Origin of the sequence: Candidatus Cybelea sp., from assembly GCA_036489315.1 — a bacterium.
GTDB lineage: Bacteria > Vulcanimicrobiota > Vulcanimicrobiia > Vulcanimicrobiales > Vulcanimicrobiaceae > Cybelea.
On record DASXFZ010000040.1, the window covers coordinates 1 to 98,636 of the forward strand.

The 98,636-nt window shown below is 61.1% G+C and carries 92 protein-coding genes and 1 pseudogene; 50 read left to right on the top strand and 43 right to left on the bottom strand.

The window, feature by feature from the left end; translation table 11 throughout:
* The 3 genes from VGG51_08255 to VGG51_08265 form a co-directional block, all read left to right on the top strand.
* Positions 1-378: hypothetical protein (locus tag VGG51_08255; GenBank protein ID HEY1883018.1), on the top strand; the 378-nt coding region annotated here is incomplete at its 5' end.
* A 417-nt stretch (positions 379-795) separates the two neighbouring features.
* A complete protein-coding gene (locus VGG51_08260) occupies positions 796-1,668 on the top strand; it encodes a hypothetical protein (GenBank protein HEY1883019.1) in 873 nt (290 codons plus the stop codon).
* Between the two features lie 37 nt (positions 1,669-1,705).
* Positions 1,706-2,539, top strand: coding sequence for a hypothetical protein (locus tag VGG51_08265; protein HEY1883020.1), 834 nt, complete (start codon positions 1,706-1,708; stop codon positions 2,537-2,539).
* A gap of 12 nt (positions 2,540-2,551) precedes the next feature.
* Here VGG51_08265 and VGG51_08270 read toward each other — a convergent pair whose 3' ends face one another.
* From VGG51_08270 to VGG51_08280, 3 genes are read right to left on the bottom strand one after another with little or no spacing between them, the layout of a single operon-like run.
* Positions 2,552-3,961, bottom strand: a complete 1,410-nt coding sequence (locus VGG51_08270) for a hypothetical protein (protein HEY1883021.1) — start codon at positions 3,959-3,961, stop codon at positions 2,552-2,554.
* Positions 3,962-3,997: 36 nt separating this feature from the next.
* The gene (gene cas1 / locus VGG51_08275) at positions 3,998-5,323 is read right to left on the bottom strand and encodes a CRISPR-associated endonuclease Cas1 (protein HEY1883022.1); all 1,326 of its coding nucleotides are present in this window, start codon (positions 5,321-5,323) and stop codon (positions 3,998-4,000) included.
* Positions 5,310-5,777, bottom strand: a complete 468-nt coding sequence (locus tag VGG51_08280) for a hypothetical protein (GenBank protein ID HEY1883023.1) — start codon at positions 5,775-5,777, stop codon at positions 5,310-5,312. Before VGG51_08280 ends, cas1 begins: the two co-directional genes overlap by 14 nt.
* 731 nt (positions 5,778-6,508) lie before the next feature.
* On the opposite strand from VGG51_08280, the gene VGG51_08285 reads away from it, so the two are divergent.
* From VGG51_08285 to VGG51_08295, 3 genes are read left to right on the top strand one after another with little or no spacing between them, the layout of a single operon-like run.
* Positions 6,509-6,973 carry a hypothetical protein gene (locus tag VGG51_08285; GenBank protein ID HEY1883024.1) on the top strand — a complete coding sequence of 155 codons (465 nt, stop codon included), beginning with the start codon at positions 6,509-6,511 and terminating at the stop codon, positions 6,971-6,973.
* The gene (locus VGG51_08290) at positions 6,970-7,608 is read left to right on the top strand and encodes a hypothetical protein (GenBank protein ID HEY1883025.1); all 639 of its coding nucleotides are present in this window, start codon (positions 6,970-6,972) and stop codon (positions 7,606-7,608) included. The genes VGG51_08285 and VGG51_08290 overlap by 4 nt, the downstream gene beginning before the upstream one ends.
* Positions 7,605-10,457, top strand: coding sequence for a hypothetical protein (locus tag VGG51_08295; protein ID HEY1883026.1), 2,853 nt, complete (start codon positions 7,605-7,607; stop codon positions 10,455-10,457). Before VGG51_08290 ends, VGG51_08295 begins: the two co-directional genes overlap by 4 nt.
* A gap of 24 nt (positions 10,458-10,481) precedes the next feature.
* Here the strand turns inward: VGG51_08295 and VGG51_08300 are convergent, their stop codons facing one another.
* A complete protein-coding gene (locus tag VGG51_08300; protein HEY1883027.1) occupies positions 10,482-13,865 on the bottom strand; it encodes a type ISP restriction/modification enzyme in 3,384 nt (1,127 codons plus the stop codon).
* Positions 13,866-14,435: 570 nt separating this feature from the next.
* Between VGG51_08300 and VGG51_08305 the strand changes: the two genes are divergently transcribed.
* Positions 14,436-15,911 (top strand): ribonuclease H-like domain-containing protein, encoded by a 1,476-nt coding sequence (locus VGG51_08305; GenBank protein HEY1883028.1) that lies wholly within the window; start codon positions 14,436-14,438, stop codon positions 15,909-15,911.
* Between the two features lie 196 nt (positions 15,912-16,107).
* Here VGG51_08305 and VGG51_08310 read toward each other — a convergent pair whose 3' ends face one another.
* From VGG51_08310 to VGG51_08320, 3 genes are all read right to left on the bottom strand, one after another.
* Positions 16,108-17,313, bottom strand: coding sequence for a choice-of-anchor tandem repeat GloVer-containing protein (locus tag VGG51_08310; protein ID HEY1883029.1), 1,206 nt, complete (start codon positions 17,311-17,313; stop codon positions 16,108-16,110).
* Between the two features lie 84 nt (positions 17,314-17,397).
* Entirely contained in the window at positions 17,398-18,825 is a 1,428-nt protein-coding gene (locus VGG51_08315; protein ID HEY1883030.1) for a sodium:solute symporter family protein, read from the bottom strand.
* Entirely contained in the window at positions 18,822-18,998 is a 177-nt protein-coding gene (locus tag VGG51_08320; GenBank protein ID HEY1883031.1) for a DUF3311 domain-containing protein, read from the bottom strand. Before VGG51_08320 ends, VGG51_08315 begins: the two co-directional genes overlap by 4 nt.
* Positions 18,999-19,050: 52 nt before the next feature.
* Between VGG51_08320 and VGG51_08325 the strand changes: the two genes are divergently transcribed.
* The 3 genes from VGG51_08325 (at position 19,051) to VGG51_08335 (ending at position 21,406) form a co-directional block, all read left to right on the top strand.
* The gene (locus tag VGG51_08325; GenBank protein HEY1883032.1) at positions 19,051-19,668 is read left to right on the top strand and encodes a LemA family protein; all 618 of its coding nucleotides are present in this window, start codon (positions 19,051-19,053) and stop codon (positions 19,666-19,668) included.
* Positions 19,665-20,048: a TPM domain-containing protein gene (locus VGG51_08330; GenBank protein ID HEY1883033.1), complete on the top strand. Its 384-nt coding sequence runs from the start codon at positions 19,665-19,667 to the stop codon at positions 20,046-20,048. The genes VGG51_08325 and VGG51_08330 overlap by 4 nt, the downstream gene beginning before the upstream one ends.
* Before the next feature lie 83 nt (positions 20,049-20,131).
* Positions 20,132-21,406, top strand: a complete 1,275-nt coding sequence (locus VGG51_08335) for a choice-of-anchor tandem repeat GloVer-containing protein (GenBank protein HEY1883034.1) — start codon at positions 20,132-20,134, stop codon at positions 21,404-21,406.
* 22 nt (positions 21,407-21,428) lie between these two features.
* Here the strand turns inward: VGG51_08335 and VGG51_08340 are convergent, their stop codons facing one another.
* On the bottom strand, positions 21,429-22,991 hold the full coding sequence (locus VGG51_08340) for a hypothetical protein (GenBank protein HEY1883035.1): 1,563 nt from the start codon (positions 22,989-22,991) through the stop codon (positions 21,429-21,431).
* A gap of 373 nt (positions 22,992-23,364) precedes the next feature.
* A complete protein-coding gene (locus VGG51_08345) occupies positions 23,365-23,619 on the bottom strand; it encodes a hypothetical protein (protein HEY1883036.1) in 255 nt (84 codons plus the stop codon).
* Between the two features lie 236 nt (positions 23,620-23,855).
* On the opposite strand from VGG51_08345, the gene VGG51_08350 reads away from it, so the two are divergent.
* Positions 23,856-24,176, top strand: coding sequence for a hypothetical protein (locus VGG51_08350; protein HEY1883037.1), 321 nt, complete (start codon positions 23,856-23,858; stop codon positions 24,174-24,176).
* 9 nt (positions 24,177-24,185) lie between these two features.
* Here the strand turns inward: VGG51_08350 and VGG51_08355 are convergent, their stop codons facing one another.
* Positions 24,186-25,085, bottom strand: a complete 900-nt coding sequence (locus VGG51_08355; GenBank protein HEY1883038.1) for a helix-turn-helix domain-containing protein — start codon at positions 25,083-25,085, stop codon at positions 24,186-24,188.
* Between the two features lie 65 nt (positions 25,086-25,150).
* Between VGG51_08355 and VGG51_08360 the strand changes: the two genes are divergently transcribed.
* The 5 genes from VGG51_08360 (at position 25,151) to VGG51_08380 (ending at position 29,627) form a co-directional block, all read left to right on the top strand.
* The gene (locus VGG51_08360) at positions 25,151-25,942 is read left to right on the top strand and encodes a PP2C family protein-serine/threonine phosphatase (protein HEY1883039.1); all 792 of its coding nucleotides are present in this window, start codon (positions 25,151-25,153) and stop codon (positions 25,940-25,942) included.
* A 13-nt stretch (positions 25,943-25,955) separates the two neighbouring features.
* On the top strand, positions 25,956-26,789 hold the full coding sequence (locus VGG51_08365) for a TPM domain-containing protein (protein HEY1883040.1): 834 nt from the start codon (positions 25,956-25,958) through the stop codon (positions 26,787-26,789).
* Positions 26,686-27,570 carry a TPM domain-containing protein gene (locus VGG51_08370; GenBank protein HEY1883041.1) on the top strand — a complete coding sequence of 295 codons (885 nt, stop codon included), beginning with the start codon at positions 26,686-26,688 and terminating at the stop codon, positions 27,568-27,570. Before VGG51_08365 ends, VGG51_08370 begins: the two co-directional genes overlap by 104 nt.
* Positions 27,564-28,202: a hypothetical protein gene (locus VGG51_08375; GenBank protein HEY1883042.1), complete on the top strand. Its 639-nt coding sequence runs from the start codon at positions 27,564-27,566 to the stop codon at positions 28,200-28,202. Before VGG51_08370 ends, VGG51_08375 begins: the two co-directional genes overlap by 7 nt.
* A gap of 90 nt (positions 28,203-28,292) precedes the next feature.
* On the top strand, positions 28,293-29,627 hold the full coding sequence (locus tag VGG51_08380) for an alkaline phosphatase family protein (GenBank protein ID HEY1883043.1): 1,335 nt from the start codon (positions 28,293-28,295) through the stop codon (positions 29,625-29,627).
* A gap of 22 nt (positions 29,628-29,649) precedes the next feature.
* Here VGG51_08380 and VGG51_08385 read toward each other — a convergent pair whose 3' ends face one another.
* Both VGG51_08385 and VGG51_08390 read right to left on the bottom strand, forming a co-directional pair.
* Entirely contained in the window at positions 29,650-30,888 is a 1,239-nt protein-coding gene (locus VGG51_08385) for a choice-of-anchor tandem repeat GloVer-containing protein (GenBank protein HEY1883044.1), read from the bottom strand.
* A 120-nt stretch (positions 30,889-31,008) separates the two neighbouring features.
* Positions 31,009-32,286 carry a HipA domain-containing protein gene (locus VGG51_08390; GenBank protein ID HEY1883045.1) on the bottom strand — a complete coding sequence of 426 codons (1,278 nt, stop codon included), beginning with the start codon at positions 32,284-32,286 and terminating at the stop codon, positions 31,009-31,011.
* Between the two features lie 683 nt (positions 32,287-32,969).
* Between VGG51_08390 and VGG51_08395 the strand changes: the two genes are divergently transcribed.
* The 6 genes from VGG51_08395 to VGG51_08420 all read left to right on the top strand — a co-directional run bounded on the left by VGG51_08395 (position 32,970) and on the right by VGG51_08420 (position 42,422).
* Entirely contained in the window at positions 32,970-35,573 is a 2,604-nt protein-coding gene (locus VGG51_08395; GenBank protein ID HEY1883046.1) for a LuxR C-terminal-related transcriptional regulator, read from the top strand.
* Positions 35,574-35,601: 28 nt separating this feature from the next.
* On the top strand, positions 35,602-36,213 hold the full coding sequence (locus VGG51_08400) for a TMEM175 family protein (protein ID HEY1883047.1): 612 nt from the start codon (positions 35,602-35,604) through the stop codon (positions 36,211-36,213).
* Between the two features lie 41 nt (positions 36,214-36,254).
* Positions 36,255-36,707 carry a hypothetical protein gene (locus tag VGG51_08405; protein HEY1883048.1) on the top strand — a complete coding sequence of 151 codons (453 nt, stop codon included), beginning with the start codon at positions 36,255-36,257 and terminating at the stop codon, positions 36,705-36,707.
* 74 nt (positions 36,708-36,781) lie between these two features.
* Positions 36,782-37,459, top strand: coding sequence for a response regulator transcription factor (locus tag VGG51_08410; protein ID HEY1883049.1), 678 nt, complete (start codon positions 36,782-36,784; stop codon positions 37,457-37,459).
* A 47-nt stretch (positions 37,460-37,506) separates the two neighbouring features.
* Positions 37,507-38,943 carry a HAMP domain-containing sensor histidine kinase gene (locus VGG51_08415; GenBank protein ID HEY1883050.1) on the top strand — a complete coding sequence of 479 codons (1,437 nt, stop codon included), beginning with the start codon at positions 37,507-37,509 and terminating at the stop codon, positions 38,941-38,943.
* Positions 38,944-39,005: 62 nt separating this feature from the next.
* Entirely contained in the window at positions 39,006-42,422 is a 3,417-nt protein-coding gene (locus tag VGG51_08420) for a TonB-dependent receptor (protein ID HEY1883051.1), read from the top strand.
* Here the strand turns inward: VGG51_08420 and VGG51_08425 are convergent.
* Positions 42,414-42,932: a DNA-3-methyladenine glycosylase I gene (locus VGG51_08425; protein HEY1883052.1), complete on the bottom strand. Its 519-nt coding sequence runs from the start codon at positions 42,930-42,932 to the stop codon at positions 42,414-42,416. The two genes, VGG51_08420 and VGG51_08425, sit on opposite strands and share 9 nt — an antisense overlap.
* Positions 42,933-43,135: 203 nt before the next feature.
* Between VGG51_08425 and VGG51_08430 the strand changes: the two genes are divergently transcribed.
* Both VGG51_08430 and VGG51_08435 read left to right on the top strand, forming a co-directional pair.
* Complete coding sequence (locus tag VGG51_08430) at positions 43,136-43,456, top strand: zinc-ribbon domain containing protein (GenBank protein HEY1883053.1); 321 nt, start codon at positions 43,136-43,138, stop codon at positions 43,454-43,456.
* A gap of 47 nt (positions 43,457-43,503) precedes the next feature.
* A complete protein-coding gene (locus tag VGG51_08435) occupies positions 43,504-44,988 on the top strand; it encodes an NAD(P)/FAD-dependent oxidoreductase (GenBank protein ID HEY1883054.1) in 1,485 nt (494 codons plus the stop codon).
* Positions 44,989-45,042: 54 nt separating this feature from the next.
* Here VGG51_08435 and VGG51_08440 read toward each other — a convergent pair whose 3' ends face one another.
* The 3 genes from VGG51_08440 to VGG51_08450 form a co-directional block, all read right to left on the bottom strand.
* Entirely contained in the window at positions 45,043-45,546 is a 504-nt protein-coding gene (locus VGG51_08440; GenBank protein HEY1883055.1) for a ferritin-like domain-containing protein, read from the bottom strand.
* 137 nt (positions 45,547-45,683) lie between these two features.
* Positions 45,684-45,818, bottom strand: a complete 135-nt coding sequence (locus tag VGG51_08445) for a hypothetical protein (GenBank protein HEY1883056.1) — start codon at positions 45,816-45,818, stop codon at positions 45,684-45,686.
* 195 nt (positions 45,819-46,013) lie between these two features.
* Entirely contained in the window at positions 46,014-47,897 is a 1,884-nt protein-coding gene (locus tag VGG51_08450; GenBank protein HEY1883057.1) for a KUP/HAK/KT family potassium transporter, read from the bottom strand.
* A gap of 99 nt (positions 47,898-47,996) precedes the next feature.
* On the opposite strand from VGG51_08450, the gene VGG51_08455 reads away from it, so the two are divergent.
* From VGG51_08455 to VGG51_08465, 3 genes are all read left to right on the top strand, one after another.
* Positions 47,997-48,332 carry a hypothetical protein gene (locus VGG51_08455; GenBank protein HEY1883058.1) on the top strand — a complete coding sequence of 112 codons (336 nt, stop codon included), beginning with the start codon at positions 47,997-47,999 and terminating at the stop codon, positions 48,330-48,332.
* A 45-nt stretch (positions 48,333-48,377) separates the two neighbouring features.
* A complete protein-coding gene (locus VGG51_08460; protein ID HEY1883059.1) occupies positions 48,378-48,638 on the top strand; it encodes a DUF6582 domain-containing protein in 261 nt (86 codons plus the stop codon).
* Positions 48,639-48,701: 63 nt separating this feature from the next.
* Positions 48,702-48,857 (top strand): hypothetical protein, encoded by a 156-nt coding sequence (locus VGG51_08465; protein HEY1883060.1) that lies wholly within the window; start codon positions 48,702-48,704, stop codon positions 48,855-48,857.
* A gap of 15 nt (positions 48,858-48,872) precedes the next feature.
* Here the strand turns inward: VGG51_08465 and VGG51_08470 are convergent, their stop codons facing one another.
* The 7 genes from VGG51_08470 to VGG51_08500 form a co-directional block, all read right to left on the bottom strand.
* Entirely contained in the window at positions 48,873-49,736 is an 864-nt protein-coding gene (locus VGG51_08470) for a hypothetical protein (protein HEY1883061.1), read from the bottom strand.
* Between the two features lie 9 nt (positions 49,737-49,745).
* Positions 49,746-51,017 carry an Nramp family divalent metal transporter gene (locus VGG51_08475; GenBank protein ID HEY1883062.1) on the bottom strand — a complete coding sequence of 424 codons (1,272 nt, stop codon included), beginning with the start codon at positions 51,015-51,017 and terminating at the stop codon, positions 49,746-49,748.
* A gap of 72 nt (positions 51,018-51,089) precedes the next feature.
* On the bottom strand, positions 51,090-52,136 hold the full coding sequence (locus VGG51_08480) for a hypothetical protein (protein HEY1883063.1): 1,047 nt from the start codon (positions 52,134-52,136) through the stop codon (positions 51,090-51,092).
* A gap of 74 nt (positions 52,137-52,210) precedes the next feature.
* Entirely contained in the window at positions 52,211-52,732 is a 522-nt protein-coding gene (locus tag VGG51_08485) for a Uma2 family endonuclease (GenBank protein HEY1883064.1), read from the bottom strand.
* Positions 52,733-52,866: 134 nt separating this feature from the next.
* Positions 52,867-53,460 carry a cysteine hydrolase gene (locus VGG51_08490; GenBank protein HEY1883065.1) on the bottom strand — a complete coding sequence of 198 codons (594 nt, stop codon included), beginning with the start codon at positions 53,458-53,460 and terminating at the stop codon, positions 52,867-52,869.
* Entirely contained in the window at positions 53,453-55,141 is a 1,689-nt protein-coding gene (locus tag VGG51_08495; GenBank protein ID HEY1883066.1) for an MFS transporter, read from the bottom strand. The genes VGG51_08490 and VGG51_08495 overlap by 8 nt, the downstream gene beginning before the upstream one ends.
* A gap of 1 nt (position 55,142) precedes the next feature.
* The gene (locus VGG51_08500) at positions 55,143-55,571 is read right to left on the bottom strand and encodes a MarR family transcriptional regulator (GenBank protein HEY1883067.1); all 429 of its coding nucleotides are present in this window, start codon (positions 55,569-55,571) and stop codon (positions 55,143-55,145) included.
* Between the two features lie 100 nt (positions 55,572-55,671).
* Between VGG51_08500 and VGG51_08505 the strand changes: the two genes are divergently transcribed.
* The 3 genes from VGG51_08505 (at position 55,672) to VGG51_08515 (ending at position 59,320) form a co-directional block, all read left to right on the top strand.
* Positions 55,672-57,444: a GAF domain-containing protein gene (locus VGG51_08505; GenBank protein HEY1883068.1), complete on the top strand. Its 1,773-nt coding sequence runs from the start codon at positions 55,672-55,674 to the stop codon at positions 57,442-57,444.
* Positions 57,445-57,551: 107 nt separating this feature from the next.
* Complete coding sequence (locus VGG51_08510; protein HEY1883069.1) at positions 57,552-58,367, top strand: hypothetical protein; 816 nt, start codon at positions 57,552-57,554, stop codon at positions 58,365-58,367.
* 65 nt (positions 58,368-58,432) lie between these two features.
* Positions 58,433-59,320, top strand: a complete 888-nt coding sequence (locus VGG51_08515) for a hypothetical protein (GenBank protein ID HEY1883070.1) — start codon at positions 58,433-58,435, stop codon at positions 59,318-59,320.
* Positions 59,321-59,334: 14 nt separating this feature from the next.
* On the opposite strand, the gene VGG51_08520 is transcribed toward VGG51_08515, so the two are convergent.
* The gene (locus VGG51_08520) at positions 59,335-61,401 is read right to left on the bottom strand and encodes a catalase (GenBank protein HEY1883071.1); all 2,067 of its coding nucleotides are present in this window, start codon (positions 61,399-61,401) and stop codon (positions 59,335-59,337) included.
* Between the two features lie 90 nt (positions 61,402-61,491).
* Here VGG51_08520 and VGG51_08525 point away from each other — a divergent pair, with 90 nt between their 5' ends.
* The 3 genes from VGG51_08525 to VGG51_08535 all read left to right on the top strand — a co-directional run bounded on the left by VGG51_08525 (position 61,492) and on the right by VGG51_08535 (position 63,480).
* The gene (locus tag VGG51_08525) at positions 61,492-62,028 is read left to right on the top strand and encodes a GNAT family N-acetyltransferase (GenBank protein HEY1883072.1); all 537 of its coding nucleotides are present in this window, start codon (positions 61,492-61,494) and stop codon (positions 62,026-62,028) included.
* Positions 62,025-62,264, top strand: coding sequence for a hypothetical protein (locus tag VGG51_08530; protein HEY1883073.1), 240 nt, complete (start codon positions 62,025-62,027; stop codon positions 62,262-62,264). Before VGG51_08525 ends, VGG51_08530 begins: the two co-directional genes overlap by 4 nt.
* Before the next feature lie 211 nt (positions 62,265-62,475).
* A complete protein-coding gene (locus VGG51_08535; protein HEY1883074.1) occupies positions 62,476-63,480 on the top strand; it encodes a DUF4331 family protein in 1,005 nt (334 codons plus the stop codon).
* Here the strand turns inward: VGG51_08535 and VGG51_08540 are convergent.
* The 3 genes from VGG51_08540 to VGG51_08550 all read right to left on the bottom strand — a co-directional run bounded on the left by VGG51_08540 (position 63,477) and on the right by VGG51_08550 (position 66,928).
* Positions 63,477-63,695, bottom strand: coding sequence for a hypothetical protein (locus tag VGG51_08540; GenBank protein HEY1883075.1), 219 nt, complete (start codon positions 63,693-63,695; stop codon positions 63,477-63,479). The two genes, VGG51_08535 and VGG51_08540, sit on opposite strands and share 4 nt — an antisense overlap.
* Positions 63,696-64,562: 867 nt before the next feature.
* Positions 64,563-65,642, bottom strand: coding sequence for a hypothetical protein (locus VGG51_08545; GenBank protein HEY1883076.1), 1,080 nt, complete (start codon positions 65,640-65,642; stop codon positions 64,563-64,565).
* A gap of 284 nt (positions 65,643-65,926) precedes the next feature.
* Complete coding sequence (locus VGG51_08550; GenBank protein HEY1883077.1) at positions 65,927-66,928, bottom strand: hypothetical protein; 1,002 nt, start codon at positions 66,926-66,928, stop codon at positions 65,927-65,929.
* Positions 66,929-67,066: 138 nt separating this feature from the next.
* Between VGG51_08550 and VGG51_08555 the strand changes: the two genes are divergently transcribed.
* The 3 genes from VGG51_08555 (at position 67,067) to VGG51_08565 (ending at position 69,414) form a co-directional block, all read left to right on the top strand.
* Complete coding sequence (locus tag VGG51_08555; GenBank protein ID HEY1883078.1) at positions 67,067-68,227, top strand: hypothetical protein; 1,161 nt, start codon at positions 67,067-67,069, stop codon at positions 68,225-68,227.
* 130 nt (positions 68,228-68,357) lie between these two features.
* Positions 68,358-68,897 (top strand): hypothetical protein, encoded by a 540-nt coding sequence (locus tag VGG51_08560; GenBank protein HEY1883079.1) that lies wholly within the window; start codon positions 68,358-68,360, stop codon positions 68,895-68,897.
* A gap of 13 nt (positions 68,898-68,910) precedes the next feature.
* Positions 68,911-69,414, top strand: coding sequence for a hypothetical protein (locus VGG51_08565; protein HEY1883080.1), 504 nt, complete (start codon positions 68,911-68,913; stop codon positions 69,412-69,414).
* 189 nt (positions 69,415-69,603) lie between these two features.
* Here the strand turns inward: VGG51_08565 and VGG51_08570 are convergent, their stop codons facing one another.
* The 6 genes from VGG51_08570 to VGG51_08595 form a co-directional block, all read right to left on the bottom strand.
* A complete protein-coding gene (locus tag VGG51_08570; GenBank protein ID HEY1883081.1) occupies positions 69,604-70,293 on the bottom strand; it encodes a hypothetical protein in 690 nt (229 codons plus the stop codon).
* Positions 70,294-70,870: 577 nt separating this feature from the next.
* Positions 70,871-71,302, bottom strand: coding sequence for a GNAT family N-acetyltransferase (locus tag VGG51_08575; protein HEY1883082.1), 432 nt, complete (start codon positions 71,300-71,302; stop codon positions 70,871-70,873).
* A gap of 490 nt (positions 71,303-71,792) precedes the next feature.
* Positions 71,793-72,653: an NrfD/PsrC family molybdoenzyme membrane anchor subunit gene (gene nrfD, locus VGG51_08580; GenBank protein HEY1883083.1), complete on the bottom strand. Its 861-nt coding sequence runs from the start codon at positions 72,651-72,653 to the stop codon at positions 71,793-71,795.
* Complete coding sequence (locus VGG51_08585; protein HEY1883084.1) at positions 72,650-73,429, bottom strand: 4Fe-4S dicluster domain-containing protein; 780 nt, start codon at positions 73,427-73,429, stop codon at positions 72,650-72,652. Before VGG51_08585 ends, nrfD begins: the two co-directional genes overlap by 4 nt.
* Positions 73,426-76,626: a formate dehydrogenase gene (gene fdh / locus VGG51_08590; GenBank protein ID HEY1883085.1), complete on the bottom strand. Its 3,201-nt coding sequence runs from the start codon at positions 76,624-76,626 to the stop codon at positions 73,426-73,428. The genes VGG51_08585 and fdh overlap by 4 nt, the downstream gene beginning before the upstream one ends.
* Positions 76,627-76,718: 92 nt before the next feature.
* The gene (locus tag VGG51_08595) at positions 76,719-77,573 is read right to left on the bottom strand and encodes an SDR family oxidoreductase (GenBank protein ID HEY1883086.1); all 855 of its coding nucleotides are present in this window, start codon (positions 77,571-77,573) and stop codon (positions 76,719-76,721) included.
* 97 nt (positions 77,574-77,670) lie between these two features.
* On the opposite strand from VGG51_08595, the gene VGG51_08600 reads away from it, so the two are divergent.
* The 6 genes from VGG51_08600 (at position 77,671) to VGG51_08625 (ending at position 80,712) form a co-directional block, all read left to right on the top strand.
* Positions 77,671-77,856 carry a hypothetical protein gene (locus VGG51_08600; protein HEY1883087.1) on the top strand — a complete coding sequence of 62 codons (186 nt, stop codon included), beginning with the start codon at positions 77,671-77,673 and terminating at the stop codon, positions 77,854-77,856.
* A 36-nt stretch (positions 77,857-77,892) separates the two neighbouring features.
* Positions 77,893-78,453: an inorganic diphosphatase gene (locus VGG51_08605; GenBank protein HEY1883088.1), complete on the top strand. Its 561-nt coding sequence runs from the start codon at positions 77,893-77,895 to the stop codon at positions 78,451-78,453.
* A gap of 6 nt (positions 78,454-78,459) precedes the next feature.
* On the top strand, positions 78,460-79,122 hold the full coding sequence (locus VGG51_08610) for a hypothetical protein (GenBank protein ID HEY1883089.1): 663 nt from the start codon (positions 78,460-78,462) through the stop codon (positions 79,120-79,122).
* Complete coding sequence (locus VGG51_08615; GenBank protein HEY1883090.1) at positions 79,095-79,268, top strand: hypothetical protein; 174 nt, start codon at positions 79,095-79,097, stop codon at positions 79,266-79,268. The genes VGG51_08610 and VGG51_08615 overlap by 28 nt, the downstream gene beginning before the upstream one ends.
* A 238-nt stretch (positions 79,269-79,506) precedes the next feature.
* Entirely contained in the window at positions 79,507-79,977 is a 471-nt protein-coding gene (locus VGG51_08620; GenBank protein ID HEY1883091.1) for a hemerythrin domain-containing protein, read from the top strand.
* Between the two features lie 204 nt (positions 79,978-80,181).
* The gene (locus VGG51_08625) at positions 80,182-80,712 is read left to right on the top strand and encodes a hypothetical protein (GenBank protein ID HEY1883092.1); all 531 of its coding nucleotides are present in this window, start codon (positions 80,182-80,184) and stop codon (positions 80,710-80,712) included.
* Here the strand turns inward: VGG51_08625 and VGG51_08630 are convergent.
* Both VGG51_08630 and VGG51_08635 read right to left on the bottom strand, forming a co-directional pair.
* Entirely contained in the window at positions 80,709-81,170 is a 462-nt protein-coding gene (locus tag VGG51_08630) for a GAF domain-containing protein (protein HEY1883093.1), read from the bottom strand. The two genes, VGG51_08625 and VGG51_08630, sit on opposite strands and share 4 nt — an antisense overlap.
* Positions 81,167-82,162 (bottom strand): cyanophycinase, encoded by a 996-nt coding sequence (locus VGG51_08635; protein ID HEY1883094.1) that lies wholly within the window; start codon positions 82,160-82,162, stop codon positions 81,167-81,169. Before VGG51_08635 ends, VGG51_08630 begins: the two co-directional genes overlap by 4 nt.
* A gap of 35 nt (positions 82,163-82,197) precedes the next feature.
* On the opposite strand from VGG51_08635, the gene VGG51_08640 reads away from it, so the two are divergent.
* The gene (locus VGG51_08640; GenBank protein HEY1883095.1) at positions 82,198-83,172 is read left to right on the top strand and encodes a hypothetical protein; all 975 of its coding nucleotides are present in this window, start codon (positions 82,198-82,200) and stop codon (positions 83,170-83,172) included.
* A gap of 57 nt (positions 83,173-83,229) precedes the next feature.
* Positions 83,230-83,646, top strand: a complete 417-nt coding sequence (locus VGG51_08645; protein ID HEY1883096.1) for a hypothetical protein — start codon at positions 83,230-83,232, stop codon at positions 83,644-83,646.
* Here the strand turns inward: VGG51_08645 and VGG51_08650 are convergent.
* The 3 genes from VGG51_08650 to VGG51_08660 form a co-directional block, all read right to left on the bottom strand.
* A complete protein-coding gene (locus VGG51_08650; protein HEY1883097.1) occupies positions 83,643-84,578 on the bottom strand; it encodes a hypothetical protein in 936 nt (311 codons plus the stop codon). The genes VGG51_08645 and VGG51_08650 overlap by 4 nt on opposite strands.
* Positions 84,575-85,486, bottom strand: coding sequence for a hypothetical protein (locus VGG51_08655; GenBank protein ID HEY1883098.1), 912 nt, complete (start codon positions 85,484-85,486; stop codon positions 84,575-84,577). Before VGG51_08655 ends, VGG51_08650 begins: the two co-directional genes overlap by 4 nt.
* A 75-nt stretch (positions 85,487-85,561) precedes the next feature.
* Positions 85,562-85,891 (bottom strand): superinfection immunity protein, encoded by a 330-nt coding sequence (locus VGG51_08660; GenBank protein HEY1883099.1) that lies wholly within the window; start codon positions 85,889-85,891, stop codon positions 85,562-85,564.
* Between the two features lie 80 nt (positions 85,892-85,971).
* Between VGG51_08660 and VGG51_08665 the strand changes: the two genes are divergently transcribed.
* Together VGG51_08665 and infA are read left to right on the top strand one after the other, a co-directional pair.
* Positions 85,972-87,360 (top strand): glycoside hydrolase family 125 protein, encoded by a 1,389-nt coding sequence (locus tag VGG51_08665; protein ID HEY1883100.1) that lies wholly within the window; start codon positions 85,972-85,974, stop codon positions 87,358-87,360.
* Between the two features lie 143 nt (positions 87,361-87,503).
* Positions 87,504-87,746 (top strand): annotated as a pseudogene (gene infA, locus VGG51_08670) (translation initiation factor IF-1).
* Here the strand turns inward: infA and VGG51_08675 are convergent.
* On the bottom strand, positions 87,743-88,054 hold the full coding sequence (locus VGG51_08675; protein ID HEY1883101.1) for a hypothetical protein: 312 nt from the start codon (positions 88,052-88,054) through the stop codon (positions 87,743-87,745). The pseudogene infA and the gene VGG51_08675 overlap by 4 nt on opposite strands.
* A 475-nt stretch (positions 88,055-88,529) precedes the next feature.
* Here VGG51_08675 and VGG51_08680 point away from each other — a divergent pair, with 475 nt between their 5' ends.
* The gene (locus tag VGG51_08680; GenBank protein ID HEY1883102.1) at positions 88,530-89,948 is read left to right on the top strand and encodes an alkaline phosphatase family protein; all 1,419 of its coding nucleotides are present in this window, start codon (positions 88,530-88,532) and stop codon (positions 89,946-89,948) included.
* Between the two features lie 91 nt (positions 89,949-90,039).
* Here VGG51_08680 and VGG51_08685 read toward each other — a convergent pair whose 3' ends face one another.
* Positions 90,040-91,095, bottom strand: a complete 1,056-nt coding sequence (locus VGG51_08685) for a hypothetical protein (protein HEY1883103.1) — start codon at positions 91,093-91,095, stop codon at positions 90,040-90,042.
* Positions 91,096-91,482: 387 nt separating this feature from the next.
* On the opposite strand from VGG51_08685, the gene VGG51_08690 reads away from it, so the two are divergent.
* The 3 genes from VGG51_08690 to VGG51_08700 all read left to right on the top strand — a co-directional run bounded on the left by VGG51_08690 (position 91,483) and on the right by VGG51_08700 (position 94,028).
* Positions 91,483-92,652 (top strand): choice-of-anchor tandem repeat GloVer-containing protein, encoded by a 1,170-nt coding sequence (locus tag VGG51_08690; protein HEY1883104.1) that lies wholly within the window; start codon positions 91,483-91,485, stop codon positions 92,650-92,652.
* Between the two features lie 126 nt (positions 92,653-92,778).
* Positions 92,779-93,060 (top strand): hypothetical protein, encoded by a 282-nt coding sequence (locus VGG51_08695; protein HEY1883105.1) that lies wholly within the window; start codon positions 92,779-92,781, stop codon positions 93,058-93,060.
* 32 nt (positions 93,061-93,092) lie between these two features.
* Positions 93,093-94,028, top strand: coding sequence for a hypothetical protein (locus VGG51_08700; GenBank protein HEY1883106.1), 936 nt, complete (start codon positions 93,093-93,095; stop codon positions 94,026-94,028).
* A 34-nt stretch (positions 94,029-94,062) separates the two neighbouring features.
* Here VGG51_08700 and VGG51_08705 read toward each other — a convergent pair whose 3' ends face one another.
* The 3 genes from VGG51_08705 to VGG51_08715 all read right to left on the bottom strand — a co-directional run bounded on the left by VGG51_08705 (position 94,063) and on the right by VGG51_08715 (position 98,074).
* Entirely contained in the window at positions 94,063-94,845 is a 783-nt protein-coding gene (locus tag VGG51_08705) for an NHL repeat-containing protein (protein HEY1883107.1), read from the bottom strand.
* A 281-nt stretch (positions 94,846-95,126) separates the two neighbouring features.
* Positions 95,127-95,570 carry a hypothetical protein gene (locus VGG51_08710; GenBank protein HEY1883108.1) on the bottom strand — a complete coding sequence of 148 codons (444 nt, stop codon included), beginning with the start codon at positions 95,568-95,570 and terminating at the stop codon, positions 95,127-95,129.
* 203 nt (positions 95,571-95,773) lie between these two features.
* On the bottom strand, positions 95,774-98,074 hold the full coding sequence (locus tag VGG51_08715) for a TonB-dependent receptor (protein ID HEY1883109.1): 2,301 nt from the start codon (positions 98,072-98,074) through the stop codon (positions 95,774-95,776).
* Positions 98,075-98,636: the final 562 nt, after the last annotated feature.

A 98,636-nucleotide genomic window follows, 5' to 3' on the forward strand; every position in this document is an offset into this window, starting at 1 on the left:
AACGGAAACGGTCCGTACAGCGTCCTAGTCTACGCGCATGGCAGCAAGTCGCCGTCAAGAACGATCACTGACGGCGTGACCGCTCCGGTAGGCATTGCCGTCGATGCACATGGTACTCTCTACGTAGCCAATGAAGCCACAGATAATGTCGAGGAGTATCGTTCAGGTCAGAGTCAGCCGTATCAAACGATTACGGGCGACATGGACCTACCTGCAGGGATAACGGTGAATAAACAAGGTTGGCTTTACGTAGTCGACGCGGGAAGCATGGTGGTCGTCGAGTTTGCACCGGGTTCGACTATGCCGTCACGCCGTCAAATCAGCAACGCTCTCTATGACCCGTTCGGGACGGCCTATTCACCTCCGCTGCTACCGTAAGCCCCGCCGTTCTGCCCCATTGCACGGCTTCGCGATCGCGGGGCCTTTTCGCAATCAGGCTCTTCGCGACTTCCGACGGCTCGCCGGGTGGAGAGCTGACTAGGCTAAAGGGGTTGCTTTACGGCACGACCGGTCGTGGAAGGCGTCTGTAACGGCGGGACGGTCTACAGCATCGCCCTAAGCGGCATCGTAAAGGTGCTGCATATATTCTGCTAAGGGTCAGCGCCCACGCCTGCATCCCCCGATGAAACCCTCGGAAGCAAGCGGCACCGGAACTGCGGCGGCTCTTGTGTAGTATCCCGCGGCATAATCCAGGGGATAGTACACAAGGGGCCACAACGTCCGCTCTGGATCGCTTGCCTTGCCGTTCGAGGGCGGACGATAGGCACCTAACTCCAAGATTTGGAAGGCATGCCCATGCCGATCTCACGCTCCCGGAGCGGGTTGTTTGTTTACACAACTCAATCCGGAACTTCCAATCCTAAGTTCAAGTGCAGTTATAGCCTTGACGAACGGATCGATTCGGAAGTTGCGCAACTCTGCTGGACTCTGCTACGAAGTATACAGCCCTACTTGGGTGACCAGGTAAACATAAGTGTAAGGAATCATCTAGGTGTCGTCCGCGAGGCGTTTCCCGATCCTGTACAATCCTGGGTCGTGTACTATGCTGCGTTGATCCTTGGGGCTTCGGACGCCGCGCTAACGCTGGCCGTTCATAACCTTGGCCGGGAGGAAAGGATTCTCGCGCGGCAGATATTTGAATACACATTTAAAGCGCAATACTTTGCCACCCATCCGAGGCAGGCAAAAACGGAGCTTGAAACCGAGCCGTTTCGCGAATTATGGCTACTGGAAGACCTCGGCTACGATCGGAGAATGGCGCGATACCGTAGGCTTAAGACGGAGTGCTTGCAACTTGCTCGGAAACGTCCAGCACTCTACGCGCACGCTAAGAAAACGCGCCGCCGCGAACCCCCGAGCGTCCCAGATTCGATGGGGCGCAAGAGCCGAAAGCGAGGCGCAACCTACGGCCTCCACTACAGGCTACGGAGTCAGACGATGCATGGAGGGGTCCTCGGAATGCGTGAAGTCTTCACGGCGCAGGGCATCCAGTTCGATAGTCGAGAGACGGACCCTAACTTTACCCTGGCGGATATCTGCCGATACTTGATAGCCTTCCTAAAGATAATGAACGGCGTGTTTTCGTTAGGCAAGGCTGGAGAGATCGACGCATTCCTTAATAATGTCACGCGCATTGAAAACAGGTTATTCTCACACCTAAAGAAGTAACGGGTGACCGTCCGAGCGCGGTGAACTATTGTCGGCCATGAGTGAGCAAAGCAACGCCATAACGGCTCGTGTTAGTTTAGGGCAGGATACGCGTCAACTGCTACCGGAGATTATCAAATCTCTGGAAGCGAACATGAAAGCCGAAACTAGCGAACAGCTTAAGTTCGTGTTGCTCTGGCAGCTAACTCTGGCAACTACGGCCTGGGATGTATCAGAGGCCGCGATTATGATTGGCTCCCAGGGGTCGGTTCGAGCCGCGAGACTACTCAATCGCTGCCTGTCCGAATACGCGTACCGAACCCATCAGTACAGCAGTTCACCAAGACGTGCGGAGAAGGATGGCTTACAAGCCGGTGCGATGGCTCGTAAGCTCATGGAACCAGCGGCGCTGAACCTCAAGCGCACCATGTCAGACGCGGAGTACGCCGCATTCAAAGCCTACCTGGATGCTGCACCTCCTGCACTAAGCTTCACGAAGCTTCGCAAGATGATGAACGCCACGCTGACCCGCATGGGCGTCAAAGATACTTCGCGCGAAGAGTTTCTCGCTTGGTTAGAAGTTGAATACACGCTTGGCAGCGGGATGGTTCACGGCAGCCAGGTTGCGCTATTGGACGCCTTTCGCAAAGCTGAGAACGACAGCTTCGAACGGGGTGAGCGGTCGCTGCATTTTCAACGTCAGGATGAGCTTATCCGAACTGCTGCAAGCTTAATTCTGCTCATCGCAGCTATCGAGTTATATCATGGCGAGGATTTCGGCGGGCGCGCCCTCGTTCAACGGATGGAGCACGAGTTCTTCGGCGAGCATCGGCTCGTCACAGTGTGGCAGCATGACGCACTCTTACCGCTCCTCGGCGTGCGGCGGTCTTGAAATGACCTAGAGTCAAGCTCGCTTAGGCTCGACGCGGCCTATTCTTCCGTTGGAGTTTAGGACAACGGGAACTACCGCAGTTTCCTGAGTCCCAAAGTATTCTTGGGCGTTGCCAGCAAAACCTAAGATCGATAATAGCATCCGATTCGCAAGGGTTCTAAGCAATCCGCTTTGGCGGAAGATCAACTGCCATTGAGCATTGTCATCGTAGTCGAAAGCGATAAAACCGGGGTGACTCATTGCGTGACGGTGTTGAAGTGCATCACGTTCTGCCTTATTGATAGTGATGCCCGTGGCTTTCCAAAGCTGGCGCTGCTTTTCACTTGACGAATCGGTTACTGCTAGCCCCAAGATGTCCCCCACGCGTTTACGAAAACCTGACTCTTCCCGAGGAAGTAGCCCTTTGAGAAAGTCGTCAATGGCCTTTCGTACTATGGGAAGGCGCTTTTTTGAGATGAAGCGCTGGTGTGACGCTTCGAGTAACCGCGATTCAGCGATTGCGTCGATTGCGGAGCACATATCGCGAATCTCTGCCTCCGTTCCGTTATGGGAAGAAAGCAGGTATTGCATCGCTACATCGATGCGAACAGCATCAGCAAGGAGGCTCTTGCACCGGTCGAGTAGACGCTCAAGCTGGTCGCCGAAAACGCGCATAGCTCCAGCATGTATGGTACCTATTGCTGGTGTCGGTGGCCGGTTAGTAAAAGTGTTTATCGTGTCCGCTCGTAGCCACGTTAGGCCGCCGTCTCCGTTTGCTCTGTATTGAAAGGCCGGTTCAAGCCACGTCCCAACAGCCAAAGAAAGGACGATCCGCAACGCGGCAAGCCATTCCACCTCAGGACATGAGCCGACCCGAGCGACAGCAAAGGCGGTCGCTTCTTGTTTGGGAAACTCGGGAACGTCAATCAGCTGTCTTATCAGGGCGGGAGCACCACCAATGTTGCATCGCAGCCCGCGCTCCATGAACCAACGGCGAACTACTCCTGGGGGAACGGGAATCCTATCCGGAAATATAACGGCCGTCGGGCCGCCTACGAGTACCCATACCGTTGTGGCCGGTTCCTCCTCGGAAATGTGGCGCTTCCAGGTACGAAAATCGACCCTAGCATCTTGGTTGCTGAAGCCTCGCAGAAAGCCCCCAGCAAGTTCAATAGCCGGATCGGACGCTGTGGCTCCAATTACGGGAGCAATGTCGCCGTAGTTCCCCATATCGGTCCGCCGAAAGCTACCGTCGTCTCGGCAAGTAAGTAACGTCTCAAAAGGGTTATTCTCTTGAGAGATCACCAAACTTTCAAACGTCCGGTCGCCCTCGCTCACTTCAATCGCGCTCAGCTTCGGCAACACCGGATATGGCGGCTGTTCGGTAGCCCTGATCAGGACCTCGAAGGTCGGGTCAATCAAAGCTCCTTCGGCTGCTGTCATCGATACGGCGGGTAATCGGTTCGCGGTTCGATTTGACTACTTTTTAGCTGCACGTCGCCCCGTAATACCAAGCCGGTTGTTCTTTGCGAGCGCCGCGCCACGGGCCTTAGCCGCAGTACCGCCATGCCCAGGGTTCAATCCCGCTTCGCGCATTTGGTTGAGCTTGGCCCGCGCTTTTTCTATCGGCCTGGCGACCTCGACGCTGTAGCGCAAGTAGCAATCTCGCCCGCAGAACTTTAAACCTTTGCGCGGTAACGGCTCCTTACAGTACCCGCACTTTGCCCGCTTCCACATCCTTCGTCTCTCCGCTATTGGCTTCGGTGCCTCACGCAGTAATCGACGTGGGATCGTGGTTCGGCGCAGCTGCTTTGCATAATCATTCGCTATTCTGAGGGCGGCCTCGGCGAACCGGGGCGCCAGGGCAGACGCGAGAGTTTCGGTCAGGTCAGGATCGAGCCGGACAACGCCGTCGCGCAGTTCGTGAAACATAGCAGGAACCAGTTTCTGCTTGTGAAGCAGTTCCAGCGCCCAGACATCGGCCTTGGTCCGCAGAGGCTCCAGCAGATCGTAGATGAACGATTCTCGCAGCCTATCATCAACGTGGAGTAATCCGAGGTCTGGGTCGAGCCCAACCGCTTCGCAAGCGATTCGCGTCTCCACTTCGAGCAAGGTGTAGCAGTAGTTGAGCACAGCATTGAACGGATCGGTAGCATCCCGAACCCGCTCCCGCAGTCCGTTCGTACGAGGCGAGATCGCGGCCCAATGTCTCGGGATTCGCTTCAGCGCCCATTCCCGCCACGGCAGAGGCGTAGCGACGAGAAGCTCCCAGTAAACCTGAGCCGCTCTCCCCTCAAGCGTCAGGAAATCAACTAGCGTCTTGGCCGCCGACAGGGACGCGATGCAAGACTGGATTTGTTCGACGGCTCTCGTTCGCGCGCTCGCGTTTCCGATATTCAGGCGCGCGAAGTCTCGCTCGATGGCCTCGACCTGCGAATCCATCTTCTTCGTGAGAAGGTAGCGCGCGAGGAGCAATGCGTCATCGGTCACTGCGCTGATCGCCTGCGCCCGCTTGACAGGTCCGTCGTGCGGGGCGTCCGGCACCAGGCAGTTGAGCAACGTGCTATCCGAGGCCACGAACGAAACTGCGATCCCCATGCGGGCACACCAGTCGATAGCCCCCATGGACATTGTTCCTCCTTTAGCCCGCACGATGATGCGCTCGATCTCGCATCGGCCTCGCGGGAATCGGATTTCTCGGACCTCGCCCTCGCTCGGAAACCCGTCCCGAACCACGAGATGGCCTCGTTCGACGTAAAGACTGGCATCGTAACCGTCAACGGTAAGAACGCTAGATAGATTCATGTGACACCTTCCCAAATGAAATCGTTCTACCAACTTGGTCGGCCCACTGCTTTACCAACTGGACATCAGCGATGATCCGTTCCATATTTCCAGCGCGCACTTGTTGCGCCAGTTTCTTCGAATACTCATTATCGCGACAAGTGGCTGTCATGGCACACAGCAGCGGGGCGAGAAATCGATCAACGACCTGTTTGTCCTTGGGGCCGAGCCAATCAGTATCGGACGCATTCATCCTAGGAAATGCCGAGACTACGGCGGGAAGGGATCGTGCTACAAGTTCGACCGCCCAGTAGACACTCGTCGGATTTCCCGTGGCAATCTCTCTTACCGCCATCAACATCGCATTTTCGCCGTCCAGTCGTAGCAGTTGTGAGAACTCCGAAGTCTCGGAGAGCAGCGTTTGGAGCACCTGTTCGGCTGGTGGATTTGGGTTATTCCCGATTACGACAGCCAATTGCCGCACGTCGCGTGCTATGGCGCCGAATGGTGGTGACGGCCTCACGGACGTATGCAACACGAGGGCGATCAAAGCTGCCGCGACCTCTCTTGCTAAGGAAGACCGCCCCAAGCTGGGGATTACCTTGAGCACGATCTTCCGAGCCAGGTAGCCCCCGAGTTTCTTCGCTGTGCCTAGGATTCCAAGGTGAAACCCTTCGTTTCGCCTGCCGAGACCGTTAATTGTGCGAAGCCAGAAGCCCTGAAACAATCGCACTGTTAAATCGAGGTGCTCACAAACGAGCTCTGGACTTATGTCGCGCGCTCCCTCGTAGCAGAGCCAGAACGCGATCTCGCTACTACGGACCCGTTTAGATTCGAGGCGAGCAAGTATGCGGGCTATCGAGATGAGCCGATCTCGCTGTATCGCGGTGTATCCGTAGGCGGGCGATCTTCCCGGGCGTGACTCGCAGAGTAGCCCGGCTGAGTGCCAGCGATCTACCTGGTCGTCGCCCGGCACCGAATAGCCCGCACGAGCGATCTGCTGCAAGACCTCGCGTCGTGGAATGACTTGTTCTTCCATCCTTTAGTGTTCGCGCAAGGCGTCCATTTTTCCGCGATTTACTGAGGACAATGCCTCGCAACCTTGGAGCCATGCTGTAGGCCTCCCACTCCCCGCCCTAAGGAGGTTCTCACACCATGCCAAGGCGCAAAAGACCCAAGAAAGTTAGCAAAATCCACCTCAAGGCGATGACGAAGCGTCAGAATGACGCGTATCGTCGCAGCCTGGATACGGTCGCGTTGAAGCGCCGCAATCCGCATCTGTCGCTCACGAAAGCGGCTACATCGAGCGGAACTACTTTGACGACTATTCGTAAATACGTCGGAAGTGCCTTAGACGTGCGCTCTGGCCGGTTTGACGTTAAGCCGACGGACCGGCTGCCGCGACCCATGCGTATGCTAACGCCAGCAGGCGAGATTTCGGTCCTAACGACCAGCTCGCGAACTGCTTCGCAGATCGGTCATTATAACAACGCCGTGCGAGCTTTCCTTATAACCGGCGATGAAAGCTCCCTCCAACTGTTCGAGGGCCTGTCGATTCGTAGCGACGGCAAGACGTACGCCTTCGTTACTGACCGAACAACACTCAATCGGCTCGCTCGCGCCGGAGCCGTGCATTTCCTTGATATCTACGCGTCGGAGCCAGAATCATGAGCGATTACCCGCACCAGAATCGGCGTGATACGCGTATAATTAAAAAGCTAGTTAAGCTGGGCACGGACAACCCGGTTTGTAACTATTGCGGCGCAAGAGACTGCCGATTTCTGATCGTCCTGGGAACAACTGGCGAAGAAGCGATCATTTCTTGTCTCAACTGCCGTGCCAAACAAAGGCAGGTCTCCGCGAAAGCGCTCGAACGCAAACGCAAACGGTTCGTCGAGGCTGGCTATCCATACCCTGCTTGCGTGGTATGCAACGAGTCCGACTTACGGGCGCTCGAACGCGATCATCTCAGTGGCGGTGCAAACAGTTTATTGATTGAGCCGTTGTGCCTCAATCATCATGCAATAAAATCGGACGAGGCTGAGGATCACTTTCCTGAGTTACGGTTGCGCGACCTAAATCGATCAGCGTTGCTCAAACAGGCCGCCTTTGAAATCGGCTTGGCACTAGTGCTCTTGCTTATCGCGTCAGTCCGCGAAGAGGCTGACTCGATGGGCATTTTCTTCGGAATCGTAGCCTTATCCCTATTTGGCTGGGCCGCGTGGAACGTCAAGGCGGATCGATATTTCGCGGACACGGTGGGAATCGAATACGACCGACACATCTACGCTGAGGTGCCATCATGATCGCCGTGGAGACAGCAATCCGCGCTTGGGTCGAACCGAAAACTCACCAACGTAAAACGAAGTCCCGTCGTATTACCTTCAGACCTCAGCCGTACGGCGAGCGGGTGCTGGTCTTCGACACGGAGACGACTACAGATCATGCACAGCGGCTGCTGTTCGGCTTCTTCAGGCTCTACCAGGATGACTGGCTTATTCGGGAAGGTCTGATCGTCGCCGATGTGCTCGCCCATGACGACATGGAAGCGATGAACGTGTATGGAGCCAAGAGCGACGTTCACATCTATAGCCGAGAAGTTTTCGTGGAAGAGGTATTCTACCCAGAGGTCTACGTGCGAGGCACCCTTTGCGTGGGTTTCAACTTACCTTTTGATCTCGCGAGGATCGCGGTTCACGCAGGATGCGGGCGGGGAAAGAATCGCCGGCGCTTTCGCCTCGTTCTTTCCCGTCGTCTACGATGGCCGGACCTTCGGATCGAGAGCGCGTCGGGGCGCGCGGCATTCATCGAGTTCGTCCCAAAGAGGAAACTCGATCCTTGGGAACTCCCGTTTTTCAAGGGCCGCTTTCTTGATCTTAGCACGCTTACGCGAGCTTTTACCGGATTTCATCATAGTCTCAAGAGCGCGTGTAAAGCGTTTCATACGCATTCGCGCAAGATGGATATCGACGAACTGGGACAAGTAAATCGACGGACCTTACTCTATGGGCGCCAGGATGTTCGTGTTACATGGGCGTTATATCGAAAGCTGCGCAACGAATACGGGCAGCATCCCTTCGCAACGTTTGAGAACGAAAGAGGCAAGCTTAAGCATGTGGCCTACATGGGAGAACTCTATTCCAGCGCCAGCATCGCGAAACAATATCTTCGGCTCCTTGGTTTCCGGCCGCTACTGGAAGCCCAACCGGACTTCGATCCGGAGCATCTGGGGCATGGCAGCGCTTCTTACTTCGGCGGTCGAGCAGAAGTACGCGTGCGAAGGTCGGAGGTACCAGTAACGATACTTGACTTCACGTCAATGTACGCATCTATTTTTATCCTGCAAGACCTGGAGAGCCTGATATCGGGAAGGATTGCTGCCGTCGAAGTCCCTGCGTCGGAGATTGAGCAACTCCTTAACGAAATGACCGCCGCACATCTGTTCGATAAGGCGGTGTGGCGGCTTTTCAACTGTCTCGTTCTGGTCGAGCCAGGTTCCGCAATTCTCCCGGTACGAATGCGCTTGGCTAGGAATGAACCCTACACCATAGCGGTGACACCGTTTCAAGCTCCAGAAGGTCGCTGGTGTACGCTGGCGGACGTGATTGGCTCAAAGTTGCTCGGCGGGAGACTTCCAAAGATTCTTAGGGCTTTCCGATTCATCATGCAGGACAAGGCTCGAAAGCCCAAAGCGGTCTTGTTTCGAGGACAAGTGTCGCTTGGGGAATGCGGGCCCATATTTAAGACCATCGTAGAAGAACGCCAGAGGGCGAAGAGAACCGCAAAAACACATGGAGAACTTCGGGCGCTCGAACTCGGACTTAAGCAAATGGCAGCGAGCGGAGCATACGGTATTTTCGCCGAGGTCAACGTTACGCCCCACAATCTAGGCGACCCGCTCGCTGGAATGATCTATTCGGACATGACCTACCTCTGCCCGGACGTGCATAACGAGCGCCCAGGGGCTTTCGCGAATCCGATTATCGCAAGCCTTGTAACCGGCGGCGCTCGCCTCATGCTCGCATTGCTCGAACAAGAAGTTGCCGCAGGTAATGGGGTTTTCGCATTTTGTGATACGGACAGCCTCGGAATCGTATGCGGCGAGGAATGCCCAAGCAACGTGGCTTCGCTTCAAAGGCCAAGCATCGGCGAAATCGTGATGAGATTCGATGCGTTGAATCCTTACAATCCTGACACCGTTCCCCATTTGCTGAAGGTTGAGTACGAGGAGACGCTCGATCTTCGCTGCTTTGCGATATCTGCAAAGCGGTATGTGCTATTCCGGGTTCGACCCGGCGGGCGGATCGAGATTATTAAGGCCTCCGAAAGTGGCCTCGGTGCAATCATCGGACGTTCACGAGAGGAGACAACGAAGAAGCTAGCACGTCGCGTCTGGCTTTCGATCCTGCTCCATGAGCTTCCAGGTATTAGCCCTAGGCAGCAGCGTCGGGCTCTGCCACTCATCGCCTTCGATGTTCCGCTGCGGCGCAAGTTTCCCGTCAGTCAACCGTCTGTCTTGAAGCGCTTCGAGTCCTACAACCGTGGCCGAAGCTACGACTCACGAGTAAAGCCGTTCGGCTTCGTGCAATCCGTGACACCAGCATTCCTAACTAGTTCGCACGACGTGCTTCCAATCGCACCATTCGAACGCGAGCTTGCAAAGTCGCGTAACGTGCCGTGGGTTGACTTTCGTACGAGCCGGAAATTGGTTTTGGATTGGAGCGGAGAGCACCATGCTGGTACGATTCCGGTCCTGCGGATGGACGAATACATTCGGGAGTACCGCTGCCATCCGGAGGGTAAGGCGGCTGATTTGAACGGCAATCGGGCGGGGTCAGACGCCAGGGGCGTGCTTCGAAGGCTTTCCGTGAGCTCCGTTTACCTCGCGCGTATCGGAAAGGAAGTGGATCGGCTCGATGAGGACGAAGGTGCCTCGCTCGACGGAGCGGAGCCCCAAGAGTACCTCGGAGCAGTCCGCCAAGACTTGGCGAGCGATATCGCCTTCCTCGCTGGTTTTCCGCAAGAACTCACGGCTGTCGATATTGGCTTATCGCCGCGACGCTGGCGCGAAATCGTGAAGGGCCGCGCTCGCCCGCGCACTTGCAATGCAAGATCGATTGCGCGAGTTGCAGCACAGTACCGGAGCGTCCGGTAAGGACCCCAGTCCAGGACCGCTGGTTCACCGCGTGGCGCCTTTCACTTGACGATAGTTGGCGTCTAGACGCTCACCCATTTCCAGGATCGCGGCTATTCGCCGAGCTATCTGAGTGAACTGTCGCGCTTCATCAATGTCGAGGACCCGGTGCAAGGCAGCCTGTTCCCGGTAACTAAGCCACTTCTTGAGCACCTGATAACCCGCTACTGAATACTGCCAAACCTCGCGAGGCACACCTTTGAAGCACACGTTCTCGTTAATGTAAATGTCAAGAACGATGTTGCCTGCGGCGATTTTGATTTGTTCTTCGTCCTCGGTTTCCACCGCCTTCCCGTCCTCCCAGACAACGATTTTGCCCCGTCCTCCGGTAATCCCATTCTTGCTAACACGTCCCCATCCAGCATTTACCAAAAGGTCATCTTCCGTGACGGCATCGCCATTTGTTTTCGTCAGGGTAGCCACGGAAGACAAGTCCTTGGCTACCTTTCCCCGCGATACGCCGTCAACTTCTTGGTCAAGGTCCGTCATTGTGGCGATCTGTTGACCGAGCATGGCGGATGACACAAGCATTTCGCGCGAGCGCGGTAGTGGGAAGCGCGGAGCTTGCACGGCCAAATCGTCGGCGTTTTCGGCCATGTACTGAGCAGAGTTTGCTATCGCGACAAAATGATACCAAATGAGGTCAGCTTCACCTTTAGCGATCTGGTCGCTCGAATAGCCTAAGGTTTTAAGATATTCTACTGCCGCATCCGAGAGGTTTGGGTGACTGTCATCGAAGAGTTTAACGTGGCCGCCGCGCTCGTCGCTGGTCGTATACTGCAGTGGGATGAAATAGGCGTCTTTGTGCATCGCATGTTGGTCGCCGATATCCCTAGATGCGAGCAAAGGTACTCCATCGTTTGGTTCGACCGCGTTTTTGCGATAAACTATGAACACGGTCTGGTGTCCCAGGGTTCGGACAAGCTGAGGTCGCCATTCGTTCCAAAGCTTATGTCCCGCGACATATGCCCACCGTTTATCGAATGGATGGTACAAGAAGCGATGGACGGAGGACACAGAAAATCCCAGGCCTCTCATCGCAGTCTGCACAGATTGGGCGTCAAAACGAGCAGCGTCGCTTAGTAAGCCCGCTCCGCCTAACCTTCGCAACGTTGCAGCATCGGAGCCTTCAAAATACGCCCTCATGCGCTCAATGAGCGTGTCACGCTGAACGTCCATGAGGGCTCCCTTCCGGTTTTCGTTGAGGCCGAGGGACGCCGGTAGTTTACAGATATCTTCTATGCTAGGCCACTCTCGATACTCTGGTAATGCAGCGGCTGGCTTGAGGGAATAGTAACGGCTCCGCTCTGGTTTGACAACCACATATTCGCTATCGGGATTAGAGTCTGACAATGAATGAACCATGTGCTGGCGTCGAGCTTCAGCGCGCGAATCATTGAAGTCATCCCGGTAGAGCACAACAGGCTCTTCCAGGTGCTCCCGCGAGCGCTTAAGCCATAGGGAGACGACGACACCCTGGCGGATTCCCCGAGAGAACCCCTCCAAAGCAAAGATCGTTTCGCTCGATTTACGATCCGGTCCGTACTCGGATATCTGTCGATTTCCGTGGAGATTGTCGATCCAGAACTGGTCGAAATGACTTAGCAGGCTTTGCCGAACGGGGGCAGCGGTCTTGTGATTTACCCATGAGTAGTTTGATACATAGCAAACGATGCCGCGATATGGCTCATGTTGCGAGATTCGATTCTCTGCGATGCGAAAGAAACGAATATAGGGGTCGTCCAGCTTGTTCTTGGTGAAGCCCCATTCTTTTAAGCCCTCTTTGTACGGATCGATAAGGCCCTGCTCTTCTTCAGGACTTACTCCGGAAAAGCCATCGTAGGGCGGATTGCCAATGATTACGATGATGGGAGTGTCACGCTTGACGCGGTTAGCAGCATCGCGTTCTTCAGCGAACTGGGGGAACGGAAGAAGAAGTTTCGTGTCGTCTTCGACTCGCCACCCCGTGAGAGCGTTGCTGAGATAGACTTGCGCCCGTTCCTCCCGGTTGCCACTTTGTTTCAGCGGGGCACCGATAGATTGCAGCAACAAGCCCACTTGAAGATGCGAGACGACAAATGGAGCTGGAATTAGCTCGAAGCCAAAAATCCTTGTGAGTGCTATTTTCTTGAGCTTCAAGGCTGCCGAAGCATCTTTTCCGACACCTAGATGTTCACCTATTTTGCGCAGGGCAGCTACGAGAAACGAGCCGGTACCGGCGCAAGGGTCTAGGAGATAGACGCGCTGGTCCGCCAAGCCGTCAGCTAAGTCTAGCTCCTCACGCAAGACCCGATCTACGCGGGCTACCATATATTCAACAATTTCAGGAGGCGTAAACCATACACCCATCTTTTTTCGTAGCACCGGATCAAACTTTTGCAGAAACGGCTCGTAAAAGTGCTGGACGGTACGGCCTGTATCGAAGGCTTTGAAGAACTGCCTCCGATCAACGCGGTTTAGAGCGTCCGCCACCGCATCAAGAATGGGGGCCATCCGCAGCGGGCCTAACATAGATGGTGTAGCGATTTGTTCAAAGAGCGAGCGAACCATCGGCACGTGAAGATGCCACGCAGCATCGTGCCATCGAAACTTGTCGCTTGCCTTGCGTTGCGGGTCCTTTGACCAAAGTACCCACGCGGAGAATACGCCGTAGAACAAAGTCTGTATCAGCGTGGAATGGAAGAAGTGGTCGCCATCCTCGCCTTTGAACTTCAACCCAAGAGATTTTTCCAAGGCGTCGCGGACCGCGAGAAGGCCCGGTGGGTCTGCCATTGGCATCCGTTCTGCGGCTTCGCGTGCGAATGATGCAAGTAGCATTGCAATGTCGTGCGCCTCTCGCAATGGCGCGCCCCGGAGTAGGACCCGGACTAGAAAGTCTTCAAACTGCTCGGCTATTGCCTTATCGGATTTTGTCGCTTCGTTGACGAGCTTCCAAAAGGCAGGCTCATCATCCGCGAGTGAGAGAGAATCGACTACCCGACGACCTTCAGCGTCATCAACAACTAACGCAAATGATCGAAGGTTGGTAAGGAGCACTTGCCCATAACGTTTCGAGTAGCTCTTCGCCTGTTCCGACTTGAAAATGGCGTCAATGTCCTGGCTCGGACCTTTTACTTCGATTGCGCCGCGCCCCGGGATACTAGATGCAAGAACGTTAGACGACCGACGACGTACCTGGTCGGCTGTAAACAGGCCCCCATCGGGCAATCCGGCCCCCGTATTGCGTATATTCATTACGGGCTTAACCTGGGGCTCCAGGCGCGAGCCAATCTGTTCGAAAAGCTCAGACAATGCCGGATAGTAGGAGAGTTCATCAACGGCGTGTCCGGACGCCCGTATATCTGCTACCTTTGCAAGATACCGCTTCAAAGCGGCTCCTCGCGTCGTTGGCATGCTACCCCGCTTCACCGCAACCTGGGCGGTTGCCGTACATAATGGCGGCCTACGAAGCCATTTTGCGGACCAGGTTCGCACCGGCTGCAAGGTCTGCCTGCGAATGAGGAAAGGCTCGGCTATGATACGGCCTTCCGCGAGACCGCAGCGGCGGTTCTGCTATATGAGCGAGTATCGAGGCCCTAGAGGCTTCGCGCGCCTAGCCGACGGACTTCCGACTCAGGAGCGTCGCAGCATCGCTGCGAAGCGCATCTGCCACTTTGCATAGCGTCGCAATGGTCACGTTGAGCTCTCCGCTTTCGATCTTTTGGTAGTGTCTCGTAGCGATCCCGAGGCGCTCGGCGACCTCTTCCTGCGAGAGTCCAAGAGCTGAGCGCTGCCGCCGGAGATTGGATCGAAAAGCCTTGATCGTCGCCGTGTAGCTCTTGCTCGGCACGAGCCGAGTCTAGACGAAGGCCCAGCCTCTCACCACGCCAATATAATGGCGTCATGTCCACGAAGCGTCGGATCGCTAAGAAAAGCCGATCAGGCGGCACTCGAGACTCCATGGGGCTCACAGCGAAGCCTTGCTTATCGGCGCGCGACGAACAATGGGTGACCAAAACGGATATCATCCGCTTTCGCGCCTGCCCCTATGCATTTTTTCTTGTAGATCGGGGCTATGTTTCGCTTGAGCAGTTAGGTGGAGAGTTTAATAACGAACTTATACAAGCGGGAAGAGATTTCGAACGAACAGTTAGGGCGTCGGCTGTACCCCTTCCAATACCCTCCGAGTTAACGTACGATGTGCTGCCAACCTTGTTTTCGAAACCGTGCGTCCTCTTTGGGTTACCGATGCTCGAAAACGTCAAGCTGAAAATTTATGGTAAACCTGATGGAGTGAAGACAGAAGGTGGGAAACTCATTCCCATCGAGATTAAGTCGCATGCAAGTGTTCGCCGCGAAGACCGGCTTGAATTGGCGTTTTACCACACGCTCTTAGAGCCATATCGAACCATGCGCTCGGAGCCGAGAGGAATGCTCATCCTCCGAACGGCATTCGGTGAAGAGCAGATTGTAATAGAGCTACGCGAGCAAGACTTCGAGGTCGTACGGGGACTAGTGAAAGACGTTCGGCGTGCTCGTCGCGATGGTGTCACGCCACGTGTTTGCGCATGCGAAGTTTGCGCTACCCGACCAGAAGTCGACGAATACATTAGAGAGCGTAAAGGGACAACTTTGATCTACGGCGTGCGAGCCTCACGCGCCCGTGCTTTGGCGAACCTTGGCATCTCGTCTTTGGAGCACATTCGAGATTGCGATCCAGAGAGTGTATCGCGCGATCTTCGGCCACATCGCCACTTCGTGTCTGAATCAACTGTGCGTTCCTGGAAGCACCACGCGGCGAGCTACTTTAGCGAAGGCCCAGTTTTATTCGGTCAAACACCTCTCGACTTTTCATCTTTCATCGCGGTCGATCTCGAATATATTGCAGCGGAGCCGGGATGGATTTATCTCATCGGACTGTCTCTAGTCACCGAGAGCAGAACGAACATTCTTCAATGGTGGGGCAATGGCCCAGCGGAGATTAGAGCCAACCTTCGCCGACTAGGCGATCAAATCGCACAACACCCGAACCTTCCGGTCGTTACGTGGGCCGGTGGAAGCGCAGAAATTCCGGAGCTCAAAAAGGCCGCCGACAGGTATGGGTTGGACGATGTCTTGCAAGCATTCCTTGACCGACACCTGGATATGTTTCACTACGCCGAACGGAACGTCCGTCTCCCGATTCCAACCCTCGATCTTAAGAAGGTTTCGGCTTTCTTTGGCGTGCCCCGCAGAAGCACGATCAACGGAGGGATGGAGGCAGAGGCGCTCTATCGACGCTTCAAGAGTTCGCGCAGTCGTGCCGCGAGGAGCCGAATTAAGGAATCGCTTCTTGAATACAATGGCGACGACTTGCGCGCTGTGTCCGAGATCACTTACCGAATGAGAAAACTGAGCGCCGAGGCGCGCGGTGAGAACGTAGCCATTGAACCATAGCGATTCAGTTTAGCCAGCCCGCGACCCCTGAATCGGACGTTGTGGCCCCTTGTGTACTATCCCGCGGCATAATCCAGTGTATTCATCAGGCATTGAATCATACCGAGTTGCCGGTCGGAAAGGCGCTATGTGCAATTTGCCGACCGAGCCGGGCGTATTGACGATCGTCGTTGGCGCAACGGCTGAGCCCTTCGAATTAAGGCGTTAGCTTGAATACCGTACCGGCGTTATCGGCGCCGCCGTCGTACGTCGTGCCGTAAAGCGTGGCGTTTGAGTTCGCGAGACCGTCGTAGGGATGCGCACCGTCGGCCGGGCCGCCTTTAAATGCGTAGACGACGTGCTCGGTGCCGCCGGGCGTGACGCTGTAGACGGTGCCGTTTCGCGGTGTTCCGCCTTCGTACGTCGTGCCGTACAGAAGGCCGCCCACCTCGACGAGCCCCGCGTACTGCGGATGCGCGCCGTCGGCGTTCGGTTTGAACTTGTGGAGGATTGTTTCGGTGCCGCCCGGGGTGACTTTGAAGACGACGCCCCAGCCGGAGCCGATTCCGCCTTGGTAGGTCGTACCGTAGAGCGCGCCGTTGTAGGCGAGGAGCTTGGCATAGGGATACTGTCCGTCGGGGGCGCCTTTGAAGCTGTAGACGACGTGCTCGCTGCCGCCAGTTGACACTTTGTAGACGGTGCCGTTGCCTTTGGTGCCGCCCTGCTCCGTCGTGCCATAGAGCATTCCGTTGTAGACGATCAGACCGGCGTAGGGATGCGCGCCGTCGTGCGTGCCGTCGTCGTTGGCTTTGAAGCGGTAGATCACTGTTTCGGCACCCGAGAGGCTTACGCGAAAGACGATGCCCCAGCCGTAACCGCCGCCGCCCGTATACGTGGTTCCGTAGAGCTGCCCGCCATCGGCAATGAGGCGCCCGTAGGGATAGACACCGTCGTTTCCGCCCTTAAAGCTGTAGAGAACTTTTTCGACGCCGGTCGTGCTGACTTTGAAGACCGTTCCGCTGCCGCTGGTTCCGCCTTGGTACGTGGTGCCGTAGAGCGTGCCGTTGACGCCGGTGAGGCCGGCGTAGGGATGCGCGCCGTCGCTGTTGGCTTTGAACTTGTAGATGACGTGCTCGGCACCGTCGGGCGCAACTTTGAATACGGTGCCCCAGCCGCCCGACGTGCCGCCGCCGTACGTCGTGCCGTAGAACGTGCCATTAATCTCGGTTAACCCGGAGATCGGATTTGCGCCATCGATGCCCGCTTTAAAGCTATAGATCTGCTGGTAACGGTTGCCGGCGAGCGGCTGCTCCCGCTGCGCGAGTTGTTCGTTCGGATACGGCGTAAAGCCGATGCCGTGCGAGCAGCCGGCGAGAACCCCAAAACAAATAAGAAGACGGAGAAGCGTGGAGGCGTTCGGCATGCTGGGCGGTTTGCGGTTTTTGGTGGGGCATCCTTCGACGGTCCTTCGACAGGCTCAGGATGACACGCGAAAAGCGATGCGAGGCTATGCGCTCTTGTGGCGGGTGACGAGGCTGACCAGAATCAAGACGACGACGTTGGCCAGCAATCCGACGAAGCCGCCGTTCATACCCAGTGGAAAAATGTTTAGGGCGGCGAGCGGAACGGCAATGCCGACGCCGGCGAGGATGCCCAGGCCGACGCCCCACGCGTTCGCGCGCTTCCAGACGAACGCCGCGACGACTCCGGGAAAGAACTGCGTGACGCCATTGTAGTAGAGCAGCAGCAGTTCGACGACCGTTTTCTGGGCGATCATCCAGATGCCAAGCGCCAGCACCGCGACGACCACGACGATGATACGCGTGAGCCGCGTGCGGGCGCGATCGCTGGTCGCGACGCCGAACGCGTCGCCGAAGACGTTCTTGGTGATGACGCTCGAGGCGGCGAGCAGCAGCGCGGACGCCGGAACCAGTGCCGCGAGCGCGCCGGCGCCGGCCACGAGGCCAAGGATCCACGACGGAAAGTAGCGCTGCACGACCAGCATGAACGATTGATCGACATTTGGCCCCGTGAGGCCGGGATTGATCAGTGCCGCCGAAAGCCCGGCGAAGACCATCAGGGCCGCCACGATTTGGTAGAAGGGCAGATAGATGGCGTTGCGGCGCAGCGCGTCGCCGCTGCGCGCGCTGTAGACGCTATTGAAGGTCTGCGGCCCAACGTAGAAGCCCAACGCCGAGAGCAGCACCGACGACGCGTACCACAACGTGCCGTGGAAAGCGCCCGCCGGCGGCATCGTCAGCATCTGCGGATGCGTCTGCAGCACGCGTTCGAAGAGCCCGAGCGGCGAGCCGAAGAAGTGCATGGGAATGGCGACGCCGGCGAAGAGCACGGCGCCGAGCACGAGGATATCCTTGACGACGCTAGCCCAGGCCGTGCCGCGCAGCCCGGCGCTGAAGACGAAGAGCGCCATCACCAGGAAGCCGACGATCACCGCGGCGGTGGCGTTGTAGGCGCCGTAGCCCGCGATGCGCAGCAGAATCTGCAAACCGCTGAGCTGAATCGTCACGTACGGCACTACCATCGCGAAGGACAGCAGCGCGACGCCGACGCCGAGGGCGCGGCTGTTGTAGCGATTTTCGAAAAAGTCGGCGTTGGTGAGCAGGTTATTATCCTTGCCGACTCGCCAGACGGCGGGCGCCAAGAAGTAGGCGATGATGTAGGCGATCGTCCCGTACGCCACGACGTAGAGCGCGGGCGCGCCCTGCGAATACGCCAGGCCCGCGACGCCCAAAAAGGTGAAGGTCGTGTAGATTTCGCCGGCTTGCAGTACCCACAGGAAGATCGCCCCGAAGCTGCGGCCGCCGACGATGTATTGCTCGGGGCTCATCTTCACACCGCGCACGGCTAGCAACGCGAAGGCGATCGTGCCGAAGACGATGACGGCGACGATCGCGAGCGCGGTGATGCCGTTCACCAGCGCCGCTCCACGCGGCCGATCGTCCAGAGGAAGGCCGGCGTGAGCAGCACCCACGCGGCGATCCAGCAGAAGAGGAAGGGGATACCGAAGAGCCGCGGCTCGACGCGATTGACGAAAAGCACGCCGAACGAGAGCGCAAAAATAGGAATTGCGGCGAGCAAAGCTCGCAATAAAAGGGCGCCCGAGGAAGGGGCAGGCCGCATTGCGGCGCATTTGCACGAGATGCAACAACGTCCTTCGTACGCCGGTCCGCTGATCGTCGTGGCGATCGTCGTGATCGCCGGGCTCTTCATAGCAGGCACCTACAACTCGCTGGTGACGCTAAGCCAGGCGGTCGATGCCCAGTGGGGGCAGGTGCAGAACGTCTACCAGCGGCGCGCCGACCTGATGCCGAATCTCGTGGCGACCGTCAAAGGCGCAGCGAACTTCGAGAAGAGCACGTACGAAGACGTCGCCAAAGCGCGCGCCAGCGTCGGGCAGATTCCACCCCAGGTCGTGCAGAACGCGATCAACAATCCGCAAGATTTCCAGAAGTATGCGGCGGCGCAGGATTCTCTCGGGTTGGCGCTCTCGCGGCTGCTCGCGGTCGTCGAGAACTATCCGCAGCTCAAAGCAACCGAGAACTTCCAGACGCTCCAAGCGCAGCTCGAAGGGACGGAGAACCGCATCGCCTTCGAACGGCGAAAGTACAACGACACGGCCCGCGCTTTTAACACGAAACGCGACACCTTCCCGACCCTGATGATCGTCGGGATGTTCGGCAGCCGCTTTACCGAGAAACCCTACTTCCAGGCGCAGCCGGGCGCGCAGCAGGCCCCGGCCGTCAACTTCAGCCCGTGACCAAGGCCGATCGCGCGGAGATCGCGCACGCGATCGCCCAAGCCGAAGACGGCACGAGCGGCCGCATCGCGGTGCGGGTGATTCCCGATCGCAGCGTCGATGCGTTCGAGCGCGCGAAGCGCGAGTTCGGCGCGCTCAAGCTGCATCGTTACGAGCCGCGCAACGGTGCGCTGATTTTGGTGGCCCCCAACGCGCGGCAGTTCGCGATCATCGGCGACAAGGAACTGCACGAGCGTGTCGGCGGCGCGTTCTGGGACGACGTCGTGAAAGAGACGCAGCCGTATTTCGCGAGCGGGGACACGCAGGCGGGAATTCTTTACGCGATCGCGCGAATCGGCGAGGCGCTGCGGCAGAACTTCGGCGAACCGGCGACGAGCTAGCCCCGGTTCGCGGTGGGACTTCGCGCCGCGAACTCGAAGTATTTCCGCGTAACGCAATTTTAACGGTGCGAGGAGCTGCAACGATGGTTTTAGACTTCAGAGGCTACGCGCTTAGTGTCGGCGCGGCGGCGGCATTGCTGGCGGGATGCGGGGGTTCGCAGCGCGCCGTTGTGGGCGGCCGCCCCGACCTTCCGGCTTTAGCCAAACCACTGGTGGGATATAACTCGGTCTATAGTTTTCAAGCGAGCCCGGACGGCCAGAATCCCGGTGCACGGGTAATTCCCTTCGACGGTGATCTTTACGGCTCGACGACCGTTGGCGGCGGCGGCGCGGCGTGCGGAGGAAAAGGCTGCGGCACGGTCTTCAAGGTCACAAAAGAGGGCAGCGAGACCGTCCTTCACCGCTTTGCAGGCCGCCCCGACGGGGCGCAACCAGAAGCAGAGTTGGCAGTAGTCAATAATTTGCTCTACGGCACCACGTATTACGGGGGAGAGCGGTGCAAGGCCGCCAACCTGCGCGGCTGCGGAATCGTTTTCTCGCTTGCTCCATCTGGGGGGATGAGCGCGGTCTATGCATTCCAGGGTGGCTACGACGGAGCAAATCCCGAGGGACCGCTGACCCTGGTCAAGCGGACGCTATACGGAACAACGGTCAACGGCGGCGGAATTCGGTGCCGGGACTCTAAGAAAGGGTGCGGTGTCGTCTACTCGATTAACCCTTCCGGGGAAGAACGAGTGGTCTATCGCTTCAAGGGCGAGCCAAACGACGGCAGCGCTCCTACCGGCAACCTCGTCAATCTCAACGGTACGCTCTACGGCACGACGATGTATGGCGGCCGGTTCGACGACGGCACGATCTTTGCGATCTCTCCGGCAGGAAAAGAGCGCGTTGTTTACTCGGCGGGTCAAGCCTACGACATGAGTACGCCGTCGGGGCTGGTCGCAATGGACGGGGTACTGTACGGAAGCTCCGAATTCGGCGGCAGGCGCGAAGGTGGAACGGTCTACGCAGTCACTATCTCCGGCAACGAACATGTCGTGCACAGTTTTAGTCAGAACGAAACGCTTGACGGCTACCGCCCTGTCGGCAGACTGATCGCGGTCAACGGATCACTCTACGGCGCGACCCAGTACGGTGGAAACAAGCACAGTGGATATGGTGTCGTCTATTCTATGAGCACGTTCGGCTACGTGAAGGTGCTCTATCGCTTCAAAGCGCTGCCGGATGGCGAGTACCCCGCTTCCGGCGTCTCCGACGACGGGCCGACCCTCTTTGGAACCACCCGTCTGGGAGGATCTGGCTGCTACCACTATGGCTGCCAGGGCGGCTACGGCACCGTCTATCGCCTGCCGCGATGAAGCGCGCAGCCAGGACCGCACCTTAGACGTTTAACGCGGCTTTGAGGTCGCGCAGCTCGGCGCGCGACGCGGAACTTCCGCCGAGCTTGAGGTTGAGGTCGAGCGCTCGAAGGTGCAGTAACGGGCCCGCGGTGCCGCGCGAAAACTCAACCGCCGCTTCGCTGCACTCGCGGGCCTCTCGTTCGCGTTTGAGCCTGGAGAGGGCGGTCGCCTCGGCGAGCTTCGCACGGCCTAAAAGCCGCGGCCAGTTTCCGACGCGATCGCCGAGCGAGTGCGCCATGCCGGCCGCGCGCTCGGGGTGACCGACGAGGATTAGCGCCTCGGCTTCGGAGATCGCCAGCGCCTGCGTGATCGAAAAGGCGTCGCAGGAGACCGCGCGCGCCAGGCTTATCCAGCGCAAGGCTTCGTTGCCATTTCGCCGATGGATATCGATGCGCGCGAGGTTCGAAAGCACGATAACTCGATCGAGCGCGCTGCCGAAAAGGTCGATCAGCGCCCAGGCTTCCAGTGCGAACTGTTTTGCTTCTTCCAAGCGGCCCAACGTCAGCAGATGGGCCGCCATCATCTGCATTCCCAAGCGCAGGCTGCGCACGTTCCCGCTGCGGCTGCCGGCTTCGACGAGCTCGTTCATTTCGTTCAATGCGTTCGAGACTTGGTCGGCCCGCACCGCACGGATTCCCGACGCGCGTATCGCGACGTCGACGGCTAAGCGCGAGGCGGTGGAGCGGGCGCGAGCGATAATCGCCGCCGCCTCATCGATCGTCGCCAGGGCGCGCGTGCCCTCGTCGCGCTCGAACTGGATCGACGCCTCCGCAACGAGCGCCTTGACCAGCGTTTCGGCGTACCGGCGATCGCGCGCGTAATCGCCGCGCAGCCGTTCGATCAGTTGGGCTCGCGCCGATGCGGCCCCGGGTGTACCCAGACAGTGCGCCGCTTCGAAATCGAGCAGATCGCAGTTGGCGTCGAGCACGCAGCGCATCCCGATGTCGGTGACATCGGCAAGCAGCGCACGGGCTCGTGCGGTCGTCGTCTGCGCGTGCGCGAAGGCGCCGAGCTCGATCTCCAACTCGGCGCGGACGCAGAGCGCTCGACTCGCCTGCGCGGCGTCATCGCTCTCCTGCGCGAGCGCGGCGGCGACGTCGCGGGCGCGGTCGAACTGGCCGCCGTCACGTAACGCGTCGATGGCGACGAAGCGCGCGCCTTGCGGAAGGCGCCCGGCGAAACCCAGATCGTCGCCGGCGCGCAGCGCAAGATAGTCTTCCAAGCCTTCGGTGAAACGCGCGCGCGCCTCACGCAGATCGCGATAGAACTGGCTGCGCGACAGGCTCATCTCGCGCGCGATCGCGATGTGGCTCTCACGTTCGATGTCGCTGCGGCGCAGCACGGCAAACCGGCGGCGGTGCTGCTCCGATTCCAGACTCAGCTCGTCTAAGAGCGCGGTGACGATCTCCGGCAGCCGGTCGGCAAGCTCGCTGTGCCGATGCGAGGCCTCTTCGACCAGCGGGTGGCGCAGCAGGGCGCGGCGGTTACGAATGCTGCGCAGGAGCGTTATCGCTGCCCACAGCCGGGTCTCGTCTTTGCGCATCGGTAGACGCCTGTTCTTGCCCGTTGCGGGGCCGACCCGCCGAAGCTTGGGACTAACGTGGGACTCGTGCGGCTGGAATCGGCACGCCGTCTGCATAACGGAAGGCACAACGAATCGCCCTTGCCTCTTTTAGGAGAGAAAAACTCATCATGCGTTCCTCAGCCTTCACCGTTGCGCTCGGCGCGGCGGCAACAATCGCGGCGCTCGCAGCTTGCTCCGGCTATCAGCCAACAACCGGCCCGTCACTCGGGCAGTACCAGCCGATGACCGGAAGCGACGGCGCGCGTTCCGTGCTTCCCGCCGGCTTCAAACCGCATACCACGCGCCCGAGCTGGATGAAGCCGGCGCCGCCTGGGGCTGACGCGCGAAAACCCTACCACATCGCGGTTGCGCAGTTCGGTGGCTCGAGCGTGCTGTGGTTTCCTTTGAACGATAAAACGAATAAGCCGCCGACGGTGTGCCAACCGGCCTCGTCGACCAACGGCATCGCGATCGATCGCGGCGGAAATCTCTGGGTGCCCGACGGCCGCGCGAATACGACGACCGAGTACGGACCCAACTGCGGCGCCGCCAAACTGACGATCCCCGACACGACGGGTGAACCGGCCGACGTTGGATTCTCCGGCAACAAACGCGTCTATATTTTGAATCTCAACAACACGAGCGGCGCGCCGACGGTCGGGGTCTACAACAAGAACAACGGCAAACAGCTTGGGACGTTGAGCGATCCCTCGTTCGCCGTTTTGTTCGGCATTGGGAGCGACCGCGAAGGGAACGTCTTCGTCTCGAACCTCGAATCGAACAACGTCGCCAACGTGGTCGAATTTCCAAAGGGGAAGATGCCCGGGCACGCAGCTCTCCGGCGTGAGCCTCGGCCTGCCCGGCGCCCCGACGTTCGATCGCCACAACAACCTGATCATCACCGATTGGCTGGCCGAGACGATCGACGTGTTTGCACCGCCCTACAACGGATCGGCGACGACCGCACCGCTGATGGGATCCTCGATTTGGTGCAAGCTGGACCACAAGGGAAAAGAGCTCTTCTGCGGCGATGCGGATAACGGATCGATCGACGTGTACGCCTATCCCGGCAACGCCTACAAGTTCAGCTACACGTCGGAGCTCTCGCCGAGCGGACTCGTGACCGGCGTCGCGCCGGCGCCGGTGGCTCCCTACGGACCGTAACCTTCGCGACTACGGCTCGGCAATGCTGGCCGAGTTTGGGTAGCGGGTCGCCGCCAGGAACTCGCCCGGCGTCAGGCCCGCGAACTCGGCGAAATCGCGATACATGTGCGCCTGATCGTAATATCCGGTTTCGGCCGCCGCCGTGATGATGCTCTCGCTGCGCGCGAGCAGCGAGAGCGCGCGGTGAAAGCGCACGATGCGCGCGAAGCGTTTCGGGGTGACGCCGGTGCGCTCGAGAAATCGTTGTGCGAGGCGGCTTCGCGAGAGCGAGAGCCGCCGCCCGATATCGTCGACGGAGACGATGCCGCGCACGTTGCGAATCGCCGCCGCCGTCCAGGCGACGGCTGAGTCCGTTTCAGAGGCGGTGCGCCGGGCCAGCCATTGCTGCGCGGCGAGAACGGCCGCGACCGCGTTGCGCGCGGGATTCCAGGCAGCCGTCTGCGCGGCGTCGGCACAGCGCTCGCCGAGCTCGGCGGCCGAGCGGCCGATCCCGTCCCGCAGGTCGATCGTTACGTCGACCAAATCTTTGGGCGACGCGTGCAAGAGCGAGTAGACTCCGGCCGGATCGAAGCAGATGCCGAGCACGCGGCAGCGGCCTTGCGGTGCGACGACGACCGACGGCCGGGTGCGAAGCCCGTTGATGCAGACGGCCGGAAACGGATCGAGCGAGTTGGAGTCGCCGTCGCGGTGCGGCCGGTCCAACTGAACGATCAGTTCCGCGAGTCCGTCGGGGAAGACGCGTTCGCGCGCGAGCGCGAGCGTGCCGTCGAAATACCAGATCTGCTCGACGAGGCCGTGCCAGGCGCAGGCCGGCGGCGGCGACCAGCGCGCCACCGTCCACGAGCCGAGCGGCGTATCGCGGCTTTCGACCGCAATCCGGGTGAGCTCGTGCGCCGGGGGCGCCGTCATTTGCCCGACCCTTCTCCGGCACATCTGGCACAGGCCTCCGGCAGAGATGGTGCAATCAGGCTGCTGTGTGGTCTTCGATCTCCAAGGCGATTAGTGCGTTAACGGCCGGCGAGCAAGCCGAGCCGTACTACGACATCGCAGCGGAGCGGATCCAAAACGCGCTGCTTAAGATCCAAGTACCCGAGGTCGATGGGCTGGAGTTAGGGGCCCGCGCCGAGCCGGCTCGCCTGGTCGGCGGCGACTACATCGACGTCTTTCGCAGCGGCGATCACCTGCTGTTCGGCCTGGGCGACGCGTCGGGGAAATCGCTGGGCGCCGCGATCAACGCGCTGATGCTGCGCTATCTGGTGCGCGGGCTGACGCAGGCGCTGGGGCACGAACGCCTCGAGGCGATCATCGGCCACACGAACCAGGTCGTGGCCGAGGATCTCGACGACACCGACTACTTCATCACCCTGCTGCTGGGGACGATCAGCGCGACGTCGGGACGGCTGCGCATCGTCAACGCCGGGCACGAGCCGGCGCTGATCCTGCGCGCGCAGGCCCAAGAGGTCGAGGTGCTCACGATGCACGGCCTGGTTTTGGGCATCGATCGCAAGACGCCCTACTCCGTGGAAGAGTGCACCCTCGATTTCGGCGACCGCGCCGTCATCTATACCGACGGTTTAACCGAGGCGAGCAATACCCGCGGAGAGCTGTACACTCTCGAACGCCTGCGCGAGAACTTCCTCGCGCATCGCGAACTCAACGCACAGGAACTCGCCGACGAGCTTTTCGAGGCGGTCAAGACTTTTTCAAACGGGCAGATGCGCGATGACGCGACGATTTTGGTAATTTGCCGGACGCAGCCAAGCTGAAGTATTGAGCAGCGTGCGATCGGCGGGGCGAGCCCTTCCCGTGGTTGCGATGGCGATCGCGCTCTGGCCGGCGCTGCTGGGCGTGGCGGCAGATTTCAAAGTGCCGCCGACGCCCGATCATTTCGTCACCGACAGCGCCAACGCGCTCTCGAGCGACGCGCGCGGCTCGATCGAGAACGAGCTGCAAGCCTACGAACACGCCACCGGACATCAGGTGATCGTCTACATCGGCGATACGACCGGCGACGTGCCGCTCGAAACGTGGACCGGCGACAGTGCGCACCAGTGGCGCATCGGCCGGCGCGGCAAGGACGACGGCGCGATCCTCTTTCTCTTCATGAAGGATCACAAGATCCGCATCGAGGTGGGGTACGGACTAGAGAGCTCGCTGACCGATGCCGATTCGTCGCGGGTCATTAACGAGATCATCCGGCCGAAGATGCGCGCGGGCGATACGGACGGCGCGGTGAGCGCCGGCGTGGCGGCGATGCTCAAGACGATCACGCCGGCGTACGCAGCAGTGACGGCACCGCCGTCAGCAGAAGAGAGTTCGTCGCCTTGGTGGGCCGGCGGCATCGCCATCGGATTGTTCTCGATGTTCGCGGTCTTCATGGTGATCGTGATCTACATTATCGTGATGCAGATCGTCGGCAGCATCCGGTATGGATATCTGGTACTGCGTGAAGGCGCACCGGCGGCGAAGAAGCAGATGAAGAGCTGGCCGACGTGGACCAGCGGCGGCGGTGGATCTTCTTCTGGTGGAGGGAGCGATGATTTCGGCGGCGGCGGTGATTTCGATGCGGGCGGGGGAGATTTTGGTGGCGGCGGTGCCTCGGGCAGCTGGTAGAGCGCTGCTCGCGCTACTCTTTGCGCTGCCGCTGATCGCGGCATCGGCCGGCTTTACGATTCCGCCGGTGCCGGTTCATTTCGTTACGGATAACGCCGGGGCGCTCTCGAGCGCGACTCGCGCGTCGCTCGAGAGCCAGCTGCGCGCGTACGAAACCTCGACCGGGCACCAGATCATCGTCTGGATCGGGCAGAGCACGGGCGACGTGCCGCTCGAGACGTGGACCGGCGAGACGGCCGACCACTGGAAGATCGGGCGCAAAAAATACGACGACGGCGCGGTGCTCTTCATCTTCATGGCCGACCACAAGGTGCGCATCGAGGTCGGTTACGGCTTGGAGGGCAAGCTTCCCGATGCGGACGCCTACCGGATCATCCAAGACGACATCCGGCCGCGCATGCGCGCGGGCGATACCGACGGCGCCGTGCAAGCCGGCGTCGCCGTGATGCTGAACACGATCACGCCGAGCGCGGCGAACATGACGCCGCCGCCGATGGTCTCGCACCAGCATACCGGCATTGCTTTGAACTCCGATCTGTGGTTCTTTCTCGCGTTCCTCGTGTTCGTCATCATCGTGCACATCATCCGCAGTTCCTATTACGGATATCTCGTGCTGCACGAGGGGCGCGCGGCGGCCCGGGCGCAGATGCGGCGCTCGCAGCTTTTCGGCGGGGCGTTCGTCGGCGGCTTCGGCGGCGGGGGTGGATTCGGGGGCGGCGGAGGCGGTTTTTCCGCGGGCGGCGGCGGCTTCGGCGGCGGAGGCGCATCCGGCGGATGGTGATGCTCCCGCTGCTGCTGGCGGCGGTGATTACGAAATACGACGTGCTGATTTCAGCGGGACACGAAGGGCGCCCGGCGAGCTGCGCGCATTTCCCGCAGCACAAGTGTAATCTCGGCGCGGCGGGCGAGCGGGAGTGGACGCCGGTCGTGGCCGACGAAGCCACAAAGATTTTGCGGGAACGCGGCGTGAGCGTCGCGCGGCTGCCGGCCGACTTCGAGGGAACGTACAAGGTGAAGGCGGCGCTCTTCATTCATTTCGACGGATCGAATCCGCCCTGCGGGAGCCGCGCTTCGGTCGGATATCCGCCGGCGCAAGGCGATTCGGAAGCCAAAGCGTGGCGGGCGTTTTACGGCAAGTACTGGCCGTTTGGATTTCAGCCGGACGACTTCACGGCGAGTTTGCGTGAGTACTACGGGTACCGGCAGGTCGAAGCAACCGGCGGGGCGCTGGTGATCGAACTTGGGGAGATCTCTTGCCCCGTTCAGCGCGCGTGGCTTGCGCCACGATTACGGTGGTTGGGCTCCCTTCTTGCAGAGTTTGTAGATGGCGTCGCGCACAGTTCGAGAAGTTCTCTTTTGCGGCGGGGTTACGGGACGCTTCATAGGAGCCGGCTCACCAATAACAAAACTTAAAAGGGAAGGATGTCTGCTAAGTCGTTTCTCGTTTTTGCGTTCCTCGGCCTTATCGTACTGGCCGGGTGTTCTTCGTCTGGTAGTCTGCCGGTGGCTTTGACTCGCGCGCTGCCGCAGAGCGGATCTCCGAGCCAACACATTTCCCACGTCGTCGTCATCATCCAAGAGAACCGCAGCCTTGAAAACTTCTTCACCGGTTATCCTGGTGCCAACGCGCCGGCATCGGGCTGCGCGATTCCGGAGAAAAACGCGCGACCGGAGATTACCCAACGCGTCGCGCGCCGCGTCTCGGGTTTGCATTGTCCCCCCGGAGACATCTCGGTTACGCTCAAACCGATCACCTTCGACTACGTCGACTTAGGGCACGACTGGCAGTCGTCCCAAATTTCTTGGGATAAGGGGAGGATGGACGGCTTTTCGAAGTTTTGCTGCAAGCGTGGCCCGTATCCGGCGTATTCATACGTCAAGCGGTCGCTGATCAAACCGTACTGGGACATGGCGCAGCAGTACGTGCTCGCCGATGAGATGTTTCCGACGGAGTGGGGCGGGAGTTTTACCGGGCATTTGACGCTGGTTGCCGGCACCGACGAGATCGATCAATCGCCGGCTGAGTCCGAGATCGATACCCCACAAAACACACACGATTGCGATGCGCCGCCGGGCACGAAGAGTTCGTACGTGACGTCGCAAGGGAAAGTGGAGATGTTTAAGGGCCCATATCCCTGTTTCGACCAGTGGAACTCTATCGCCGACGTGCTCGATACTGCCGGGGTTTCGTGGAAGTACTACGCGACCAGAAGGCTGGACGCGGGGATCTGGGAGCCCTTCGAAGCGATGAAGTACGCACGGTACGGTCGCGATTGGGAGAACGTCATCGCTCCGCAGACGAGGATACTAAAAGATTCCCTCGGAGGGCACTTGGCATCGGTAAGCTTTGTTACGCCCAGCCTGGGCGACTCCGACCACCCGCCCATCAACGGGGGGAAGGGGAGCGACCGCGGCCCATCATGGGTGGCATCGGTCGTCAATGCGATCGGGGAGAGCCCGTACTGGAACTCGTCGGCGATCATCGTCTTGTGGGACGATTGGGGGGGCTGGTACGACAACGCGAAGCCGCCGCAGCTGGACTATCGCGGTCTGGGCTTCCGCGTTCCCTGTCTCATTATCTCGCCCTATGCCAAGATCGGTTACGTCGACCACAAGCAATACGAGTTCTCAAGCATCCTGAAGTTCATCGAAGAGGTCTACGGGACCGGGCAGATCGGTCCGGAGGCGGAAGGGTATACCGACCAGCGCGCAGCGGGTTTGGATGGGGCCTTCGACTTCAGGCAAAAGCCGCGACCCTTTACGGCGATTCCTTCGAAGTATCCGGTCTCGCACTTCCTGAACGAGCCGCCCTCAAACGAGCCCGTCGATACAGAATAAGAAAGGCGTCAGCGCAGAGGTTTCACGGCGATAACGAGTAGACGGCCCCTGCGTTATGCGCGCCGCCGGCAGTGGTCGTGCCGTAGAGCGTGCCGTTGACATTGATGAGGCCCGCGTACGGGAATCTCCCCTGCCGTAAGGCGTTGAAGTCGTGCAGCACGGTTTCCTCACCGGAGGTTGTAGACTTGTAAACCGTTCCGCACCCTGCGACGTCGCCGTATCGCAGGCACGAACCCGAACCACCGTTGGAGGTCGTACCGTAGAGCATGCCCTTGACGTCGAGCAGGCCCCCATAGGGCAACACGCCGTCGCCCGAGCCGCCGAAGCTGTGCAGCACGGTCTCCGCGCCGGAGGTCGTCATCGAGAATATTGTTCCGCTGCCGTTCGTCCCGCCGCGTTTGGTCGTGCCGTACAGCGTGCCGTTGAGGTTGAGGAGGAGCTCCTGCGTTGGGTAGGTGCCGTCCTTCGGGGCGCCTTTGAAGCTATACAGCACGGTCTCCGCGCCGGACGGCGCGATCGTATAGACCGTTCCGCAACCGCCGATCGAGCTGCAGTCCGCGCCGCCTTTCGTGGTCGTGCCGTAGAGCGTGCCATCGACGTTGATGAGGCCCGAGTATGGGTGGGCACCGTCTGGTTTACCGGTGAAGCTGTGGAGCACGCTTTCCGTGCCGGTGGGCTCGATCGCAAAGACCGTTCCGTCGCCGTGCGCGCCGCCGTTAATGGTCGTGCCGTAGAGCGTACCGTTGATGTCGAGCAGCCCCGCATCGGGGCCATAGCCGTCTGGTTCACCGGTGAAGCTGTAGAGCACGCTTTCCGCCCCGGACAGCGTGACCTTGAAGACGGTTCCACAATAGCAGGACGCACTTCCGCCATGGACGGTGGTGCCGTAGAGTGTGCCCGCGCCGTCGATGAGATCTGCCCGCGGGTTTTTACCGTCTGCCGAACCAACCTCAAAGCTGTGGAGTATGCTTTCCTTGCCGGACGTCGTGATCGCAAAGACCGTGCCGCCGAAGCAACGGGCATGGCATAGGCCGCCCCCGTATTCCGTGGTGCCGTAGAGCGTGCCCTTGACCTTGATGAGCGGACCCGCGTGCGGGTCTCTGCCGTCATCGTGGCCTTTGAAACTGTAGAGCACGCTGAAACCGGAACGCGAGCGCGTTCGCTCTGCCGCAACGCCCGCAGACGATGGGCTCAGCGGCGTGCTTCCGCCGCCGCACCCCGCTATCATCACCGCTAGAATCACCGCAGCGACTGTTTTCACGTGCCCCTCCTTTGGAGCCGCATCACTTCGACGGGTTTGGGTCTTCCCCGTCTCAGCTCGGCCGCGCTTCGGGGATCGCCTTGCTGCACGTATGTTGGAAGGCCAACGGTTGGTTTCCCCTTAGGTGATTTCCTGATGCAAAGGCGGGTCGCCCGCTACCCCCGGCGCGCGGTGACCTCCGCCAAAGAGGGGAACCTGCGCAAGCTGCTCGTCAATCGTTCGCGTAATCGCGGGCAACGGCATCGCATCACGAATCCGTGGCCATCGATCGCGAAAACGATCTACCATATCTATGGCCGCGGTGCGAACGACGCTTTTTGAAACAGCGGCGCGATCGGCCAGTCGTTCGAATTCTTCGATCGTTACATTCTGGAAAAAACGTGCAGTTCCAAGGGCCAAGCCAGTTTCGCTGTGACCCAAGTACGCTTTCGTGCAGACGTAATCGTAGGCTGGCGCGAGTTGAGGCGTACGCCCGTCAGGATAAACAAGCGACCAATTCTTTAAGTGCATGTCGTTGTTCGCAATTCCGATGTTAAAAACGAGTCGGCGCACAAAGTCAATCAGCGCGTCGTTTCCGATCGCTTGGTAGATAACCCGCGCGAGATCGGCAAAGGAGTGATTGTCGTATTTTTGCTCAGGCTGCTGCTTGAAAATTTGATTGAAATCTTCGGTGTGAATGCGAATATTCGATGTCAGACGGTCGAAGCGGTCAACCGCGAGCGCCTGTCCGTTGAGCCCTTGCGCCTCATCAGGCAGACCGCTTATCCGGCTCAAAGGCACGAGTCGCATCTTGGGGACTCCAATGCCAACGTCGCAGGCAAACTGCAACATCGCGTACTCGCCCTCGGGAACGAGCGGATAGTGCGTTGAGGGCAGTTTAACGATTTGATCGGTACCCTCGCCCTGAGTTCGAATCGTCAGGCCGCTGGTTGCCTCATGGAGGGCGCTAAACTTAAGCTGCACGCCGGGTAACGCAAACCGGAAAAGTTCCTTAAGCTCCGGCGGATCTAGCGGCCCGCCGGCAGCCGGCGGCGGTATGATTCGTCCTTCGGGGTCTTCAATGGTTACGGCTCCCGTTACGTCATCGCCAGTCACCCATAACAAGCCGAAGTCGTCATCGCGGGCAAGGCCCGCACGGTGGGCGGTGTACTCGCGCAAGTGTCCTTCGGCAAGAAGATTGGCGAAGAATCCGGGTGCGCGCGGGTTGCTGCTGTAGCGGCGTGCCCGCAGTCGCTTGAAACTGTCGAAGAAGCCCCAGCTAAGAGTTGGGCGGTTTTCGTCTTCCAGGTAGCTTTGACCAAAAGTAAACGTGATCGAGCGATCGGGCAAACGGATGAGCGTACCGACTTCGCGATCGCCGAGCCTGACAATCAAGGCATTGGGGCGATCGATCACCATTGCCCACCCGCAAGCGGTGGCGCCACCTCAGGCTGACCACCGCCGGCCTGGACGATCGCGTCAACGGCCGGGACCCAGCTGCGCGGAATCAGCATGGGCTCGAGTTCGAGCGCGCGCGCGAAATCAAGGACGGTCTTCCATCGGGGGTCTCGCTTGCCGCCTTCCACGCGGGCAACGTAGGTTTGGTCCCGCCCCATTCGTTTGGCGAGCGCCGCCTGCGTTAGTCCCTGTCGCTGACGCTCACGAGCTAAGGCCTCTCCGATATGGCGTTTTGGCTGTATCACAGCAAGATTATAGCCAATAAGGCATCGAGCCGCAATATAACGCTCCGCCTTAGTTGAAGATCATAGCGAAGCACACCGGTCTGGAACGGTCACGGAACACAGCCCTTACCTTGAAGTAAAGCAGGGACTTTCCGCGATCAGCGTCCGGCGGGGACGATTGAGCGATTGGTACGACAACGTGAAGCCGCCGCAGCTTGATCGACTGCAATCAGAAGCCGCGAAGCTATGCTGCGATCCTCTCGAAGTATCCAGTGTCGCACTCCCTGCACGAGCCGCCGTCGAACGAGCCAGGTGATACTGAATGAGCTACGTCTGTCACGCGATTGGCATCTGCGCGGTTCCCAGTCTAAGACGGTTTGGAGACCAGGCCACAAAGAAGCCCCTTTAGAACGTCACGCGATGGTCCGGACGCTTCAAGTCGAGCGGCGGCAACTGATCGAGCGTCTCGATGCGTCGGCCAACCTTCCTATTACGCTTGTAATTGCACCGGCTGGCTACGGAAAAAGCGTGGCTCTTCGACAGTATATTCGTACGCTCCGTCAGCCGTGCGTGCGCTTTGCGCTCAGACCGGAGCATACAACGCTGCTGAGTTTCTTGCGCGGCCTGACCGAAGCGCTCGGAGAACATGCACCGCACGCGGTTGACACTCTTGCAGGTGCCTATGAGCGAAATCAGTCGTCGGATAAACGAGACCTGGATCTCGCGCACTGGTTAAACGCGCATTTAGAATCGTTTGCCGGCGTCATCGCGATCGATGACCTTCACGTGGCTGACGGCGATTCGGAGGTTGCCGGCCTTCTTACTGCCTTGATCGAATGCAGTAAAGAGCGCGTACGCTGGATTATCGCGTCCCGCTCGACGGCGGGCTTGCCCGTCGGAAGTTGGCTCGCCTATCGCGACGCCGAGCTTCCGGTAGACGAGCGTGAGCTTCGCTTCAGTCTGGAAGAAGTTGCGCAGGCTGCCCGCGATCTTGGACTCACGATTCGCGACGACGAGCTGCAGGATCTGCTCGACTTGACCGAAGGATGGCCGGCCGCGCTGACCTTTGCATTGCGTACCTCAACCCGATCCGCCGATCTGCGAAACGTATCGGCCGTCACGCGAGAGATGATTTATCGCTTCTTAGCCGAGCAAGTGTACGTAGCCCTCGACGACGGAGAGCGGGCCCTGCTCGAGGTGGCAGTAGCTCTGCCATCCATACAGGTAGAGGTATTGGAGCGCGCCGGCTTCGACCGGGCGCTGCCGATCGTCGAACGGCTTCGAGAACGAACGGCATTTATCTATGAAGAGTCACGCGGCGTCTACCAATGCCACGATCTCTTTCGCGAGTTCCTGAGGCATCAGAGTGCTCTTGCCGGCAAGCGCGCCCAGCAACACGTCCAGGGGCGGGCGGCGCGGGCGTTAGAAGCGACCGGTGACATGGAGCACGCGATCGCCGCCTACGCGGCCGCCGCTTCAAGTTCCGATGTGCTGCGCCTGCTCGAGGGGCACGGCTTCAATCTCTTAGAGCGGGCGAGGAGCGACGTCGTTATGCGCGGGCTCGAAGCACTCGATGACGTCACCAGGCGCAGCAACTCAACGGCTCTCGCACTCCAAGGTGCGCTGGAATCGGTCGCCGGAAAGTTCAGCCGCGCAGAATCGCTGCTGGGGCGTGCGCTAAGCGAGGCGAACGGCAACCGAGACCTCATTGCAAACGCGAGCTTACGGCTCGCCGCGTTAATGGCAAACCAAGCCCGAAACGTCAGCGAAGTACTAAGCGATCTCGCTGAGGACGCCGAGCAAACCTCCGCCTACAGGGCCGAGGCGCTCTCCCTCATCGCCGGTCAACGCGCCACAAGTGGAGATCTGGCGACGGCGTCTCCTGCCGCATCGCAGGCTGAGAGGTTGCTAGCCGAGGTCGACTCGGAGGTCGTTCGAGCCAAGGTCCTACATCGCATAGGCATTGCTTATCATCATTTGGGAATGGCGGCGAGAGCCTTTGAAGCGTTGACGCAGTCTGCCGAGTTAGCCGATAGCCTGCATTTGTTCGGCCTTTCGAGCCGGGTAAAGGCCGTTCTTTCGAACTTGGTTCTGCACGAGCGCGATGATGTAGAGCAACAGCTTGCCTATGCTGAATCTGCGGCTACGGCTGCAACAAAGGCGGGTGACACGTTTGCGCTGCAGACGGCGCTTCTTCAGATGCTGAGTGCCCAAATGCGGAGAGGGCACGTCGAAAAGAGCATCGCGATCGAGCAGCGGCTCGGATCCGCTAGAGCAACGGAGCTGGCTGGCAAATACCTGCCAATTTTCCGTTCGTCACGGTTGGCATGGGAAGGTCGATTCAGGGAAGCCCATCGACTGCTGGCTACCTGCTGGAAGCAGATGACCTTCAGCGTCGATCGCTTATACTGCGGCGCTGAGTACGCTCTGTTTCTCGCGGTGGATGGAAAGCATGATGACGCTGCCGGCCTCACTAGGGAGATTATCGAAGGCCTCAAACTATCGGACGCTGCCACCGGACTGTTTCGCGTGAGGGCACTCGCTATTACAAGGGCGTTTTGCGCTCTCACCGAGACGATTAATGGAAGGGCATCCTTCGCGGATCGCATCCTTCGGCAGCTTCAGTCCAGCAAAGACGAGGTTATTCGTGCGGTCTCAGATGCGGCGGCGAGCATCGTGACTCGAATTCGAGGCGGAGGTTCCACCGGCTCGGAGCGAGTTCGAGAATGCACGGAGCGTCTTCGAGCGCTAGATTACGCAGACGTTGCACAGCTGCTGGCAGCCGTAGACGCGGCGGCGGGGCGTGCCGCGATGGAACGACTCCCAATGAATGGTCTAACGCGGTCTGAGATGGAGATCCTTCGAATGCTGGAAGAAGGGTTGACCCCGAAGCAGATCGCGGAGAAGACGTCGCGCAGCCTGAACACCGTACGCGTGCACGTCGCTAATACCATCGCAAAGCTCGGCTGCCATGGTCACGCCGAGGCTATTCGAACAGCGCGACGTCTGAGGTTGCTCGGTTGACGTCGAATTTTAGGTTAGCGGCTGCGCAATGAACAAGGCCAGATTCGAAGCGTTTTCCGACGGCGTCTTTGCGTTCGCGATTACGCTGCTTGCGCTCGGGTTTGTACTGCCGGAGCTGCATAATCCGACGAACGGCGAGCTTTCGGTAAACCTTCTACATTTGTGGCCGAACCTGATCGCCTATGCGTTGAGCTTCTCGGTGATCGGGATCATGTGGCAGAATCATCACGCGCTGTTTCGCCTGGTGCAGCAGGTCGATCGCAAGACGGTCTTCTGGAACCTGCTGCTGCTCGCGGGGGCGGTGTTGATCCCGTTTGCTACAACGACGCTCGGCTCGTATCCCACCTATTCGGCGGCGACCGTTCTCTACGGCCTCGTGCTCTCGACGTGTGCGACCTTTTACAACCTGATGCTGTGGCATCTTGCCCGCACCAACGCCTTTATGCCGGAGGTCGAGCCGTCGACGATTGCGGCGACCGTCCGCGGCTACAAGACCGGGTGGATCGTGTACGTGGCCGCGACCCTCGTTGGGCTCGTGCTGCCGGTGGTGAGCTTTGCGCTCTACCTTGCGGTGGTCGTGTACTTCTTTGTGCCGCGCGGCGCCGATTCGGACGTTACTTTGAGCGCTCGCCGCTGGTAGGCTGCCAGCCAGGTGGCACTTTGGGGTGCGAAGATGCCACCATGGAAGAGTATCTGATCGGGGCGGGAGCGCTGCTCACAGCCGGACCGAGTGCCACGATTCGCGGCGCCACCCTGCACGCGCAGCCTGGTTTCGAGCTGGCGGGACAGGTCTCTGCCGCCGTCGTCGATCTCGAATCGACCGGCCCGGCGGAGCTGTCGCGCCTGCTGATCGTCGCCGCCGGCTGGAGCGGGGCGCGCTTCCATCGCGAGGTCGTCGGCGAACTCCTTGCCCAGCGGGAGTGCGGGCTGAACGACGTCATCGAAACCCTGGCCGCCGCCGTCCGAACCGATGAGATCCACCTCTTCGCGCGCTGGCGGCCCGACGCCGCGATGAGCGATGCCTTACAAAGGAAGGGCATTCGCCTGATCGCCCATCCGCTCGAAGCCCTCGGGCAAGCCTCGCTGGTTTCCGGCCAGCGAATCGAGCGCTGGCGCCCCGGCCGAGCCGCGTAACGCTGGGCCCGTCGGCGGGGCATTCAGGCGCCTCCAAGGGTGAGAACGCACGATGCAGCGTAGAAATGTTGATTATGCCGAATGCCCGCGTTGCGGTCATCGACGACGATCGTATGGTCCGGGAGATGCTCGAACTTGGCCTCTCTCGCGAAGGCTACGAGGTTCGGACCGCCACCGACGGCCTGTCCGCGCTCGAGCTCGTAAAGGTCTTCGACCCCGAACTGATCGTCCTCGACATCATGATGCCGAAGATCGACGGCGTTACGCTGCTGCCCCGCCTGCGCGAAATTACTCAGGCGCCGATCGTAATGCTCACCGCCAAGGGGGGCACCGAGGATAAGGTTCGCTCGCTCAGTTCCGGCGCCGACGACTACCTCGTCAAACCGTTCGTCTTCGAGGAACTGATCGCGCGGCTGCAGGCCAAGCTGCGCCGGCCGCAGCTGATCGAGGAGAACGTCCTGCGCTGGCACGACATCTCGATCAACCCCGGCACGCGCGAAGCCTGGCGCGGCAAGGAAGCGCTTGAGTTCACGCAGCGCGAGTTCGACCTGCTCGAGGTGTTTCTGCGCGAGCCGCGGCGGGTCTTTAGTAAGGATCATCTGCTCGAGATCGTCTGGGGCCACGACTTCGAAGGTGGCCCGAACATCGTCGAAACGTACATCTCGTACCTTCGGGCGAAGATCGATCGGCCCGGCGAGCCGCACTCGTTCATCCGCACGGTCCGAGGGGTAGGGTACGGCTTATCGCAGTAACCCCACGTTTATGCCCTTCGAGACGCTCGGGGTGACACGGTAGCAGGATGAAGCTGGCGGCGAGGCTTTCGGCTCTGTACGCGGCGCTTTTGGGCGTCACGGTCCTGGTCGTTATTTTGGCCTCGTCGATCTCGCTCGTATTCGAGTTGTGGCGCTTCTCGGGCGACGTGATGATCGCCAAACACGAAGAGGCCCGCATTCTCGTCGATCAATACCGCCGCGAAGGCATGTCGCTCAAGCAGGCCGCGCCGGAGATCGTCAACGCGCTCGGCGGCATCGGCATGCGCATCACCGTCTACGATCTCAAAGGCAACTTTCTCGCCGGCGATAAGACGCTGCGCCCGAAAGCGCTCGGCCAGGTGCTCGCCGCCGGCGGGATGTCGCACTTCATTCCGCCGTCGCTGCGCAATCCGCAAGAGGTCGCCGCCCATCCGCCTCGCGGCGTGCAGGAATTTCGCGTCGGCTATCCGCCGGTGCCGCCCGATCCGACGCGCCTCGAACCGCTCTCGCTCACCTATGTCGAGGGCGGTTACGTCGGCTTCGCGCCCTCGCTGCTACTGCTGATCATCTCGCTGGTTCCCTACTGGCGGATCGTGCTGACGATCGCGGCAGTGGCGATCGTGATCTCTTGGTTCATCGGGCGCGTCTTCGCGCAGCAGTCGCTGCGCCCGATCAACGAGGTGAGCGATTCGCTCAAGGCACTCGCCGAAGGCGACTACACGCAGCGCCGCTTCGTGATGGCCGGGGGCGACGAGATCGCGTCGCTCACCGCGGCCTTCAACGAAGCCGCCGCCAGCGTCGCGACCGCGATCGAGCACCGCCGCAAGGCCGAGCAGCGGATGCGCCAGTTCGCCGCCGACGCCGGCCACGAACTGCGCACCCCGCTGACCGTGATCGCCGGCTACATCGACGTGCTGCGCCGCGGGGCGATCGAAGAGCCGCGCATCGCGCGCACGATCCTCGCCACGATGTCGCTCGAGAAGGAGCACATGCGCGGCCTGATCGACCGCCTGATGCGTCTGGCACGCCTAGATTCCGAAGCGCCGCCGAACATCGAAGCGGTTAATCTCGCGGACTTGCTGCGCAGCCAGGTCGACGCCGCACGTCGGCTCGACGACCGTCGCATGATCGACTACAGCGTCGACGGCGTCGAGAGCGTGCAGGCCGATAAGGGCGAGCTGTCCGAAGCGGTGTGGAACGTGATCGAGAACGCGCTCAAATACGCGCCCGACGCGGCGATCCATCTGCGCGCCGCGCGCACCAACGGCCACGCGACGATCACCGTGAGCGACGAAGGGCCTGGGATGTCGGAGGCCGAGCGCGTGCACGCCTTCGAACGATTCTATCGCGGCGATCAGCGCGGCGAGATAACCGGCAGCGGCTTGGGCCTCGCGATTGCCAAGCGCGCCGTCGAACGTTCCGGCGGCGATATCTCGATCGACAGCGCGCCCGGACACGGTACCGCAGTTACCATCACCATTTAACTTGCTCTCAGCCCGATTTCAGGCTCGGGCGACGACCGCTCCCCTATAATCTGCGCTTGTAGATGCTCCGACGTTCGCTCGCCGCCGCTTGCGCTTTCCTCATCGCATTCGTTACCTGGGGCGCCAGCCCAGCCGTCGCGCAATCCGATACCGGCGAGATCGTCATCGTCGTGCAAGACGCGCAGACCAAGCAGCCGATCGATCTGGCACGCGTGCTGCTCGACGGCCCGGTGATCACCTCGGAGATCACGACGAAGAGCGGCAAGGTCGACTTCACCGACGTTCCCGACGGTATCTATCGCGCGCGCATCATCAAGCGCGGCTACCAGAGCCTCACCTCAAATGCCTTCGAAGTGCTCGACGGCCGGCTGGTTACCGTGAGCTTCGCGCTTGCGCTCGATACCGGCAATCTCAAAGTAATCGGTACCGTCACCGCCAAGTCGAGCGCGACGATCTCAAGCACGAGCATCGATGCAAACTCGCCGCAGCGCCGGCTCTCCAACGATCTCGCCGACGCACTCAACAAACTCTCCGGGGTGAGCGTCTCGACCTCGAGCGACGATTCCGACGCGACGCAGACGATCTCGCTGGAAGGCCACGACGCCAGCCAAACGCAGCTCACGCTCGACGGCATTCCGCTCAATGCGCCGGGTTCGGCTGGGAATCTCGGCGGCTTCGCGACCGATCTGTTCGGCGGCGCCTCGGTACATCAGGGCGCGTCGCTGGGCGGCCTCGCCGGCTCGGTAAACTTCAGCACGCTGCAGCCGACACTCAGCTGGGTGACCTCGCTGCAGCTCTCGACCGGCACCTACGGGCGCTACAACTATTCGGTCGGCGAGACGGGATCGCTGGGCAAGCTCGGCATCGCGGTGCAGAGCGTCAGCCGCCTCAACCCCAGCCTGGTCGACGGCGATCTCTATACCGATGCGAGCGGGCTGAACTACGTGCACGACGGCGACAGCACGATCTCCGGCAACCTGATCACCGCGCGCTACGAGTTCGGCGATTCCAACTCGCTCACCGGACTCTTCATGAACTCGACCCGCAATACCAACGTCGTCTGCCTGCGCTACAACGGCGATCCGGCGACGACGCTGCCCTGCGGCTACGGCCCCAACAACACCGACGACAGCAACGTGCAGATGTACTCGCTCACCGATAACGCCCTGCTCGGCGCGACGCAACTGCAGGGTTCGATCTTTTCGCTCGATTCAAGCAGCCTCAACGATCAGTTGGCGCGCTACGTCAACGGGGTGCCGGCGCCGACCGGCTTCTCCAGCGATACGAAGAGCTCGGGCTACTCGCTCAATGCGACGCTGCCCGGGCAGCAGCGCCATACGATCTCCTTTCAAGCCTACGGCGCCGACTCACAGTTCGCGACGACGCCGCTGGTAGAAGAAGCGGTTCCCTACTACAACGGGTACACCACGACGCAGTACAACGTGCTGCAGACGACCGACACCATTCACTCCAGCGACCGGCTGACGCTGGCGGGCTCGGCGGGCATCTCCACCGCGACCGGCAACAGCGGTCTCTCCGAGCTCGCCAGCGTGGCGGCGACCTGGAAGCCGACGACGCGCGACACCTACAGCGCGAGCTTTGCACTGGGCGGCGCCGCGGCGACGCAGGGACGGCTGCAGATTCTCTCCGATCCGGCCTCGGTGCGCTTCGACTGCAACGGCAAGGTAGCATATGGTAACGCGCCGGGAGAGAATCCGCAGAACAGCTCCTCGAACTCGCTGCGCGTCAGCTACACGCATCAGCTGCACGGCGGCAACCTCTCGCTGACCCTCTACCGCCAGGTGCAAAACGGCGTGCTGCTGCCGGTCTACGTTAACGGCGACGTGCTCACCCAGCTCGGGCAGCTGCCGCTGGGCTACGTGGCGCAGGTCGCGCAGATCTACAACTCGCCGGCGGGCTGCAACACGCCGTCGTATCAGACTTTCACCGCGCAGCAGCTCTACTTCACGACGCCGGTCGCGGGCGTGCAGCGGCTCTACCAGGGCGCGGAGCTCACCGGTTTTCTCACCTTCGGCGATCTGGTCGTGCAGCCGTACTACAATCTTACCGGCGCGCAGGCGAACTCGTTTTCGTACATCTTCGACAACCCGTTTTCGATCACGATTCCGGGCCAGCAGCTCCCCAACGTGCCGCTGCAGAAGGCGGGGCTCGTGCTCGACTACAAGGCGCCGCACTCGATTCTCGAGTGGCTGGCCGACGCGCAGCACGTCAGCGCGAACAATCCCAACAATCTGCCGGCCTACACGACCTACGATGCGGGTGTCACCGCAAATCTCCACATCGGTACGCTGACGCTGGCCGCGACGAACATCACCAACACCTACTCCGGTGTATTCGCCAGCCCCGCCAACGCGGTGGCCTTTACGACCGCGGGCGGCTACGTGATTCCCAACATCGCACGGCCGCTACAGCCGCGCACCCTTTCGGCGACGTGGTCGGTAAAATTCGGACCGGGGACGACCTCGACGCAGACCGGCACCGCGTTTCACGCGCGCGGCAGCGGCGGGGGCGGACGATTCCTGGGCGGACCCGGCGGCGGCCCGGGCGCACCTGGCGGACCCGGCGGTTCGCGCGGCGGGGGCGGTCAGAACGGCGGCGGTTTTCGCCAGCTCTTCTCGCCGCTGCCGCAGACGCCGCCGGCCGATCCGTTCGCGGCCGGTACGAATCCGGCGACCTGCAGCGCGCAGAACGCGCCGAAGGCGCAGCAGCTCAGCGGCGAACTCAAAGCCTACGTGGCGCAGATCGAAGCGGCGCGCACCGCGGCGGGCTATCCCGCGACGATGGCGTCGCCCGCGCTCTCCGATGCAACGGTCATCTATCACGGTTTGGGCACCACCTACGCGCTCGCGATCACCCCCAAGGGTTCGGGAACGCTGCGCGCGCTCGCGGGCTGCATTCCGCTGCACATCGCGCGCGCCGACGACGTGACGCAGCGCAAGCTCTACACCGCGTCGAGCCCGCTCTTCTTCGTGCCGCAGCTCACGTTCATGCCGGCGGTCGGGCTCTACATCGTTGCGCGCCAGCAGACGCCGGGGCAGGAAGCGTTCCGGGTCTACAAGCTCCCGGTGTCGCCGCCGAAGGCGCCGTTTGAAGTGCGCAGCGCGACCGAGTGCACCGGAGCGGTGAAGAATCTGGCGACGCAGGCGCTCGAGGAGCTGCGCAAACACTTCGCCGACGGTTCGCCGGCGCCGAGCTGGACGATCACGCCGCACACCGCCAAGAGCGGCACGTGGTACGAACTCGATCCGGGCGATCCAACGGTCGTCCCGGCGCTGCTCTTCTGCGGGCACGTCGCGACCGCGACGGCCGACGAGTTGAGCAAACTCGGCTACGACGGTAAGCTCGTGCCCGAGCTTAACTACGCGCCGGCGCTGGGGATCTACTTACTGCCGCCGGCGCGGCGCAATAACCGCGGCGCGGCCGCCGCTTCGTCGCCCGGTCCGTCGCCCTCACCCTAGGCGTTCGGGCGAGCGGCCCGCTTCACGCGCGCGCTCGACCATCTCGCGCATCCGCGGGTGCATGCCCGGGATCGTAACGATCCATTCTTCGAAGCGCGGAACGGGTTCGCCGGTGCGAAAGAGCACGTACCAGACGTTCATCTCGCCCATGAATTTAAAGCGCTTCCTAAAGTCCTTGGCAAGCTCGGCGTAGGTCGTGAAGGAGCGCAGGTAGTTCTTGAAACCGTAGTCGTGATCGGTCTGCAGTAGGGCGACCGCGTTGCCGATCGTCGCGCGCACCTTGCGCGAGGTCCGCATGATGCCGGGGCGCTGCAGAATGCGTTCGACATCGAGCTCGTCGAAGAGCGCGACGCGGCTCGGCTCGAAGCCGGCAAAGGCCTCCTGGTAGGCGTCCCAGTGCTCGGCAATTTGCTGCCACCGCACACCTGCTTGGAATACCGCGCGCGTCATTACCTCGAGATAGTCGGCGAGCGAGGCGGGCGTGATGACGTCGGGAATCGTGTCGGCCACGGAGGGTGCTTCGACACGCCCAGGATGACATTTCCTTCGACCGTTCGACAAGCTCAGGGTGACACGGCAAGTGAGGGCAGGGTGACACGGTTTGGGGTGGCGAGGCAAGCAGGGACCGGAGCGGCAAGGTCGCAAAAGCGGGGACCATTGCTACTCTCGTTCCGCACCCGTCGGAAGAGTTACCTAAGGAGTTATCTGGTTCCGTGTACGTAGATGAAATGCTCAATTGTGTGGACTGCGGACGCCAGTTCGTCTTCAGTTCGGGCGAACAACGTTTTTACGAACAAAAAGGTTTTCAGAACAAACCGAATCGCTGCCCCGATTGCCGTCAGGCGCGCAAGCAGATGCGCACGGCCGGCGGTGGCGGCGGGGGCGGCGTCGAACGCGGCGCCGGACGTCCGCGCGAGATGTTCACCGCGACGTGCAGTCAGTGCGGCGGCGTAGCCGAGGTGCCGTTCAGTCCGCGCGGCGATAAGCCGGTCTACTGTCGCGACTGCTTCGCGTCGCGTCCGTCGTATCGCTGACCGCTAAGCGCGCCGGCCCTCCGGATCGTTCGTACGACGCCGTCATCATCGGCGCCGGGCACAACGGTTTGGCTTGCGCTGCGCTGCTGGCGAAGGCCGGCCGATCGGTCGCCGTTTTCGAAAGCGCCGCCGTTTTAGGCGGCGCTGCCGTTAGCGACCGCTCTCTGTGGCCCGGCTATACGCTCTCCACGGCGTCGTATGTCTTGAGCCTACTCGACCCGTGGCTGGTCGAATACCTCGACCTGCGCGCGCACGGGCTCTCGTATTATCGCAAGGATCCTTACGCGTTCACGCCGCTGCCGGACGGGCGTTCGCTGCTGCTGGGCTCCGATCGCGCGGCCAACGCGCGCGAGATCTCGGCGTTCGAGCCGCGTGACGTCGAGGGCCTGGAAAAGTTCATCGAACGCACCGATCGGTTGGGGGGCGCGCTCTTCGATTCATTCTCCGACGACGAGCCGGCCTTCGAGCGCTTCGACGCGCAAATACAGGCCGACTTGCGCGGTTCGGCGGCGGCACTCGTCGAGCAGTACATCTCGACACCGGTGCTGGCGGCAGAGCTCGTCAACGACGGATTGATCGGCACCTATCGCGGACCGCGCGATCCGGGAACGGGCTACGTGCTCGCGCATCACCTCGCGGGGCGCGTGCTCGGCGCACAAGGCGCGTGGGCATTCGTGCGCGGCGGGATGGGTTCGGTCTCGCAGGCGCTCGCTTCGGCGGCGCTTGCGCACGGCGCGCATCTCTTCGTGGGCGACGGCGTCGAGCGCGTGCTGCTCGACGAAGACGGCGCGGCCTACGGTATCGTCGCGGGTGGAGCGACGGTGCGCGCGCGGGCGGTCGCCTCGAACGCGCACCCGCGCACGACCTTTCTCGATCTGCTCGAGGCAGATGCGCTCGATCCGGCCTTCGTTACGCGTGTTGAGCAGTGGCAGACGGTCGGATGTTCGTTGAAGCTCAATCTTGCGCTGGGCGAACTGCCGAACTTCACGTGCCGGCCGGGAACCGAGGCTCAGCCGCACCACCGCGCGACGATTCATTTAGCGCCGACCGTCGACTATCTGCAGAAGGCCTACACCGACGCGCGCGAGCGCGGCGAGAGCGAGGCGCCGCTGGTCGAGTGTTTTTTGCAGACGACGACGGAGCCGTCGCTCGCGCCGCCGGGCAAACACATTCTCTCAATCTTCGCGCAGTACTATCCGTACGACCGTGCTGACGGCTGGACGGATGCCAAGCGCGACGCGGCGGCAGATACGATCGTGGCGATGCTGGGCGAGGTTGCGCCGAATCTTCCGGGCGCCGTCGAGCATCGGCAAGTGCTGGCCGCGCCCGATCTCGAGGCGCGCTTTGGCCTGCGCGGCGGCCACATCTTTCACGGCGAACTCTTACCCGGCCAGATCTACGAGGAGCGGTTTGCAACGCGCACGCCGGTGCCGAACCTCTATCTCTGCGGTTCGGGCGCGCATCCCGGCGGCTGCGTCAGCGGCTTTCCCGGCAAGCGTGCTGCAAACGCGATACTCCGAGACTTAACCTAGGCCGCGTCCCCCTGCGGCGAGTCACCCGGTAGCGACCGCTTCGCCCGCCGGCTGTTACGCAGCCGCGGCTGCGTTGACCGCCTTTTTAGCAATTTTCGTTAGGAGTTCGTCCGTCCGTACTTCCTGTTCGAGCGTTTCCTGAAAGAGGTCGACTGCCTCGGCTAAGGTCATCTGCTTCGCCCAGGCAATCAGCGTTCCGTACCGCGATATCTCGTAGTGCTCGACGGCCTGGGCGCCTGCGAGAAGGCCGGCATCCAAGGCGGGGTTGCCCTTGAACTCTTCCATGACCCCATTCCCTTCTTCGATAATGCCGTCGATTGCGTCACAGGTCTTTCCACGAGCAGTCTTGCCGATGAGATCGAAGACGCGCTCGATGCGTTCGACTTGCCCTTCGGTCTCGTCGCGATGGTGCAGAAAGGCCTCGCGCAACTCGTCGGAGTTCACGGCCCGGGCAAGTTTGGGAAGGGTTCGCAGGATCTTTTTTTCCGCGTAGTACATGTCGCGGAGGGTTTCGTAAAACAAGTCTTTGAGTGTTTTCAGCAACGATCGGCCTTTCATTCGCTATGGGGGTTCGGTGAAGGGTTATAGCCCAAAGGCCTCTGCTTTAAACCGAAGCGGCCGCGCCCGCGCCGTCAGCTTCGATGAGAGAATACATGAAGGCCCCGGCGATGCCGAGGCCTCTGGTTGGTGACGAGCTAGGCACTCCCGGCGTCGTCCCCGTCATCGGAAGACTCGTCGGTATTATCGTCGTCGTCATCGTCATCGTCGATGCCGGGGTCATCGGCGCCTGGGTCCTGCGACGGGTCGCTTGGGTTAGGTCCAGTCGACATGCATGTCCTCTTTTGCTGTGTGAAGGTTCCGCGAAAGCGCGCGGCGTCTGCTTGATACCCACTTGTGCCTGAAATGCACCATGGCGATTGGGGTAGAAACATGATGAGGCCAGGAGCGGCGTGCCCGTTGCTCCAAACCGGGTCGCCCCAACGCCCGGGGCCTCTTCTCGCAGGCGGCATCGAAGCGTGCCCCACTTACCACGGCACCTCGATGCAGAGCTTTGCCAGGGCGTCGGGCGGAATCCCGAGAGATGCCGTGATCGAACGCGCGTTACGCTTCATTAGGACGAAGAGTCCGCGCCGCGCGGCATTGAACAGCCCGTGGTTTTTCTCGACGATCACGGGCTCCGCCGCAAAGTAGGTCGTGTTCTCTCCCGCGAGCGGCAGCCCGTGCGCCGAGCAGCCTGCGACGACCGGCGAGATGTCGAGTTTCTCCATGAAGCCGAAGCGCGCGGTGATGCGTACCAGGCCCTCGGAGAGCCGCTCGGCACGCACGCGCTTCTCTTGGCGCACGTAGGGGTCGGTAACGGGGAGAATCGTCAGCAGCACGATCAGCTCGTCGACGCTGTGCGTGCGCGCGAGGTGGTGCCGGAGCACGAACGGCACCCCTTCAGGATCGCCGGTGAGAAAGACCGCGGTTCCTTGGTAGGGCACGTTGAGGTGCGGCCTTGCTTCGTGTAAAAAGCTTTCGACCGATTGCGACTGTTCGAGCTGAACCTGCGCGATGCGGCGGCGTCCAGAGCGCCAGGTGGTTGCGATGATGAAGACGATCAAGCTGATCGTCAGCGGGAACCAGCCGCCTTCGCGCACTTTGGGCAGGCTGCCGATGACGAAGAGCAGCTCGATGCCCAAAAATGGAATCGTTGCCAGCAGCGCCGCCGGAAGGCTCCAACCGAACTTCGCCCGCACGACTTCGAAATACGCGACCGACGTGACGACCATCGTTACGGCGACGGCCAAACCGTAGGCATTGGCAAGCGCCGTCGAGCTACGGAACGTGATGACCAGCGAGATGCAGGCGATCGCCAAGAGCCGGTTGATGAACGGCACGTAGATCTGGCCGCGGTGCAGGATCGAGGTATAGACGACGCGCACGCGGGGAATGAAATCCAGACTGATCGCCTGTTTGGTGAGCGTGAAGACGCCGGAGATCAGCGCTTGACTCGCGATGATCGTCGCCAGCGTTGCGATCGCCACGACCGGATAGAGCATGGCCGGCGGCGCGAGGCGATAGAAGGGATTATCGAGGCTCTGGGGGTTGGCAAGCACGAGCGCGCCTTGGCCAACGTAGTTGAGCGCGAGCGCGGGGAAGACGACCAGCGTCCAGGCCGTGGCGATCGGCTTGAGGCCGAAGTGCGACATGTCGGCGTAGAGCGCTTCGACGCCCGAGACGCAGAGCACAACCGCGCCGAAGATCACGAGCGCCGCCGGACCGTGATGTAAGAAGAAGGCGACGATGTAGTACGGATTGAGCGCCCACAGCGCGGCGGGATACTGGGCGATGCCGGATATCCCAAGCAGCGCGATCGTGACGAACCAGAGCAGCATAATCGGCCCAAAGACGCTGCCGATTTTTCCGGTGCCGCGATACTGCACGAGGAAGAGCGCGAGGAGGATCGCGACCGCGATCGGCACGACGAGGTGCTGAGCCTCGGGCGTGGCAACCGAGACGCCTTCGACGGCCGATAGTACCGAGACGGCCGGGGTGATGATGCCGTCGCCGAGTAACATGCCCGCGCCCAGAATCACCAAGAACGTAAGCCAGGTCGCGGCGGGCAGCACGCCGCGCTTTGAGGGCGGCAGCACGAAGGCCAGCAGCGCGAGGATGCCGCCCTCGCCGTCGTGCGCGACGCGCATGATCATCCCGATGTAGCGCACGAAGACGATGAGAATCAGCGACCAGAGAATCAGGCTCAAAACGCCGAGGACGTTCTCGTGGGTCGGAGCGATTCGCAACTGGCTGAGGAAGCACTGGCGAAACGCGTAGAGCGGACTGGTGCCGATATCGCCGAAGACGATGCCCAGCGCGCCCAGGGCCAGTGCAGCATTGACGGCCCGGACTCGTCTGGCGTGCGACATCACCGGACTATACCCGGTGCTTTACCCGGCATCCGCCCAGCGGGAGCTTCGTTTAGCATCGCTACCACGACGGTAAGAACTCCGAAAGGGAGGAAGAGGATGCCAGCAAAGAAGTCGCCGGCGCGCAAGAAGGCTGCCCCGCGCAAGAAAACCGCATCGCGAAAAAAGGCCGCGGCGCCCATCGCCGCTGCGAAGAAGGTCGCAAAGCGGGCCGCAACCGGCGCGCGCAAGACGTTGGCCAACCCGAAGAAGACGGTTCGCAAGGTTGCCGGGCGTGTCCAGCGGGTCGCGACCCGCGCGCACGACGTGGGTGAAGCGGTGACGACCGCGGGTGAGGTCCTCAAACAGACGGCCGACGTCGTCGACGCGCTGGCAAAACGCGCGGGCGCAGCGGCTTCGAAAAGCGCCGCCGCCGGGAGACGAAAGAAGCGTTAACGTTGCGGCGACCTCGCGGCAACGCTAGCGCGATAGGCTCTATCCATGGATGTGACTTGGCGGCCGATGCGCGACGGGAGCGACGCGGCCCGCTCCAAGCTTCCCGACAGCGCCTTTGCTTTTCCCCACGAACGCAAGGAGCCGCTGATCGACGCCGGTCACGTGCGCAGCGCGGTCGCCCGCTTCGGCTCGGTCGACGGCGTCAGCAATACGGAGCGCGCGCAAGCGTTCGAAAACATCAAGGCCGCCGCGGAATATTACGGCATCAATCTCCACGCGGGAAGCTGGCACGATCTGGTCGGATAGCGAAGGTACGCCGAGCCAACGTTGAATCGTATAAGCGCGTGACTTAGCGCGAAAGGACAACCTGTGAGCGATCGCCTTTCCAATCAGTACGATCACGATACATCGGAGAAAGAGGACGCCAACCGGCGCGATGAGTCGAAGCCGGATTTGGAAACGTTCGACGGCCCTCATCCCGAGCGGGTTCCCGCCAACGAAGGCGGCGCGCAAGACGATCGTTAAAAGTCCGTGCTCGATTCACCATAGCTGCACGACGGCGCCAAAGCCGACGTAGTTGAAACGCAGTGACGGAATGCCGGAGAAGGCGTGGCCGTACTTGAGATCGATTTCGGTTCGGCTGCCGAACAGTTTTTGCACGCCGAAGTCGGTGAACGCACGGGCTCCCGCATCGGGGCCGGCCTTCGAGACGATCACGTACTCGGCGTAGAACTGATAGTAGTGCGGAATCTGCGTCGTGACGACGAACGAGGGCGTCGTCACACCGTACTGCAGATGCCCGCCCGCGGCGTTGGCTCCGGTCGAGGAGACGGCGATCGTGGTGCCCACGCTGGTCGCCGGGCTCAGCGCGTACGACGCATCGAAGTTTGCGGTGAGGGTTGCGTTTCCGGCGGTGAGCGCGGGCGAACCGTTGGGCCCGATGTAGAGCCCATCAAAGGCCAGCGTCCAGCGTCCCGCTTGAGGAAGCTCGTATTTTAGCCCGAGGCCCGAGTCGGTAACGCCGTGGGTCGTCGTCCCGTCGCTGCGGGGAGCGTAGCTGCGGATCCCCTCGTAGTTGGGCCCGATGACGTCGAACTCCAATCGCGTTGCGACCCCGAGACGCAGAAAGTTTTGCGGCACGTCGCTGACGACGGCGCCGGCGTGCGCCGTACCGCGGACGGTGTTTTGGTAGCCCACTTCAAAAACGGCGGTATCCCTCTTTACCGCGCAGGTACTGTAGCCGACCGTTGGCCGGTCGGCCGTCGCGAGAAGGCGGCTTGGTCCATCGCACGGATCCGCTGCGGGAGGGCTGGGCGATGGCTGCGGAAGCGACTGCGCCTCGATTCGCAGATTGCCCGTGCCGGCTAAGACGACCGCCACGCTGAAAAACCATTTGACGGCCATCGTGTGCGGCTACGACCCTTTAGCCATGAAGTAAAACATGCCGGCGGTGGTCGCGCCCATCAGCACGACGGTCGCCCATCCCCACGCCCGCGCCAGGATCGAGCTGCGCCATTGCCCCATGATCGCCGGACTCGAGGCAAACCAGACGATCACCGCGATCAGCGGCACGGCCGCCACTCCATTGAGCACCGCCGACCAAAAGAGCGCCCTGATCGCATCGATGTGGAGCAGGTTCATAGCAATGCCGATGATCACTCCGGCGGTCAGAATGGCGTAGAATCGCGGGGCGCGGTGCGGCGTCTCATTGAGCCCTTCTCGAAAGCCAAACGTCTGTGCGGCGACGTACGCCGAGGAGCCTGCGAGCACTGGAACGGCAAGTATGCCGGTCCCGACCATGCCCAGCGTAAACAGGAGCGCGGCGAACTTGCCTGCGAGCGGGGTCAACGCTTGTGCCGCCTCCGCGGCGGTAGCGATATCGTGCTTTCCGTGAGCGTTGAGCGTGGCCGCCGTCGTCACGATGATAAAAAATGCGACCAGATTGGAAAAAATCATGCCGCTGTTGACGTCGGTGTGCATGTTGCGAATGGAAGTTTCATCGGTTCCGCGCCGGGAGGCCGTCGTCGTTTTCCCGGATTCCTTCTCTTCTTCGATCATCAGCGAGGCTTGCCAGAAGAAGAGATAGGGAGTGATCGTCGTACCCAGCACGCCGACGATCGTCGAGAGAAAGCGCGCGTTCCACTCGACGTGCGGGACGACGAAGTGCCGAAGAACCTCTCCCCACGGGGGATGGACGACGAACGCCGTAACGACGTAGGCAAAGAGCGACAGCGTCAGCCATTTGAAGATGCGCGCGATCGTCGGATACGATAACCAGGTCTGTGCCGCGATCAGGCCGACCCCGAAGAAGAAGACCCAGGCGTCGGCCGGCAGCGGCGCCACCAGGTGCGCGGCGTCCGCCATGCCGCCGAGATCGGCGCCAAGGTTGAACGTATTGGCCACGATGACGAGCGCGGCCAGCGAATACGAGAGCAGCCGCGGAAGTCGCTTGCGCATCACGGCGGCGAGGCCCTCGCCGCTGACCATGGCGATGCGGGCGCACATCCCCTGAATCACCGCCATCATCGGCGTTGAGATGAGCGTGAGCCAGAGCATCGAGAAACCGGTCGCGGCGCCCGCAACCGAGTAGGTTGAGATTCCCGACGGGTCGTCGTCGGCCGCGCCCGTAATTAGGCCCGGCCCCAGCACACGAAAGAAGCCGGTAATGCGCCGCCGCAATTCCATCAAGTCTCCATCAAAAGAGTCATCGCCCGCGGGGTTCTTCCCCCGCGGGTGGCTCTTGAACCGAAACGCGCGTTACTTCTTGACGCTCAACGCCGCGCCGTCGGGTTGCGTCAATCCGGTGATCGTTTTCGTGGCAGCACCGCCGGCCGGATAGTTCCAATAACCGGCTTCGGTGTTGCCGGCGCCGTAGGTCGGCGCGATTACGCGCAGTTTCTTCGGCGCTTTCTTACCGCCGGAGACCTTCGTGATCCAGAACTGCCAAACCGAGCCCGCGCCGCTGAGCGAGGTCGAGCCCGCGACGCTTCCAGTCGATCCGGAGAGTTTGATTTGGTAGAGCGTCGGCCCGGCGCCGGCGCCAAACGCGACGTCGGTGCCGTCCCACTGGAGCGAACCGGCCGTCAAACCGCCGGCGCCGCTCACCGCGATGCTCGTTACGTTCGAACTCCCATGCGGGAGCTCGAAGAGGGCGAAAGTTCCGTCACTTCCATAGGCGTCACAATAGAGGTTTCCGTGACTGTCGTAGCCGCAGCCGGGAATTCCGTTCTGCCCCGAGGGCGTGTAGGTCGTCGGGGTTCCCTGCGCCTTGGTGAAGACCGCAATGCAATCTCCGCAGCTGCCGGCGAGCGCGCCGAGCGCCAGATTTCCGGTCGTCGGGTCGACGCTGCAGTTCAACTCGGGATAACCTGGGAGATTGAGGACCCGAAGCGGCGAGGTGCCGCCGTGCGCGTAGACGTCGACGGTCATGCCGCCTCCGTTGAGAATGAAGACGTCGCCGCGTTTGTTCGAACAGATCCCCGCTGGAATATCGAATCCGGTCAGCGTACCCTTGAGCTTACCGGCGGGGTACGAATAGACGTAGACGTCGTTCGTTGCCTCGTCCGCGACGTAGAGCAGGCCTTTCAATCGTTTCGCGTCGGGCGTCATCCACGAACCTTCGCGGCTCGAAGCGCGCGCTCGCAGTGGGTGCACGAGGCCGGCCGTGCCGAGGGCGCGCAGCTGCGCCGGACTGGCCGCCCCGGCCGCACTCGGCTGCGCCGGCGACATTCCGCCGCCGCATCCTGCGAGCAACGCGGCCATCGCCGTCGCGAAAACAGTTCGATTTTTAAATTCCAAACGCATAGTTACATCTCGCTCCTTTTCTTGTCGGCACGGTTCGGCACGATCCGCGGTTCTCCGTGCCGGTGCTCTTGTGGTTAGAGCAGGTCGGCGAAGGCTTCGACGAGATCGAACTGCAGCCGCGGCGCGGCCTCGTGCCGAAACGCATCACCGGTGCGGAAAGTTACGCTGCGTTCCTTTGTGTGGGCGTGGATTGTGCTTTGGCCGGGCAGGACGTCGAGCACGAGCGCGGCTCCTGCATCAAGATAAGCGCGCAGCTTCCATTCGCGGTCGTCTGCTCGATCGTTCGGGGAGCGCACTTCGACCACGAGGTCGGGTGCGAACGGGGGAGAGTCGCGCCGCACATCAGAGAGATCCATCAGCCGGCTCGTCGCGATTGCTGCCACGTCGGGAACGAGCAGCGTCTTCGTGCCAAGCGCCTCGGAGAGATCGCACTGCCATTCCGTGCCTACGCGGTACGCCGAACCGGCGCAGCGCCGCAGGATCACGAGCAGCGCGCCTTGCACGAGCGCGTGCTTCGTCCGCGGGCTCACCTTGCGGACCGGGCGGCCCGCGTGATATTCGAGGTACGGCTTCTCGTCGTTAAGCTGCATTTGCATGAGTCACTGCCTCTCACGGCAGAGCATATCACGCCGGCCAGCGGTTCTGTCTATCAGTATAGGATATTCCGGCGGGACGACTCGCGACGGTGTCGCACCCCGGCGTGCCGCGATAAAGCCTCGGCGGGCGCGCTTTAGTCCGCGAAGAGTTCGGCGAGGCCGCCGGCGGAGATGACGTCGGCTTGACGCGGAAAGACCTGCTGTGTCAGCGCTTCGTGCACGGTTGCGTTCGGATCGGCGCAGGCGTCGGCAATGACGAAGAGCCGGTAGTCGCGGTCGGCCGCGTCGCGCAGCGTCGAGAGAACGACGCCGCTCGTGCTCACGCCGGCCAAGATCAGCGTGTCGACGTCGCGGGCTCGCAACTGCTCGAGGAGATCGGTCGTGGAGAACGCGCCGACGCGGCGCTTGCGCACGACGATATCGCCTTCGCGCGGCGCGATGCGTTCGTCGATTTGCGTTTCGGGCGCGTCGTGCCAGAGCGCGCGGCCGGCCGATTTGGCCGCGGCAAAACCTTTGTTGGTGTCGGGTACGGCCGCGAGCTCGTCGGGCGTGAGGGCAACGCGCACGTAGCCGATGTGACCGCCGCGTTCGCGGACCGTTTCGATGGCGCGCTTCGCCCGCTCGACGAGCGCGTCGGAATCTTCGATCATGCCGAGAATGCCGCGCTGGTAATCCATAATCAGCAGCGCGGTGCGGCGCGGGTCGATCTTCGGTGTGGTTTCAGGCAACGTCGGTTCTCCTTAGCGTTTGGGGTGGCGAAAGCGCGGCGCGCGGGCCGCGCATGAACGAAGCGGCAGCGCCGAGCAGCGAGAGCAGCGTGCCCGCAGCGAAGACGGCGATCAGCCCGCGATGGAACGGCGCGGCGATGAGGTTGGGAAAAAAGTTCGTCCCCGTCAGCGTAGCGCGCTGGATCGCCGAGAGCGAGGCGAGCACGCCGCTGGGTCGCAGCAGCTGCTCCAATGGATTCATGCCGAGAAAGGCCGCGAAGAGCGACGAGACCGGCGGCAGCGCGGCGACCTGGCGCGCAATCGTGTGCGGTACGCCTTCGTGCACGAGGCCGCCGATCATCGCCGGCGGCAGCGCGTGCGAGAGCACGACAATCATCAGCGAGAACGAGAGGCCGATCGACAAGAGATTGCCGGCGTTCTGCAGCGTCGAGCGCATTCCCGAGGCCACGCCACGCTGCGGCGCGGGTACGCTGCTCATGACGGCAGCGGTATTCGGTGCGGCGAACATGCCGGTGCCCACGCCGGTGCCGGCGATGCACAGTGCAAAGGCCCAGTACGTGAAGTCGACGGGAAGCAACGCGAGACCGACGAGGCTCGCGGCGAAGACCAGCAGCCCGGCCGTCGAAAAGCGGCGCGCGCCGAAGCGATCGGAGAGATGGCCCGAGAGCGGCCCCGCCACCATGAAGCCGCAGGAGAACGGCAACAGAAAGATGCCGGCCCAGAGCGGCGTTTGTGCATAGGGAAAGCCGTGCAGCGGCAGCCAGATGCCTTGCAGCCAGATCACCAGCATGAACTGCAGGCCGCCGCGCGCGATCGAGGATGCCAAGACGGCGAAGATGCCGGCGGCGAAGCCGCGAATGCGCAGCAGCTGCAGATCGAGCATCGGTTCGGCGGCGCGCCGTTCGATCGGCACGAAAACGACGAGCAACGCGATACCCCCGAGCAACGTGAGCAGCGTTGCGGGATTCGTCCAGCCCATCGCGTGGCCGCCGTACGGATGAATGCCGAAGGTCACGGCGACGAGCAGTGCGCCGAGGCCAAGCGCGAAGGTGACGTTGCCCCACCAATCGATGCGGCCCGCGCGATGCTGGCCGATTTCGCGTAAACTGCGAAAGGCCCAGAGCGTACCGAAGATGCCGACCGGCACGTTCACCCAGAAGACGGCGCGCCAATCGAGGATCGCTAAGATACCGCCGGCGACCAGGCCGAGAAACTGCCCGCCGAGGCCGGCGATCTGATTGATGCCCAGCGCGAAGCCGCGCTGGTTGGAAGGGAACGCATCGGTGAGGATCGCGGCGGAGTTGGCGGTGAGCATCGAGCCGCCCATTGCCTGCAGCAGACGCCAGCCGATCAGCCAGAGCGCGCCGCGTTCGGCGGAAAACGGATCGAACGAGAGCAGCACCGAGGCGAGGGTAAAGACGACGAAGCCGAGGTTGTAGATTCGCACGCGCCCCAGCATGTCGCCCAGGCGGCCAAGCGTCACGACGAAGACGGCCTGCACGAGCAGATAGCCCATGATCATCCAGAGCAGGTAGCCGAACGTCCCCGAGGCGAGCGGATCCATGTGAATGCCGCGAAAGATCGCGGGCAGCGCGATGATGACGATCGAACCGTCGAGCGCCGACATAAAGATCGCGAGCGTCGTGTTCGAGAGCGCGATCCAGCGGTAGCGACGCGGCACTCTAGAGGGCACCGGCGAGGCGTTCGAGCAACGGCGCGGCGTCGCGCAGCGTCTGCAGTTCCTGGGCGTCGAAGTTTCCGGCGAGCGCTTTGGCGAGCTGGGCGGCACGGCCGCTGCGCCGTCCGCGCAGCGTCGACCGGCCGGCTTCGGTAATCGAGACGACGCTCTGCCGGCCGTCCTGCGGATCGGCGCGGCGCGCGACGAGCGACCGTGATTCGAGCGCCGCGAGCGTCGCGCCCAGCGACTGGGCACTGATCCGCTCCTCTTTCGCGAGCACGGTGAGCGTGGCGGGAGCGCTGGACTCCAGGCGAAGCAGCGCAGAGATCTCGGGCACCGAGAGCGTGTCGTCACGTGTCTGGCGCAGCCGCCGAACCAATACGGCGAGCGCGAGGTAGAGCGATTCGGCGAGCGCGGCGCGGAGACGGGCCATATACTAAGTTTACCCTACTAAGGCTAGACTTAACAACTGCTTTGGTCCGCGGGGCGGAATGCGATGGAACCGAGCGGGCCGGGCCGAAGCAAGCACGGCGATGAATCCCCGTAACCACTGGCGCGAGGTTCTGCTGGCGCTTTGCGCGCTGACCGGCATCGCGTTGCTCGTGCTGCTGGTGGACGAGGCCGGCCTCGGCGCGCCGCCGTGGTTTGGGCTGTGGGGCGCGCAGTTTGCCGCCTCGGGTACGCCGTACGCCGTAACCGTGGAGGCAATCGATCCGCATGGCGCGGCGGCGAAAGGCGGACTGCAGCGCAACGACGCGATCGATCTGCGCGACGCCTCGCTGCTCGAACGCTTCGCGATCCTTTCGCAGCCGGTTTCAGAACGGCCGATTGCGCTGACGGTCAAGCGCGCTTCGGGTACCGTGCGGCTTACAGTGGTTCCGAGTGCCCTGACGATCGAGCGCGCCGACATTCCGATCAGCACCGCCGGCACGCTATTGCTAGTGCTCTTCGCGGGCCTCATTCTGATGCGCCGCGCGTTTGTTCCCGGCAACCTGCTCCTCTCGGCGACGCTGTTGTGCTTGGCAATCGGTACCGCCGTCGGCGCACCGACGGTCGGATTCGGCGCGCCGTGGGTGTGGCCGTACGTGCTGGCGGGAATCTGCGCGCCGGCCGGGGCGATTTCGGTCGCGCTGTGGGCGAAGTTTGCAAATGGGTTTGCTGCCGGAGAGCTCGGAGGCGTGCGGCAGTTCGCGCTCTGGGCCTGTTATGCGTGCTGCGCGGCTGCCGTGGCGATCGATCTGGCATTCGTCGCCGGCATCACGACCTTACGGCTCGATCCAGCGCCGCTCGTGCTCTCGCCGGTGTGGGGGCTGCCGTTCGATCTCGCGGTCGTGGCGGCGATCGCGTGCAGCGTCCTGGCGATCGCGGCAACCGGCACGACCGAGCGCCAGCGAGCGGCGTGGTCGCTGCTGCCGATCGCGATACTCTTCGCGCTCTACGGCACGTACAGCGCGCTGGTCGTCTTTCAGACGGATTATGGGGTGGCGACCGAGCTCGCCATCGTGCTCAACCTCGCGTACGTTATCGTGCCGATCGTGCTGACCTACGTCGCGTTGAGCCGGCGGATGATCGACATCGGCTTCGTGCTCAATAAGGCGACGGTGTTCGCGATCGTCTCGGGCTTCGTGATCGGCGTGTTCATTTTGATCGAGTGGGCGGCCAACGACTGGCTGACGCACGAAAGCCATACGACCAGCGCCATCGTCGGGATGGTCATTGCGCTGGGCCTGGGACTCTCGATGCGCTACATCCACGGCGTCGCGGACCATCTCGTCGATCGGGTCTTCTTTCGCAAGCGGCACGAGGATGAAAAGGCGCTGCGAGACTTCGCGCACGAGGCATCGTTCATCACGAGTCCGCAGATTTTGCTGGAGCGGGCCGCGGGCGAGGTAAAGGAGCACACCGCCGCCGACAGCGTGGCGATCTACGTTAGCAACGGCTCCGCGCAGTATGCTTCGTCGAACGGCTCACGGCGAGTCGTGGACGAAAACGATCCTGGTATCGTTGCACTGCGTGCATGGGGGAAGCCGGTCAACCTGCACGACCTTTCCGCCTCCCAGCTGGAGGGAGAGCTCGCCTTTCCGATGATTTCGCGCGGACGGCTCGTCGGGACGCTCGTCTGCGGGCCCAAGCGCGACGGCGACGCCTACGCACCCGACGAATACGAGGCATTGGTCGAACTCACGCACGGCGTCGGCACCACGTTCGACACGCTCTCCAGCGTCCGCTCCGATCTCGCTGCGGAAACGGAAGAGAAGCTCGACCTGATTCTCGCGAAGCTGGCGACACTCGGAGGTGGAAAGTGAGAGCCGCGCCGTTCTGCTTTCTGGCCGCGGGCATGCTTTCGTGGCTTCCAGGATGCGCCGGATCGACGGCGATTGGGGAAGCCCGCGCGGCAGATAACCGCGCTTCAATGCAGTCACAGATGAAGGGTACCGATTTGCTCTATGTCGCCACCGGCGACAACGTGTACGTGCTCACCTATCCGAAGGGTAGGGTCGTCGGCAGCTTAGGTGTCAGCGGCAACGATCTGTGTGCCGATGCGCGCGGAGACGTCTTCGTGCCGAGCGGCTACGTCATCTTGGAGTACGCGCACGGCAGCGCGTACCCTTCGCAGACGCTCAACGGCGGCGACATCCCGTTGGGGTGTGCGGTCGATCCGCGCACGGGAGACTTGGCGGTGACACAGGAGGCTTCGGGCGCGGGCGAAGTCGCGATCTTTCCCAACGCGCAGCAGCCGTCAACGTGGTATCGCGATCCCGATATCACCACGTTTGGCCTCTGCGGATACGACGACCGCGGCAACCTCTTCGTCGACGGAGCAGGTTCGGGAAACAACCTGGCCGAGCTTCCGCGTCGAAGCGGAACATTCAGGAATTATCCCTTAGGGAGCAAGTTTGCTGCGTTCGGCGATATTGCGTGGGACGGCAAACACATCACGCTTTCAAACCCGACGACCGGTTTTCTTTATCGGCTACGGTTTGCGCGGAGATCGTTAAAAGCGGTCGGAGCGACACGAATCAGGGGCTGGCAGAACAGCTACTCGGGGCATTGGCCCTACGTCCAGACGTTGCTGCAAGATGGAACGTTCGTAGCGCAGTCGAGCGAGGCGGCAACGCTGGGCGTATGGCGTTACCCGGCCGGCGGCCGCGCCGGCGCGGTACTTGGACCTTTCGCGGGCGGCAGCGTGAACGTTTACGGAGTGGCCCTCAGCCGTGCGCTCCGATGAGGGGGCTGTGCGCCGGTGTCCTTGCGGCATTTCTGGCGGGGTGTGGCGGATCTAAGGCGCCATTTGTGCCCGCTGCTGCCTCTCACGCGCGCGAGCTCGCCCCCGACTCGAGCGGTGACTTGCTCTATGTTGCCGAGGCCGATGCAAATTTCGCGTATGTCTATACCTATCCGCAGGGACGGCTCGTAACCAAGATCACGAGCGGCATTTCGGGAGCGGTGGGCATGTGCACCGACACGGCCGGCAACATCTACATAACAAGCACGTTGACCCCCGCGGTCGTCGAGTACGCGCACGGAGCCACGAGCCCGTTGACAACCTTCTATGAGGATCTCGGAAAGGGAGGGCAGCCGAACGGCTGCAGCGTCGACGCGCGGACCGGAAATCTGGCGGTCGTCAACGGAATCGGGCATCTGGTCGGCGTTTTCAGCAACCCCAATTACGTGGGGACTTACTACACGGTCTCCGGCATGAGCGTCGCCCGCTTCTGCGGTTACGACGACAAAGGAAATTTGTTTATTGACGGTCCGCGCACCTCGTCGGGAAAGGGATTTGTGCTCGCGGAGCTGCCGGCCGGCGGCAAAGCGCTGAAGAAGATCAAGCTCGACAGACGGATCAAGAGTCCCGGCGCGATTCAGTGGGACGGCCGTTACGTAACCGTCGCGGCGATCGATACGGCGAGCAGCACCCTCTATCGAGTGGTTGTCTCCGGAACTGACGCGAGCGTCGTGGGGACGACGCCGCTGGGCGGCGAGAAAACGATCGCGCAGTCGGTGATCTTCGATTCGAGAGTGATTGCGCCATACGCAGTCAACGGCGTCTACCGCAAACAGGTAGGCGCATGGAGCTATCCGCGCGGCGGCGCAGTGACGCGGCTCGTGCAGCGTGCCGGCAACCTTTTTTACGGATTGGCGATAAGCCCCCGAAGAGGCATCGTGCGACAACACCTTTAGTAACGCGGTTCCGGCTAGCTGAAGCTGCCGGAGCGCGACCAGACGCGCAGGGCCGCGCACGCGTCGACAAAACTCGCGGCGTCCCCCTTGGTTTTGAGTTCGATCAGGCCTTCACCGTCGGCCGGAATGCTGCAGCGCTGTAGAAGCGGCAGGGCCCCCGGTACGTAGCCGATGTATTTGCAGTGGGCGTAGGCGTCGCTCACGAAGTCGACGGCCGCCGCGTTCTTACACAGAATCTTGGCGCTCGCCTCTGTTAACAGTAATGCCACCGCGTCGTACAATACGGACGGGCCGCCGTCGATGCGCTGCTGCGCTTCTATCCACTTTTCGTCGCTGGTCGTGATACCGCCGACTTGCGGCGCAACGACTTCCAGCGTGGCGCCGGCCGCCTCCACGGCGTCCTCAATGGCTGCAAACAGCTTCGAGTCGATGCCGTCGCTGACCAGCACGCCGAGCTTGCGCCCTGCGAAGGTTGTCGGGCCGTTGAGGACGATGCTGAGTGCGGGCGAGGGCGGAAGGTCGGTGATTGGCGCTCGCGCCGGCGGCGCTGCGTGCGGCATTTCGCGAAGGCGCAGGCCCTCGGCGACCTTTTTCGCGAGCCCATTGTCGACATTGAGCAGCTGGGAAACCATCCGCGTTCGTATCTCGACGCGCTGGACCTTACTCAGCTCGAAAATGAAGGCGCCGGCAATGTGCTGTTGCTCGACTTCGGTTTGGCTGAGGTAAAACTGGCGCGCCTGGCTGAAATGATCGGCAAAGGTTTCGCTGCGCACCCGTTCCTTTGGGCCCGCCTCCTGCGCGGCGAAACTGCGGAATCCGGTTTGGGGATCCTCGCGGGGGCCGCCGTCATCGCGCCACGAATTCGGCTCGTAGTTCGCTCGTCCGACGGGACTGATCATCGCCATGTGTCCGTCTTGCTGAAAATGCGCGAACGGACACTTGGGCGCGTTGATCGGCAGATAGGTAAAGTTCGGACTACCGAGCCGTTTGAGCTGTGTGTCGAGATACGAGAAGTTTCGGCCTTGCAGCAAAGGATCGTTCGTGAAATCGACGCCGGGAATGATGTTTTGCGTGCAAAACGCGACCTGCTCCGTTTCCGCGAAGAAATTATCGACCGGGCGATCGAGCACAAGACGGCCGACGATTCGGATGGGGACTTGTTCCTCGGGAATTAGTTTCGTCGCGTCCAAAACGTCGAACGCAAACTCGTCGGCAAAATCGTCGTCGAAGAGTTGGAGGCCGAGCTCCCATTCGGGAAAGTCACCTGCCACCAGGGCGTTCCAGAGATCGCGGCGATGGAAATCGGTGTCGGCGCCGTTGATTTTCACGGCCTCGTTCCAAAGCACCGATTGGAGGCCGAGTTTGGGCTTCCAGTGGAACTTGACGAACGTCGCCTTACCCTCCGCGTTGACCAGGCGGAACGTGTGGACGCCGAAGCCTTCCATGAAACGGAACGAGCGCGGAATAGCGCGATCGGACATAATCCACATCGCCATATGGGTCGTCTCGGGAGAAAGCGAGATGAAGTCCCAGAAGTTATCGTGCGCGGTCTGCGCCTGCGGAAAGCCGCAGTCCGGCTCCTCCTTTGCCGAGTGGATGATGTCGGGAAACTTGATTGCGTCCTGAATGAAGAAGACCGGGATGTTGTTGCCGACGATGTCCCAGTTGCCTTCCTGAGTGTAGAGTTTAACGGCAAAGCCGCGCACATCGCGAGCGAGATCGCTCGAGCCCTTATTTCCGGCGACGGTGGAAAAGCGCACGAACGCCGGAGTACGTTGCTTCGCTTTGCGAAACGGCTCGGCTTTGGTGATGCCGGGCAAGGGTTCGTAGTTTTCGAAAAAGCCGTGCGCACCGAAGCCTCGGGCGTGGACGACGCGCTCGGGAATGCGCTCGTGATCGAAGTGGAAGATCTTCTCACGGAAATGAAAGTCTTCGAGCAGGGTCGGCCCCCGCGCCCCGACACGCAGCGAGTTCTGGTCGTCCGAGACGGGGGTGCCTTGTTGGGTGGTCAGGACCGGGATATCGGCCGAGGCGATTTGGTGCGTTTCTCCACCCTTCGAGCGGGGGTGCGGCTTTGCCATTTGCGTGGAACTCCTCTACGGCGGCGTCGGTGAGGGAGAGATATTCCCGCAACGCGCGACCTTAAGCGGAGCCGATAGGAAAAACTCGCAGTGGCGGCGCGCCCCGCGGCAGCGAACGAGGCGCCCGGGTCGAAGGAGGCGAGCAACATCATGCTTGGCGACGGCGAGCAGCGTTCCGTGAAGGTCATTGAGGTGGGCACCGATGCGCAGGTACGCCTTGCCGCGCCGCTCTTCGACCAGTACCGTGTCTTCTACGGGCAGAAGGCGGATCTCCAAGCGTCGTACGAGTTCCTGCGCGAGCGCTGGATAGCGCGCGAATCGGTTCTCTTCCTGGCGATCGCGGACAGCGGCGAAGCGAGCGGCTTCGTGCAGCTCTTCCCGTTCTTTCTTACGGGTCCGATGAGGCGCTTCTGGGTGCTGAACGATTTGTACGTGAAGCCAAGCGGGCGGCGAAAGGGTACGGCACGGGCGCTGATGCGGCGCGCGGAACGGTACGCTTCGGAAACGGGTTCCGCCGGGCTCACGCTCAGTACGGCCATCGACAACGTAAATGCGCAAGCGCTCTACGAGTCGGAAGGCTACGTGCGCGATTCGCTGTTCTTCTATTACAACCGGTTTCTCCCATGAATACCGGGTTCAAGCTCATCGCGATCGTAGCGCTGACGTACTTCGTGCTGACGGCGATCTGGGGCGTTGCGCTGGGCCATCAAATCTACGTCGCTAAGAAGAATCCGCTGGTGGGCATCGGCTCAGAGATGGTCGGCAGAGACGCAACCGAAGCATTTGCGATCCATCGGCTGAACGTCCCGGAGTTCGTAACGAAGTCGCCAACCTTCTGGGCGGCACTTCGAATATCAGAGTAGGCGTGGGAGCTTGCCTCGGAACTTTCCGGAGTCCGCTCGCCGGACCGCTTAACCTTCCTTAAAGTCTGCGGCGTCTCACCGGTAGCGCAGTCCGATGCGTGTCTGATGCACACCTACTAGAGACGGCCTTAGCGGCTGCGGCGGACAGGCATACGGCGGTTTGGCGCGTATAAAGCCGAACCCACACCGCGCGAATCAAAAGGAGCCTGTGATGTCGAATCATTTTACCGGCTTGAGCCTCGGGCCGCCGCTGGGCGATCAGCGGCTCGACCTCTGCGATCTGTATGCGTTCCAGTCGCCCAAGGATCCGACGAGGACGGTGCTCATCCTCAATGCCAATCCGTCCGCCAACGCGCTCCATCCCGACGCGATCTACCGGCTTGCCATCGATAACGACGGCGATCTTCTGAACGACATAGCGTTCAGCTTTGTCTACTCGGAGCCGCAAAATGGCCGGCAGACCGTCAGCGTATTCATGGCGACGGGCGACGACGCGCGCTCGATCGAAGCGGCCGGCACCAAGATCTTCCAAGACGTCGACGTGTCGTTCGGTCCCGTTCCCAACATCGTAAAGTCCGGAGAGTATACGTTTTTTGCCGGCGTTCGGAGCGACGCGTTCCTTTTTGACTACGACGGCATCAAAAATCTCTTTGATACGAGCGGTGGAAGAAATTTTACGGCGCCGCACTTGGGCGGAAAGTCGCCGTGGACCGGTAAGGATTCGAACACGGAGGCAAATATATTTTCGATGGTTCTCGAGCTGCCGACCAGTGAAGTCGGTGCGAACCCCAGCGTGCGCATCTGGGGACGATGCAGCGTGCGCGGCAAGGAGGGCGTGCTGCTTCACGTCGATCGCGCCGGCCACCCGTCGGTCAGCAGCTTCTTCAATACCGACGACACGAAGCTGGAATACAATGCGAGCGAGCCGATTAGCGATCGAGCGCGGTGGACGGATCTGTTCGTCCATTTGATGGGGCACACCGGAGACTACACTCGAGAAGAAGCGCTCGCGGCCATCGATGCCCATGGCTTACTGCCGGATATGCTGAGCTACGACCCGTCGAAACCCGCGGCCTATCCCAACGGGCGCGTCTTTACCGACGACGTCATCAATCACCGGCTGGCCTTTCTATCGAAGGGCGATATCCCGCCCGACGGGCTGAGCCCTCATACCGACGTGCTCGAGGAGTTTCCGTATTTGGGGACGCCGCACTAGGCAGGCTCTTCCGGCCGGCCCGGCGTGGGCCGAGCCCCGGTAAGTTGGGTGTCAATCACGACGACGGCGTCGCCATCGCGAGTGATGCAGCCGACGAGCGGACTCGCGAGATAGTCGAGTGCGGCGCGGACATCTTCGCGGGAGCAGGTAGCGCTGCTCCCCTGCGCCGCGAGATCCTGATCGACGAGGACCCTTAGCTCCGAGTCGGGTGACACACACAGTCACCCGCGTTACGTAAGAAGATTTAGCTCGAGCTCATTTGAGTTCGACGAATATGACATCTGTGTCGGACGTACCCGTATTTTCGCCGACGTGCGTCTGCGCCGAGTTCCAGATAACTTTATGAGGCGATGTCTCAACGTCTACAGTGCGGTCTCCCACGGTGAGTCGTCGCCGGAAATTACTGAGAGTGATGAGGACGCTATCCGGATGCTGGTGAGGCTTAGTTCTGTCACCAGGTCTATCAGTATATTGCAGGACGCGCACTCGGTCGTTCTCGAAGAGAACTTTGTACAGTTGCGGGTCGGTTTTCGTTGGATCTAGTTCCATTTGCGAGCTTGCTCCGTGTCGGATGAAGAAAGTAAGCCTGCGCTCCAGCAGAGGCCTCGGCGATTCGACGAATGGCAAACGATCTCCCTAACCGCTCACGGCGCTGCCAGCCGGTATCGGGGCGCGCGAGGCCTCCGGGATAGGAGCCGCAAATCGTGCGCTGACCAGCCGCGGGGCTGCGTGAAGCTCGTTGCTGCTGACCCTATCTAAAGAACAGACGCGTGCTCCCCACACCAGGTAACACGGCATCGCGAGCCATCCGCTGGGCGAATAGCGACGCAGCCGCAGCCGTAGGTGTAGACGCTGCGTACTTCGTCGGAATCGGTCTCACGCAGCGATTCGTGAGATAGGTAGTCACTAAGCTTCTCTGCGGGCAGAATGCTGAAGCGAAGACGTGGAATAGCGGGCCGCCTTTCGCCTAAATGCGAGTCGGCCGCGAGCTATGCGGTCAAGCCGTATGGAGGTGCTTACAGTATAGCACAAGGGCGCAGGCTGCGCCTGTGCTGCCGCGTCGGCGCGACAGGCGCCAGCTATCATTCTGCGTGGGTGGCCCGTGCCGTAAGCGTTCCGCTGCAGCACTGCCCCGGAATGGATTGGTAGCCGGCGCCCCAGAGTAGCCCTGCGGTGCCGATTTTTGTGATTCCCAGAAGTTGACTCTCGGCTGCTAAAGTCTTCGATTCAAGGGAAGCCGGACCACGCTGCACCGTCCATTGTTTCCCGTCCCAGCGCTCGAATAGCGCCAGCGGCTGATAGACCGTCCAATATCCGACCGCCCAGATGTCGGTTGGCGACTCCGCCACGACGGCGTCAAGCCAGTTGTTCTGCTGATAACCTTTAGGGTCTTTATTTGGACTTGGCACGACGCGCCATTTGCGGCCATCCCATTGTTCGATGAGCGTTCGTAGGACCCGATCAGCCTTTGTGTTTTCATAGCCGACCGCCCAAACATTATTAGCCGCAACGCTTGTAACGCCCGAAAAGATGCTCGAGAAGAAGGAGCCCGCGATCTTTACCAGCTCCCAACTCGTACCATTCCAGTGTTCGGCGAATGCGTTGGTATCGGGCTTGTCGTATACACCGACTGCCCAAATGTCGTTAGCGTTCACGGCCGAAACCGATTGCATCACGCTAAGTCCCTTCGGGCCGGACTGCGTGGGAATAGCGGACCACTTGTTTCCGTCCCAGTGCTCGGCTAGCGCCTTAAAATCACCTTCGCCGACGGCCCAAACATCCTTGGAAGAGACCGCGGTAATCGCCCATAACTCGCCATCGCTCTCGGCTGGGCTGGAGACGACGCTCCAATTCTTCCCGTTCCAATGCTCGATGAGCGTGCCGTTGGGAAATGTCGTCCAGCCGACAGCCCAAGCGTCGTTCGCGGAAATGGCTGCCACTCCACGGAGCTGAGTGTCGGCCGGTTCATTCTTCGGATTGGGCACTATGCTCCATGCGGATCCATTCCAATGCTCTATCAGCGCGGTGTTATAATCTTGCGAACCGTGCGGGACGCAACAGTCGTAGCCCACCGCCCAAACATCGTTCGGTGAAGTGCCGCTGATGCTGTAGAGAAGGTCGTCGTCGAGTCCGTCGGATGCCTGCTCGTTGGGACTCGGCACGACAGCCCAAACCGACTTTCCGATCCGAGGCCCAACAGAATCCGACAAGAAGCGCTCCGCGGCAACGGCAGCCGTATTGCTTGGGATGTTCGGCGCCACTTGAGGGCCGTTTGAGCAACCGGAAGCGAGAATGGCGGTAGAGATCGCTGTTAAGAGCAAACGATAACGCGACGCGATACTGTTCATAAAATCCTCCGGCGAGAAAAATATACAGTGGTGCCAGCATATTTAAGAGTTATGAAAGACCTCTGAAGCTGCCGCCCCGCCGGCGGACAGCACGCAGATTATTGCTTTGCTGCGACCACGCCGAGCGGGAGATCAAAATTACCCGTGAACACCGCGATCGGCGAACCGCCGGCCGGGTAGGCGAAAACCTCGCCTCCGCTGCCCGTATCGCCGCAATAGACAACGCTCGCGGCGATCCAGGTTTGAGCGCAGTCGCTGGCACCGGTGAGCGCTACAGTCCCCTTCAATCTCGCCTGCGTTCCGCTGATCGTGTACCGATACATCGCGTCGGCTTCCTGATCGGTGACGGTGAGGTACGTGCCGTCCCACTGCACGGAGCCAGGAAACTTCACCGTGTTGCTCGTCGCGATCGCCTGGAGCGTCTTGCTACCCTTCGGGAGCTCGACGAGTTCGAAGACACCGTCGTTATTAAAGCCGTCGAAGAAGAGGTTCCCGTGATTGTCGTATCCGTCGAAGAACTCTTGGCGCAGCGGCGTGCTCATGACGGTGCCCGAGCCGGTCGCGTGCTTGAAGATGTCGATGTCGCCGTTGCTCAAGATCCCGACGGCAAGGTCGCCGTTGGCATCCATGGCGCAGCTGGATGGCTGGCCGACGGAGTCCGAGAGCGTCTTGAGCGGCTTCTTGGGGACCCTGTACTCCGTGATCTGGTCATCGCCCGCGACGATCCAGAAGATCTTCTTCCCATAGCCGTAGAGGACGTTCGTGCACCCTTGGCCGCCAACGTTGGTGATTTGGCCGATCTGCTTGGTGCTCTTCGGATAATCGAAAATGCTGGCATAGGTCCCGTAGTCGTTGATAATGTACTCGAAGGTCTTCGACTTTGCACGCCGGTCGGGAAGAATCGCCGCGTAAGGGGGCAGCACGCTCATATTCGGGTGCGCTGCCGTTACCAGCCGGCCGTTCACCGAGACCGCTCGCCCGACGTGTCCGGCATCGAACGCGCCGGCTGACGGCGCAACCGCCGAGCCGCCCGCGCAAGCCGAGCAGATCGCAAGCGCAACCAGCGCAGCGCCGTATTTCGGGAAAGCAGTCGTATTCATTACGTTATCCCTCTTTGAAGAGTCGCGGGCTTTCGCGCGGCGCTCGTGGATGCCTTCGCGCTAACGCACCACGCGCGCGGGCCGCGAATACGGACGGTCAGCGGGAGTTCGCGCTTGCAGGCGACGAAAGGGGTTAGGATGCCGACTCTCAACAATCGCTTGCTTATGCTGATCGCGGGAATCCTTCTCGCGACTTCGGCGTGTAACGGAAATACCACGGTTCCAACCGCAGCAGCGGGCGGCATTCCGGCCGCGCCCGGCGTGAGTTCCATCGTTCCAAACGACACCACCTCGATTTTGAAAAAGCTTACGAAGGACGTCGAAATCGGCTCGACGGTCGATCCGAAAAATGGCGATACGGGACCGCGGGCAATCTCGCTGGTTCGATCGACCTTTGGACTCAAGAAGGGACAGCTGCTCGTTTGCAACTTCGACAACTCTGCCGGCGCCGCCGGCAAAGGCAGTACGATCGAAGTGCTTGATCCCAAGCCGCACTCTAAGCCGGTGACCTTTACGCAAAACCCTAAGGTGCAGGGCTGCGATGGCGACGCAACCACGCCGACGAACCGGGTCTACGGCTCGGGGATGCTGAGCGGGACCGTTTCGGAGTTCGACCAGACCGGTTCGCTCAAGCAGAGCTTCACTTCGCACCTCGAGGCTCCATTCGCCGACGCCGATGCGTTCTGCGGATTGGCTTACGCGCCTGAAGACATCTACATTAGCGATGCCAAGACCGGAGTGGTTATCAAGCTGGCGTTTCTCCCAGTTACCTCGGGCCGGGCAAAATTGATCGAAGTGATAAGCGGGTTTGCGGTAGGCAAGAGCTCCGGCTGGAGCGTTTTGGGCCCATCGGGAATTCAATACAATAGCACAAGGATCGGTACTCTTTGCAACGACACCCTGTATATCGTAGACGGAGTCAATAACACCATCGTTGCGGTTTCGGATGCCAGCAGTCTGCTCGAGAAGGACGAGATCGTCGTGCAGCCTGGCGGAAAGAAATTTAAATGCGCTCATCCGGCAGCCACCTGTGCGAAGCTCGTCTATAGCGGTGCTCCGCTCAATGCGCCCGTCGCTTCGGCGCTTCTACCCAACGGAAACCTCATCGTTGCCAATACCAAGGGCGGAAATAAGCTGGTGGAGCTGACGCCGACGGGAAAGGTGCTGGCCACCAAGACCCTCGACACGAGCAAGACTGCGCACATTTTCGGACTCCTTGCCACCGGCACGAGCGATAGCGACACAGCGTTGTTCTACACGGACACCGGAACCAATACGCTACGGGAGCTCGAGCAATAGCGGGACCTTTGTCCTGCATAATAGGCTCGACGTCCCGCGTGTAAGAGCGAAGGACTGGGCCCTTTGGACCACTGAAGACTCGGGACCCCAGCGAGCGTTTTTTTGAAAGCTTAGGCGGGAACACCGTACCATGCTTTTCGCAGTAACGCTCGCGGCGGCGATCGCCGCAAATCCGATGGGTGCTTCGCACGGACGATACACCGGAGCGCCGGACCTTTCACTCACGGCCCAGATGCTGAGCGCGGGTGGCGGGGCGAGCCAGTTCTCGTCGCACGCGTTGTTTGTTTACCTTGCGGGGCCGAACGCCGACGCAGAAGCGCAGTCGCTTACCAGCCGATTTGGTGCTTCGAATGTAACGCAGTTTTTTACGACCTTCGACGAGTTCGTACGCCTTGCGGCGGTGCAGGTTCAGGAGCAGCATATTCCGCTTCCGCAAGCGACCCCGGCCTCCGGCGCCGCGCTCGCCGGGGACCTCTATCAAGCCGGTGTCATGCCCGACGGCCGCTACGACGTCGGTTACATGCTGGAACATCTGCTCTCGCGGCCGATGCATGTAACGCTGATGCAGCAGGTTAACGCAGACCCGAAGTTTGGGCCTGCGAAGAATGCGAGCTTTCACGTGATCCTCACGGCGGCGATGCAGGACCTGCACAAAGCGTATGGGGGCTAGCGTCCGAATCGCCGTGGCCTTTGCCTTTGCACTTGCGGGTTGCTCGGCGGGAACACCCCGCGATTCTGGGCGCGCGCCCGGCGCCGCGCCCAGACCCGTGCAAGCGGGTTGCGGCAAGAGCGCTTTGTCGGCGCTCCATCACGGGAGCTGGCCGAGTTCCATCGTGTTCACCGGACACTGGCAGCTGGTCAAGAATCGTAAGGACGGACGATACGAAGGGTCGAGCTCGCGCTCTTTTCACGTCGGTGACGCGATGACGTTCATTTTTAGCGGCCGGCGATTTTGCGTCTACGGCGTACGGGGCAGCAATGGGGGGTCGGCGGAGATCCTCATTCCCGGGCGCCCTCCGCGGGTTGTCGAGTTTTATGCGCCAACAAAGCAGGTTCACCGTCTCATCTTTGACAGCGGCCTGCTCCCGGGCAGGGTGCAGAGCGCAATGCTCTCGGTGATCGCGCCAAGAAATGGGCGCCCCAGAGGGTACGCCAACGTCGAGGACGTCGCGATCGAGTCGAACTAGACGGATTACCTCGCACCTTGCGTCAACTTACGCTAGCGAAGGTATTCTTTCGGTTCTTTTTTTAAGCCTGTTCCGCCAGCGTCCATACCGAGCGGAGAAACAACGTCGATTATAAAATGTACTAGCGCTGTTTGGGCGCGTTGCCGGCGCTCGTAGAAGTGTGCAGAAACGTCGGCTACGAGGAGCGCATCATCGTCTCCGTTGGCTGGCAGCTACGCTGACGAGAATGCTATTGACATCCGTGAAATATGGGTCAACCAGCGGAATCACCTTATAAGCTTTTCCGCCTTTTGGGTAGCTCCAGAAGGCGAGCTCGCTCCGGTTTTTTCCGTACGCGCCGATCAACACGTTTGAGTCCTCGATCCAGCTCGGCGTCTGCTTTTTTTCGGCAAACGTTTTGCCGACGACCGTCATGCCTGACGCGGTGATGGCCAGGTGGTACACCATCGGGCCCTTGAATGCGGCGAAATATGAGCCTTCCCATTGAAGCTGGCCGAGGTCGATTTGCTTGTCGATTGCTAGAAACGTGTAGTGCCGCCTTTCTACAACGCGCATCTCAGCGACTTCCCACCGACGATCTTTTCTCCGCACGCTCGCGTAGAGCGGCCCTTGACCATTATACGCGAAGTAATGCGCCGGTTCGTGCTCGTGCGGCATCACATATTGCGTCGGGCCACCACCGGCTTTTGGATAAATTGCTATTTCATCGTGGCCGCCCGGATTCTGCGTATAAATCGCCAGGTTCCCAGTGAGCGGATTGACGGCACACGACTTGGCTCTGTAGCCCTCCATGTTTTTGGTCCACGTCGGCTGCGTGGCGCCGTGGACGTACATGCTCACCATGGTCGACGCCGAGCTTGCAGCACTGACGACGTACACATCGCCGCTGCTATTGGTGCAAAGCCCCATTATGCTCACACCCGGGGGGGAAAAGCTTCCGACTAGGGTGGCGGCGGGATACGTAAACATGTACACTGCGTTCGGGGAACCTGTTCCGGCGTAAATTAGGGCGCCGTAGGAACCCGACGCTTTTCGCGCATATGCACCCGTAGGCAACGGGGTCCTGACCTGACGCACCGCGCCGGGATCGGCTATCGGCGGCTGCGATCCGCTGCACCCTGCTAGAATTGCCGCTGCGGCACAGCTCATAAGCGCGTAGCGACCAGGAGCTAAAATGGTCATCGGAACCCCTTTCGCCGTCAAGACGGATCGGCGCCGGTGATGCTTCGGCGCTGGGCGCAAAGCCGCCTAGCCTCGGCCATAGCAACGTGAGCAGCGGGAAGCACCGACCGCTACGGGGACCCGAGAGACTCGAGATTTGCGGAAAATCGATCGCTGGTTATGTTATAGACTACGGAGTCGAAGTCGCATCGCGACTGGCTGCCAACGTACTGCATACCGAGCTTTTGCATCAGCGCGATGGAGGCGACATTCTCGCGGTGCGCTACACCGGTGATCACTGCCGCTTCCGCCGACGTAATACGCTCGTCATGACCGCGATGGCCGCCTCGGTGGCGTATCCGCAACCCCAACGGTCCCGGCGAATAAGCCAATCGGCCTCGGCCTCGATCGCCGGATCGGGCGAGCGATGGACGCCGCAGTGCCCGAGTATTCGGCTGGACTCTTTCTCGACCACGGCATAGTTGCCAAGGCAGCTATCGTCGTAGCCGGCGATTACGCCGGCGAGCGATGCAGCAACGTCTGCACGCGAAAAGGCTTTCCCGCCGGCGAACAACTGCATCGTCGCGGGGTCGCCGTAGATCACGGCGGCCTCGGGCACGTCGTCAAGAGTCCATCGCCGCAGTATTAGCCGCCGCGTTTCCAGCGCCATCATTAGTGGGGACCGAATGCCGGGACCGAGGGTTTCGGTGCGAGACATACGCTGCATTCAGTTGGTTGAACAAAGGCGGTACCCGTGCGGGCCGGTTTTGCGGCACCAAGTATTATTATGCTCGGAGCCTTCGTTTCCGTTGCGCTCGGGCGGGGAGAAGCGATCATGCTCCCGAGCACGGCGGCAGCGCTCACATTCTACGGAGTGATGATCGCTGTGGGCGTCGCGTGGCGCGATGGTTCTCCTGGATTGTTCCGATGGACAAGCCGCGCCGCTTCGTTCGTCATCGGCCTGGTCGCAGTTGCCGCTGCGATGAGTGCAGCCGGCTGGTTTTCCGCAACGCAAGGAGTGCCCGGTTTGCTGTGGCGGCCGTTGCTTACGATTGCGGTCTGCGTTTGCATCGGTGTCGGTTTGGCTTCCGTCACTCCACCGCGAGTATCCGTTGTGAAAACTACGGTCTAGCCGCCGGCGCGCATAGCGGCAAAGCACCGGCTCGGGCCAGTGCGCCTTTGCAGACTCGCTGGGCACTGGTGGCCCCGTTGACCCTTTAGTCAGGGCCGATTGTAAACTTCGGATCCTGGGCGGAAATCTTTCCGGCGTGTAAGACGGCAAAGCGTTCGGCTAATCCGCCCGCGAGCAGCAGCACGCCCGCGATCTTCGCTGCCTTGCGATGCCGGGCGAACAGGGTGAAGACGCAGCCGAGGACATTGAGCGCGCGAGCGGCGTGAGAGAGTTCCGCGGCTTTCCTGGCTTCGTAGGCTTCGTATTGAAACGGACCCAGTTCGCGGCGGAGCCGCTCGAGTGCGACCGGCACCGCGACCGCGCTAAACAACGCCAAGCGGCGCGCCGGCTTTGCGTCGCGCGTTTCGCAAACGAGCATCGCTAAGCCGCTCGCGGTCGAGGCCGACGTTGCCGCAAAGAGCAGCGGCAACGTCTTTCGGGCACCGTGCCAGGCGGGCACAACGGTGTCGCCGATCAGCACGGAGGTATAGACGGACATCAACGGTCCGGTGAGTCCGGCGATGCCTTCGCCAAGTCGCCCAACGCCGCGGGCGATGCCGGTGAGCTCACTGGCAGCCGCGGTCATCGCCGCGCCCGAGAAAGCGGCAAACAGGTAGACGCCCACGCTCATCGGCGACGTCGGTTTAAAAACACGAAGCATGTTCAAGAAGCGCTGCGGCTTCTTGAGATCGGCGATGAGGCAGAACGCGCTCAGGAGGCTTCCCACAGCGGCGCTCAGGGTCGTCACACGAGCGAGGCGTTCGTTTTTCGATAATCGCGCGACAAGCCCGAGGGCCGCCGACGCGCCGGACCACCCGCCGGACCAAAAGTAGGTTGGAATTAGCCCCGACCACTCCGGCGGCTTGATGATGGGCCGGCCGTAGTAGGCGCGCTTCGCGTTCTTCACGGCAGGGCCGCAATAGCGATGGCGCCGAGCAGCATTGCGGCAGCGAGCCCCGCGGCGCGCCACATTTCGGGAAGATGTTTGGTCGGGACGACCGGATTGGGAGGCAACCCATAGACCTCCGGCCGGTCGAGCAGCAAGAAGATCGAACCGCCGCCGCCGATGCCATCGTTTTTGTCCTCGAGGTACAGCTGCGCGCCGGCGAACGAACCGCCGATCTCTTCGAGGCGCGCGGTGGCGCGCTCGCGCAACTCGTCGACGCGTCCGTACTGGATCGATTCGGTCGGGCAGGCTTTCGCGCAGGCCGGCTCCTCGCCACCCTTCAAGCGATCGTAGCAGAGCGTACACTTGCCCATCGTGCCGCTTCCGCGAGGGTGACGTTCTTCGGGCCGTGCCTCGACGCGCTCGCTGATCACTCCGAACGGACAGGCGACGACGCAGTAGCCGCAGCCATTGCAGATGTCGTCCTGAATGACGACCGTGCCGAACTCGGTACGGACGATGGCACCGGTGGGGCAGACGTCGAGACAGCCGGCGTGCGTGCAGTGTTTGCAGACGTCCGACTCCATGAGCCAGCGGCTGCGATCTTCATCAAATTGCTCGATGAAGGCGACGTGGCGCCACGTGCCGCCGCCCAGTGCGCCCGTGTTGTCGTACGACATCCCGGTATAGGCATAGCCGTCCTGGGGAAGCTCGTTCCACTCTTTGCAGGCGACTTCGCACGCCTTGCAGCCGATGCAGAACGTCGTGTCGGTGAAGAAGCCGCGACGGTCGTTCATTTGCCGGTCCTCGCTTGCAGATCGTCCATGTAGCGGCGGCGGGCCGCACCGCGCGGCCGCCTTCCGGGGCGGATATCGCAGGTGAGGCCTTTTGTCTCTTGGATGTGGACGTTGGGATCGAGCGCGATGTGAAGCAGGTCGTTGGCGCTATCGCCCGTGACGATGCCCTTGCTGCCCCAATGGTAGGGAAGGCCGACCGAATGAATTACGCGACCGTCGACGCGCAAGACCGGCGCACGGCGGGTGGTCATGACGCGCGCCTCGACCACGGCGCGCAGCGTCGAGATCGTGGCCCATTCGCCGTGGCGCAAGCCGCGCAGCTCCGCCAGCTCCGGCGTAACTTCGCAGAAAAACTCGGGCTGAAGCTCGGAGAGCCGCGCGATCGTGCGCGACATGCCGCCGGCTGTGTGGTGTTCGGTAAGGCGGTAGGTGTAGAGGACGAACGGAAAGTGATTGCCGTGTTCGTCGCTCGGCGAGGGATTGTACTCGTTGAAGCGGCGCGGAAACTCTTGGCGGCACGGATTGGATTGCTGTCCGTAGAGGGGATTGCGCACGGGTGACTCCTGCGGCTCGTAGTACGTCGGGAGCGGCCCATCGACGATGCCGTTGGGCGTAAAGAGCCAGCCGAGTCCGTCGTCCTGCATGATGAAGGGATGCCGGCCGGTGAGCGCCGCTTCACGCAGTGCGCCGTCGGGCGGCGTATAATCGGGACGCTTGGTCTTCTCGAAATCGGGAACGTCGTGCCCGGTCCACTGCGCCTTTTCGTCGTCCCACCAAACGTACTGCTTGCGCTCGCTCCAAGGTTTGCCGTCGGGGTCCGCCGAGGCGCGATTGTAGAGCAGACGCCGATTCGCGGGCCACGCCCAGCCCCACTCCGGCGCAACCCAGGTTTGCTCGCTGCCGGGTTTGCGCCGCGCGGTTTGATTCTCTTCATCTTTGAAGCAGCCGCAGTAGATCCAGCACCCGCAGGCGGTCGAACCGTCGGCCTTCAGCTCGGTATAGGCCGGCAGCGCCTTGCCTTGCGCATCCCAGCCGTTGATTTCGCGTAACACGGCGTGGGCGTCGGGCTCGCCGAGGGCGCCCTTTTCCGGATACTGCCACGTGAGCGCGCGAAGCAGTGCAGCATTGGGCTCTTCACGATCGGCGAGTTTTTCGATGATGCGCTTTCCGAGGTGGTAATAGAACCAGAGGTCCGAGCGAGCGTCGCCCCGCGGCTCGACCGCTTGATGGTGCCACTGCAGCAGGCGCTGCGTGTTGGTAAACGACCCATCTTTTTCGGTGTGCGCGGCGGCCGGCAGCCAAAAGACCTCGGTGCCGATCGTTTCGGGAGAGAGCTCGCCGCTTTCGACCTCCGGGGAATCGTACCAGAACGAGGCACTCTCGTTTTCGGTAAAGTCGCGGACGACGAGCCACTCGAGCTTCGCCAGAGCGCGCCGGTGCAGGCCGCCGTTCGCCGATCCGACCGCCGGGTTTTCGCCGCAGATGAAGAAGCCTTTAACTTTCCCGTCGAGCATCGCCATGATGCTGCGATAGGTCGAATGGTCGCCGCTGATGCGCGGGAGCAGATCGAAGAGATAGTCATTTTCCGCGGTCGCGCTGGGGCCGAACCACGCTTTGAGCAGGCTGATCGTATACTTATCGAGGTTGCCCCAGAAACCGGTCTTTGCCGCCTCGGATTCGATGAAGTGGCTCAGCCCGCCGTGCGCTTTGGCGTGCGGCATCGGTATGTAGCCCGGGAGCAGATCGAAGAGGGTCGGGATATCGGTCGAGCCTTGGATCGATGCGTGGCCTCGCAGCGCCATGATTCCGCCGCCGGGGCGCCCGATATTTCCCAAGAGCAGCTGAACGATCGCGGCTGTGCGAATCATCTGCACGCCGAACGTGTGCTGCGTCCAGGCGACCGAGTAGGCCATAGCGGAGGTTCGCTCGCGCCCGCTGTTGGCGCAAAGCGCCTCCGCGACGTCGATTATCTGCTGCGGACTGATGCCACAGATCGACGCCACCGTTTCGGGCGTGTAGCGCTGATAGTGGCGCTTGAGCACCTGGTAGACGCAGCGCGGGTGCTGCAGCGTTTTATCCATGTACGGCGGCTCGCCGGCGCGAAGCTTGTCGAGCACGTCGGAATTCTTGCTCGGCTCTTTTTCTAAGCCTTCCTCGCTTTGACGCTGGCCGGAGGCGCCGTGTAAGTCCATCCCTTCGTACATCCAGCTGTGAAAAAGGTAGCCGTGCTTGTCGGCTTCCCACCCCGAGAAGAAACCGTCACCGTCCTCGGTATCGCGGAAGTCGGAGCGCAGGATAACGGGCGCATTCGTGTAGTTGACGACGTATTCGGTGAAGGCCCGGTCGTTTTCGAGGATGTAGCGGATGATGCCGCCGAGAAACGCGATGTCGGTGCCCGGCCGTATCGGGACGTGCATCGTGGCGACGGCGCTGGTTCGGGTGAAGCGCGGGTCGACGTGAACGATCGCGGCGCCGCGTTCGCGCGCCTCCATCACCCATTGAAAGCCGACCGGATGGTTCTCCGCCATATTCGAGCCCATGATCAAAATGCAATCCGAGTTTTGCAGATCTTGCTGGAACGTCGTCGCGCCGCCGCGGCCGAACGAGGTCCCCAAACTGGGGACCGTGGAGCTATGTCATATGCGCGCCTGATTTTCTACCTGCACGACGCCGAGCGCCGTATAGAGTTTTTTCATCAGGTAGTTCTCTTCGTTGTCGAGCGTCGCGCCGCCGAGGCTGGCGATGCCGTAACAGCGATTGAGCGTCAAACCCTCGTCGTCTTTTTCTTCCCACGTCTCGCGGCGGGTCGCCAGGACGCGATCGGCGATCATCTCCATCGCCCGGTCGAGCGGGAGCGTTTCCCATTCGGTGGCAAAAGGACGGCGATACTTCGCCGCGTACTCGCGCAGCGGGCTCTGCACCAGCGACCGCGTCGCCGAACCCTTCGGACAGAGCCGGCCGCGCGAGATGGGGCTGTCGGGATCGCCCTCGATCTGGACGATCTCGCCGGCTTTGACGAACACGTTCTGTCCGCAGCCGACCGCGCAGTAGGGGCAGATGCTCTTGACGACCTTCGCGCTTTGCGTCCGAGCGGTCCACTGCTGCGTCTGCTCCGAAATTGCTGCCGCCCCGCGCCCCGACTTGTCGGTTCCGGCGATTTGGCGTAGCAGCGGCCAAATTGAAGAATTGTCGCGCATAGGGCTATCTTTCCGCAAGCCGGGAGCGCCTTAACGGCGCCGCACGAAAAAAACGTGATACGACGCTTGGCGCTACGTGTAGGAGCGGAGCGTCAGCCGTTTACCACCGTGCCGCCGTTGACGTGGATCGTTTGGCCGGAAATATACGAAGCGTCGTCCGACGCCAAGAAAATCACGGCGGCGGCGACTTCGTATGGCTGCCCGGGGCGCTTCATCGGCGTGTCGGCGCCGAAGCTTTCGACGTCTTCGGGCCGGAACGTCGCCGCGATCAGCGGAGTCCAGATGGGTCCCGGCGCCACCGCGTTGACTCGGATTCCACGTTCGACGATGGCGTTGGACAACGCTCGGGTGAATGAAACTAAGGCGCCCTTGGTCGCAGAATAATCTACGAGCTTCGGGCTTCCCTCGTAAGCGGTAATCGAGGCGATGATGATGATGGAGGAGCCCTTTTGCAGGTGTTTCAAGGCTTCTTCCACGGTGAAGAATTGCGCGAAGACGTTCGTGCGGAACGTTCGCTCGAGTTGTTTTGCGGAAATATCCTCGGGACGTTCCTGCGGATGCTGCTCTCCGGCGGCATTCACCAGAACATCGAGTTTGCCGAAGCGCTCCACGGTCTTTGTAACGAAACCTCGCGCAACCGTTTCCTGGCCGATATCGCCGGTTAGGAGCTCACACTTCCGGCCCTTTTGCTCGACGAGACGCCGGGTCTCCGCGGCGTCGTCGTCCTCCTCGAGGTAGGCAATGGCAACATCGGCCCCTTCCTTGGCGGCGAGCACCGCCACCGCGCGGCCGATGCCGCTGTCGCCGCCCGTAACCAAAACGACGCGATCCTTTAAGCGATTGGCGCCGGGCGTTTTCGAGTCGGTCTGCGGCTGCGGCCGCAACTCGTCCTGACGCCCTGGCTGACGATCCTGATGCTGGGGTGGTAACGTCTTCGTCTCGCTCATGGCTGAAGGTGTACCCGCCGGCGCGCCAAGCTCAACCGCGCGCCGACATCGCGCCTAGCCCATCGTAGAAAAGCGTCAAAATTGCGCCGTCATAGGAATGAATCATGAGCTCGCGTTCGGCAAGGCGGCGGACATAAGCGAAGCGGTCGCACCCTGGCATCGGTACGTACGTACCCCGCTCGGGAAGCGCCGACCCTCCGTCGTTTTCGAGGCGGTCGCCGATCTAGACGTGGCGACGCTGCCGCCGCGCATTAGCCGCGAGCAGGCGATCCACTTCCTGTAAGCAGGTCCTTGCCGGCGCGTTGGGTAGATTGCGGGTATGAGCAAGAGCGTCAATGCGACGAACTACGATATGATTCCGACCCTGGTTCCCAAGGAAAAGGACCTGGTGTTTGCGGTGATCGAGACGCCCGCGGGCATCCGTCACAAGTTCGCGTTCGAGCCCAAGTACGGAATCATGCGGCTGAAGATGACGCTGGCCGAAGGCCTGATGTGGCCGTACGATTACGGCTTCATTCCGCAGACGCTCGGCGATGACGGGGATGCGCTCGACGTGCTCGTGCTCAACGATGCGCCGACCTTTTCCGGGTGCCTGCTCGACGTGCGCGTGATCGGCGGGGTTCTGCTCGAGAAAAACGGCGTGAAGAACAACCGGCTCGTCGCCTGTCCGCGACGCCAGAAAGGCGTTGCGCTCAAGACCGATGGCTTCGACGAAATCAAAGACGTGCCGAAGGAGACGCTCGAGGGCATCGAGCGCTTTTTAGTTGAGTACTCTGAAGAAGAGGGAAACAAGATAACGTTCGAGGGCCAGTGCACGCGCAAGGACGCATATAAATTGATCGAGCAGGGGCACAAGAAGTTTGAAAAAGCCCAGAAATAGCCGTACGTGCGGATTCTGGCCCTCAACCTGCGGGCGGGCGGCCACGCCGTCAGCATTCCGCAGGTCGCTCGCCGGGCAGCCTATCTAGATATCGAGACGGCGGTCTTTTCCGAATACCGCGATAATGCTGCGGGCGCTTTATTACGCGCCGAGCTGGAGAAGATTGGCCTTACGAATCAGGCGTATACCGCCAGCCGCGGAAACGGCGTGCTGATTGCTTCCGCCGAACCCTTTGAGCCGTTGGCCAATCCCTTCGGTTTGTCGGACGAGGAGTATCCGTACGCGGTGCTTTTCGCGCGCTTCGAGCATCTGCAGGTGTACGGCGCGTATCTCCCAGGGCAGGACCGTAAGCGAGTCCATCTACGATGTCTCATCGCCGCGGCCGGGCGTCACAAGGAAGCCGGCGATAAGGCGATGTGCATCGGGGATCTCAACTCGGGCCGGAACGAAACGGACATCGAGATCAACCTGCGATCGGGAAGGTTGCTCGACTGGTTCAGCACGGCGGACTTGTATGCCGAACTCGAGCGGGAATGGATCGAAGCCTGGGCCTTTCTGCATCCGGACGAGCACGATTTCAGCTGGTATCCGTACCGGCGCGAACGCGGGCCGGCGGCGGCTGGCGCATCGACAAGGCGTTCTTGTCGCCGGCACTTTTACCGACCCTGACCTCGGCCGAGTACGATCACGTCTTTCGTCTCGACGGGCTCTCCGACCATTCCGGGTTGATCGTAGAGCTTGCCGGCGGGGATCGACAGCAAAATTCGCGCTTTCCCGCGATGGTTTCGCTGCAGCGTGGGTACATTGCCGTCTAACAAAGTATGAGCAACGGGAGAGCGTCACGACCATGCGCGCAGTAGTCTGGAAGGAAAGGCCGCTTTACGCTTCTTCGTCAGCCACCGTTTGCCGCTCGACGCCGCCCCGGATGCTACGAGGAGTTCGACAAACGAATAGATGGCTACCGCAAGGTTCTGCTCAAGCCGAACGGTCTAGCAGCATAGATTTTCAAGCTTCATTACGATAAGGGGTTCAGCGATGCAAATAGATACGACCATGCTTCCCGTGAAAGGAAACGACGCGGTCGAAATCCTTACTAACGATCATCAAGTCATCAAGACGCTGCTCGGCGAATTGGTCAGCGCTGCGAGCACGCAACGCAAGTCGCTGCTCGAGCAGTTGGCGGGCGTGCTGACGATCCACAATGCGACCGAAGAAAACCTCGTCTATCCGGCGATCAACAAGTTGGCCGGCAGCAAGCTGGAGGCACAGCATCTCTACCACGAGACCTCGGAGGCAGACATGCTGTTCTTTGAACTCGACCTGATGCTAAAGGAGAAAGACGAAACGAATTTCGCCAAAAAGGCGGAGAAGTTCGCGGATGCCGTTCGACATCATATCGACGAAGAGGAGAATAAGGCGTTCCCCCGGCTCCAAGAAAACACCGAGGTTCCGCAGCGAGAGATACTTGCAGAATCGGTCAAACAGTTTCGCAAGTCGCTGCACTTTGAGACCGCGTCAGCGTAGAACGCTGCTGCGAGCTGGGCAAAACGGCGCTTTGGCGCGTTATTTGTCCGGCTCTGCATAGGACGAACCGCCGCCGCCGCCGAGGGTACCGGGGCCGCCGGCACCCCGGAGCAGTGGCGGCCCGTCGGGCTCTTTGCGGGGGCGGCGTCGTCATCAGACGGCAGTCTCAGAAAGATTTACAGATTCAAGGTCAATACTGGCTGCATGAACAAGCATTTTTTCGCGCTGGCGCTCGCCCTCAGCGTGCTTCCCATCTCCGCGGTCGCGCAGACCGCCAACAACGCCCCGGCGCCCCCCTCCCAAGAGCAGCGCCAACAGATGAAGCAGTTCTTCGGTCAGTTCAAACAGCAGGAAGAGCAGCTTCACCAGCAGCTGCGCTCGCAGATTCTTTCAGACATGACGCCGGTGCACCGCCGCGCGATCGCCGCCGAGATCGGCGAGCTCGCCGTTTCCGCCAACCCCGATGCTCAGGCTACCGCCAAGCGGATCGATTCGATCCTCTCGCCCGGCGAACGCTCGCGCATCATCAGCGCTCACGAACAATATCGCAATCAGGCCGAACAGATGCACCAGCAGATCATGAGCCAGTTAAAGACCCAATTCCCCAACATGCCCGAACGTCATCATAACGACCAAGACCACAAGATGCCGAATCAGATGATGATGCGGGATGCCGGCTGGATCGTGCTCCACAGCCTGCCGCCGCATCACGAGATGGGGATGCCGGGCCGCTAGTCCAGCAATTCGCTAAAGACTCCGACAAGACGTTCGAGGCCGGCGCGGTCGGCCTCACTGAATCGAGCCGTCACCGGGCTGTCGACGTCGAAGACTCCGAACAGCCCGTCGCCGCGTACGATCGGGACGACGATCTCCGAGCGCGACGCGGCGTCGCAGGCGATGTGATCGGAGAACGCGTCGACGTCGTCGACGACCAGCGTCGCGCGGTGTTTTGCGGCGGCGCCGCAGACGCCGCGCCCCGGAGCAATGCGCGTGCACGCGGGTCGCCCGCAGAATGGACCGAGCACCAGCTCCTCGGCGGGATTGGCGATATAGAAGCCGGCCCAGTTGACGTCCGGCAACTCGTGGCGGATCAGCGCGGCGAAGTTGCCGGCGTTGGCGACGAAGTCGCGCTCTTCTTCGAGCAGCGCGCGGAGCTGGCGTTCGAGCCGGTCGTAGAAGGCTTCGTCGCTCACCGGGTATAGGGATTCGTGCTGTAGACCGGTTTGCTCGCGCCGTCGATCGTGATCGTGTACCAGGGATCCGGCGGGTTTTTGTGCAGCAGATCGAAGCGCTCGTTGTTCTTCGCGATGTGCGAGATCTCGACCGTGTAGTGAATCGGCTTGCCCGGTTCCAGCCGCGGCGGGGTATCGGTACGCACCAGATAGGCGCCGTGCGCGCCGTGGTCGTTCAGAACGGTCGCTATCCCGTCGGGATCGACGACGACCGCGCTGCCTTCATCGATGCCGAGCGCGTAGATCTGCTGCACGCCCGGCAGCAGGTTATCGTGAAAGATGCGCGCGAGAAAGACAAGCGTGCGGCCCAAACGATCGCGCACGACCAGGTGCGTATCGGTGATCGTATCGCGCAGCGCCGGCCAATCGAAGAAGCCGGTCGTGAAGCTGATGCGCGACTCGAGCGGATCTTTGGCGGCGTCGCTCGTGTGCGTCTCGGTTTTTTCATTATCGGCCGCAACCGAATCATAGATCACCGCGCCTTGCACCGCCAGGCCGGCGCTGCCGCCGCCGACGACTCCGCCGCGCGCGTAGACGCGTTTGATCGCATCGATCAGTTTCGTCCCCTTCCACCGCACGTAGTCGGCTTGATCGCCGCCGGCGAAATAGACGGCGTCGGCCTTATCGATGAGCGGCACGACGCCATCGACTTGCGCTGCCGTCGCGCAGGGTGGAATCAGAATCGTCTGCACGGATGCGAAGTTTCCGGCCTGATAGAAGTGACGATCGTCGACGTTCTTCGAGTACGCGCGGAGCACCACGACGTTGCCGCCTCGCGCGTTCGTATGGCCAACCAAGCGGTCGTGCAGCCAGCGCAGCGTCGAGTCGGGAGAGTACGCGGCACCGGCGCCGTCGAGGACGAGGCCGGGTCCGTGCAGTTGAGGCGTTAACGTGTAGGTTCCATAACGCGGAAACGCGGTGATGGTACAGAGTGCGGCAGCAGCGAGTAACATGTCGCGCCGTCATTCGTGCTACAATCCTCGGGTACATGCGACGGTTGCTTCCCTTGGCGCTTGCCGCTGCGATTCTCCCCGCCTGCGGAAACGGCAGCCTCGCGCCGGGCGCGAACGGTGCGAGCGTGCATCCGGCGGTGCGCCTGAGAATGGCCGACGTTCCGGTAGTCGGCGGCTGCCAGATCTTTCCCGCCGACAACTGGTGGAACACCGACATATCGCAGTATCCGCTCGACAAGAACTCCGATGCATACATCGCGGCGCTCCCTGGCAACCTGCACCCGGATTTCGGAGAGAATCCGCACTACGGGATTCCGTTCAATATCGTGCCGCAGAGTCAGAAGAAGGTGCCGGTGACGTTCGGCTACGCTTCGCAGAGCGATCCGGGCCCGTACCCGATTCCGCCCAACGCGCAGATCGAGGGCGGACGGCATGCGAACGGCGACCGCCACGTGCTCGTGCTGCAGCAAGGGGCCTGCAAGCTCTACGAAATGTGGAGTGCCTATCCGCTCGACGGCGGCAAGAAATGGAAGGCGGGATCGGGGGCGCTCTTCCATCTGAACAGCAACAAGCTGCGGCCCAATGGCTGGACCTTGGCCGACGCCGCGGGCCTGCCGATTCTTCCCGCCCTCATAAAGTGCGACGAAGTGAAAGCCGGCGAGATCGACCACGCGCTGCGCGTGACGTTCACCAAAACGCAGATGGGATTTATCCATCCCGCGACGCACTACGCGAGCGACAGCCCAGATCCAACCCTGCCGCCGATGGGTCTGCGCTTACGGATGAAAGCCTCGTACGACATCTCCGGCCTGACGGGGCAGTCGTTCGTGATCGCAACGGCGATGAAGAAGTACGGCATGTTCGTAGCGGACAACGGATCGAACTGGTACTTCCAAGGTGAGGGCGGCAAGCAATCGTCTTGTTGGAACGACGACGACCTCGATCAGCTCAAGAACGTTCCGGGCAGTGCATTCGAAGTCGTGAAGACGGGGAAGATTCTGCGCATTTAATCGTTCGCTCATCTCGGCCTCAGCCGCTTCGGTGCCCGCGAGTGTTTATGTTAGCGTATGAAATCGGTAATTCAATGCGTCGCCATGCTGGCAGCCGCGATTTCGTTGTCGGCCGGGCCGCTCGCCGCGCCGGCGGCAACGATCGACGGCGGCGCGCGCAACACGCCTTATGTCGCAGCCTTTGCTCCCATCTTCGGAACATCGGGGATTCCGCGTTCCGGGACGATGACGCTCGCCGTGAGCGACGGGACGATCAGCGGCAAGTATACCGGCACATCGGTGGGCCCGGATCCGCTCGATAACCACACTGTCCCCGTTATTGGCACGGTCAGCCAAAATGACGGCTACGTTCAGCTCTACATCGGAATGGGGCTTACGCTGCGCGGCACGATGTCTGCCGACGGCAAGATTACGGGCACCGCGAGCGACGACGGCCGGCTCTACGAGTTTACCGCGGCGCCCTTGCCGGGTTAGCGCTGCGGTGCGACGCTGATCGCGTAGCTGGTTGGCGAGTCGACCGCGGTAAAATGAGATAGCATTCCCCCGGCCTTCGGGTAAGCCCAAACGCCGACTTCGCTCTCTCCTATATTCGTGAGGAGGTAGCCGTTCGCTACGGCAAAGTACTCGACTTGATTTCGCCAGCCCCCAAAGCGGAGCGTCTTCACGATGACGAGTTTTGTTCCCGAAACTTTGACCCGGTAGATTACGATTGGGCGATCCTCGGTGCCAAGCTCCTTCGCCTGTACCGCGAGGTACTGTCCATCAAAGTGCATATCGTATAAGTTTGCGAGCTGCTCGTTTAGCAGAAAGGCCGTGAACTTATCGCCTTGATACGGCAGCTCTAAGAGATAGGACTTGGTTTGCGTGCTTGCGACAACGAAGAGATTCCCCCGAGCGTCGTAGGCCGGGTACTGACAGATTCGAAATCGAGAAGCTGTGTGGATCGCAGGCGGCCCTTTCGCACCTTTAAATATTGCGACGCTGCAACTGGTCACCTTGACGGTATTGATGACGGCGAGATTGCCCGTCATGGGATCCCCGGAACACTGGTCGCTTCGCGCCCCTTGATCTGCGATCTCCGCGATCGGCCGCCGGCCGCCATGAGCGTACTCGAAAATGACGTCGTACGTGGGTGCGAAGACGTGGCCGCGCGCGTCGGAACAGAGATAGACCCCGCCGTGAGGCATCAGCACGCTGTGCTGCGGCTGACCGGCGGGCGAGGTAAAGACGGAGAGCTTACGCGCGCCGTAGGAGCCGATCAGGTAGAGCAGATCGCTGGAGTTCGCGAGCCGCGCCGCCGCCGGTGCCTGCGACGGAATCACGGGTTGCTGCTGGAGTGCTCCGCATCCGGCGGTAACTAGGGAAGCGACGACTGCCGAAAGGCACATGGCCTTTGTCAGGTTCATGGCGCTACACTCACCGTCATACTGCCGGGTTCGTCGACGTCCTTTATAGTCTTGGTTGGTTCGCCTCCGGCGGGATAGGAAAAAAAGTACAGCGTATAGCCATCTGAGACGATCAGCGTCGAACCGCGGACGAAGAACCGTGCGGCGTCGGTGCTTAGGGTTGTAGAGCCCTTCAAGGAACCTTTGCGCGCGTCGATCGCGTACCGATTGATCTGTCCGTAGTAGTAGTATGACGAGCTTCCAGCTTCGCCTCCGACGGCGATATGTTTCCCGTCCCACTGAAGACCCGTTGGATTCGGAACGTGGGGAGAGAGGATCACGCGCTTGAACTTTCCGTTGATGAGCTCGCCGAGGGTTGCATAGCTGTTGCCACCCAGTACGAACAAATTGCCCTCGGAGTCGTACGTGAGGTCGTTCGGCGAGAGCCACAAGTAGTATCGCTTCGGCTTCCCTTGTCCGTGCGGATAGATGAGCAGCGTGCCGCCCTCAACGTTACCGACGCCGAGGTCGCCGGTCTTCGGATTGACGGCACAAGAGGCAGCGCCATTATCTGGGTCGGACAACGTCGCCATCGGTTTTTTTGCGCCGTGTCTATACACGAAGATCGTTGATGTGGATTGGAACGACTGCGTCATGTACACGTTACCCTGGCGGTCAGAACAAAGGCCGGTAATTTGCTTGGATATTTTGTACACGACCCGACCCGCGGGGAACGACAGCACGTACACGTAGGCCCAGGTCGCCGTATGGCCGACGACGTAGAGCAAGTCGCCCGCGGGCGCGCGACGTGTCGTTTGAGGCTGCACGGCCACTCCAGCGGGAACGGTCGATTGCGCACCCCCGCAGCCGGCGAGAAGAGCGATCCCAGCGATGCGAACAAGAAGCCGGTTCCATTGAAGTCGTGCCATAACTTCCGGAGATTCGACGCGCCGTCGGTGGCCCCCGTGGAACCGGCGGCGGGCGGGCGCCTAGGTGACGCGAGATTAGCCAGAAAGTTTTGTTTGGTCGCGGCCGGGTTCAGGGCGGTCGGCGACGACCGGTTCGATCGATGTTCCCGGTGGTCTTGCAGTAGAGTAGACCTGCTGGTGCAGGTGAACGACTTGTAGCGGCGTGGGATCCTTCATCAGCGCCATGATGAGCGCGACGACCCAACCGATGAACGACCAGCCAAGTAGAATATTGAGAACGACGATCGTGGCGGAGTTGCGGCGGTGTGCGACGACGGCGAGGATTGACGGCAGGAAATAAATCATCGTTCCGATCGCCGACACGATCATCCAGAAGAAGAGCCCGATAGAGAACGCCGCCGCCACGTGTTGAGCTTCCGCGCGCCGGCTCCGGCGCCTGTCGCGACGGCAGGAAGCGGGCTGGGCGGCGGGCAAGCGCCTCGCCGATGAGGCGCGCGTTTTTGCTCGGCGTGGCTTGGGTGTTGGCCGTATGCCCGCCGGCCGGAGCGCAAACTCTCACGATTCCGATCGAGACTCAGATCCGCCCGGTCGTCGCCGAGACGCTCTTCCAGCAGCTCTTCGCTAACTTCTTTAGCGAGAGCGACGGCACGACGTACGTGCAGACGGGCGACATTCCGGCGATGTGGCTACGCGATTCAGCCGCGCAGACGATGCCGTACATTCGCTTCGTCCACGACTACCCCGACCTGAGGAAGACGTTTTACGGCGTCGTCGAGCGCGACGCGAAGAACATCATGGTCAACCCCTACGCGGAGGCCTTCAGCGCCGACTACCGCGTGTGGGAGGACAAGTGGGAGATCGACTCGCTCTCGTGGCCGGTCGTGCTGATCTTCGTCTACTACGCCAATACGCGCGACCGCGGCATTTTCACGCCGACCGTGCACAGCGCGCTGCAGAAGATCGTCGCGGTGCTCAAGTGCGAGCAGCAGCACGCAACGTGCAGCCACTACTCCTGGCCGAACCCCGTTCCGACGCACGACCAGTACAATCCTAACACCGGCCTGATCTGGAGCGCCTTTCGGCCGTCGGACGATCCGGTGACCTATCGTTTCAACATTCCGCAGAACGCCTTTGCGGTCGTGGCGATGAAGCTGGTAGCCGCCTTCGCGCGCGAGGCCTTCAAGGACGATCAGCTGGCCCAGGACGCGACCGCCATCGCTACCCAAGTGCAAGCCGGCGTGCAGCGTTACGGACGAACGTTCAGTGCGGGCTACGGCGGGTGGATGTACGTCTACGAGACCGACGGCTACGGCAATAACAACCTGATGGATGATGCCAACCTCCCCAACCTGACGGCCCTGCCGTTCACCGGCTGGTGCGCGACCACCGATCCGGTCTACCTTAATACGCGGCGCTTCACGCTGAGCTTCGACGACCCGTACTATTACACGGGCAAGTACGCGACGGGCCTCGGCAGCCCGCACACGCCAAAGGGCTGGATCTGGCCGCTCGGCATCATCGGCGCGGCGCTGACCACGACCTCGCGCGACGACATCGTCAACGCGATCAAGATGCTCGACCAGAGCGATACGCTCAACGGCTTGATGCACGAGTCGGTCGATCCCGACGATCCCGACGATCCGGCGCACTTCACGCGGCCGCAGTTCGGCTGGGCGAACGCCTTTTGGGCCGAGCTGCTCTTTCGCGCGGTGGCCGGTTACTCGCTGCTGCCCTACGGACCGATCGGCGCGGCGATTCCGGGGGAGCGCCTGAGCGAGATTCCGACGGTCACGCCGCTGTCGGCGCAGTTCCGCAACCGAGCTCTGCTCGCGCAGACCCTGGGGCAGCTGCTTCAACAGCACCCGCAGCCGTAGGGGCCGAGGGCGACCCTCCGGAAGAATGGCGGGTCGCAAAAACCAAGCACGTCTTTCAAAGTTAGGAGCATCTCATAGCAGCACGCAGACCTCGACCACGAACTGGCCCCAAGCAGCAGCGCGGCCCGAAGCCGGAAAACCTCAAGGAAGCGCCGCTCGAGGTTGCCGGGAGCATCAAGCAAGTCTTCCCCAGCGCGACCTTCTCCGTCGAACTCGACAACGGTCATACGATCCTCGCCCACATTGCCGGCCGCTTACGCCGTCATCGCATCAGAATTCTACCGGGCGACCGAGTCGACGTCGAAATCTCGGCCTACGATCTCACCAAGGGACGAATCGTCTACCGCCATCGCGGTAACGAAGACCGGCCGCCGCCGCCGACTTAGGCGCCGGGCTTTCGCCCTTTCGCGTACTCTTCGGCCGTCTGCGTCGTCGTGGTGGTGGTGACGGTCGTCTGCTGACCGCCTTCGCCGGTCGCCGTGGTCTGGATCGTCGTTGCGGTCGACTCTTTGATTTTCCACAGCCACAGTACCAGAATGCCGGCGATGACGAATCCGAAGCCTGCCGGCAACTCGTAGGCTTCGAAGCCTTGGTAGCTCAGCCGCGGTATGGCAAGGCCCGATTGGGCTAGGAGGAGCCAAAGCCCGACGGCAAAGAGGCCGACGCCCAAAATCACTTTCACCGCGAAGCGCATCGAACTACCTTCGCGACGGAAGGTGCGAAGGCTTGGAGGATTCGAGAGAGCGGCCACCCGATTAACCCCCATTGGACCCCTCATGGGGCTCACGGTACTGCCTTTCCGCGAGCCTCTGTCCTTATTCAGCAGCAACGGTAGCTTCGTTGAGAGGGGGACCGTGCGTTTTTCGGTCCCCTGTGTCCGCTCTCTCTGCTAGGATCCCCTAGCTATTAAATAATAGAACACTGCGGGCTCTATGCGAATCCCCCTTATTTGCTATATGCGGGCCATTTCAACATGAATTCATGGTACGAAAGAACCAGCGTCATAGATTTCGTTTGATTTTGGCCGTGCAATCCGTAATATCTTCGGAGAGCTTGGGAACCCCGAACTTTCAAGTTGACGTAGATCATCTGAAGACGCCAACCGCGAGGTGATGCCGTGCTGGGGCTAAAACGGGTCTTCGCGACCATCGACGTTTACGGAGAAAGGGATGACCATTTCGAATTTCTTGCGTTACGCGTTTACGTGCTGGACGGCCGCCATCGTGCTCGCCTCTTGCGGCGGCAACGCACCGTCGTCGTCGCTTCCTGCCGCTCGGCTGCCGTTCGGCGCTCAGAGGCATACGGCGAGTTCCCCGATTAAGCACATCGTCCTCATGATCCAGGAGAATCGAAGCTTCAACGATCTTTTTGCGACATTTCCTGGAGCCGACGGAACGACGACCGGCCAAGCCGTGCCCAATTCGAACTGCAGCCCGCCGATCTCAGGTGGCGCGCTGGCCCTTAAAGAGATGCCGCTGGTCCTCACCAAGGACCTGAACCACTCGTGGAAGAGCGGGTACTCGATTGCGTACGATGGCGGCAAGCTGGACGCTTTCGATTTGATCCGGTTCGGCGGGGTCGGATTGTTCGAATGCACGTACCCTTATCAGTATACCGACCCTACGCAGGTCAAACCGTATTGGACGCTGGCTTCGCAGTACGCCCTGGCGGAGCACATGTTCACGACCCAGGCGAGCGACAGTTTTACGGCACACCAAGATCTGATCAGAGGCGGCACGGTCGTCGAACGTAACAAAGCATTGGTAGACGATCCCACCTGCGGCACGTGTTGGTGGGGCTGCGACGCCACCCCGGGAACGGCGACGCATCTCATCACTCCGGGTAATGAGTTTGTGAAAGTAGGCCCCTTCCCGTGCTCCAACAAGTTCAAAAATAAGTATCTCACGCTTCGCGATCGGCTCGATGCGAAAAGCATAACGTGGATGTATTACGCGCCGCCATCGAGCCAGATTGACGGTAAGTTGTGGAGCGCGTTTGACGTCGTCTATCCCGTGCGATATGGACCCGAATGGACGAGTAATATCTCGACCCCCGAGACGAAAATTTTGAGCGACGTCCAGTCCGGCAAGCTGGCGGCGGTGTCGTGGGTCATACCTGAGGGGGGCAACTCCGATCATCCGTTCACCAAAATGGGCGGCAAATACACGGACAACGGCCCCGAGTGGATCGCCACCGTCGTCAATGCGATCGGCCAGAGTTCGTACTGGGACTCAACGGCGATTATTGTCGTCTGGGACGACTGGGGCGGCTTTTACGACAATAGAGCCGGGAAGCTGGGCAAGTACGCCGGCCCCGGAGAACGTGTGCCGATGCTCGTTATATCTCCTTACGCAAAAGCGGGCTACATTTCCAAGACCAACTACGAGTTTGGCAGCATTCTGAAGTACATCGAGCAAAACTGGAGTCTCGGCACGCTGAATACGACGGATAAGTCGTCGAAGAGCATCGTCGACTGTTTCAACTACAAGCAGTCGCCGATTCCGTTCCAGCCGATCGTCTCAAGCTTAGGCAAATCGTACTTCATGCATGAGAAGCATTCGTATCTCGCGCCCGACACCGACTGGTAGCCAAAGACCCGCGCGCGTAAAAGACCCGCCCCCGAAGTGGGGGCAGGTCTTTTTGCTGCGGGAACCGTTTAGGAGGGGAGAAGGAGCGCCGTTAACGCGTCAGCTCCTGAACCGTATTGCTGTTTGAATCGGTGAAAAAGAGTACGGTGTTCGCATCGGTCGTTCCGCGTGCGACGAGCCCGTATACGCCTTGTGTCGAACTCGTATCGACGACCTTGGTATCGAGCACTTTACCGGTTGGCGTCAGCTCGACCAGAGTGTTCGCCGTCCCCTGCGTATTGGCGACGACGAGATTTCCATTGGGAAGCACGGCTGAGGCCATCGGTGCGTTCAGCGGCGACCCGCTCATCACAAGCTTACCGCAGGACGTCTTGGGGTAGCGGCACTTGAATGTCTTTCCGCCAGGCTGGACAATGATTTCGTCTTTGTCCAGAAGGTCGCTCGCATTAAAGAACGAGACGATCGTGTTGCTCGCGCCGTCGACGATATACAGCGTATCGTTGACCTGGTCGTATTGGAAACCTGACGGTGCGAGGCCGCCCTGCGAATTTTTGCTCGTGGCAAAACCCTTTGCCACTTCGGTCGCCGTTCCGTTCCCATAGAAGCCCACGCTGATGCTGACGACGGTTCCTTTAGTCGTTCCGACGTAGACGTAGAGTGGGGAAAAGTTCTGCGACGGGTTGGTAACGATGTCGGAGAACGGCGTGACGAACGTTTTGCCGCCGTAGGTTTTCTCGACCGCGCCCTTCTTGCCGATCTCGACGAGATTACCGCTGGCCTCACCCGCGCCGTAAACGGTTCCGTCGTGCGGGTGGACCGCCGTCCCTACGCATCCCTTAATCAGAGCGTTATCGAAGAAGCGTTGGGGAGTCGAGCCTGCGCTCGGATTGAGGACGTCGATGCTCGTTCCAGCACCCGGATTGCCCGACGAATCGGAGTAGTTGCAAAAGACAAGCTGCCCCTTGGTCAAGGTGCCGTGCGGGCTACCGTGGGCAATCGTCAGACCACGCGGATTCTGATCGCCGTTCTTCGGGTCGATGGTCGAACCGATGACTACGGTCTTCGTGAGAACTTTGAGAATCGATTTGCTATCAACCTGACGTTGCGCTCCAGCAGCGCCAAGCGGCGCCGAAACCGCAGGACTCATTGCGTCGCCGCCCGAGGCCGTGGGTGCTCCGCACGCCGATACTGCCAGTAATGTTACTGCTGCTGGTATGAATGAGCGCCAAGCGCGAAGCTCCATGACAAAACCTCCATAAGTAACGATTGGAAAGGGCACCGATCGTTTTGACCGACGGTGATCTTTCCGATTCTCTGCGGAAGGGTGCTGAATCCTTGCCTGTCGTGCGTGAACTCGGTAAGCTGCGCGGGGCAGGGGCCCGCACCGAATCGGCGAAGCTGAGACCCGCTTTAAATCGGAAGGTCCAGCTACTTACGTCAAGGACGATCGGAGTATAACCTCATGCGAAGAGTGGGTCTAGCTTTGTGCATCATCATTCTGTCTGGCTGCTCTAGCATGCCGGCAACTTCGTCAATGCCCACGTTGGGCCAAACGGCGAAGAAGAGTTCGAGCAGTGGAAGCTTCAAGGTGCTTCACGCGTTCAAGTCGTCGCGCGACGGGAAAGTGCCCGTGGGTACCTTGCTCGCCGATAACAACCTCCTTTACGGCACGACGAACTTTGGCGGCAGTCCGGACAAAAGCTGCTATCCAGGCATCGGATGCGGAACGGTTTTTTCATTTGACGGAAGCACGGAAACCGTCGTCTACCGGTTTGCGGGCCTCACCTCGGGTACTCGGCCGTACGCCGGCGTCATCGACGTCAAGGGTACGCTCTACGGAACGACGCAAACGGGCGGCAAAAAGAATGAAGGCACCGTCTATTCGCTCACGCCCTCCGGCACCGAGCATTTGGTGGTAGGCTTCACTGGGAAAAACGGCAACGATCCCCGCGCCGGCTTAACGAACGTTAACGGAACGATCTACGGGACGACCTACTATGGGGGCGCAGCGGGCGTCGGTTCCGTTTTCAGCGTCAGCCCATCGGGCACCGAAAAGGTCATTCATAGTTTCCAAGCCGGAGATGACGGCTCTTGGCCGCTCGGTACGCTGCTCTACGCCGACAACGTTCTCTACGGCACGACCTCTTCAGGCGGAACGCAACGCGCCGGAACCGTCTTTAAGATCAATCCCAACGGCACGGGTTACTCCGTTCTCTACACTTTCAAAGCCGGTAAAACGGATGGCGCCTTTCCGTTCGCCGGCTTAACCGAGCTCAACGGAGTTCTGTATGGAACGACGCAGCAAGGCGGAGCGCATAATAAAGGAACGGCGTACGCGCTTACGACCTCGGGATCGGAGACGGTGCTGCACAGCTTTGGCGAAAAGGGCGACGGCATCGAGCCGTTCGACGGCCTGACCGTGCTCAACGGCGTGCTTTACGGCACGACGGCGTACGGCGGCACCGGCGGCAAGCAGGCCGGTCCCGACGTACAGCGCAAGCCCACGAGCGAAGGAACGATCTACTCGATCTCGCCGTCGGGTTCAGAGCAGGTGCTTCACAGTTTCACGGGCGGACCGGGCGGACGCGTTCCGTACGCCAACCTTACCGTGATGAACGGCGCGCTCTACGGCGTGACGATCTGGGGCGGCAATCTGAAAGGCCCCAAGGGTGGGGTCGGAACGATCTTCGAGTACACTCCGTAACTTCCAAGTCGAATATAAAGAGCGGGGCCGGCGATGCCGGTCCCGCTCTTTAGTTTTGGCGCCGTTCGGCGACCCGCTGCCCGCGCCCCGACGGGGCAGGCTCGCCGGCCTGAGGAAGAAGCCGAGATGACAAACGAAGAGCTCGAGAGGTACGCCAATCAGAATGTTCGGCTGGTCAGCGGCGGCCGCACGTTAACGGGCCAGCTCATCGCGGGTTTCGAAGCGCAGATTCGAGTGCACGCACCGTTTGCGATCCAGTGGCACGACGTCAACCCGTCTCTCGGCACCACCGAAGAGCGCCTGGCGGCGATACCAAACGCCGAGGAGATCGAATCGGTCGAGATCGTCGACGAGTCGGCAAGGGCTGAAATTAAAGATGAAGCGGAGGACGCGCAGACACCAGGGTGAAGCGTCGTTCGGTAACAAGACGAGGTGAGTTCATGAGTATTCGGGCAATATGCCGGCGGGCGATGAGCGTCATCGCGCCCCTTGCAGCTATCGCCGCGCAGGCGGGTTGCGGCGGGAATGTTGCGCCGCCAACCGCTGCAAACCTAAGCCGAACCAGCAGTATCAGCGTTCCTGCGATGCCGATCGGCTTGCGCGAACCGCGCGGCGGCCTCGTCTACGTCGCCGATAGCCTCGGGAACTTCGTGGACGTCTTCAAGCCGAGCGGGGCGCTCGTCGGCCGGCTCACCGAGGGCATCGACTACCCCTCGTATCTCTTCATCGACGCCAAACATCGACTCTACGTGGCCAACGCCGGCAGCCAGGACGTGGTCGTCTTCAAGCGCGGCGCGACCAAGGCTTCTTCCGAATACCACGACGCCCAGCACGCGTTGGCTCCGACACTGTGCGCAAACGGCGTGCTCTACGTCGCGAACGGATCTATCGCGGTCTTTGCCCACGGAAAGCACCGGCCGACCGGCTCGTTGACTGACCCCTACGGAGAGACAGAGTCGGTCTCGTGCGACGCGTCTGGAAACATCTTTGCCACCGCGACGGTGTTCAGCCCGCCGGGTTACGTCGTCGAGTATCCCGCCGGGAGCAAGAAAGCCAAACTGCTTCTGAGCAGTCTGCCAAACCCCGTCGACGTCGCTCCGGATCCCGCTGGAAACCTGTTGATCGTCGATTCAGCGGGCGGTACCACGAACGAGGTCGCCGAGTACACCGAGTCCGGATCGCCGACGGGCAAATCGATGCAGACCGGCGGTAACTGGGGCGAATTCGCAATCGCTTCGAAGGGTACCGAACTCTTCGGAGCAGATCAGAGCGATCTCGACGGGGTGCTCGTCAAGTTCCCCAGCGGCCGCGTGGTGCAAACCTACACCGACAAGAAGTTCAAGCAGCTCGGCGGCATCGCGTACGATCCAGGCTGACGACGGCGCCGTACCGGGTGGGCGAGGGCAGACCTCAGTGAATAGCGACACCCCACGGCTCGCTCAGCGTCGTGATCGTCGGCGTGCTCGGTGCGCCTTTGGGTGTGAACGTGACGAGCGATTCGGGACTATGGTTGATCACGTAGATCTTTCCGGCGGCGTCGAGCGCTACGCCGAACGGCGCGCTTAATCCCGTCGCGATCGTGGGAGTCGTCGGTTTTCCGCTTGCCGTGAACGTGACGAGCGAGTTGCCGTAGTAGTTGGTAACGTAAATCTTCCCATTCTTATCGACGGCGACGCCGCCGGGGCCGTTGAGCCCGGTGAGCGTTGGTTTGGTCGCCTTGCCGGCGGCGGTGTACGTGGTCACCATGCCCGCACCAAAGTTCGCGACGTAGATCTTCCCGTTCTTGTCGACGGCAATGCCGCGAGGTCCGTCGATGTTCGAAATGGTCGGCGTCGTCTGCTGGCCGTTTGACTTGTACGTCGTAACGTTTGACGTGAAGGCGTTTGATACGTAGATCTTGCCGTGCGCGTCGACCGCCACGCCGGTCGGCTCGTTCAGACCGACGGTGATGGTTGGTTTGATTAGCTTTCCGCTCGACGTATATTTTGTGACGGTGTCAGCTTCGTAGTTCGGAACGTAGATATTGCCTTTTGCGTCGACCGCGATAATACCAGGGTCGTTTATGCCCTTGGTGATCGTCGGCTTCGCGGCCTTTCCGGCCGACGTATAGGTGGCGATGTTGTTGGCTGCGGAGTTCGAAACGTAAATTTTTTCGCCGGCGGCATCAGGAGTTTCGGCGAGCACTGCGGGCATCCGAACACCGGCGTTACCGAGGCTGGGCAAGGCCGGTGTTGCGACAGCCCGCCCATCGCCGCTGCAGCCCGAAAGGCCGACGAATAAAACCGTGACCGATGCGAAAAGAGGTACCCGTCGCAATTCAATGCTCCCTTAAGCGCCCGACAATATAGACGCTAGCTTAATCTTGCTTCTTTAAACTGTCGAGCCGCGCGCCTTGGTGCTTTCGACGCCGCGGTTGAGGCTTTCGACCCATCGCGCCGTGGTGCGAAAGTCACGGCGCCAACAAGAGCGGGCGCTTATGAGCCCTCGTCCACGTTGTTTAGGATAATCACCTTAGCCGCACCGAGCCGCTTCCCCGCGGCGCTGTAATCGACGAAGGTGGCCACGCACTGCCCTCGCCCGTGAGTTCCCGCCTTTACCTTATAGGAGCCGCGTTTTCCCTTGATGGTAGCGATCAGCCTGGACGTACATTTTGAGTCGTGGAAGGTAAACTTTCCACCTTTGGGACCCGCGGTGGTCACCGTAACTTCGGGCGTGCCGGCCGAGAGCTTCACCACGCACGGCTTTGCGGAAACGCCCTTCTCGGAGGGGCATCGCTGGTCGATAACCGGAGCGCGCTCCGGCCGCATCTGCGAGGCCGGCAGCAGCGCGTTTGATGGCGCCGTTGCGGCGCCCCCGCCACATCCAACAAGAGTCCCGGCTACCGCGAGAGACGCAATTGCTCCCCGTATGTCTTTCATACGATTCATTATATTTTCACTCCTTACTTTCGGACGCTTGGCCCCTCTTGCGGTTTTTGCAACGCGAAAAATGGCTCCTGTGTAGATTTGAGGGTGCCGGTCGAGAACGCGACCGAAAAGCGACGAATGCGGCGACGACAGGGGTTGTTTCAGCGATGGCTCTTAATGCTGTCTTATATGTTCGGCGGAGAAGTTCCCGAATACTAATGGATAATGATGCTTAGGCGCACCGTGCGCTTCTCGCCCGGGTGGAAGTAATAGTCGTTAACGCCGCCGCCCCCAAGCGCCGGATTGACGGCTGGATTTCTCGCAAAGGCGGGGTTGGCGGCGTCCTGCGGCAGCCAGGATTGATAGTAGTATTCCACGTCGTCGGTTTGGGCGTTGAAGATGTTAAAAACATCGGCGACAATGTCGTAGCCTCGATGCGTCTTCCAAGTGCCTTGCGCGTTATAGGTCACGGAGGCCGCCGAGACCGCGTCGCCCGCTTGATCCAGCACACGCGGTCCAAAATAGCGCAGGCGCAGGCTTGCGGCATAGTCCGGCTTGTCGACCGTTACGCCGGCCGCAGTGACGACGTTGATCGACTCCGGAACGAAGGTCCCCAGGCCCTGCGGGTCGGTGAGAAAGCGCGCATTTGAGGTTGCGATGTCGGCGTCGAACGTCAACCATGGCTTGGGCTGGTAGAAGTTGGCAAACTCGATGCCGCGCCGCATCGTGGGGCCGCCCGCCGACGTCACGCCGGCATCCCCGTCGAAGACCAGCTCCGAGTTGAGGTGGAGTTGCCAGAGCGAGATCGTACTGTTAAGGCCGCCCCGCGAATAGCGGTATCCAAACTCAAGGCCGGCGGCTCGAGCGAGCGGCGTATTCTGTAAAACCGCCTGACCGAGCGCGTTGTACGGAGCCTGAGTCTGAGGATCGAGCGTGTCGGTGACTCCGCGCGCGTCGTTGCTATGAAAGCTCTCGCCCCAATCGGCGTACAGCTCTTGCGACGGCGAGAGGACGTATGCCGCCGTAAACTTCGGGCTCAGGATGCCGGCGTTCACAAGCCCCGAATCGGCCGCGACGCTATCGTTGACGTTGAAGCTGTATTGGTCCGCGCGCAGGCCGGGAGTCAGCTGCAGCCTGGAGCCGACTCGCAGGAGGCTCTGAACCCACCCGTAGGTGTCTCGCTCCACGACGTGCGCGAGGCTGAGCGTACCATTCGGATACGGGATCTGGTCGTGTACCAGAGAGAGTTCCACGGTTGGAATGTTGTCGTTTCGGACGCCGGCTCCGGCCGTTGTCGTCACCCTCCCCGAAGGGTTGAACGTTCGCGAAGCGTTCGCACCCGAAACGAATCGACGGTCGAGCTGTTCGCGCTGGTCGCCGCAGGCGAAGACGAACGGAACCGGCGTCACCGAGTGTACGGGTGCACGCGCCGCGCCGGGGACGTCGTTGGCGGGGCAGTACGAGATATAGCTTGGTACGTGCGCGGCATTCGGATTGCAGGTTTTGTACCCGGCGGTGCACGTTATGGGGTTGCGGGTGACGTTGTAGTAGTCCGTCGCATCGTCGAGGTAGTAAGTAAAGTCGGAGAATAGGTTGAGGTATTGCGCAAATCCGAATACGTTGACTTCCGTCGTGCCGTTCGAATCGCTGTGCTGCCACTGGCTCGCCAGAGAGTAGCGGTAGGTCGTGCCGCCGTCCCAAGGGTCGATGAGGCCGTAGGGACTTAGCTCCCCATCGCTGACAAGGCGTTGCGGAATTTGATCGCTTGATTGAAACGTTCCATGGTATCCCATAGCGGTGACGCTGAAGTCGGTGTTTTCCGTTGAGCGGCTCCAACGGAGAACGCCGTTGAACTTGGCGTACTCGTCGGGCCGTTCAAACGAGCCGTTATCGTGGTAAATCTGAAAGGCGTAGAGCAGGTTCCCGACGCCGACGCGCGGCGAACCGGCGAACAGCACGTTGCCATAACCATAGTTACCGATGCCGAACTCCGTTATTGGTGCGTCCAGGGTGTTTTTGTAGTATAAGGTGTACGCCCCCGCAGTCGAAAAATCACCCGTCGCCGCATAGTACGGTCCCTTCTGATATTCGACGAAACTGACGAGCTCGGGCATGAGCCAGTTGATGTCCGAATACCCTTGGCCGTGCGCGTGCGTCGGGAGATTGATCGGCGTGCCGGCAATCGTGCTCTCCAGATCGGTGCCGTGATCGAGCTGGAACCCCCGCAGGTAGTACTGATTGGCCTTCCCTTCGCCACTGTGTTGGCTGACGAGCAGGCCGGGGATCGCCTCAAGGATTTCACCGGGGCGCAGCACCGGTCGCGTCTTTATCTGCTCTTGATCGATCGTACCGACCGAGGCTGCAGGCACCTTGCCGACAAGATTTTGGTTTCGTTCGCGGGAGGCTACGTGGCCGATCGTCCGATAATGCCGCGTTTTCTTTATCGCCGGCTTTGGACTCGGTTTGGGACTCGGAGTTGGTGACAGCGCGACGGTGAAGAGAAGGGCCGCCAGCATCGCGATCGTTTACCTCCCTTCTCCAGGTAGGGGTAGTCTGCCACGGTAATACCGGTCGTCTTTTTTTGGAACGATAGCACACGCTGCGTCGATTTATTCGTGCGTGCTGTAGACAAATAAGGCGCCCTGGAGCCCGTTGCTAGCTGCATAACGGTCCCGGACTCTGCATGGATTTCGTAGGAATATTTGTATACAAGTATCGATCGACCGAAGTCGGCGGAGCAGTTCCGCGCGCGCGCCGAAAGGGCACCGCGAAAAAGTCTAGAGGGCAGGACGACGAGAAGCGCCTTTTAAAATCGAGTTCTTACATCTCGTCTAACCGGGCCAAAGGACGGCGCGGCGCTAACGGCTACGCCTGCTCCGGGCTGGCCTGTGATCGTTCTAATAGGCTTGCCGCCCGCGGGGTATTTGTAAATTAACGCTAGTGTTGTGAGTTATAAGTTCATTGCAATAACACGAGACTTTTGGTATACTGGATAAGTGAGGAAATCCAGGCAAACCGTTCGTGGCCGACCCAAGCGAGACCTCAATCTTACGCGCGACGAGCGAGAACAACTGGAGC

Bases quoted from the DNA above. Each gene is read 5' to 3' on its own strand.
- VGG51_08260 (HEY1883019.1), top strand. From the start codon at position 796: ATGCCGATCTCACGCTCCCGGAGCGGGTTGTTTGTTTACACAACTCAA.
- VGG51_08265 (HEY1883020.1), top strand. From the start codon at position 1,706: ATGAGTGAGCAAAGCAACGCCATAACGGCTCGTGTTAGTTTAGGGCAG.
- VGG51_08270 (HEY1883021.1), bottom strand. From the start codon at position 3,961: ATGACAGCAGCCGAAGGAGCTTTGATTGACCCGACCTTCGAGGTCCTG.
- cas1 (HEY1883022.1), bottom strand. From the start codon at position 5,323: ATGAATCTATCTAGCGTTCTTACCGTTGACGGTTACGATGCCAGTCTT.
- VGG51_08285 (HEY1883024.1), top strand. From the start codon at position 6,509: ATGACGAAGCGTCAGAATGACGCGTATCGTCGCAGCCTGGATACGGTC.
- VGG51_08290 (HEY1883025.1), top strand. From the start codon at position 6,970: ATGAGCGATTACCCGCACCAGAATCGGCGTGATACGCGTATAATTAAA.
- VGG51_08295 (HEY1883026.1), top strand. From the start codon at position 7,605: ATGATCGCCGTGGAGACAGCAATCCGCGCTTGGGTCGAACCGAAAACT.
- VGG51_08305 (HEY1883028.1), top strand. From the start codon at position 14,436: ATGGGGCTCACAGCGAAGCCTTGCTTATCGGCGCGCGACGAACAATGG.
- VGG51_08310 (HEY1883029.1), bottom strand. From the start codon at position 17,313: ATGCCGAACGCCTCCACGCTTCTCCGTCTTCTTATTTGTTTTGGGGTT.
- VGG51_08325 (HEY1883032.1), top strand. From the start codon at position 19,051: ATGCAACAACGTCCTTCGTACGCCGGTCCGCTGATCGTCGTGGCGATC.
- VGG51_08335 (HEY1883034.1), top strand. From the start codon at position 20,132: ATGGTTTTAGACTTCAGAGGCTACGCGCTTAGTGTCGGCGCGGCGGCG.
- VGG51_08340 (HEY1883035.1), bottom strand. From the start codon at position 22,991: ATGCGCAAAGACGAGACCCGGCTGTGGGCAGCGATAACGCTCCTGCGC.
- VGG51_08355 (HEY1883038.1), bottom strand. From the start codon at position 25,085: ATGACGGCGCCCCCGGCGCACGAGCTCACCCGGATTGCGGTCGAAAGC.
- VGG51_08375 (HEY1883042.1), top strand. From the start codon at position 27,564: ATGGTGATGCTCCCGCTGCTGCTGGCGGCGGTGATTACGAAATACGAC.
- VGG51_08390 (HEY1883045.1), bottom strand. From the start codon at position 32,286: ATGGTGATCGATCGCCCCAATGCCTTGATTGTCAGGCTCGGCGATCGC.
- VGG51_08395 (HEY1883046.1), top strand. From the start codon at position 32,970: ATGGTCCGGACGCTTCAAGTCGAGCGGCGGCAACTGATCGAGCGTCTC.
- VGG51_08400 (HEY1883047.1), top strand. From the start codon at position 35,602: ATGAACAAGGCCAGATTCGAAGCGTTTTCCGACGGCGTCTTTGCGTTC.
- VGG51_08405 (HEY1883048.1), top strand. From the start codon at position 36,255: ATGGAAGAGTATCTGATCGGGGCGGGAGCGCTGCTCACAGCCGGACCG.
- VGG51_08410 (HEY1883049.1), top strand. From the start codon at position 36,782: ATGCCGAATGCCCGCGTTGCGGTCATCGACGACGATCGTATGGTCCGG.
- VGG51_08415 (HEY1883050.1), top strand. From the start codon at position 37,507: ATGAAGCTGGCGGCGAGGCTTTCGGCTCTGTACGCGGCGCTTTTGGGC.
- VGG51_08420 (HEY1883051.1), top strand. From the start codon at position 39,006: ATGCTCCGACGTTCGCTCGCCGCCGCTTGCGCTTTCCTCATCGCATTC.
- VGG51_08440 (HEY1883055.1), bottom strand. From the start codon at position 45,546: ATGAAAGGCCGATCGTTGCTGAAAACACTCAAAGACTTGTTTTACGAA.
- VGG51_08445 (HEY1883056.1), bottom strand. From the start codon at position 45,818: ATGTCGACTGGACCTAACCCAAGCGACCCGTCGCAGGACCCAGGCGCC.
- VGG51_08450 (HEY1883057.1), bottom strand. From the start codon at position 47,897: ATGTCGCACGCCAGACGAGTCCGGGCCGTCAATGCTGCACTGGCCCTG.
- VGG51_08455 (HEY1883058.1), top strand. From the start codon at position 47,997: ATGCCAGCAAAGAAGTCGCCGGCGCGCAAGAAGGCTGCCCCGCGCAAG.
- VGG51_08460 (HEY1883059.1), top strand. From the start codon at position 48,378: ATGGATGTGACTTGGCGGCCGATGCGCGACGGGAGCGACGCGGCCCGC.
- VGG51_08470 (HEY1883061.1), bottom strand. From the start codon at position 49,736: ATGGCCGTCAAATGGTTTTTCAGCGTGGCGGTCGTCTTAGCCGGCACG.
- VGG51_08475 (HEY1883062.1), bottom strand. From the start codon at position 51,017: ATGGAATTGCGGCGGCGCATTACCGGCTTCTTTCGTGTGCTGGGGCCG.
- VGG51_08480 (HEY1883063.1), bottom strand. From the start codon at position 52,136: ATGCGTTTGGAATTTAAAAATCGAACTGTTTTCGCGACGGCGATGGCC.
- VGG51_08485 (HEY1883064.1), bottom strand. From the start codon at position 52,732: ATGCAAATGCAGCTTAACGACGAGAAGCCGTACCTCGAATATCACGCG.
- VGG51_08500 (HEY1883067.1), bottom strand. From the start codon at position 55,571: ATGGCCCGTCTCCGCGCCGCGCTCGCCGAATCGCTCTACCTCGCGCTC.
- VGG51_08505 (HEY1883068.1), top strand. From the start codon at position 55,672: ATGAATCCCCGTAACCACTGGCGCGAGGTTCTGCTGGCGCTTTGCGCG.
- VGG51_08510 (HEY1883069.1), top strand. From the start codon at position 57,552: ATGCAGTCACAGATGAAGGGTACCGATTTGCTCTATGTCGCCACCGGC.
- VGG51_08520 (HEY1883071.1), bottom strand. From the start codon at position 61,401: ATGGCAAAGCCGCACCCCCGCTCGAAGGGTGGAGAAACGCACCAAATC.
- VGG51_08530 (HEY1883073.1), top strand. From the start codon at position 62,025: ATGAATACCGGGTTCAAGCTCATCGCGATCGTAGCGCTGACGTACTTC.
- VGG51_08535 (HEY1883074.1), top strand. From the start codon at position 62,476: ATGTCGAATCATTTTACCGGCTTGAGCCTCGGGCCGCCGCTGGGCGAT.
- VGG51_08550 (HEY1883077.1), bottom strand. From the start codon at position 66,928: ATGAATACGACTGCTTTCCCGAAATACGGCGCTGCGCTGGTTGCGCTT.
- VGG51_08555 (HEY1883078.1), top strand. From the start codon at position 67,067: ATGCCGACTCTCAACAATCGCTTGCTTATGCTGATCGCGGGAATCCTT.
- VGG51_08560 (HEY1883079.1), top strand. From the start codon at position 68,358: ATGCTTTTCGCAGTAACGCTCGCGGCGGCGATCGCCGCAAATCCGATG.
- VGG51_08575 (HEY1883082.1), bottom strand. From the start codon at position 71,302: ATGCAGCGTATGTCTCGCACCGAAACCCTCGGTCCCGGCATTCGGTCC.
- VGG51_08585 (HEY1883084.1), bottom strand. From the start codon at position 73,429: ATGAACGACCGTCGCGGCTTCTTCACCGACACGACGTTCTGCATCGGC.
- VGG51_08595 (HEY1883086.1), bottom strand. From the start codon at position 77,573: ATGAGCGAGACGAAGACGTTACCACCCCAGCATCAGGATCGTCAGCCA.
- VGG51_08600 (HEY1883087.1), top strand. From the start codon at position 77,671: ATGAATCATGAGCTCGCGTTCGGCAAGGCGGCGGACATAAGCGAAGCG.
- VGG51_08605 (HEY1883088.1), top strand. From the start codon at position 77,893: ATGAGCAAGAGCGTCAATGCGACGAACTACGATATGATTCCGACCCTG.
- VGG51_08620 (HEY1883091.1), top strand. From the start codon at position 79,507: ATGCTTCCCGTGAAAGGAAACGACGCGGTCGAAATCCTTACTAACGAT.
- VGG51_08625 (HEY1883092.1), top strand. From the start codon at position 80,182: ATGAACAAGCATTTTTTCGCGCTGGCGCTCGCCCTCAGCGTGCTTCCC.
- VGG51_08635 (HEY1883094.1), bottom strand. From the start codon at position 82,162: ATGTTACTCGCTGCTGCCGCACTCTGTACCATCACCGCGTTTCCGCGT.
- VGG51_08640 (HEY1883095.1), top strand. From the start codon at position 82,198: ATGCGACGGTTGCTTCCCTTGGCGCTTGCCGCTGCGATTCTCCCCGCC.
- VGG51_08645 (HEY1883096.1), top strand. From the start codon at position 83,230: ATGAAATCGGTAATTCAATGCGTCGCCATGCTGGCAGCCGCGATTTCG.
- VGG51_08650 (HEY1883097.1), bottom strand. From the start codon at position 84,578: ATGAACCTGACAAAGGCCATGTGCCTTTCGGCAGTCGTCGCTTCCCTA.
- VGG51_08655 (HEY1883098.1), bottom strand. From the start codon at position 85,486: ATGGCACGACTTCAATGGAACCGGCTTCTTGTTCGCATCGCTGGGATC.
- VGG51_08665 (HEY1883100.1), top strand. From the start codon at position 85,972: ATGAGGCGCGCGTTTTTGCTCGGCGTGGCTTGGGTGTTGGCCGTATGC.
- VGG51_08675 (HEY1883101.1), bottom strand. From the start codon at position 88,054: ATGCGCTTCGCGGTGAAAGTGATTTTGGGCGTCGGCCTCTTTGCCGTC.
- VGG51_08680 (HEY1883102.1), top strand. From the start codon at position 88,530: ATGACCATTTCGAATTTCTTGCGTTACGCGTTTACGTGCTGGACGGCC.
- VGG51_08685 (HEY1883103.1), bottom strand. From the start codon at position 91,095: ATGAGTCCTGCGGTTTCGGCGCCGCTTGGCGCTGCTGGAGCGCAACGT.
- VGG51_08690 (HEY1883104.1), top strand. From the start codon at position 91,483: ATGCCCACGTTGGGCCAAACGGCGAAGAAGAGTTCGAGCAGTGGAAGC.
- VGG51_08695 (HEY1883105.1), top strand. From the start codon at position 92,779: ATGACAAACGAAGAGCTCGAGAGGTACGCCAATCAGAATGTTCGGCTG.
- VGG51_08700 (HEY1883106.1), top strand. From the start codon at position 93,093: ATGAGTATTCGGGCAATATGCCGGCGGGCGATGAGCGTCATCGCGCCC.
- VGG51_08705 (HEY1883107.1), bottom strand. From the start codon at position 94,845: ATGCCCGCAGTGCTCGCCGAAACTCCTGATGCCGCCGGCGAAAAAATT.
- VGG51_08710 (HEY1883108.1), bottom strand. From the start codon at position 95,570: ATGAAAGACATACGGGGAGCAATTGCGTCTCTCGCGGTAGCCGGGACT.
- VGG51_08715 (HEY1883109.1), bottom strand. From the start codon at position 98,074: ATGCTGGCGGCCCTTCTCTTCACCGTCGCGCTGTCACCAACTCCGAGT.